Below are 115,343 nucleotides of genomic sequence, written 5' to 3'. Positions count from 1 at the left end.
AGATTGACGATGCGGCCATAGTTCCGCTCGATCATGTGCGGCACCACCGACCGGCAGCAATGGAAGGTGCCGGTCAGGCCGACATGCACGACGTCGATGAAGGCCTCAGGCGGATATTCCCAGGTCGGCATGTTGGGGCCGACGATCGCGGCATTGTTGATCAGGATGTCGATCCGGCCCTGCGCCGCGATCGTCGCCCGCGTCGCGCTTTCGACCGAGGCGAGATCGCCGATGTCGACGACGCGGCCTTCCGCGACATCCGCGCCGAGTTCGGCGACGGTCTTTTCGAGCAGCGCGGCATCGCGGTCCCAGATCGAGACCTTGCCGCCGCCGGCGAGGATGCGCTCGGCGACCTCACGGCCGATGCCCTGGCCGCCGCCGGTGACGACGGCGACGCGATTGTCGAAATCATAACGGTTCATGATGGTCTCCGAAGGTCCGCGCACGGGGATCGGCAAGAAAATGCCCGCGACGGCTTGAGGCGCGTCGCGGGCACGAGGGATCGGCCGAAGGATCAGAAGTTGAAGTCGGCGATGTTGCTCTTGTCGAAGGTGGTCAGGTCGGCCTGCGTCTTGATCACGCTGTCCTTCTCGACGGTCACCTTGCCGAGGCCCGGCACTTCGAACACCGTGCCTGCCTCGTTCTTGATCGAGCCGTTTTTGACGCCGACGGCGAAGTTGGCGGCGAGCAGGCCCTGGTTGTAGGGGCTCCAGAGCTGGAACGCCTCGACCGTGCCGTTTTCGATGAAGCGGCGCATCTGGTTCGGCGTGCCGAGACCGACGACCTTGACCTTGTCGGCCTTCTTGGCCGTCTCGACGACCTGGGCGGCGGCCGCGACGCCGACCGTGGTGGGCGAGATGATGCCCTTCAGGTTCGGGTAGTTGGCGAGCAGCGCCTCGGTCTCGGTGGTCGACTTCTGCGGATCGTCATCGCCGTAAGCGATGGTGACCAGCTTCATCTTGGCGTATTTCGGATCCTTCTCGAGGGTTTCCTTCATCGCCGCGATCCAGACGTTCTGGTCCGGTGCGTCGGTGGTGGCCGAGAGGATGGCGATCTCGCCCTCATAGCCGATCTGCTTGCCGAGCAGTTCGACCTGCGACGGGCCGGTCTTGGTGAAATCGACCGGCAGGATGGCGGCGTCGCGGTGCGCCTCGTTGCCCGGCATGTCGGAATTGACCGACAGGATGATCGTGCCCTTGCCGCGGGCGCGGTCGAACACCTGGTTCAGCGCATCCGGGCTGTTGGGCGAGATCGCGACGACGTTGACGCCGCGCTGGATCTGCGCGGTGACGAACGGGATCTGCGAGGTGGCCTCGGCCGAGGCCGGTGCGACGGTGGTGAAGTCGCAGCCGAGCGTCTTGCAGCCGTCCTCGAAGCCCTTGATGATCGAATCGAAGTACGGATTGCCCGTGTTCTTCGGAATGTAGACGATCGAGACCGGGTCGGCGGCATAGGCCGCACCGGAGAACAGCGCGACGCCAAAGGCGGCGGCGAGCATCAGATTCCTTCTCAGCATAGTCAGTTCCTCCCAGTTAGCTGACAGACGAAACCCGCTACCTCTGGCTGCGGGCATAGATCGCGTTGGTCGCGATGATCGAGACGATGAGCAGCAGGCCCATGACGGTGAGCTGCGCATTGATGGCGATGTTGGCGACGGTCATGCCGGTGGCGATGATGACCAGCAGCCAGGCGGCGAGGAACGTGCCCAGGATCGAGCCTCTGCCGCCGAAGATGTAGGTGCCGCCGAGCATGACGATCAGCACCATGGTCAGTTCGCCGCCGGAGGCGAGATCGTAGCGGACCGAGCCGAGGCGCGAGGCGACCATCAGGCCGGCGATCGAGCTTGTCAGCCCCGAGGCGATGAACAGGCCCATCTTGATCCGGCGGACGCGGATGCCGGCATGGATGGCGGCGATCTCGCTGGTGCCGATCTGGTAGATCTGGCGGCCATAGATGGTGATGCCGAGGAACAGGCCGAGCAGGATCGAGGCGGCGATGAAAATCAAAACCGGCACCGGCACGATGCCGACCATGCGGTAGTCGATGCCGACGAACCAGCCCGGGAAGCCGCTGATCGACTTGTCGCCGGCCAGCACCTGCGCCAGGCCCCGATAAAGAATCAACGTGCCGATGGTGACGATGATCGAGGGGAGCCGCAGGATGGTGACAAGCGCGCCGTTGAAGAGGCCCATCACCAGGCCTGAAAGCAGGCTGACGCCGATCGCGACCGGGATCGGCGCCCCCGCCTTGAAGGCGGTGCCGAACAGGCAGGCGGACAGCGCCATCTGGGCGGCGGGCGACAGGTCGATCTCGCCGGAGATGATGACGATGGTCAGCACCAGCGCCACGATGGCGAACTCGATGTAGTAGGTCGAGCTTTCCAGGATGAAGCCGAGATCGGCGAAGAAGGGCGACAGCCGCGTCGCGACGACGCTGGCCACCACCAGCAGCAGCAGCGTCACCACTTCCGGGCGGATCAGCCAGACCTGCCAGCGCGGACGCGGCGCGGCGGCCTCGCGAACGATGACGCGGCCAGGGGCGGCGGGAGTCTTGTCGACAGAAGTCATGCGCCACCTCGGGCAAGCAGGCCGCGCAGCCCGCCCTGGCGGACGGTGCGGTCGATGACGAGGGCGATCAGGATGATGCCTCCATAGATGGCGTTCTGCCAGAAGCCGGAGACGCCGAGGATCGGCAGCGCCACCTGGACGGAGCCGAGCAGCAGCACGCCGAGCACGGTGCCGAGCACCGAGCCGGCGCCGCCATTGATCGAGACGCCGCCGATGACCACCGCCGCGATGACGGTGAACTCGAAGCCGACGCCGGTGATGCCGGGATTCACATAGCCAAAGCGGGCGGCGTAGATCAGGCCGGCAAGACCGGCGAGCGCGCCCGAGAGCGTGAAGACGAGGATCGTCACCGGCATGACGCGGATGCCGCGCAGGGGGGCTGCCACCGGATTGGAGCCGATCGCGTAGATCTGGCGGCCGATCTGGCTGTAGGTCAGGAACAGCCAGGTGGCGAAGGCGACCGCAAAGGCGATGATGACGATCCACGGAATGTCGATCGGCGAGGTCTGCGCCATGCGGATCAGCGGCTCGGGAATGTCGTTCGGGTCAATCTGCTTCGAGCCGGACAGGATGAACAGCAGGCCGCGATAGAGGCTGAGCGTGCCGAGCGTGACGATGATCGACGGCAGCTTGAACACCGTCACGACGAGGCCGTTGACGAAGCCGAGCGCGGCGCCCGACAGCACGCCGACGGCGAAGCCGACCGCGAGCGGCAGCTCCGGATGATCGCGAAAGATCATGCCGGCGGCGATGGCGGAGAAGCCGAGGATCGAGCCGATCGAGAGATCGACGTGGCGGGCGACGAGAACCATCATCTGGCCCATCGCCGCGACCAGGATCAGCGGCACGGCGAGCAGGACAATGCGCAGCGTCTCGACCGAGAAGAAGCGCGGCTGGATCAGACTGACAACGGCCACGAACAGCACGAGCATGACGAGGATGCCGGCCTCGCGGGCACGGAACAGGCGGGCGACTGCGTTCATGCCGCCGCTCCCGAAACCGTATGGCGGCCGGAACGCGGCACGGCGGCATGCATGATCGTCTCCTGGCTCGCCTCGGCGCGCGGGATATCGGCGGTCAGCTTGCCTTCGGACATGACGAGGATGCGATCGGACAAGGCGAGCAACTCGGGCAGTTCGGAGGAGATCAGCAGGATGGCGCGGCCATCGGCGGCAAGCGCGCCGATCATGTCGTAGAACTCGGCCTTGACGCCGATGTCGATGCCGCGCGTCGGCTCGTCGAGGATGAGAATATCCGGCTCGGCCAGCAGCCAGCGGGCGAGGATCGCCTTCTGCTGGTTGCCGCCCGAAAGCTCGCCGATCGGCTGGCGCACGGAAGCAAGCCGGATCGAGAGCTTGTCGACCGACTGCTTCGCCAGCACTTTCTCGACCGCGCGGCGGATGATGCCCCTGGGCGCGATCCGCTTCGGCACAGCGGCGGTGATGTTGGTCTCGACCGGCAGCGAGCGGAAGATGCCTGCGATGGCGCGGTCTTCCGAGACCAGCGCGATGCCGAGGCCGATCGCGTCGGTCGGCTCCTTGATCGAAACCGGCTTGCCGTCGATCTCGATGACGCCCGAGGTCGCCGGCGCCACGCCGAAGACCGCGCGCGCCACGTCGGTTCGGCCGGCGCCGACCAGTCCGCCAAGGCCGACGATCTCGCCCTTGCGGATGTCAAAGGAGATGTTCTCGAACCGACCCGGCAGCGTCAGGTTGCGCACCGAGAGCGCCACCTCGCCGACATGGCTGGTACCGCGATGCAGGTAATCCGCCACGGGGCGGCCGATCATGCGGCGGATGATGTCAGCATCGCTGAGGCTCGCCGTCGTCGCCGTCTCGATCTTGTCGCCATCGCGGAAGATCGTGACGCGGTCGCAGATGGCGCGAACCTCTTCCAGCCGATGCGAGATGAAGATGATCGTGCGACCCTCTTCGCGCAGCCGGCGGACGATCGTGAACAGCGTCTCGACCTCCTTTGGCGTCAGCGCCGCAGTCGGCTCGTCCATGATGATCAGCCGGCTGTCGGAGGCGAGCGCGCGGGCGATCTCGACCATCTGCTGGTCCGCGATCGACAAGCCGCGCATCGGCACGGTGACGTCGATCGGCACGTTCAGCAGGCCCATCAGCCGGCGGGCTTCCTTCGCCAGCTCGGCCCAGCGGACGCGGCCGAGCGGCTTGGCCCCGACCTGGCCGATGACGAGGTTTTCCGCGACCGACAGATCCGGGAACGAGATCGGCTCCTGGTGGATCAGCGTGATGCCGAGGCGCTGCGCGCCGATCGGCGAGCCGATCTCGACCGGCTTGCCGCCGAGCTCGATCGTGCCGCGCGTCGGCCGGTGCACGCCGGCCAGGATCTTGGCGAAGGTCGACTTGCCGGCGCCGTTCTCGCCGAGCAGGGCATGCACTTCGCCCGGCATCAGGTCGAGATCGACATTGCGCAGCACCTCGACGCCGCCGAAGGACTTGGAAATGCCGCGCGCGGAAACGAGCGGCGCAGCATTCGTCATCGAGCCGTCTCCAGGCGATAGAAGCGGACGGCATTGTCGCGCCAGAACTTCTGGCGCTCGACGTCGGTGGCCGAAGCGAGCACGTCATCGAGGATGGCGACCCAGCGGCGATATTCGATCGCCTGCACGGCGACCGGCCAGTCGCCGCCGAACATCACCCGATCGAAGCCGAAGGCGTCGATGGCGACCTGGACGTAGCGCTTCAGCTCGTCCCCGGTCCAGTTGGCGTGATCCGCCTCGGTGGCGACGCCGGAGATCTTGCAGCTGACATGCGAGAGCTTCGCCAGTTCGCGCATCTGGCTCGCCCAAGGCTCCATCACGCCGTCCGCGATCGCCGGCTTGCCGATGTGATCGAGGATCATCGGCACTTCCGGGATCTCAGCCGCGAATTTCAGCACGTTCGCCATGTGGCGGTGGTCGACGCAGATGTCGAAGGAGAGGCCGAAATCGGCGAGCGTGCGCACGCCCGCTATGAAATCCGGCCGCAGGCAGAAATCGAGATCGGGCTCGAACTGGATGATGCGGCGGATGCCGCGCAGGATGTCGTGCCGCGCCAGCCGCTCGATATCGGCGGCGACGGCGCCACCCTTCTCCAGCGGCGCCCAGGCGACCATGCCCCTTATACGCGGATCCAGCTTGGCGAGACCGGCGACCCATTCGGCCTCCTGCTCGTACTGGGCGGTATCGACCTCGCACTGCAGGAACACCATGGCCTCGACATCGAGCCCTTCGGTCGCCGCCGCGTAGCGGTCGAGCCCATAGGCCTGATCGAGCACGGGATTGCCGTCAAGCCAGGCATAACGCAGCTTCTTCGGATCCCAGAGATGGAGATGCGTATCGACAATCGGACCGCGCGGCATCAGACGCCCCTCGCCCGAATGGCCACAACAATAGCTTCGCCGTCCTTGCGCACGCGCTTCCCCTCCCCGTCCAACGGCATTCCTCAATGCCGCAAAGGCGCCTCCACCCAGCGCCCTTTCCTCATGTAAACGTCAACATGCCATGCCGCGCACGTCAAGCGACATTCGTCATACACAACAGGGATTTCAAACTCCCCTGTTTGCGCGGATATCCAACAAACCGTTTATACGCCTCCGCTTCTGCCCAAAAATGCGCCTTGGCGAAAACGGGGCAGGACTTCAGCGACGAATGGAAACGTTGCTCATCCTGAATCCCAGACAGCGCCGACAGCCGATACAGGCCCATCCCGGCGAACGAGCCGCTGGACAGGAACTGGGCATATAGTTGTATAATGCAACTATAATCACAACGGGGTTCCCGCGTGTCCACTGCCGTCCTGGTCGATGAAATCCGTTCCGCCTCGCGCCGCATCGTCCGCGAGCTCGGCTTCATGGATCCGACGCTCGCCGGAACCGCCTATTCGGCGTCCGCCGTGCATGCGTTGCTGGAAATCGAGCGCCGGGGTTCGATGACCGCCGCCCAGCTCGTGCAGGTGCTGCGGCTGGAGAAATCCAGCATCAGCCGGATGGTCGGCAAGCTCGTCGGCGCCGGCGAACTGATGGAGGCGGCCGGCGCCGGGGATGGCCGCATCAAGTCGCTGGTCCTGACCGCGAAGGGTACGCAAACCGTTGCCGGGATCCATGCCTTCGCCCGCGATCAGGTCATGGCCGCCATGGGAGAGCTGAACCCGACCGAGCAGCAGGCGGTGGCGCAGGGGCTCTCCGCCTATGCACGCGGGCTCGCCGCCCGGCATCCAGACGCTGGGGAACCGGCCGATGCACCCATCGAGATCGTCACCGGCTACCGGCCGGGATGGATCGGCCGCGTGGCCGAGATGCATGCCGCGCATTACTCGCGGCATTGGGGCTTCGGGCAGTTCTTCGAAAGCACGGTCGCGGCGGGCGCCGCCGAATTCGCCGGCCGGCTCGGCCACAAGCGCAACCAGGCCTGGGCGGCGCTGCGCCATGGCCGCATCGTCGGCTCGATCGCCATCGACGGCGAGGACCTCGGCAACAACGAGGCGCATCTGCGCTGGTTCATCCTCGACGAGGGATGCCGGGGCGGCGGTGTTGGCCGCCGCCTGCTGGGCGAGGCCGTCGCCTTCTGCGACAAGGCCGGCTTTGCCGCCACGCAGCTCTGGACGCTGAAAGGCCTGGACGCGGCCCGCCGCCTCTACGAGGCGCATGGCTTCGAACTCGCGAAGGAAGAGCGCGGCACGCAATGGGGCGTCGAAGCCACCGAGCAGCAGTTTTCGCGGCGGAGGCCGGGCTGAGGGCGCTCTTTAGGCGTCCGCAATCTTAGAACCCAGCGAATCGGGCCGAGAGCGTCTGGAGCCTTGCCTCCGCCGTTCCTCCACCCTCGCCGTCATCCCGGGCGGAGACCCGGGATCCATGCAGCTGAGGTATCAGGCGGTTTACCCGACAGGCTCCGGCCGTATGGATCCCTGCTTTCGCAGGGATGACGGAGCTTGTCACCGATGCGCCGAGGCGTTCGGCGCATCGCCGCTCTACGTGCTTCGAGACGGCCCTCCGGGCCTCCTCAGCATGTTGAGGGCTGTGCACCCAAAAAGGTCTCCTGAGAGGGGAAGGCCGCGCCCCCTCAGCGGCCCTTCATCAGCGCCATGAAATCGGCCTCGAAGCGGGCGCGGTCGACCGTCATGGCGACATTGGCGTTGTGGAACGGGATCGCCGTGCGGCGGCGGTCGGCGACCGTCGAACCGCGCGTCAGCTCGCCATTCAGCTCGATGTCGACATACATGCGCTCCAGCCCGACCAGCGTCGGATCCTCGGCGACGGCGACCGCCAGCGGATCGTGCAGGCCGCAGCCCTGGATGCCCGGATACATCGTCTTGTAGGCGTCGACATAGAAGGACGTGATCTTCATCAGCGTCTGCGCCGCGTGATCGCCCTCTCGGCTGATCTCGTTCATCATGTCGGTCGAGAGCAGCGTCGTCATGGTGACGTCCATGCCGACCAGCGTCACATTCGCGCCGGCCTGCAGTACGATGTGCGCGGCTTCCGGGTCATTGGCGAAATTGGCGTCGACCATCGGCGCGATCGGGCCATGGATGCCCGGATGCAGCACCGTCGAGCCCATGACGACGATCTGCTTCACCAGCTTGGCGATCTCGGGCGCCTTGGTGATGGCGAGCGCGACATTGGTGATCGGGCCGACCGGGCAGAGCGTGATCTCGCCGGGGTTCTCCTTGATGACGCGGATCATCAGGTCGATGGCGTGCTCGTCGGTCGCCTTGATCTTCGGCGCCGGCAGCTCGACGTCGCCGAGCGCGTTGGAGCCGTGGATGTGGTCAGCCATGCGCTTGTAGGGCCGGATCAGCGAGCGGCCGACGCCCTGCGCCACCGGAATCTCGGGGCGGCCGAGCAGTTCCAGGATCTTCAGCGTGTTCTCGGTCGCGATCACCGTGTCGGTGTTGCCGAAGGTGGTGGTCAGCGCCTCGAGCCTGATGCCCGGCCGGCGGACCGCGTAGAAGATCGCCATGGCGTCGTCGACGCCGGTGTCGACGTCGAGGATCATGCGGCAGGTTTCGGTCATGGCGGGGGTCCTTGAAGGCTTGGAAGGGGCACGCGAGGGATCAGGCGTGCGCGGTAATCGTCTCGGCGGCGCGGCGCTTCAGCCGCTTGCGGTGGCTGAGCGCCAGCGCCAGCAGCGTCACGACATAGGGCACGACGTCGGTCAGCTGGTTGGGCAGGCCCTGGCTTTGCAGGCGGACGGAGAGCGCGTCGGCGACGCCGAACAGCACGCAGGCGAGCGCTGCCCAGAGCGGATGGTTGCGACCGAGCATGACGGCGACGACGGCGATCCAGCCACGGCCGGCGCTCATGTCCTCGGAGAAGATGCTGACCGTGCCGAGCGAGAGCTGGGCGCCGCCGAGGCCGGTCAAACCGCCGGCGAAGAGAACGGTCAGCACGCGGTAGCGCGTGACGTCGATGCCCATGGTGCCGGCGGCGCTCGCATCCTCGCCGACGCCGCGCAGGCGAAGCCCGAGCGGCGTGCGGAACATCATGATGGTCACGGCGGCGGTCAGGATCCAGGCGAGCCAGGTGATCGCCGTCTGGCGCGAGAAGATCCAGCCGATCCAGGGGATGGTATTGATCGCGTCGATGCGGATCTTGGTCAGGCCGACGATGCCGGGATCGGAGAAGGTGCCGGATACGCCGAACATCTGCCGGAGAAGATAGGCGGTGAGGCCGGCCGCCAGCAGATTCATGCCGATGCAGATGACGACGCTGTCGCCTTTGAACACCGTCGCGCCATAGGCGAGGATCAGCGAGAACAGCACGGTGAAGACAATGGCGAACAGCACGCCGCCGAGCGCGCTGCCGGTGGCGTAGGAGCCGACGACGGCGGCAAACGCGCCGACCAGAAGCTGGCCCTCCATCGCCATGTTGAAGACGCCGACGCGGCCGCAGAGCGTGCCGGCGAGCGCCGCCAGCAGGATCGGCGTGATCGACTGGACCGCCGAATTGACCAGCGACGGGGTGATGAAGCTCATCAGGCTCATGACGACTTCCTGCCGACGCCGTGGCGGATCGCCAGGAAGAGGATGATGACGGACTGCAGGATCATGGTCAGAACGCGCGGGATCGCCGTCTCGCGCTGCATGGCGAAGCCACCCGTCTGCAGGCCCGCGAAAAACAGGCCGGCGCAGATCGCGCCGAGCGGCGCGCCACCGGCCAAGAGGGCTGCCATCAGGCCGGACCAGGTGTAGCCCGGCGTCAGAAGCGCGCCATCCTGGTAGCGATAGAGCGAGCCGAGCACGAGGATGGCGCCGACGAGGCCGGCGATGGCGCCGCTCGCAAACATCACGCGCAACTGCTGCGATGCGAGGCGGACGCCACCATAGCCGGCGAACTTGGCATTCAGCCCGCGCATGCGCAGTTCGTAGCCGCCCACCGTGCGGCGGTCATAGAAGACGACGGCGATGGCGACGATCGCCATCAGGACCAGGCCGATATTGAGCGGGCCGGAGATGACGGGAAGCCGCGCCGCATCCGGGATCATCCGGGTCTGGGCGAGGCCGGTCGCCATGTCGCGCAGCGGGAATCCGACGAGATAGGAGGCGATGCCGATCGCCGGATAGGAGAGCAGCAAGGTCGAGATCAGCATCGGAATGCCGAAGCGCGTCTCGCCCCAGGCGGCGAGCGAGGCGTAAAGGCCGGACGCGAGCATGGCGCAGAGGATGCTGGCTGCGATCAGCAGCGGCCCGGGCAACGGCAGGTAGAGCGCGGCCAGCGCCGCCACGAGCCCGCCGATCACCAGTTGGCCGTCGCCGCCGAGATTGACCATGCCGCCGCGCAGCGGCAGCGCCGCCACCAGCGTCATGCCGACCAGCGGCACCGCCCAGTTCAGCGTGTTCGGCCAGTTCGACGGTGCCAGGGCACCGATGACGATCTCGCGATAGGCGGCGATTGGGTCGCCGCCCGAGGCCAGCACCAGCAGGCCGCCGATCAGAATGCCGATGCCGATCGCCAGCGGCACGGCCGGGATGCGGGGGAAGCGGATGTCCCGCAGGCTGCGCTCGCTCATGCGGCCTCCGATCCGTCGGTCGGCCTGGCTTCGCCGACGCGGCCGGCCATCAGCAAGCCGAGCGTTTCCTCGTCGGCCTGGTCCGCCGGCAATTCGGCCAGGATGCGGCCGTCGAACATCACCAGCACGCGGTCGGAGAGCGCCAGGATCTCGGTCAGCTCGGCCGAGACCAGAAGCACGGCGCTGCCGCGATCGCGCTCGGCGACCAGCTGGCCATGAATGAACTCGATGGCGCCGACATCGACGCCGCGCGTCGGCTGCTCGGCGATCAGCAGGGGGGCTGCATGCGAAAGCTCGCGCGCGACCACCACCTTCTGCAGATTGCCGCCCGACAGCGTGCCGACGGCGAGCTGCTCCGAGCCGATCTTGACGCCGAAGCGCTCGATCAGCCTTTTCGCATGGGCGGTGACGGCGCCAGCGTCGAGCAGGCGGCCATTCGAAAGCGGCGGCTTCGCCTGAAAACCCATGGCGAGATTGTCGGCGGCGGAGGCGGCGAGCGCGGTGCCGGTCGTGGCGCGATCTTCCGGGATATAGGCGAGGCCGGCGTCGCGGTGGCGCTCGACATCGGCGCGGGTGACGTCGGCGCCGTTGATGGCGACGCTGCCGCCATCGGGGATGCGCAGGCCGGTCAGCGCCTCGATCAGCTCGGTCTGGCCATTGCCGGCGACGCCGGCGATGCCGACGATCTCGCCGGCGCGGATCGCGAGATCGACATGATCGACCACCGGCTTGCCGCCATCGGTGGCGACGGTCAGGCCGCGCGCCGCGAGCACGACGGCGCCCGGCGTGGCGGGACGCTTCTCGACCGTCAGGTTGACGGCGCGGCCGGTCATGGCGCGGATGATCTCGCGGGCCGAGGTTTCCGACGTCACCATGCGGTCGACCACCTTACCGTCGCGCAGCACAGTGACGCGGTCGGTGATCGCCATCACCTCGTGCAGCTTGTGGGTGACGAACAGGATGGTGCGGTCGTCAGCGGTCAGGTTGCGGATGATGTCGAACAGACCATCGCGCTCCTGCGGCGTCAGCACGGCGGTCGGCTCGTCGAGGATCAGCACGCGGGCGTCGCGATAGAGTGCCTTCAGGATCTCGACGCGCTGGCGCACGCCGACCGAAAGCCGGCCGACGATCGCATTCGGATCGACCTGCAGGCGGTAGCGTTCGGCGAGCGTCGCGACGCGCCGCGCCGCCTCGCGCCGGTCGATGAAGCCGAAGCGGGTCGGCTCCATGCCGTAGACGACGTTTTCCCAGACAGTGAGCGAATTGAACAGCTTGAACGCCTGGTGGACCATGCCCATGCCGGCGCCGATGGCATCAAGCGCCGAGCGATAGCGCATCTCCGCGCCGCGCAGGAAGATCTGGCCGGAGTCCGGCGCCTGCATGCCGTAGAGGATCGACATCAGCGTCGACTTGCCGGCGCCGTTCTCGCCCATCACGGCGTGGACCTCTCCGCGCAGCACGGAGAGGTCGATATGGTCATTGGCAACGAGCGGCCCGTAGCGCTTGACGATGCTTCTGGCTTCGAGCTCGATCGTCGACATACCGGAGACGGACCGCCTTACTTGGCGAGCTGCATCGGATCGGCGACCTTCACCGTTCCGGCGACGACTTCGTCGCGCAGCGCCTTCACCTTGGCGACGACGTCCGGCTGCTTGGCGATGAGGCAGCCCGAATCCTCGAGGCCCGGCTCCAGGCTGGTCAGCGTCATGCCGCCCTCGGCGAGGCCGTAGGTGGCGAAGGCCGGCTGATCGCCCTTGAACAGGCCGGCGACGCCCTTCTCGATCACCGTGTCGGTGCGCTTCTGGACGTTGTCGATGATCAGGCCCGGCGCCTGCGGGCACTGGTTGGTGTCGACGCCGAAGGCCGCCGCGCCCGGCAGGTCTTCCATCGCCTTGAAGATGCCGCCGTTCGAGCCGGCGCCGGCTGCCATGACGCGATCGACATTGTCGGAAACCATGACGCTGGCGCGCTGCTGGCCGCGGGCCGGATCCGAGAACGGGTTGTTGCCGCCGATCCAGAGCGTCGAGGCGATCTCGATCTCCGGCTTCACGTGCTTGGCGCCCTCGTTGAAGGGTTCGGTGTAGCGATGGATGAAGGGGATATCGAGCGCGCCGATGGCGCCGACCTTGCCGGTCTGGCTGGTCAGCGCAGCTTCGGCGCCGGCGAGGAAGACCGCCTCATATTCGCGGAACACCGAGCAGTGGATGTTGGCGACGGGCGTTGCCGGGCAGCTGTCGACGAGCAGGAACTTGGTGTCAGGATAGGCCTTGGCGACTTCCGGCAGCACGTCGTTGAACTCGAAGCCGACCGAGACGATCACCTTGGCGCCTTCCTTGGCGGCGGCGTCGAGGTTCTGGCGGATGGTGGTCGGGTCGGTGCTCTCATAGACCTTGGCGGTGGCGCCATTGGCCTCGGCGGCCTTCTCGGTGCCGGCCTTGGCGAGCTTCAGGAAGTCGTTCACGCCGACCGGATTGGGCGAGACGAAGACGACGAGCGGCTTCGCGTCCTGCGCGTTGGCCGTCGACACTGCCATCAGCGCAGCCGCGCCAGCCAAAAGACCCCGAAGCCTCATCTGCAATCTCCTCAATGTGGAATGGGCGGAAGATATCGACTCGTTCCGGGCGCCACAACAGCGATTGACCACCCGGGGATCCTGCCTATTCTGCGGGCAGCTGATACCCCAGCGCCTCCAGTGACTTGCCCGGAACTCGCCCTGTGCATGGGCGGACCGGGCCCTTGCCGACGATTGGATTGCCGATGTCGAAATACGTGACCCGCCGCCCCGACAAGGCGCTTCCGCTGCGCAAGAGCCGGGTTTTCCCCGTGCATGCCGGCAAGGGCTTCATCGTCACCGGCGGCTCGGGCGGCATCGGCCGCGCCATCGCCGAACTGCTGATCGCGCAGGAAGCGCGCGTCGTCATCGCCGACCTCCGCCAGGAAACGGTCGACGCCACGGTCGAGGCGCTGGGCGGGGCGGCCGGCGGCTGCTTCGGCATCGCCATGGACGTCGCCTCCGAAGCCTCGGTCGCGGACGGCGTCGCCAAGGCGATCGACCTGCTCGGACGCGTCGACGGCCTCGTCAACTGCGCCGCGATCGTGCTGCATTCAGACCCGCTCGCCATCTCGCGCTCAGACTGGCAGAGGCAGTTCGAGATCAACCTGTTCGGCGCCTATGACATTTCGCGGCTCGTCGCGGCCCACATGATCGAGCACGACATCCAGGGCGCGATCGTCTCGATCGCCTCCGAGGCCGGCAAGAAGGGCCATGTCGAGTCGCTCGCCTACAGCGCCTCGAAGGCCGGCGTCATCTCGATGACCCGCATGCTGTCGGAAGCGCTCGCGCCCTATGACATCAACGTCAACTGCGTCTGCCCCGGCGGCGTGGCGACGCCGATGCTGAAGGAAGTTTCGGAAGCCTATTCGGAATTCACCGCCGAGCCGGCGCCGGCGATCTTCGACAAGATGCTGTCGGCGCAGCTGGTGCGCCATCTGCAGCCGGTCGAGGTGGCGCGCGTCACCTCGTTCCTGCTGGGCGACGACGCCATTCTCGTGCGCGGCCAGGCCGTCAACGCCGACGCCGGCGAGACGCCCTACTGAGGCGGGTTCGAAACAAGGCCGGTTCGCCACCTCGCCGCCATCCCAGCTGAGGCGACGCAAGCAAGCCCCTCACCCAACCCTCTCCCGCAAGCGGGCGAGGGCTTTTGGGCTGCGATCTTCATCAGCTGCGCGGCATGACGGGCAGGCGCAAGCGAGCCCCCTCTCCCGCGTACGGGAGAGGGCTGGGGTGAGGGCCTTTTCCACGCGAACCCCTCAGGGCCTAGCCGGCCCAGTCGCGCAGGACGGCGCCTCATCCGCCCTGCCGCGCCCGAAGACAAGATAGCTCGCGAGCGCCAGCAGCCAGACGGCGATGCCGCCATAGAGCAGGATCCAGCCGAAGCCGTCGGTCAGCGCCTGATGCACGACCGCGCCGGACACGCCGCTTTCGGGCGGGATCGCCGTTCCCGCCGCGACCTGCTGCGCCAGCTGGCGCAGCGCCGCCGGATCGACGCCCGCCGGCAGCGCCGCCCTGAGCGAGGCGCGGACGCCCTCGACCAGCAAAAAGCCCATCAGCGCGATGTTGATGGCGAGCGAGATCATCCGCGCGCTCATGTCGATGCCCGAGGCCATGCCGGCCCGGTTGGCGGCGACCGATCCGGTCGTCGTGTTGGTGACGGGCGTGTTGGTGAAGCCGAGACCGATGCCGGCCAGCACGCAGCCGGGCAGCATGGTGAGCCAGCTCGCCGCCTCGGCGCCGCTGCCCCACTTCATCGCCAGGAAGCCGGCGCCGATCAGGAACAGGCCGGCCGGGATAACCAGCCCGGCGCGGTAGCGCAGCGACAGCCGCTCGGCCAAAGGCGGCACGACGAGGGTCGGCAGCGTGTAGGCGAGCAGCGCCGTGCCGGCGGCGACGCTGTCATAGCCGAAGCCCGCCTGGAACCAGATCGGCAGGTAGATCATGAACGGCCAGAAGCTGACATTCATCGCAGCCGAGCCGATCACCGCGCCGGCGAACGGGCGGATGCGGAACACGGAGAAATCGAACATCGGCCGCGGGCTGCGCTTCTCGGCGACGAGAAAGCCGAGGAAGCTCGCGATCGCCACGGCGAGGATCGCCAGCGCCGACGGGCTGGCAAAGCCGAGATCCGGCCCCTGCGTGATGAAGAAGGCGAGCGCGAAGACGGAGAGCGACAGCGTCAGGATGCCGGCGAGATCGAGATGCGTCGCCTCGGGATCGCGCGATTCCTCGACGCCGCCGATTGCCAGCGCCAGCGTGACGAGGCCGAGCGCGACATGGACGAGGAACACCCATTCCCAGCTCCAGACCGCGACGATGGCGCCGCCGACGATCGGCCCGAAGCCGAGGCCGATGCCGAAGACGATGCCCCACCAGCCGAACGCCATGCCGCGCGCCCGGCCGTCGCGAAACTGGTGCGACAGCACCGCCACCTGGCAGATCAGCATGACGCCGCCGCTCAAGCCCTGGACGAAGCGGGCGACGATCAACACCGAGACGCTTGTCGTCAGGCCGCAGATCAGCGAGGCGAGGCTGAAGGCGGCGATGCCGACCAGGAAGATGCGCTTGCGGCCATAACGGTCGGCGAGCGTGCCCGTCGCCATCAGCACCGTCGTCACCGCGATGGTGTAGGCGTTCATGATCCATTGCAGCTCGACGAAATCGGCATGCATCACCTGCTCCAGCGTCGGCAGGATCGCCGGCACGCTCGAGATCTCCAGCCCGAACATCAGCGAGGACAGGCAGACGGCGGCGAGCGCGACGAGGCTGCGCCGCGACGGGGACGGATCTTGGATCATGGTTCCGGCTTTCGACAGGGCGCAACGGCTGCGGCGGGAGGGCCGGGTCGCGACGCGGGGATTCGGGCCGGAGCTTAGCGGGCGCTTGACGATCGCAGAACCGGATGGATAACTATTTCAGAGACAACAAAGCCGGATGCCTGCCATGACCATCCTCGATGTCGAGTCGGTTCAGGCGTTCGTCGCCATCGCCGATTTCCAGAGCTTTACCCGCGCGGCGGAGGCGCTGGGGACGACGCAGGGGGCGATCAGCGTCAAGCTGAAGCGGCTCGAGGACCGGATCGGCCAGCGCCTGATCGAGCGGACGCCGCGCTCGGTGCGCCTTTCCGCCCAGGGCGCGCTGTTTCTCGACGGCGCCCGTGACTTCCTGGCCGCGCATGAGCGCGCCGTCGCCGGCCTCACCGATTGCCGCCGCCGCTTCACGCTCGGCATCGCCGCCCATGTCGCCGGGCCGGAGGTGCCCACGCTGCTCGCCCGCCTCAACGTGCATGATCCCGGCCTGACGATCGAGGTGCGGCTCGACAATTCGCGCACCCTGCTCGACGCCTTCGACCGCGGCGAACTCGACGCCGCCATCATCCGGCGCGAGGACGACCGGCGCGACGGCGAGATCCTCGGGCCGGAGCATTTCGCCTGGTTCGCGACGCCGCATTTCGAGCACCGGCAGGGCGAACCGGTGCGCCTCGCGGCGCTGGCGCCTTCCTGCGGCGTGCGCGACATCGCTACCCGCGCCCTCGACGCGCGGAGCATTCCCTGGACCGAGGTGTTTCTCGGCGGCAGTTCGTCGATGGTGACGGCGGCGGTTTCGGCCGGGCTTGCCATCGGCGCCTTCTCCTGCCGCCTCGCCCCGCCCGGCACCGTCGAGGTCGGACAGCGCTTCGGGCTGCCGGAACTGCCCTCCTCCGAGATCGTGCTGCATTCGACGCTGACCGACGCCAAGTCGCGCGGGGCGCTGCGCACGCTCGCCGCCGCGTTCCGCGAGCATCGGGTCACGGCGGGCTGAGCCCGACCGCCGGGAAATATTCTTCCCGATGCACGCTGGCGCGCTATCGCCCGATGTGGTCGCAGATAGTGCACGCGCGTGCGCTCGATCTGAAAACACGAATCAACACAGCAGCTTGGCCATAACTCACCGGCAGTTATGCACGCTCATCCCACCCTGCCCCGAAGGCGTAGCCGCGCATCGCGAGCCCTCTTGTCGGCATAAAATCGATGTGATTTAATTCGTCTTGGCCGCCCGCATGAGAAGCGGACCGAGAAAAAAGAGACGGCGCGAACAGCCGTCCGTCCAAGGAAACACCCACGGGAGATTTCAAGATGCGCCTGCGCCTTTGCACCGCGTTGCTGGCATCCGCCGCCGCGTTCGTCGCCGTCTCTGCCCATGCCGACAATCTCGTCACCAAGGACCGCGTCGGCCCCGCCGATGCGCCCAAGTCCTTCACGCTGCGCCTGACCAATGACGGCCCGACCAGCACCGATCCGGTCTGGGCCGAGGGCTACCAGAAGCTGTTCGGCGACTTCATCCAGCGCCACCCGGGCTGGCGCATCGACCTCGAGCGCATGTCCGACAATATCGGCCAGGAACAGGCCCGCATGCTCGAGCAGGCGAAGTCCGGCAACGGCCCCGACTGCGCCGCCGTCGACAGCTTCGTTCTCGCCCTGTTCAAGGGCGCCAACGTGCTGAAGCCGCTCGACGAATACTTCACCAAGGAAGAAGTCGCCGACCTGTTCCCGTTCATCCGCGAAGGCATCACCGGCCCGGACGGCAAGATCTACGCCTGGTGGTGGAACACCGACCTGCGCGTGCTCTACCGGAACAAGGAGATCGTTCCCGACGCGCCGAAGACCTGGGACGAGCTCAAGGCCGCCGCCATCGCCTCGAAGGAAAAGGGCGGCGAAGGCGTGCTGTTCAATGGCGGCCGCTGGGAAGGCACCACCTTCGACTGGCTCGCCAATTTCTGGGCCCAGGGCGGCAAGCTCGTCGACGACAAGGGCAAGCCGATCTTCGCCGAGGGCGCGAACCGCGAGAAGTTCCTGAAGGCCGTCAACTACTTCAAGGACCTGGTCGACTCCGGCGCGGCGCCGAAGCGTGTCGCCACCATCGTCAATTATGACGAGTTCAACGCGGCGGCTGCGGCCGGCACGGCGGCGCTCTTCATCGGCGGCAACTGGCAGTACGGTCAGCTCAAGAACACGCTGGAGCCGGAAGAATTCGCCAAGTGGACCTTCTCGGAGATCCCCGGCCCGACCGCCGACCAGCGCTCGACCGGCACCGGCGGCTGGACCTTCGGCGCCTTCTCCAACGATCCGGAAAAGGTCGCCATGTGCGCGGCCGTGATCAAGGAGATCTATGCGGGCCCCGGCAACGCCCTGCAGCAGCAGCTGCCGACCGCCGCCGCCCTCTACGGCAAGTACGACGTCTTCAAGACCGAGGCGAACGAGACCTTCGCCAAGGCGCTCGTCAACGGACAGGCCCGTCCGGGCGTGCCGATCTACCCGGAGATCTCGAACCAGATCCAGATCATGATGGGTGACGTCCTCTCCGGCACCAAGACGCCGGAAGCGGCTCTCGACGCCGCCAATACCGCAGTCCAGGCCGCCTACGCCCGCCTCTGACCGGTACTTGGCAACGGGCCCTGCCCCGCCCTCAGGGCAGGGCCCTTTCCCCCCGCGTTCTCGGGGGAGTTCAGGGAGCAACCACATGCCGACGACAACGGCGGCCGCCTTGGGCGCCGCGCAACGCCCCATGGCCGGCCCCGGCCTCTGGCGCCGCCTCGAAGCCAACCCCTTCACCTGGCTCGTGCCCGTCGCGGTGATGCTGGGCGTCTTCTACCTCTACCCGATCCTCGACGTGTTCCGCCTGGCGCTCACCAATGCCAGCCTCGTCGGCGGCGACGAGCGCTACACGCTGACGACGCTCGCCGCGATGCTCGGGAACCCGTCGCTCTTCGACATTCTCAAGACCACCTTCGTCTTCACCTTCGCCAGCGTCATCGGCCAGCAGGTGCTCGGCCTCGCCATCGCGCTCATCGTCATGCGCGGCGAGCGCCGCAAGCTCAGGGGCATGGTGGCGCTCCGGACCATCGTGCTGATCGCCTGGGTCATCCCCGGCATCGCCAACGGCCTGATCTGGCAGATGCTGTTCAGCGAGGCGCCGTTCGGCGCCATCAACAGCGTGCTGCGGATGATGCACATCTCGCCGGTCGCCTGGCTGTCGGATCCGAACATCGCCATGCTGTCGGCCGTCATCTCGAATGTCTGGCGCGGCACCGCCTTCTCGATGATCGTGTTCTACGCGGCGCTGAAGGCGATCGACCCGACCCTCTACGAGGCCGCCAGCGTCGACGGCGCCAGCAGCAGCCAGAAGCTCCGCTTCATCACGCTGCCGCAGCTGCGCGCCGCCATCCTGGTCAACTCGATCCTCGTCACCATCCAGACGCTCAACACCTTCGACGCCATCATCTCGCTCACCGGCGGCGGCCCCGGCCGCGCCACCGAGGTGCTGTCGCTGTTCACCTTCAACACGGTGTTCCGCAACTACGACCTCGCCGGTGGCAGCGTGCTTTCCGTGCTGATGCTGGTGATCAGCCTTGTCCTGGCGCTCGTCTACGCGTCGTTCCTGCCACGCCGGGAGGCCTCCGAATGACCGCCGAAGCCCGCGAGAAGTGGGGCGATGCCCTGACCTACCTGTCGGCGATCCTGATCGCCGCCTTCTTCCTGACGCCGCTTGCCTGGCTGCTGTCGCTGTCGCTCCGGACGCGGCAGGAAGTCTTCCTCGGCGCCAGCCGCTTCATCCCGAAGCGGCCGACGCTCGACAATTTCGCGCAGATCCTCTCGGACCCGACCTTCCTGCTCTATCTCTGGAACGGGCTGAAGCTGTCGGCGCTGGGCGGGCTCGGCTGCCTGCTGGTGGCGGCGCCGGCGGCCTATGCGTTCTCGCGCTTCTGGTTCTCCGGCAAGTCGGCCCTGATGATGGTCATCCTCGCCTTCCAGATGATCTCGCCGCTGGTCATCCTGGTGCCGCTCTACCGCTACATGAGCGCGCTCGGCCTCATCAACAGTCACTTCGGCGTCACCATGGTCTACATCGCCGTCAGCGTGCCGATGTGCACCTGGCTGGTGAAGAGCGCGATCGACAACATCCCGAAATCGCTCGAGGAAGCCGCGGCAATAGATGGCTGCAGCCGCTTCGGCACCTTCTGGCGCATCACGCTGCCGCTCGCGGCTCCCGGCCTCGCCTCCGCCTTCATCCTGATCGTGATCCTGAACTGGTCGCAGTTCCTGATCCCGTTCCTGCTTCTGAACAAGGACGCGCAGCTGCCGATCTCGGTCGCGATCTTCAACTTCTCCGGCACCTCCAACGCCTCGACCACACAGGTGCTCGCCGCCGCGTGTCTCGTCGCCGTCGTGCCGGCGATCGTCGCCTTCCTCCTCCTGCAGCGCATGATCGTCGGCGCGCTCACCGCCGGCGCCGTCAAAGGCTGATCGACCCCGATCCCACCGATTTCCCCCATACCCCTATCTGAGACGGAGAATTCCCCATGTCCCTGACCCTCCAGCAGCGGCTCGCCCGCATCGACGTGCGCGTCGAGGAACTGGGGTTCTGGCGCGAGCGCGAGACCGTTGCGGTCGATGGCTGGCAGTTCAACGGCGCGCCGATCGCGATGGGCGGCTTCTGGCCGAAGAAGGACGGCACCGTCACTTTCGACGCCGCCGCCGCGATCCCCGACCACTGGTCGCTCGAGGATACGCGCCTGCTGATCGATGTCGGCGGCGAGAGCCTGATCACGCTGACGCCCGAGGGTGACAGTGCCGAAAAGCGCTTCGGCCTCGACCCGTTCCACCAGGAATTCCCCGTCCCCGGCCGCCGCTTCAGGATCCATGTCGACGCCGTCGCCCGCCTGCCCTTCGGCGAGCCGGTGCGCGAGCCGCGCCTGACGCGGGCGCATCTCGCCTGGATCGACCAGCCGGTGCACGAGCTCGCCTTGCTGCTGCGCCAGGTCTCGGAGGCCTCGCACTTCCTCGGCGACCATGAGGTGGTGCCGCACCTGATCACCGCCGCCGAGCAGACCTTCGCGGCGCTCGACTGGCCGTCGGCGACGCAGGACTATGTCGCCCGCACGGCGCCGCAGCACGGCCAGCAGAAGATCTGGCAGCTGCCGCCGCTGAAAGCCAATCCGGAAGGCCTGCGCCAGGATCACCGCGCCAGCGTCCAGCGCGCGCTGAACGACCTGCGCGACAGGCTGAAGGGCCTGAAGGCGCGCTATCCGCAGCAGGGCAATCTCGGCATCACCGGCCATGCCCATATCGATCTCGCCTGGCTCTGGCCCTATGACGAGACCCGCCGCAAGGCGCGCCGCACCTTCAACACGGCGCTGCGCCTGATGGAGCGCTTCCCCGACTTCGTCTTCAACCAGTCGACCGCCGCCTATTACGCGCAGATCGAGGAAGACGACCCCGCCCTCTTCAAGGAGATCCAGGCCGCGGTGAAGAGCGGCCAGTGGGAAACCATCGGCGGCATGTGGGTCGAGCCCGACACCAACATGCCGACCGGCGAGAGCTTCGTGCGCCAGATCCTCTACGGCCAGCGCTATTTCGAGGAGAAGTTCGGCGTCCGCCACCGCGTCTGCTGGCTGCCGGACTGCTTCGGCTTCTCGCCGGCGCTGCCGCAGCTGCTGCAGCAGGGCGGCATGGACTCCTTCTTCACCATCAAGGTGAACTGGTCGGAGACCAACAAATTCCCGCATGACCTGTTCCAGTGGGAAGGCCTCGACGGCAGCCGCGTGCTCGCCCACACCTTCGACAATCCGGTGCGCGGCTATAACGGCTCGACCGAGCCGGAGGCGATCCTCGGCACCTGGGGCAATTTCCGCGGCAAGACCATCCATGACGAGAGCCTGCTCGCCGTCGGCTACGGCGATGGCGGCGGCGGCGTGACGCCGGAGATGCTGGAGCGGCAGGCCCAGCTCGCCGACTTCCCGGCCGTGCCCTCGCTGAAGCCGGTCCGCGTCGAGGACGTGTTCGCCCGCATGCACGCGGTCCCCGCTTCCGAAGTGCCGGTCTGGCAGGGCGAGATCTACCTCGAGCTGCACCGCGCCACGCTGACGACGCAGAGCCACACCAAGCGCCTGCACCGCCATGCAGAGCGCGCGCTGATCACCGCCGAGACGGTGGCCTCGCTCGCCAACCTGCTGGGCGGCGCCCGGCCGGAAAGCCTGGAAAACGCCTGGCGCAAGGTGCTCAAGAACGAGTTCCACGACATCCTGCCCGGCTCCGGCATCCGCGAGATCTACGAGGATGCCGAGCGCGAACTCGGCGAGGCGCTCGCGACCGGCCTTGCCGCCCAGAAGGATGGCCTCGCCGCGCTGGTCGGCCGGCTGCCGAAGGGCGACGCCCGGAACGCGCTCGTCGTCGTCAATCCCGACCTGCATGGCCGCCCGGTCCGCGTCGAGGTCGACGGCAAGCCGATCGCGCTCGACGCGACCGTGCCGGCGCTGGGCATCAGCGTCATCGGCGACGAGAACCTGGCGCCGACCGCCGGCCTCAGCGTCTCGAAGCAGAAGCTGGAAAACAGCCTGATCCGCGTCACGCTCAACCCGGACGGCACGCTCGCCAGCCTCTATGACAAGCGCAACGGGCGCGAGGCGCTGGCGGGACGCGGCAACCAGCTCTGGGTCTATCCGATGGACAAGCCCCGCAACTGGGATGCCTGGGACCTCGAGGACGATTACGCCGCCCACGGCCTGGAACTGACCTCCTTCGAGAGCTTCGAGGTGGTCGAGGACACGCCGCACCGCGCCGCGATCCGGATTGTGCGGAAGTTCCGCGACTCGACGATCACCCAGACGCTGCAGCTCTGGGCCAACGCGCCGCGCCTCGACATCAAGACCGATCTCGACTGGCACGACCGCCGCGTCCTGCTGCGCACCCAGACCCCGGTCGACGTGCGTTCCGACTTCGCCACCTTCGAATGCGCCTTCGGCGTCGTCCGCCGCTCCACCCACAACAACACGTCGTGGGACGAGGCCCGCTTCGAGGTGCCGGCGCATCGCTTCGCGGACCTGTCGGAGCCGGGGTTCGGCGTGGCGCTGCTCAACAACGGCAAGTATGGCCACAGCATCAAGGGCAACCTGCTCGGCCTCAGCCTGCTGCGCGCGCCGATCTACCCCGATCCGCTGGCGGACGAAGGCGAGCAGAGCTTCGTCTATTCGCTGATGCCGCATGCCGGATCCTGGAACGAGGGCGGCGTGCGCGAGGAAGCGCTCGACCTGAACCAGCCGCTGCTGGCGACCCGCGCGTCGGACGTCGCGACCGGCACGCAGGCGCCGATCGCCGTCTCCGGCATCGCCGCCGGCCTCGGCGGCCTCAAGGCGAGCGAAGACGGCAACGCGCTGGTGCTGCGCGTCTACGAGCCGGCCGGCGGTCGCGGCCGCTTCGAGATCGTGCCGAAGGACGGCTGGCTGCTCTCCGGCCCGGTCAACATCCTCGAAGAGGCCGTCGATCGCGCCGCCGGACCGGACCTGAAGCCGTTCGAGGTCCGCAGCTGGCTTCTCAAGCAGAGGTAGGCCACGGCCATCCTTGACAAGCAAGCCTCCCTTGCTCTCTATCCGCCGGCGGACGATCAACCATGATCTCCCCCGGCGGCTCCGACATCCTGATGAAATCCCTGAAGACTCCGGGCGATCTCGCCGGCTCCAACTCCGGCCTGGCGGCAAGCCATAACCAGGCCGTCATCCTGCGGACCATCCGCTGGCAGGCGCCGATCTCCCGCACCGAGCTCGCCGCCCGCACCGGCCTCTCCAAGCAGGCGGTCGCCCGCATCACCGAGAAGCTGATCGACGACGGCCTGGTGGTCGAGGCGCGGCGGCGCTACGGCATGCGCGGCCAGCCGGCGATCGAGCTCGAGATCAACCCGGAAGGCTGCTTCGCCGTCGGCGTCGGCCTCGGCCGCGACCACCTGACGATCGTCGCCGTCGACGCCGTCGGCACGGTGCGCGACCGCATCCATCGCGAAACCCGCTACATGCTGCCGGACGAGTTCTTCGCCGAGATGAAGGAGGCGCTGAAGACGTTTCGCCGCCGCCACGCCATCGACGAAACGCGGCTTGCCGGCATCGGCGTCGCCTTCCCCGACTGGCTCGGCGAAATCCCCTTCATCGGCATGCCGGAGGCCTACCGGAGCTGGCGCAGCGTCGACGTTCGCGAGCGCTTCGCCCGCATCACAGACCATCCGATCCTGATCGACTACGACGCCACCGCCGCCGCGATCGGCGAGCTGACCTATGGCCTCGGCGTCGAGATCCGCAGCTTCTTCTACATCTTCTTCGGCTCCGGCCTCGGCGGCGGCCTCGTGCTCGATGGCGCCTGCTATCACGGCACCACCGGCATCAGCGGCGAGATCGGCTGGCTGCCCGTGGCGCTGCCGGACGCGCCGGCCGGCCAGCGCGTGCAGCCGCTTGGCCAGGTGGTGTCGCTGTTCATCCTCTATGATTACCTCGCCAGCCACGGCATCGCCGTCGAGCGGCCGCAGGACCTGCTGACGCTCGACGCGCGCGGACGGCGGCTGCTGACCGCCTGGCTGCGGATGGCGGCCGGCCACATCGCCGAGGCGGCGATCGACATCGGCCTGCTGATCAATCCCGACGCGGTGCTGATCGGCGGCCGCATCCCGGTGACGATCATCGACGAGCTGCTCGGCTATGTCCGCGAGGCGCTGTCGCGCGACCTCCGGCCGACACCGCGCATCCACCGCGCCGCCGGATCGGAGGATGCGGCGGCGCTCGGCGCCGCGACCATGCCGCTGTCACATGCGCTGCGGCTCGAATCCGCCGATCCCGCGCAATTGACCCGCTCGCCGCTGCGCAGCGACGATACGAGGCCCGACCGCCCCTATCTGCGCAGTATCGTCCCGGCCGAGCCCGAACGCCCCTAGGGCCGGAACGGCCGGCGCGGGTCCGGCAGCAGGAATTCCAGGAACGGCATGGCGGCGATGCCGGTCAGCACCGCCATCTCGTCCAGCGAGCCGCGCGCCAGTTCCGGCAGCCAGTAGGGCTGGGTCGGCTCGATCATCCGTTCCTGCCGTCGCGCGCCGAGCCGGCGCACCAGCGCGTCAATCCAGGCCGGCGGCAACCGCCCGCCGATGAAGATGACGCGCGGCGCTATGAAAGCCGAGATCGCGATGATCGAATCCATCAAATGGTCGCTCGCGTCCTCGATCCAGCGCGCGACCGCGGGGTGGTCGGGGCCCTCCCCCTCCAGCCCGCGCAAAGCCGCCGTCGAGGCCGCCTCGTCGAGCACCCGTCCGTCCTCGCCGGTTCGCATCGCGCCGACCCGCCCGGCCTTCTGGTCGACGCCGTTGAAAACGGAGCCGCCGATGATCATGCCGGCCCGCGCCGAACGGCCGAGCAGGACGTAGACGAAGCTGTCGGACGCCGCCGCCGCGCCGAACTGGCGCTCGCCGAGCGCCGCCGCGATCGTGTCCGCCTCGACGATGACGGGCAGCGGCGCCAGCGCCGTCCGCACCGCCTCGGCACAATCAAGCGCCGTCAGCCCGACGCCCATCACCCGCGCGGTCGTCCGCTCGGCAAGGCGCTCCAGCGCGGCCGATGCGAGCTCGACGATCACCCGAGCCGTCTCGGCAGAGTCGCCCTCCGCCACCGGCCGCTCGTCACGCAGCACGACATGGCCGGCGAGATCGATCACGACGAGGCGCGCGATCTCTTCAGCGACATCGATGCCGAGCGCCACCGCCCCCTCGGCGACCAGACCGAAGCGATTGGCGCGCGCGCCTTCCTCGGGATCCTCGCGGACCAGGCCGTCGGCGACGAGCCGGCGAACGATGTTGGTGATGCCGGGAACGGTCAGCCCCGTCAGGCTGGCGAGCTCGAGCCGGCTCATCGGCCCGTTCCGGCGCAGCGCCTCCAGCGTCACGCGCAGATTGTGGTCGGCGGCGTGCACCAGATTCTGCCCGGCCGGCTGGTGGCCCGCCCGTTCGGCGGCGGGCGCGAGGCGGGTTCTAAGCGGCGTGGTGGGGGTACGATCCATCGGCATGATCCGTTTTCGCACGAAGCGCGCCGGATTCCACCCGGCTTTTCCGGTTTCAACCCAGTCGGCCGTGATGACGCAGCACAAGGCCGACGGCGCCGAGGCAGGCATCGTTGTCGGTGAAGACGCCGGTGACGAAGCGTGTCCGCGCTTCCGGCGCGACGCCGGCCCGCTTCACCAGCGTGTGGCGCTCATAGCTCTCCGACAACGGCCCGAGCAGCATCTCGCCCGCGCGCGACAGCTGACCGCCGAGCACGACCAGCCCGGGATTGAGCGCGGTGCCGATGATCGCAAGCCCCTTGCCCGCCGCCTCCGCCATCGCGACGATCTTGCGCCGGCTGTCCTCGTCGCCTTCCCGCGCCAGCGCCACCAGCCCGTCGATACCGACCGGCCTCCCCAGCCGCCGCTCGGCCTGCGCCACCGCATCGCGGGCGCTCGCATAGAGCTCCAGACAACCGCGATTGCCGCACCGGCAGAGCGGACCGGAGGGATCGATGATCATGTGGCCAAATTCGCCGGCGCCGCCCGCAATTCCCGTGATGACGCGGCCGCGATTGACGATGGCGCCGCCGACGCCGAGATCGATCTTGAAGAAGACGAAGTCCTCGGCGCCGATCGCCGCGCCCCACATCATCTCGGCGATCGCGGCGCAATTGCTCTCGTTGTCGGCGAAGATCGGGCTCTTCAGGACGGGGCCGAAGGCGGCGCGTATGTCGGTGCCGGCCCAGGTCGGCACGCCGCTCGCGCGCAGCACCTTGCCGTCGATCGGATTGATCGGGCCGGCGACTGCGACGCCGACGCCGAGCCTCCCCTCCGGCGCGAGCCCGTGCTCCTCATAGGCCTCGTCGACCAGCCGCCGCGTCACCGCCGCCGCCTCGGCCGGCGAATAGTCCGGCTCGATCTGGATCTTGCGGTCGGAGATCACCCGGTGCGAGACGTCGGCGACGATCAGCTGGATCGCCTCCAGCCCGAACAGCACGCCGACGCAGGTGCCGACCTTCGGATTGAGCGTCAGCGCCGTCGCCGGCCGCCCGACACCGGCGCCGCGGACCGTCTCGCCATGGTCGCTCTCGATGACGATGTCGGAGCGGCGCAGCCCCGCGAGCGTCATCGACACGGTCGATTTGGCGAGGCCGGTCAGCCGCGCGATCTCGGTCGCGCTCAACGTGCCGCGCTCGCTCAGGAGGCGGACGATCCGCGCCGAAGGCGTGCCATCCGCAGGGTCATCCAGAAGAGATTTTAGTCTATCTTCAATCATTCTCGGATTTTGCCGGCGCGTTGACAGCCTAATAAGTTCAACCTAGAACAAATAGGGCGTCAGATCACGGGGAGACGGACTGAAAGCCACAAAAACAAGTACCTGCGCAAACCGGTCGTAAGTATCGGGCGCGACACCTAGGGAGAGGAACCATGACCTTCACTTGGAAGGTGAGCGCTGGACTTTTGTCCTTCGCTCTCCTGAGCGGTACGGCTCTTGCCGAACCCAAGACGAACCTGCTGCATCAATGGGCGACCGGCTCCGATGCCGCCGCCGTCGCCAAGCTCGGCGAAATGTACACCGCCGCCGGCGGCAAGTGGGAACAGACCTCGATCGCCGGCCACACGGCCAACACCCTCGCCAAGCTGCGCGCCGACGTGATCGCCGGCAACGCGCCTCCGGCCGTCCAGCTCAAGGGGCCGGAGATCGCCGAGTGGAACGCCACCGGCATGACCGCCAATCTCGATGACCTCGCCAATGCCGAGGGCTGGGAAAAGGTCGTCGCCCCCGAACTGATCGCGGTGATGAAGCCGACCGGCAACTGGGTCGCCGCGCCGATGAACATCCACCGCATCAACTGGCTGTGGTCGTCGCCGAAGGTGCTGAAGGAAGCCGGCGTCGACGCGGTGCCGAAGACCTGGGCAGAGTTCAACGCCGCCTGCGAGAAGGTGGTCGCGGCCGGCAAGATCTGCATCGCCCATTCGACCGCGGACTGGACCGATTCGACCGTGTTCGAAGTGGTCGTCTACGGCCAGGACATCGACCTCTACCGCAAGGCCTTCGTCGAGGGCGACGTCGACGCCCTGCGCAGCGAAGGCATGGTCAAGGCGCTGACCCAGCTCCGCCTGATGACGTCGAAATACATGGATCCCGGCATGGTCGGCCGTGATTGGGACACCATGTCGGCGATGGTCGGCCGCGGCGACGCCGCCTTCCACATCATGGGCGACTGGACCATCGGCCTGCTGACCGCGGCCGGCTTCAAGGAAGGCACGGACTATACCTGCAGCCAGGCGCCGACCGACTGGGGCAAGCCCGGCTTCATCCTGAACTCGGACTCGGTCGTCTTCTTCAAGCAGACCGACCCCGACTACATCGCCGGCCAGCAGCTGCTCGCCAAGACGATCCTGTCGCCCGAGTTCCAGACCGCGTTCAACCAGGCCAAGGGTTCGATCCCGGCCCGCATGGACGTCGACCTGTCGAACGGCTTCAACCCCTGCCAGCAGCTGTCGCTGAAGGACCTGCAGGCGTCGATCGAAGCCGGCACCCTGGTGCGCTCGATGGCCCACAACATGACCATCCCGCAGAAGCTGCGCGGCGCGATCATGGACCAGGTCACCGAGTTCGTGAACACCCCCGCCATGACGCCGGAACAGGCCGCGACTGCCATCGCGGACGCTGTCGAGGCCCAGCTGTAACGAACCCGTCTCCGGGCGCGGCGCCATGGCGGCGCGCCCGGCCCCTTCGTTCCGATTGGCAGGGTCAGCAATGTCGACAGCAGAAGTGGATGGCGGCCAGGTCGGGCCGACATGGCGCGAGCGCCTGACCAAGGCTTCGCCCGTACTTGTACTCGTGCCGTCTCTCGCGGCGTCCTTCGTCTACATCTTCGTCTTCACGCTCTGGACGCTGTACATCTCGCTGTCCAACTCGTCCTTGCTGCCGAGCTACGATTTCGTCGGCCTCAACAACTATGCCGCGCTGTGGAGCAACCGGCGCTGGAACATCGCCTACAGCAACCTGTTCCTGTTCTCCGCCTTCTACATCGTCGGCGCCATGGCCATCGGCCTGCTGCTCGCCATCCTGATCGACCAGCGCGTGCGCGGCGAGGCGATGTGGCGGACGATCTTCCTCTATCCGCTCGCCGTCTCGTTCATCGTCACCGGCACGGTGTGGAGCTGGCTCTACAATCCCGTCGACGGCATCCAGATGCTGGTCCGCAGCCTCGGCTGGACCGATTTCAACTTCGCCCTCGCCTCCGACCGCAACACGGCGATCTACGCCATCATCATCACCGGCATCTGGCAGAGCTCCGGCTTCGCCATGGCGCTCTTCCTCGCCGGCCTCCGATCGGTCGATCCCGACCTCGTCAAGGCGGCGCAGATCGACGGCGCCTCGACCTTCCGCACCTATCGCAAGGTCATCCTGCCGGTGATCGCGCCGATCTTCCTGGCGGTGGCGGTGATCCAGATCCAGTTCGCCATCAAGACCTTCGATCTCGTCGCGGCGCTGACGCGCGGCGGCCCCGGCATCTCGACCACCTTCCCGGCCATCTATGTCTACGACCTGATGTTCCAGCGCGGCCAGATCGGCGAAGGCGCGGCGGCGGCGATGATGATGCTGGCGGCGCTGGCGGTGGTGCTGGTGCCCTACTCGCTCTACGTCGTCTGGCACCGCCGCAAGGAGAGCCGCCATGACTGACGCCACCATCGCCGCGGTGCATGACCGCGAGGCGGCGATCGCCGGCCGCCGGCACTTCGTCAGCCGCACCATCATCTACGCGCTCCTGACCTTCTTCGCCCTGATCTACCTGGCGCCGCTGGTCATCCTCGTCTTCAACTCGTTCCGCGAGCAGCCCGAGATCGCGCAGAACGGCCTGATCGCCTTCCCGCGCAGCTTCCAGCTGACCGCCTGGGCCGACGCCTGGAGCACCTATTGCATCGGCGGCACCTGCGAGGGCATGCGGCGCAACTTCCTGAACTCGCTCTGGATGGCGGTGCCGGCGACGATCCTGTCGACGGCGCTCGGCGCGCTCAACGGCTACGTGCTGTCGAAATGGCGTTTTCGCGGTTCGGAGACTTTGTTCACGCTGATGCTGCTCGGCGTGTTCATGCCAGGGCAGATCGCGCTGATGCCCTGGGCCTTCATCCTCGGCAAGCTCGGCCTGACCAACTCGACCTACGGGCTGATCCTAGTCCACGTCATCCAGGGCATCTCGTTCACCACCCTGTTCTGCCGCAACTACTACGTCTCGATCCCGGACGACCTGATCAAGGCGGCGCGCATCGACGGCGCCGGCTTCTGGCGGATCTTCCGCAAGATCATCCTGCCGCTGTCGCCGCCAATCCTAATCGTCACCGTGATCTGGCAGTTCACCGGCATCTGGAACGAATATCTCTTCGGCGTCGTCTTCACCTCCGGCCGCGAACAGCCGATCACCGCCGCCCTCGTCGCGCTGACGGCGAGCGGCACCAATGTCCGCGCCTATGACGTGATGAGCGCCGCCGTGCTGATCGGCGCCCTGCCGCCGCTGCTCGTCTACTTCTTCGGCGGCAAATATTTCGTCCGTGGCCTGACCCAAGGCGCAATCAAGTGAGGCCAGCATGTCGTCCCTGACCATCCGAAACCTGCGCAAGAACTTCGGTGCCGTGGAAGTCCTGAAGGGCATCAACATCGAGGCCAAGGCGGGCGAGTTCATCGCGTTGGTCGGCCCGTCCGGATGCGGCAAGTCGACCCTGCTCGCCATGATCGCCGGGCTGGAGACCGTCTCGAGCGGCGAGATCCGCATCGGCGAGCGGCTGGTCAATTCGGTGGCGCCGAAGGACCGCGACATCGCCATGGTGTTCCAGTCCTACGCGCTCTATCCGACCATGACCGTGCGCGAGAACATCACCTTCGGCATGGAGAGCCGCGGCGTGCCGAAGCCGCAGCGCGACGAGGCGGTGAAGCGGGTCGCGGCGCTGCTGCAGATCGAGCCGCTCCTGAACCGCAAGCCGGGCCAGCTTTCCGGCGGCCAGCGCCAGCGCGTCGCCATGGGCCGCGCCCTGGTCCGCGACCCGAAGCTGTTCCTGTTCGACGAGCCGCTCTCCAACCTCGACGCCAAGCTGCGCGTCGACATGCGCACCGAGATCAAGAAGCTGCACCACCGCGTCGGCAAGACGACGATCTATGTCACGCACGACCAGGTCGAGGCGATGACGCTCGCCTCGCGCATCGCCGTCATGCACCAGGGCCAGGTGCAGCAATTCGACGAGCCGCAGGCGGTCTATGACCGGCCGGCCAACATGTTCGTCGCCGGCTTCATGGGCTCGCCCGCCATGAACTTCATCCCGGCCGAGATCACCACCGACGCGGACGGCAGGCCGGCCGTCGCCTTCAGGGCGGCGGGCGGCGGCACCGCGACGCTGGCGCTGCAGGAGGGCGTCGCCGGACGGATCGCCGGCCGCAACGTCATCCTCGGCGTCCGCCCCGAACACATCTTCCGCTATTCGCCGGAGCTGAAATCCTCCAAGCCGTCGGTCGCCAAGGTCGATGCCCCCGTCGAGATGGTCGAGCCGACCGGCGCCGAGACGATCGGCTTCATGCGCTTCGGCGAGCTGGAGGTGGTGGGCCGGTTCGACCCGGACGAGGCGCCGCGCATGGGCGAGACGATCCCGCTCGGCATCGACATGTCGCATGCCTGCCTGTTCGACCCGGCCACCAAGACTCTCATCTGACAAGAACCGCATCCGACCAGAAGCTTCCGACGAGCCAGCCTTCCATGACCTTCGCGAATTACCCCAGCCTTTCCGGGCGCGTCGTCTTCGTCACCGGCGGGGCCTCCGGCATCGGCGCCGACATCGTCCGCGCCTTTGCCGGAACCGGCGCCAGGGTCGCCTTCGTCGACATCCAGGAGGAGGCGGGCCGCGCGCTCGCCGACGAACTCGGCGGCGCGGCGCACCAGCCGCTCTTCCTCCGCTGCGACCTCGCCGACATCGGCGCGACCCAGGCGGCGGTCGCCGAGGTCGGGCGCAGGCTCGGGCCGATCGGCGTCCTCGTCAACAACGCGGCGAATGACGACCGGCACGAGATCGACGCCGTGACGGAGGAATACTGGGACTGGGCGCAGTCGATCAATCTGCGCCCGCAATTCTTCACCGCGCAGGCGGTGCGGCCGCAGATGCGGGCGCTCGGCTATGGCTCGATCATCAACTTCTCGTCGATCGCCTGGCGCGGCGGCGCGCCGAACATGCCGGCCTACACCACCGCCAAGGCGGCCGTGCTCGGCCTGACGCGCAGCCTGGCGCGCGCCTTCGGCGCCGACAACATCCGCGTCAACGCGATCGAACCCGGCGCGGTGATGACCGAGAAGCAATACGCGCTCTGGTACAAGACGCCGGAAAGCGTCGATGCGCTGGTCAGCCGCCAATGCATCCGCACCGTGCTGCACGGCGACGAGATCGCCCGCACCGTGCTGTTCCTCGGCGCCGACGACAGCCGGATGATCACCAAGCAATCCATCATCGTCGACGGCGGCCTGATCTGACGGCCACGCCCCTTCTCCCCCATCGCCGGATCGGAAGCGCCATGCTGCAAGTCGGACTGAATCCCTATGGTTTGACCTATTATCTCGGCCTGCAGGGACACGGCACGCCGCGCGCCAACTCTCGCGCGCGAGGCCTTGAAGGCTTCATCGAGCTGGCGGAAGAACTGGGCGCGAAGACGCTGGAAATCTTCGAGCCGTGGATCGCGGCGCTGGATGATGCAGGCGTGCAGGCCCTAAGGGCTCGGCTCGCCGCGCTCGGCATGACGCCGGTGATCAGCAGCGGGCTGAACCAGGGGCCGCTCGACAGCGCCTTCCGCTCGGCCGAGCGGCTGGACGCCAAGCTGATCCGCGTCTGCCTGACCTCGGTGCTGTGCGGCGACCGCAACGCCTGGGGCGACAAGTGGCACGAGCTGGTGCGCGGCGTGCATGCGGCGCTGGCGCTCTACGCGCCGCGCGCGGCGGCAGAGGGCCGGACGCTGGTGATCGAGAACCACCAGGATTTCACCAGCGACGAACTGGTCGGCTTCTGTGAGGAGGTCGAGGGGGGCGTCGGCCTCTGCTACGACACCGGCAACACGCTGCCGGTCGGCGAGGCGCCGCTCGACTTCACCCGCCGCATCGCGCCCTGGGTCCGGCACGTGCATCTCAAGGACTACAACGTCCAGTTCACCGACGAGGGCTACCGGCTGGTGCGCTGCGCCATCGGCGACGGCGCCGTGCCGTTCGCCGAAGTACTCGCCATCCTCGCCGAGCACCACGAGCAGCTGACCGCCGTGCTGGAGCCGGGCGCGCTCGACGTCCGCCATGTGCGGCTGCTGACGGCGGACTGGTGGAACGGCTATCCGCCGCGCCCGGCCCGCTCGCTCGCCGCCTGCCTGCAGGCGGCCCGCCGCAACCGGCTCGCCGACGACGCCGACTATCGCACCCCCTGGGAGCGCGGCGAGGACGGCGCGCTGGTCCAGTACGAGCTCGACATGATCCGCAGGAGCGTCGCCAACATGCAGGCCCTCGGCGTCATGCGCTGACCGATTTCCAACTTGTCACTTCGAACACAAGATCCAGAAGGAGCTCGCGAATGAGCCAGGAAACAAGCAGAGAACTCTCCGGCAAGGTCATCTTCGTCACCGGCTCGGGCCGCGGCCTCGGCCGCACCATGGCCGAGAAGCTGGCGAGCCTCGGCGCCGACGTCGCCATCCACGACCTCGAATGGACGGGACCGGCCAAGTATGGCGAGGCGAAGGATCTCGGCGAGGTCGCGGAACAGATCGCCAAGCATGGCGTGCGCACCGTCGCCGTCACCGGCAATATCGGCGACCCCGCCGCCGTCAGCAAGATGAAGGAAGAGATCGAGGCCAAGCTCGGCACCGTCAACGTGCTGGTCAATTGCGCCGGCGGCGACATCGGCGCTTCCGGCAACAAGCCGAAGCCGAACGACGCGCTCAACATCTCGTTCGAGGACATCACCGTCCTCACCAACAACAATCTGATCGGCACGATGCTGGTCTGCCAGGCCTTCGTGCCGCCGATGGTGGCCGCCGGCAGCGGCTCGGTCATCAACATCGCCTCGGCGGCGGCGCATATGGGCTGTTCGCCGGAAGTGGTCTATTCGACACTGAAGGCGGCCGTCGTGCACTACACGCGCTGCCTCGCCAAGGAGCTCTACGAGGAAGGCGTGCGCATCAACGCCGTCAGCCCCGGCCCGACCAAGTCGGCCCGCTTCCAGGCGACCCGCGTCGTCGACCCGGCCAAGATGGATTCCTCCGGCAAGTCGTTCAACCGCTACGCCGAGCCGTCCGAGATCGCCGACGCCGTCGCCTTCCTCGCCGGCAATGGCTCGAAGTTCATCAACGGCCAGGTGATCCGCGTCGACGGCGGCCTGACGCTGTTCCCGGGCTAAGCACCTTCACCCTGCCCTCTCCCGCAAGCGGGCGAGGGTTTCGGCCGGCGTCTCGCATCGACGCTGGAGTTAGAAAGGCAGCGCGGGCAAGCCCCCCTCTCCCGCGAGCGGGAGAGGGCTGGGGTGAGGGTTCCTTCGCGGGCAAAAACGCACCGCCGCCGCCCCCACGCTCGGCGTCATCCCGGCCTCCGAGCCGGGATCCATTCGGCCGAAGCCTCATCACGCAAAGCTCCGACGCAGCGCCGGCATGAATCCCTGCTCCGCAGGGATGACGGCGGAGGATTGGATGGGTAGCAAGCCTATCCGGTAAGGCCACAACCCCTCACCCGCCGCCCTTCCGGGCGTCGACCTCTCCCTCGGGGAGAGGTGAAAAAGCCCCTCAATAATCCCACTGCGCGCCGATGCCGAGTTCGTTGGAGCCGTCGGCGCCGGCCGCGCCCTGGATGCGGATGTTGCGGGTCAGGTCGACATCGACCGTGACCTTGCTCGAATCCGGCGTCGTGCCCTGCTGGACGCCGACATAGATCTTGTCGTTCAGCCGCTTGCCGGCGCCGATCTGGCCGCCCTTGCCGGTTGAATCCGTGCCGATGCTCAACGTGTCGACGCCGAGCGAGCGACGGATCGAATCGACCACGCCGGGGCCGCCGCCGGAGAACTGCGCAACGGTCTGCGCCACCTGCAACGCCTGGCCGGCGGTCAGCGTGCTGATCGAGCGGCCGAACAGCAGCCGGGCGATCACCTCGTCCTGCGGCAGGGTCGGCGTCGAGGTGAAGCTCACCTCGGGCGCCGAGGCATTGCCGCCGATGACGATGCTCGCCGTGACGTCGCCGCCGGACGTGTCGGCCTTGAGGTTCAGCTCCGGATCGAGGCTGCCGTTGAAGGTGATCGTGCCCTCGGTGAAGGTGAGCTGGCGGCCGACGACGCTGAAGCGGCCGCGCTTCAGCGTGAAGCCGCCCATCGTCACCATGTCGGCCGTCGTGCCGCGAAGCGTCAGGTCGCCGCCGAATTCGGCGTCCATGCCCATGCCGCGCACGAACACGCCGTTCGGGGCCGAGACTCGCAGGTCGAGATCGGCGACGAAGGGGCTGGCAGGCTGCGTCTTCTTCTTGGCCGTTGCTGCAGCGCGAGCCTGCGCCTTGGCGCGGATGCCGCCCTTCGCCGCCGTCTGCTTGCCGGCATTGACATGGCGGACAGAGAGCGGATCCAGCCCGCCGGACGGCACATCGGCGATGTTGATGTCGAGGCTGCGGACATTGATCTGGCCGGCGATCTTCGGCCGTGTCGCGACCGGGCCCTGCACGGTGATCTTGCCGTCGGAGACCAGTCGCATCAGGTCGCTATTGACCAGCGTCGCCTTCTGCAGCGTCACCTCGATGGCGGCCGGGAAGCCCTGCGCCGGATCGAGCGCGATATTGCCCTTGCCGACGATGCGCCCGCCCTGGACGGTCTGCGCCGTGAAGGAGGTGACGTTGACGGCCCGGTCCGAACCGGTCAGCACCGCCTCGATGTTGGAGAGCGAGATGCCGTTCAGCGAGTCATTGTAGCTGGCGCCCGAGACCCGCACGTTGCCCGACGCGCGCGGCGCCGAGGTCGGGCCGCCGAGCGCGGCGTCGATCACCGCCTTGCCGCGCAGATTGCCGCCCGAGGTGGCCAGCGCCGTATTGGCGATGGCGAGGTCGATGGCGCCCTTGATCTTCAGGTCCATGTCGCCGCCGGCGATCGGAACCGAGCCGTTGATCGTCAGGCCGGAGACGGAAGGCGCGTTGATCGTCGCCTCGACGCCGACCCGGCCGCCCCCCAGCTTGCCGCGGGCGGTGATGTCGAACGGGCCAAGGCCTGCCTTGGCGATGTCGGCATTGGTGAGCTTGGCGATCTTGAGATCATAGTCGCCGGCGGGGCCGGAAGCCTTGCCGGTGACGCGCGCCGAGCCGCTCAGCGACCCCTTCATGTCGAGCGTCGGCGCGGCCAGCGAGGCGAGCGACAGCGGCAGGTTGCGCAGGTCGACATTGAGGTCGAGCGTTTCGCCGGCCTTGCCGCTGACCGTGGCGCGGCCATCGCCGGTCGCAAGCGCCAGCTTGTCGATCGTGACGCCGCCCTTGGCGATGGTGATGTTGGCCGGCGCCGACAGCGTCACATTGGTGCCGGCGCGGGCGATCTTCAGCGCATCGAGGCGGATGTTGGTGTCGTCGCCGGCCGGCGCGATCCGCGCCTTGGCGTTGATGCTGGAACCGAGCAGCGCCGTGTCGAGCGTCACGTCGGTGGCGGTGCCGGCGCTCTTCGCCGTCACGGTCGCGTTCTCGATGACCTGGCCGCCGGCGCGGACGCCGGCGAGAACCGCCTTGCCGTCGATCACCGGCGTGCCGGAGAGATCGACGATGCGGGCGTTGATGTCGGCCCGGTCGACCCGGTTGCCGGCGACCTCGACGCCCTCCGCCTTCGCATCGACGGCGACGCGCTGGGCGCCGTTCGAGGCATCGAGCACGACGGTCGCGTCGAGGCGGCCGGCGATATCGGTCAGGATCAGGGCCGAGAGGTCGGCGAGGTTCGAGGCAGCGATGGTGATCTTGCCGTCGACGAGACCGGACGCGGCGAGCGCCGCCGCGCCCTTGGCGCGCACGCCACCGATGGCGAGGTCGAGATCATCGAGGCGGCGGCCGCCATCGGCGAGCGAGGTCAGCTTCGCACCGCCCTTGGCGGGCTTGCCGGCCAGCTTGCCATCGAGCGCGATCGTGCCGCCGGGGCGGCCCGTCAGGTCGGTCAGATCGACGGAAAGCGTCAGGTTCTCGATCGGCTTGTCCATCGCGACGCCGGACGGGATCGCGACCTTGCCGGCCAGGCCGAGCGCGTCGAGACCGCCGGTGAAGCGGAGATCGGCATTGGCGGCGCCCGAGACGCGCGGATCGAGCGCCTTCAGGTCGGCGAGCTTCACCCGCGCCGTCAGGTCGGCGGCGGATTTCTCGATTGCACCATCGACGGCGACGTCGAGCCCCTTGGCGGCGAGAGTCAGCCCGTTGACCGCGATGCGGCCATCCTCGGCCAGCGACACCGAACCCTTGACCCGACTCTCGCCGGCGAAGAAACCGTCGACCTGCGCGATGCCGGTATGGATCGCCTGCGACGAGCCGTCGAGGTCGAGCGCGATGCGGCGGGTCGACGGATCGGCGTCGATCCTGGCGTCGAGCACGGCGCTGCCGGAAAGCGGCCGGCCGGCGAGGCCGGAGAAGGCAGCGAGGTTGAGCCGTTCGAGGCGCAGCGCGCCCTGCACGGACTTGGCGGCGGCGCTGCCGGTGAAGGCGAGATCGAGCGGCTCCAGCGTCACCTTGGCGTCGGTCAGCACCGGGCCGGCATCGCCGAGCGACCCGGCGGCAGAGAGCTTCGCCGTCTGGCCGAGCGCTGCGGAAACCTTGGGATCCTCGGCGGTGAGGCCGGCGGCATTGCCGTAGACGGTGAAGGCGAGCCCGCCACCGCTGGCCGGCGCGGTCTTGGCGACAATCTCAAGGTCGCGGGCGCCATAGCCGGCGCCGGAGAGGCCATTGACAGTGAGCGTCGCGTCAACCGAGGGCGTCGCGAAGGCGCCCGTCACGGCGGCGTTCAGACGCCAGCCGGACCAGGTGACGCCGGGCGCGAAGGCGGCGAAGCGGGACGGATCGCCACCGACGAGATCGAGCTTTACGTCGGCGGTCCTGGCCGTCGTGTCGAGCTTGCCGACCAGCGCCAGGCCGAAGCCGGCAGCGGTAGCATTCAGCCCTTCGATGGCAATGCGGCCCTCCGGCTCGACGATAGCCGAGCCCATCAGCGTGGTCTGGTCGGCGAAGAGCGGCCGCACCGTAGCCGGCACCAGGCCGGCCACGTCGCCGGCGAGATCGAGCATGATGCGGCGGCCGTTATCGACCTGCTTGATGGCGGCCGTGCCGCCGAGATGGCCGGCGGCGCCGGCGTCGAGCGCGATGCTGCCATTCCAGTTGTCGAGCGGGGCGTTGCCCTTGACGGAGAGGGAGAGCGCCGGAAGTCCCTCGATCTGCGCCAGCCGGGCGACCAGGCCGCCGGCCGGCTCGCTCGCCGTCACGTCGAGATAGAGCGAATCCGTACCGTCGCCCGGGGCGTAGCGGGCGCGGCCCTTGATCTCGCCGGGCGCATCCTCGCGCAGCACCGCGAAATCGAGCGACAGGCCCTCCGCGGGGTCGACCAGATGGGCCGAGGCCTGCAGATTGAGGGTCGCCGCCATGCCGAGCACCGGCTCGCCGAGCTCGATCCTGGCGATATCAAGCCGGTCGAGCGCGACGCGGATGAACGGAATGCCGCTGCTGCTGCCGGCGGGCTTCGGCGGCGGAGGCGGCAGCACGGGCGTACGCGAGACGGAGACGCGATCGGCGGCGAGATCGGCGATCGAGACCTTGCCGGAAAGCAGCGACAGCGGATGCCAGGCGAGATGCAGATTCTCGACCTCGGCGAACGGACCGGTGGCGTCTGCGGCAGAGATCCGCGCAATGGTCATGTCGGACGGCACGAAGCCGGACAGGCCCTCGATCTTGACCGTCAGGCCGTCGCTGCTGGCGAGCCGGCTGCCGAAATTTTCCAGCGTCCGCAGGCCGGGGCCGGTCTGCAGGAAGCCGAACAGGGCGACGAGCGTGATCAGGACGGCTATGAAACCGACGCCGAACCAGCGCAGGATGGTGAGGGCGCGGGGCATCAGAACGATTGTCCAAGGCTGATATAGATGCCGTAGCCGGCATCGTCTGGCTCGGGATTGAGCGGGATCGCCACATCAAGCCGGACAGGGCCAATGCCGGTATAATAGCGCAGACCGAGACCGGCGGAATAGCGAAGGTCGTTCAGGTCGGGCACCGAGCCCTCCGACGCCGAGCCGATATCGACGAACGGCACGATGCCGATGGTGTCGGTGACCTTGACGCGCGCCTCGACCGAAGCGGTGACGAAGCTCAAGCCGCCGATGATGTCGCCCTGGGCGTTGCGCGGGCTCGCCGACTGATAGTCGTAGCCGCGCAGCGAACCGCCGCCGCCGACATAGAAGCGGCGCTGCGGCGGCACGTCGAGCAGGTCGGCGCCGAAGATCGTGCCGGCCGAGATCTTGCCGGCGAAGATGTAGCGCTTGTCCTCGTCGAAGGCGCGATAGGCCGAGAGCGAGCCCTTGAACATCATAGGCCCGGCGCTGGCCTGGCCGAGATAGGCGAAGGGCTCGAAGGTGCCGGAGGCGCGGATGCCCTTGGAGGGATCGAGCGCATTGTCTGTGGTGTCGTAGGCGACGTCGATCGGTATGCCGACGATGGTGTCGTCTCGCGTGCCGGTCGAATCCTGCGTGTGCGACTGCTCGAGATCGAGACCGACCTGCACCGAGAACTGGTCGGTGTAATTGCGGCGCACGCCGGCGGTTAGCGTCGCCGCCTCGCGGACGTAGGCGTCGGTCACCTCGCGCAGCACCGCCGCCTGGGCGACGAGATCGTCGATCGGCGTCAGGATGCCGGGCTTGCCGAAGGTCGCGGCGAAACGGTAGCCGAGCGGATTGGCGTCCGGCACGGCGCTGGAATTGCCGCCAAACCACGAAACCTGACCATCAAGACGCAGGGTCTCGGCGCCGCCGAACAGGTTGCGATGGCCCCAGAAGGCGTTGATCGACGAACCATCGGTCGAGGAGTATTTGGCGCCGAAGCCGACATAGCGCGGCTTGCGCTCGGTCACCTCGACATCGACCGCCAGGCGGCCATTGGCGTCGAGCTTGTCGCCCTCGCGGATGCGAACACCGGAGAAGGCCTCGTATTTCAGCAGGGACTTTCGCGTGTCGGCAAGGCGCTGCGGCGAGAACATCTCGCCCGGAATGATGCGCACCCGCTCCTGCACGAAGGAGGGTCGGACCTTCTCGGTTCCGGAAACCGTGACCTGGCCGAAGGCGACCGCCGGGCCGGGGCTGACGACATAGGTGACATTGACCAGGTTGCTGGCGTGGTCGGCGACGACGTCCTTGTCGACCACCTTGGCGAAGGCGTGGCCTTCCTTGCGATAAAAGTCGGTGATCCGGCCCTCGGCGTCGAGGATGGTGGTCGACTTCGCCTCTTCGCCGGGCAGGATGCGCAGGCTCTTCAGCGTCGGCGCCATCGCCAGCGGCCGGTGATGGTCGGCGTCGACCAGCGTGATCTCGCCGAAATGGAACAGCGGGCCGGGCGTGACGTCGACCTGGACGGGAACGGGGCCGGCCGGGCGGGCCGCCTCGATCGCCTGCAAGATGTCGGGCGCGTCGAGCTCACGGCCGGCGATGGTGATGTGGATGGAGCCGGCATAGTAGCCATTGGCGTAGAGCGCGGCGGTTATCTGGTCGATGTCGGCGCGGGCGCGACGGAGCAGGCCGGCGGCGCCGGACGGCGGCGACTTCCGCATCGACTGGAGGTTGGAGGCGGCCGTGACCGCCTTGCGCAGCGCGCGCGGCGCGTCGATGACGTTGACGGTCGGCTTGTAGGGAACCGCGTCGGCGACCGGCTCTTCCTTGGTCTTGCCGAAGAAGGAACGGATGCCGTCGAAGAAGCCGCTCTCCTGCGCGTAGCCGGCGCTGGAGCCGACCAGGACGAGAACGAGCGTCGAGGCCAGGGTCCGGTGCAACCCGCGCCGCATGCGCTTCCCGCGCGGCGAGAAAGGAGAGACTGTCAACGGTATTGCACCCTACACATCGCCGGTACGCTACGCGGCCACTACGCTCCTGTCTCTATGAGACTATCCTTAACATTTACCATACATGCGCCGTCACGCCACCACCGTGCGTTCGCAAGACGCGATTTATGCAACCGTTGGAAAGGCCGCCGGCTGCGGCGTCAGGCGGGCCGGAATTCAGCCAACATGGTCGGCAGGAGCTCCGACACGGTCGGGTGGATGTGGACGCCGCGGCGCACCTGCTGGTAAGGCCGGCGGGCATACATGACGTCGATCAGCGAGTGCACGACCTCGTCGCAGCCCGTGCCGAGCAGGGCCGCGCCCAGGATCTCGCCGCTGTCAGCATCGGCCACGATCTTCATGAAACCCTGGGTTTCACCCTTTTCGATCGCCCGGCTGACGCGGGTCATCGGCCGCGTCGAGACGAGCAGGCGCCGGCCGGTCTTCTTCGCCTCCGTCTCGGTCAGCCCGACCCGGCCGAGCGGCGGATCGACATAGAGCGCGTAGACGGGAATGCGGTCGGTGACGCGGCGGGGGTCGTCGTCGAGCAGATTGGCGGCGACGATCTCGAAATCATTGTAGGCGGTATGGGTGAAGGCGCCGCGGCCGTTGCAATCGCCCAGCGCCCAGATGCCGTCGACAGTGGTGCGGAGCGCGTCGTCGACGATGATGTAGCCATGCGCGTCCAGCGCGATGCCGGCCTTGTCGGCGTCGAGGTCGTCGGTGTTCGGACGCCGCCCGGTAGCGACCAGAAGATGCGAGCCTGAAACCGCCTTGAGGCCGTTCGAGCCGTCATGGCTGACGACGATGCCGCCTCCCGAGCGGCCGACGGCGAGGTTCGCCGCGCCGACGATGACGTCGATGCCCTCCGCCGCCAGAATATCCGCCACCGCGCGCGAAATATCCTCGTCCTCGCGGCGGATCAGGCGCGGCCCGGGCTCGAACACGGTCACTTTCGCGCCGAACCGGCGATAGATCTGCGCAAATTCGAGCCCGACATAGCTGCCGCCGAGAATCAGCAGATGCTCGGGGACGACGTCGAGATCCATGATCGTGCTGTTGGTCAGGTGCGGCACCTCCGCGAGGCCCGGTATGGCCGGCAGGATGGCGCGGCCGCCGACATTGACGAAGATCCTCTCGGCCGTCAGCACGTCGTCGCCAACCCGGACGCTGTTGCGGTCGACGAAGCGCGCATGGCCTCGAAAGACCGTGCAGTTCGCCATGCCTTCCAGCCATTTGCCGATGCCGTCGCGCGAGGCGCCGGAGACGGCGTCGGCGCGCGCCTTGACCTTCTTCATGTCGATCCTGACCGGCCCGTCGAGGACGACGCCATATTCGGCGGCGCGCCGCGCCATCTGCGCCGTCTTGGCGCTGGCGACCAGCGTCTTGGTCGGCGTGCAGCCGGTGTTGACGCAGGTGCCGCCGAACAGGTTGCGCTCGACGATGGCGACCTTCATGCCGGCGTCGGTCAGCCGGCCGGCAAGCGGGGAACCGGCCTGGCCGGTGCCGATGATGATGGCGTCGTAGGCGGGCATGCGTATCTCCGGTCGGCTGGCTTCGGCTTCAGTCGGTGACGAGATCGGCATATTCGGAATGGCGGGCGATATAGGCGTGCACGAAGGGGCAGAGCGGATGCAGCTTGGCGCCGCGCGCGCGGATGTCGTCGAGCACGGCGCGCACCAGCTTCGTGCCGATGCCGCGCCCCGCCAGTTCCGGCGGCACCTCGGTGTGGACGAGTTCGATGACGTCGCCCTGCATCCGGTAGAGAATGAAGGCGACATGACCGTCGACCTCCATCTCGAACCGCGTCGGCGTGATGAGAAGCTTCGGCTTGTCACTCATGGTCGCCCGCCCGGCGCAAAATGCGCGGGCAGAGGCTAGCAGGTCCGGGCCCCCGCCAGAAGCCGCAGATTCACGCAGTTTTGCCGGCAAAGCCGGAATTTTGTGCTCGCCGGCCGCGACACCGCAGGGTTGCAGATCCGAATGCGCTGCCCAAACAGGCATCAAACTGCCGAAAATGCGGCTCTTGACGAAACGGCGCGCTTGTAGAAATGATCAGATGTCAGACCAATTTGGATCGCCTCCGGGCGGCGCAACGGGGACGATCGCGTGATTCAGGCGAGCCGGTTTCTTGATGCTGCGTACCTCGCACCCCGTCGGGTGCGGGCATGACGCTTTCCGTTCCCGGCCTGTCGCCGCTCCCCGCTTCCGATCGCGCCAAGACCGTCATGACAGCGCTGGCCGACTACATCGCCCAGTCGGGCCTGCGGCCGGGGGAACGCCTGCCGACCGAGCGCGAACTGATGCAGTCGCTGGCCGTCGGACGCTCGACCGTCCGCGAGGTGATCCGCCAGTTCCAGGCGCTGGGCGTGATGGAATCGCGCAAGGGCAGCGGCACCTACCTGCTGCGCGGCATCTCCTCCGACACCATCCACATGCCGCTGTCGATTGATGCCGGCACGCTGCGCGAGGGCCTGCTGTCGACGCTCGACATCCGGCGCGGGCTGGAAGCCGAGGCCGGCGCGCTGGCGGCGCTGCGGCGCTCGAAGGCCGATCTCGAAATCATCGAGGACAGGCTGGTGGCGATGGAAAAGGTGCATCTCGCCGAGGGCACCTCGGGCAAGTACGACCTCGCCTTCCACCTCTCCGTCTATGACGCCTCGCACAATCCGATGTTCGGCCAGCTGCTGGAGCAGATGCGCGAGGCGTTCGAGCGCTTCTGGTCGAAGCCGTTCGACCGGCCGGACTTCGCCGGCCGCTCCTTCCCCTATCACCGCACGCTGTTCGAAGCGATCGCGGCGCAGGACGCCGAGCGCGCCCGCCGAGAGACCCTGACGATCCTGGAGATCGTCGAGGAAGACATTCGGGAGATGTCGCAGGACACCGCCCCACAATCCGACAAGGTACAGAAATGAACGACAGTACAGCGGCCTTCGACCTCGCCTCCCTCGTCGCCGCGCATGACGACGTCAACGCCTATGAGGCGGTGGTGCCGCCGATCGTCCAGACCTCTCTCTTCACCTTCTCGTCCTATGCCGAGATGGAGCAGACCTATAAGGGCCTGAAGGTCCGCCCGACCTACAGCCGCGGCCTGAACCCGACCGTCCGCATCTTCGAGGAGAAGGTTGCCGCGATGGAAGGCGCCGAAGACGGCCTCGCCTTCGGCAGCGGCATGGCGGCGATCTCGTCGACCGTGATCACCTTCGTCAAGCCGGGCGACCGCGTCGTCTGCGTCCGCCATGTCTATCCGGACGCCTACCGCCTGTTCGAGACGCTGCTGTCGCGCTACGGCGTCTCCGTCACCTATGTCGACGGCCGCGACGAAGCGGCGGTCGAGGCTGCGCTGCCGGGCGCCACGCTCTTCTACATGGAGAGCCCGACCAGCTGGACGATGGAAACGCACGACGTCCAGTCGCTGGCGGCCATGGCCAAGCGCCACGGCGTCATCACCGCGATCGACAACAGCTGGGCCTCGCCCGTCTTCCAGCAGCCGATCAAGCTCGGCGTCGATCTCGTGCTGCACTCGGCCTCGAAATATCTCGGCGGCCACAGCGACGTCGTCGCCGGCGTCGTCGTCGGCTCGAAGGAGATGATCGGCAGGATCCGCTCCGGCACGCTGCCCTATCTCGGCGGCAAGCTGTCGCCGTTCGACGCCTGGCTTCTCATCCGCGGCCTGCGCACCCTGCCGATCCGCATGAAGGCGCATGAAGCCGCCGCCCTGCATGTCGCGCGCCGCCTGCTCGATCACGACGCCGTTGCCTCGGTCGAGCATCCCGGCCTCGGCAACCAGCTGCCGGCCGGCCTGTCCGGCACGTCGGGCCTGTTCTCGTTCACCTTCCGCGAGGGCGCCGTCGACATCGCCAAGTTCACCGACGCGCTCAGCCTGTTCAAGATCGGCGTCAGCTGGGGCGGCCATGAGAGCCTCGTCGTGCCGGCGCAGGTCGTGCGGGTACAGGCCGCCGGTCCCAACTCGGCGATCGATTTCGGCGTCAGCGCCAACATGGTTCGCCTGCATGTCGGCCTCGAGGGGGCCGACGCGCTCTGGAACGATCTCGCCGCGGCCATCGATTCCGCCCGGCTTGCGTAAGACTGCAGTTAACAAGAAGAGGGAGACCAATAATGTTCAAGAAGATCGCCGCAGCCGCCGTGATGACGGCGCTGCTCGCCGGGTCGGCGCTCGCCGACACTAAGCTGAAGCTGGTCGAGGTGATCACCAGCCCCGAGCGCACCGAGACGCTGAAGGGCATCGTCAAGACGTTCGAGGAAGCCAATCCCGGCACGACGGTCGAGATCATCTCGCTGCCGTGGGGCCAGGCCTTCGAGAAGTTCGCCACCATGGTCGCGGCCGGCGAGACGCCCGACGTCATGGAGATGCCGGACACCTGGCTCTCCCTCTATGCCAACCGCGGCATGCTGGAGAACCTCGAGCCCTACCTTGCCAAGTGGGATGAGAGCGCCGACCTGAACGACCGCGCGCTCGAGCTCGGCCGCTCGGTCAAGAACACCGCCTACATGCTGCCCTACGGCTTCTATCTGCGCGCGATGTTCTACAACAAGAAGCTGTTCCAGGAAGCCGGCGTCACCGACGTGCCGAAGACGCTGGCCGAGTTCGAGGAGGCCGCCAAGAAGGTCTCCGCGCTGCCGGGCAAGGCCGGCTACTGCATGCGCGGCGGCCCCGGCGGCCTGAACGGCTGGGTCATGTTCGGCGCCACCGCCAATGGCGACAACACCTTCTTCAAGGAAGACGGCACGTCGACCTTCGCCGACGCCGGCTGGGTCAAGGGCCTCACCTTCTTCACCGATCTGTACAAGAAGGGCTATGCTCCGAAGGACAGCGTCAACTGGGGCTTCAACGAGATCGTCGCCGGCTTCTACTCCGGCACCTGCGCGATGCTCGATCAGGATCCGGACGCCCTCATCGCCATCGCCGAGCGCATGAAGCCGGAAGACTACGGCATCATGACCATGCCGAAGGGCGAGAATGGCAAGACCTTCCCGACCATCGGCTATGCCGGCTGGTCGATGTTCTCGACCAGCGAGAACAAGGACGCGGCCTGGAAGCTGCTCGCGACGCTCGAGGGCAAGGAAGGCAACATCGCCTGGAACAAGAAGACCGGCGCGCTCCCGGCCCGCAAGTCGGCCGAGACCGATCCGTTCTATGCCAGCGAGCAGTTCAAGGGCTGGTTCGCCGAGCTCTCGGACAAGGACGTCGTCCCGACTGTCATGCCGACCTACCTGCCCGAGTTCGCCTTCTTCAAGGACTCGCTCGTGATCAAGACCAGCCAGCAGGCGCTGCTCGGCGAGATCACGCCGGAGGAGCTGGGCCAGCAGTGGGCCGACTACCTGACCAAGAGCCAGCAGAAGTTCCTCGCCACCAAGTAAGGCGAGCGGCAGCGCCGGCATCCGTCCGGGCCTGAGGCCCGGGCCCTGCACGACCGTCGGACCGGCCTTCCCCGCGCGGGAAGGCCGGCACCTGGCAGACACGGTTGCGGGAGGGGCTGCCCCCTCGCCGGGGCGACATGCGCCTCCCGAAACCCATTTCCGCGACTGCGACCTCCACCAAGAGAGGTCCAGCAGGCTGCGACGAGACCAAAGGGATCGACTTCCGATGACAGAGGCCGTGAGCGCCCCGTATGGGCGAGATCGACGACCGTTCTTGCGGCGGCTCGCCAATGCGAGCGAGCCCTATCTCTATTCCGCCCCGGCGCTGATCCTGATCGTCACGGTCATGCTGGTGCCGCTCGCGATCGGCATCTCCTACGCCTTCCGCGACATGACGCTGCTCGATCCGTTCTCCGGCGGCTTCATCGGCCTCGATCATTTCCGGGCGCTCGCCAAGGACAAGACCTTCTGGCTGGCGCTGAAGAACACCGTCTACTGGACCGGCTATTCGGTGGCGCTGCAGTTTGCCTTCGGCCTGATCCTGGCGCTGCTGCTCGACAAGCCCTTCTACGGCCGCGGCCTCGCCCAGGCGCTCTGCTTCCTGCCTTGGGCCGTACCAAGCTTCCTGTCCGGCCTGAACTGGGCCTGGATGTTCAATCCGGTCGTCGGCCCGATCCCGCACTGGCTCTATGCGCTCGGCATCCTGAGCGCCCCCAACAACATCCTGTCGGATCCGGACCTCGCCATGTGGGGACCGATCATCGCCAATGTCTGGTGGGGCATCCCGTTCTTCGCGATCACGCTGCTCGCGGCGCTGCAGTCGATCCCGCGCGACCTCTATGAGGCGGCGGCCATCGACGGCGCTACGCCATTCCAGCGCTTCCGCTCGATCACCCTGCCCTTCCTGGCGCCGACCATCGCCATCACCGTCATGCTGCGCACGATCTGGATCGCCAATTTCGCCGACCTGATCGTCGTGATGACCAATGGCGGCCCGGCCGACAAGACCCAGATCGTCGCCAGCTACATCTTCACCCAGGCCTTCCGCAGGCTCGATTTCGGCTATGCCTCGGCCATCGCAATGGTGCTTCTGCTGCTGCTGATGGTCTATTCGCTGCTGATCGTGTTCCTGCGCCAGACGCTGCTCAAGGAGCGCTAGACCATGACCAGCTCCAAGCGCATCGGCATGACGGTCGCCCATCGGCTCGCCATCCTCGTCTACATCGCCTTCGCCCTGTTCCCGCTGTTCTGGCTGGTCAAGGTCTCGGTCACGCCCAACGACCTTCTCTATTCAGAGGGCGTCAAGATGTGGCCGTCGCGGGCGACGCTCGACCACTTCGCCTTCGTGCTGACGCACAGCGACTTCCCGCTGTTCTTCCGCAACTCGATGATCGTGTCGGTGTCGACCGCCTTCATCGTCACCATCCTGTCCTCGATCGGCGGCTATGCGCTGTCGCGCTTCACCTTCCGCGGCAAGATCTGGATCGTCGGACTGATGCTTCTGACGCAGATGTTCCCGCTCGTCATGCTGATCGCGCCGATCTTCAAGATGCTGTCGCCGCTCGGCCTGACCAACAGCCTCTCCGGCCTGATCCTCGTCTATGTCGCCTTCAACGTGCCGTTCGCGACCTTCCTGATGCAGTCCTTCTTCGACGGCATCCCGAAGGATCTCGAGGAAGCCGCGATGATCGACGGCGCCACCCGCTTCATGGCGTTCCGCCAGATCATCCTGCCGCTGACGCTGCCGGGCATGGCGGCGACGCTCGGCTTCGTGTTCACGGCGGCGTGGAGCGAGCTGCTGTTCGCGCTGATGCTGATCTCGGGCGTCGACGCCAGCACCTTCCCGGTCGGCCTGCTCAGCTTCGTCTCGAAGTTCTCGGTCGATTTCGGACAGATGATGGCCGCGGGCGTGCTCGCCCTGATCCCCGCCTGTCTCTTCTTCCTTCTCATCCAGCGCTACCTCGTGCAGGGCCTCACGGCCGGCGCGGTCAAGGGCTGACGGAGCATCGCAATGGCATCCATCGATATCACCGACGTCCGCAAGGCCTATGGCAACGTCAAGATCCTGCACGGCGTCGACCTGACTATCAAAGACGGCGAGTTCGTCGTGCTGGTCGGCCCGTCCGGCTGCGGCAAGTCCACCCTGCTGCGGATGATCGCCGGCCTCGAGGACATCTCCTCCGGCGAGATCAAGATCGGCGGCAAGGTCGTCAACAATCTCGACCCGAAGGACCGCGACATCGCCATGGTGTTCCAGTCCTACGCGCTCTATCCGCACATGACCGTCGCCGGCAACATGAGCTATAGCCTGCGCCTCCGGAAGATCGCGCAGGACAAGATCGCCAAGGCGATCTCCGGCGCCGCCGAGAAGCTCAGCCTGACGCCGCTGATGGAGCGCCGGCCGAAGGCGCTCTCCGGCGGCCAGCGCCAGCGCGTCGCCATGGGCCGCGCCATCGTGCGCCAGCCCAAGGCGTTCCTGTTCGACGAGCCGCTCTCCAATCTCGACGCGCGACTGCGCGAGCACATGCGCGGCGAGATCAAGAAGATGCACCAGGACCTCGGCGCCACCTCGATCTACGTCACCCACGACCAGATCGAGGCGATGACGCTGGCCGACCGCATCGTCGCCATGAACGCCGGCATCGTGCAGCAGGTCGGCAGCCCGCTCGACCTCTATGACCGTCCGGCCAATCTGTTCGTCGCCGGCTTCATGGGCTCGCCGGCGATGAACATGTTCGAGGGCGTCTATCGCGCCGCCAATGGCGGCAGCGTCGAGCTGGCGCAGGGCGTCGTCGTTCCGCTCGCCGGCCCGGCGCCGACGGCCGACGGCACCAAGGTGACGCTCGGCATCCGTCCCGAGCATGTTCTGGTCGGCAAGGATCTTCCCGGCGGCATCGCCGCGACGATCGACCTGGTCGAACCCACCGGATTCGGCACCATCCTGCACGCCAGCGCCTTCGGCAGCGACGTCAAGGCGTTCTCGCTGGAGCGCGGCCTCGCCGAGCGCGGCGACACCGTGCATGTCCAGTTCCCGGTCGAACGCATCCACCTGTTCGATACGGCGAGCGGATCGCGGATCGGCTGATCCCTGAACGCGACACTGGACCGGGCGAACGGCCCGGTCCATTCTGAATTTCTGGATCGATGGAGGATCGTCCATGCCGACCGCCCCTACCCCGTCTTCGCCAACCCCGGACCGCCTCGCCATGCTGGCGGAGCTGGAGAAGAAGATCCTCTGGCTGGCGGCGTGGACCATCCATAGCGCCAACCACCTCCGCGACAATGCGGAAGGGATCAAGGTGGGCGGCCACCAGGCCTCCTCGGCCTCGCTGGCGACGATCATGACGGCGCTCTATCTCGACGTGCTGCGCCCGCAGGACCGCGTCGCGGTCAAGCCGCATGCGAGCCCGATCTTCCACGCGATCCAGTATCTGCTCGGCCGCCAGACGCGCGAAAAGCTGGAAAACTTTCGCGGCTACAAGGGCGCCCAAAGCTACCCGTCGCGCACCAAGGACATTGACGGCGTCGATTTCTCGACCGGCTCGGTCGGCCTCGGCGTGGCCCAGACGCTGTTTTCCTCGCTGGTGCAGGACTATGTCCGCGCCAAGGGCTGGAGCGGCGAGCATCCCGAAGGCCGGATGATCGCGCTCGTCGGCGACGCCGAGATGGACGAGGGCAACATCTTCGAAGCCCTGCTCGAAGGCTGGAAGCACGGCCTGCGCAACACCTGGTGGATCGTCGACTACAACCGTCAGAGCCTCGACGCCGTGGTCCGCGAGGGCCTCTGGCAGCGCTTCGAGGCAATCTTCCAGAACTTCGGCTGGGATGTCGTCGTCCTGAAGTATGGCGTGCTGCTGGAAGCCGCCTTCCAGGAGCCGGGCGGCGAGCGCCTGCGCGACTGGATCGACAATTGCCCGAACCAGCTCTATTCGGCGCTCTGCTTCCAGGGCGGCGCGGCGTGGCGCAAGCGCCTCCTCGACGAGATCGGTGATCAGGGCCCGGTGACAAGGCTGATCGAGGCGCGCAGCGACGCGGAACTCGCCCGGCTGATGACCAACCTCGCCGGCCACGACCTGCCGACGCTGCTCGACGCCTTCGCCAAGGCAGGCCAGCATGACCGGCCGACCTGCTTCATCGCCTACACGATCAAGGGCTTCGGCCTGCCGCTCGCCGGCCACAAGGACAATCATGCCGGGTTGATGAACCCGACCCAGATGGACGCGTTCCGCACCGCGATGAACGTCCGTCCGGGCCATGAATGGGAGAACTTTGAAGGCCTTTCGGCCGAGCCTGCCAAGCTGCAGGCCTTCCTCGACGCCGTGCCGTTCAACCAGCGCAAGCCGGCTTCCGTCGCGCCGCATATCGACGTGCCGGCCGTGCTGCCGGCACCCGGCGTCGGCGGCAAGGAGCTCTCGACCCAGGCAGGCTTCGGCCAGATCCTGAACGAGATCTCGCGCGAGGACAGCGACTTCGCCAACCGCATCGTCACCACCTCGCCCGACGTCACCGTCTCGACCAATCTCGGCCCCTGGGTCAACCGGCGCGGCCTGTTCGCGCTCGAGAACATGGCCGACACCTTCAAGTCGGAGCGGATTCCCTCGACCTTCAACTGGGAATTCTCGCCCTCGGGCCAGCATCTCGAACTCGGCATCGCCGAGATGAACCTGTTTCTCATGCTCTCGGCGCTCGGCCTCAGCCACTCCATCAACGGCGAGAGGCTGCTGCCGATCGGCACCCTCTATGACCCGTTCATCTATCGCGGCGCCGATGCGCTCAACTATGCCTGCTACCAGGATGCGCGCTTCATCCTCGTCGCCACGCCGTCTGGCATCACGCTGGCGCCGGAAGGCGGCGCGCACCAGTCGATCGGCACGCCGCTGATCGGCATGGCGCAGGACGGCCTAGCCGCCTTCGAGCCGGCCTTCGTCGACGAACTCGCCACCATCCTCCGCTTCGGCTTCGACTACATCCAGCGCAATGGCGAGGGCGACCCGGACGAGCGCACCTGGCTGCGCGACCAGACCGGCGGCTCGATCTATCTGCGCCTGTCGACCCGTCCGCTCGAGCAGCCGACCCGCACCATCGACGAGGAACTGTCACGCGCCATCGTCGACGGCGCCTACTGGCTCAGGAAGCCCGGCCCGAACGCCGAGGTCGTCATCGCCTATACCGGAGCCGTCGCGCCCGAGGCGATCGAGGCGACCGGGTTGCTCGCCGAGGACCGCCGCGACATCGGCCTGCTCGCCATCACCTCGGCCGACCGGCTGAACGCCGGCTGGACGGCGGCGGGCCGTGCCCGCGAGCGCGGCCTCGTCCATGCCAAGTCGCATGTCGAACGGCTGTTCGCCGACCTGCCGCATCATTGCTCGCTGGTCACGGTGCTCGACGGCCATCCGGCGACGCTCGGCTGGCTCGGCTCGGTCGGCGGCCACCGCACTCGTTCGCTCGGCGTCGAGCATTTCGGCCAGACCGGCACCATCGCCGATCTCTACCGCCACCACGGCATCGACGCGCAGGCGATCGTCCGCGCCGCCCTGGCGCTCGCGCCGGAGCGGCCGGTCCGCTACCTGCGCGAAGCCTCGGGGCCGGGCGTGTAGGAGGGAAAACCTGCTTTCACCTCTCCCACCGGAAGAGGTCGACGCACGAAGTGCGGCGGGTGAAGGCCTAGGGACCCATCCGGGAGAGGGCTTAGCCCCTCACCCGGACCTGCGGTCCGACCTCTCCCCCTGAGAGAGGTGAAGAGGCGGCAACCCGGCTGGATGGATCCCGGATATCCGCTTCGCTGCGTCCGGGATGACGGCGAGCGTGGGGTGCGGAACGGCGCCGGTCTCTCCGACCGACGCCTCGGAAACCGCGTCAGCCGGTGCGCTTCGGCACGAAGAAGTGCTCTTCCTTCGGCAGCTTCGCCACCGTCTCGGCCGGCAGGCCCAGATTGGTCGAGAGCACAGCCGGCGGATTGGTCGCGAGCCAGGTCGACAGCTCGTTCGATTCATATTTCGGGCTGTTGAAACCGATCAGCACGCGCAGCACGCCGGGGCCGGTGTTCTTGATGTAGTGGCCCGACCCCATCGGGGCATAGCCGATATCGCCCGCCTCGTACTGGTCGATGACGACGTTGCCCTCGGCCAGGAACACCGCCATCTCGGCTGTGCCCTCGATGAAATACTGCCACTCATCGGCATTCGGGTGCCAGTGCAGCTCGCGCAGCGCGCCCGGCTGGATCTCCAGCACCGAGCCCGCCATGGTCGTCGAGATCGGGAATTCGTCGACCGTCACCGTGCGCTGCACGCCGCCGCCCGGCACCCGGCGCGGCACCTGCGCCATCAGAGGATAGCGATGGACGGTGACCAGCTCCGGTTCCTTGCGCGGCGCCGAGATGAACGAGGCGTCGTCAGGCACCGGGCCCTTGGCGAAATAGGCCTCGCCCTTCGGCAGCTTCGCCACGTCCTCGAGCGAGATGCCAAGGCTCTGCGCCACCACGTCGGGCGGCGTGCGCGATAGCCAGTCGGTGATCGAGAAGGTGTGGTCCTCGGAGAAGTCGCCATTGTCGAAGATCAGGATGAAATGGCACTCGCCCGGCCCGATCCCCTGGATCGAATGGCCCCAGCCGCGCGGGAAATACCAGACATCGCCGGGCGCGAAGGTGTCGATCGCCGAGCTGCCGTCGGGGCGCATCAGCGTGGTGCGGCAATTGCCGGAAACGACATAGCCCCATTCGGCGGCGTTGGCATGCCAGTGCAGCTCGCGCATGCTGCCCGGCTCCAGCCGCATCGACACGCCGGCAATGCCGACGCTCGCCGGAAACTCGTGCACGGAAGCGCCGCGCGTGACGCCACCCGGCCCCAGCCGCGGCGTCTCCTTTTCGAGACGGTATTTGAAGGACAATGTCGTTTCGACCACAGGCGACTCCTTGGAGGTGCAGGGAAACCGAAGCGTGCCTACACCAATAGGATGCGGCGGCCGCCTTGACCAGAGACGCCGCGCCGGCCAGCGAGCCTGCGCGGCGGCTTCCGATTCAGGCGATCGTCTCGGTCGAGGCACCGGCCTTTTCCAGCAGGGCGACGAGGCCGGCCTTCATCTGCGGCGCGCCGCCGGCGATGCGGTTGCCCTCGAGCATGCCCTCGCCGGCGAGGAAGTCGTTGTGCCAGCCGCCGGCCTCCTTGATCAGGCAGAGCCCGGCCAGGCAATCCCAGGAATTGATATGCTGCTCGTAGTAGCCGACGAGCCGGCCGCAGGCGACATAGGCGAGCATCAGCGCGCCGGAACCGTTGCGATAGAACATGCCGCCGGCTTCCAGCAGAACGGTGACGAAGCGGCCGACATCTTCCGGCGGAATGCGGTGATTGCTGCCGAAGCCGAGCAGGCCGTCCTCGATCGCGCGCGTCGGCGCGACCGCGATCGGCGCGCCGTTCAGGAAGGCGCCAAGGCCCCTGGCGCCGGCGAAGAACTCGTCGCTGACCGGCGCGTAGATGACGCCGATCTCGGCCTCGCCGGCGAAGGCGACGGCGATCGACACGCACCAGTGCGACAGGCCGTTCAGGAACGGGCTGGTGCCGTCGATCGGATCGACCACCCAGAGCACGCCGGACTTGCCCTCGACGAGGCCATCCTCCTCGCCGAGCACGCCGTCCTCCGGGAAGGCCTCGGCGATGCGGGCGCGGATCAGCACCTCGACCTCGCGGTCGGCGATGCTGACGACATCCTGGCCGCCATGCTTGAATTCGACGGCAAGCGTCGAGAGGCGCTCGAAATAGCCGAGCGCCAGCGCGCCCGCCTCGCGCGCGATTTCCTGGGCCAGGGTGAAGCGGGCGGTGCGGTCTTCGATCGAAAGGGTCACTGTGATTGGGTCCGTTCAGGCGTGGTTCCGCCCGAACGGTAGCACAGGCCCATGAAGCGGATGCAACAGGCTGAATCCGCTCCGCGCGAAGCGGCTCTAGACCGGCGCATCCATCTTCGTCGGCGCGAACACCAGCGGCAGGCTGATTTCCTGCACCAGCCCGCCGCCATCGCCATTGCGGATGACGATCCGCCCGCCGAGACGCTCGACGATTTCCTTGGCGATGGCGAGGCCGAGACCGGCGCCAGGAACCGACTGGCGGCGGGCCGGATCGACCCGGAAAAACGGCTCGAAAGCACGCTCGATCATCTCGGGCGGAATGCCCGGCCCGTGGTCGACGATGCGGATCATCGCGACGTCGCTCAGCCGCAGCACGCTGATCGTGCCGCCGCCGCCATGCGTCGCCGCGTTGATCATCAGGTTGCGCAGCGCCCGCGTCAGCGCCAGCGGCGCGGCCGCCACCTCGGCCTTTTCCAGCACGCCGACCTCGATCCGTTGGCCCTGCACGGCCAGCTCGGTAGCGAGGCGGCGGACGAATTCGTCGAGCTTCAAGGGCTCGTGGCCGCCCGCCTCCACTTCCTCGCGCACGAGGCGGATGGCGCTGTCGGCGATCCGGTCGAGCTCGTCGAGGTCGTTCAGCCAGTTCTGGCGCTCGTCGTCGTCGAGGAATTCGGCGCGGAGCCGCATCCGCGTCATCGGCGTCCTGAGGTCGTGGCCCGCCGCCGCGACGAGGCGCATCCGGCTCTCCATCGCGCTTTTCAGCCGGGCCGAAAGGCGATTGAGCGCCCCAGCGGTGGCGCGCGTCTCGGCCGAGCCGGTCTCCGGCAGCGGCGGCAGCACGCCATCCGGTCCGACGGAGGCAATCGCCGATTCGATCATCTGCAGCGGCCGGGTCAGGCGGTAGGCGATCACCAGCGCGATGCCGGCGGCGCCGACGATGATCGCCAGCATCCAGCCGATCAGGATGACCCAGCCAGCCTGCGGCGGCGCCGTGTTGGAGAGCGGCACGGCGATGTAGCCGAGGTCGTCGATCGGTATCGAGACGATCGGCGGCGCGTGCGGCCTGGGCTGCGTCACGATCACGTCGCGCGGGCGGCCGATATGCACCAGCACCTCGCGCAGCGCCTGCGTCAGCCCCTCATGCTCGGGACCGCGCGCCGGCTTCTCGCGGATGCGCAGGCCGAGATCCTTGCCGCGCATCGTGCCGCGCTGCACCTCGCCTTCGCGAAAATCCTCGGGATGGCGCTCGACCAGTTGGGCGATCAGGTCGATCTGGATCGCCGCCGGGCCGAGCGAGCGCTCCGGCCCCGGCCGGCCGATGACGCTGACGGCGACGAGCGTGGCGAGGCCGACGACGGCAACGATGGCGCCGATGACGAGCAGGCCGATCTTGAGACGGAGCGAATTCACGCCGGCGCCTCCGTCTCGACCTTGACCGCCAGCTGGTAGCCGCCATTGCGCACGGTCTTGAAGATCTGGAACTTGCCGTCGTCGCCGAGCTTGCGGCGCAGCCGGCTCATCAGCACGTCGATCGAGCGGTCGAGCGGATCCGCCTCGCGACCCTGGGTCAGGTCGAGCAGCTGCTCGCGCGACAGCACGCGGCCGGGACGGTCGAGAAAGACGATCAGCAGGTCGAACTCCGCGCCGGTCAGCGCGATCTCGGCGCCATCCGGATCGACCACGGCGCGCGTCGCCGGCGACACGACGAAGCCGGCGAAGCCATAGCTGGCGGTCGCCGTCGCCGTCTCGACCATCTCGCCCGAACGGCGCAGCACGGCGCGGATGCGCGCCAGAAGCTCGCGCGGGTTGAACGGCTTGCCGAGATAGTCGTCGGCGCCGATCTCGAGCCCGATGATGCGGTCTACATCCTCCTTCAACGCCGTCAGCAGGATGATCGGGATATGCGGCTTGCGATCGCGCAGCTGGCGGCAGATATCGAGGCCGGAGCCGTCCGGCAGCATGACGTCGAGCACGATCAGGTCGATCTGCTGGGTGGCGAGCTTTTCTTCCAGCTCGCGCTTGTCGGCGGCCAGCGTGACGCGCAGGCCCTGGCCGTCGAGATAGCGGCCGAGCAGCCGGCGGATTTCAAGATCGTCGTCGACGACCAGTATGTGCGGCGGGTTTGGCATCTCGTCGTCCCGTCTCTTGAAGCGTTCTCTCTCGAACCTGTCCATGGGGCCGGCGGGACATTGTCCGCCAGCGCGCTATCTCGCGTTGCCAGAAGCTGTACCGGCTCGATTCCCGCCCGGGGCGAGATTTTCGTAACCGATCGTCACAAAGCGCCCGGCAGCAACAGTTTGTAACAAGAATGCCGAAGCGGGACATGCTCGGCAACGAAACGACCTAGCGAGGAAACGGCGGCTTCCTAGTTTCGGCCTGCGTTCAGCAACCCAATTGGAGGACATCCATGAAACGCGCTCTCGCAGCTTTCGCCGTCGTCACGGTCGCCAGCGTCTCGGCGATCGCCGCCACGCAGGCCCAGGTGCCGGCCAAGAACGAGCAGGTCGCCCAGGCTTCGGATTCCGAACGCGGCCAGCCCGATATGCGCCGCGGTCCGCATGGCCGCGATCACGGTCGCGAACAGGGCCGTCGCGGTCCGCGCGGCGAGCGGATGCAGATGTGGCTCGCCCAGAACCTCAACGCGGCCGAGACGCTGATCGGCATCCGCGCCGACCAGCATGACGCCTGGCGCGACTATACCAACGCACTGCTGGCCATGTTCCAGCCGCCGGCTCGCCCGGCCGTCGCCCCCGACGCCAATGCGGAGCCGGCCCCCTTCGCCCGCGAGGAACGGCTGATCCAGAACGTCACCGACCGTGCCGCCAAGGCTGCCGAACTGTCGAAGGCGATCGACGCGCTCAAGGCCAAGCTGACCCCCGAGCAGCTGACCAAGCTCGCCAACGCCGATCTGCGCTTCGGTCCGCCGATGGGGCCGGGCGGTCCCGGTCGCGGCCCGCACGGCCATGGTCCGCACGGCCACGGCCCGATGGATCGCGGCGGCCCGCAGGGCGGCCCCGACGACATGAACGGCCCCGGCCCTGGCGGCAATGACGCGCCTGACGACGGCGGCCCCGACGCCGGCCCGGACGCCGGCCCGGCCGAGTAGCCCGACACCGAACCTCGCCCCCCACGGACGCGGACAGAACGCGAACCACTCCCCCCGGTGGTTCACGCCGCGTCCGAACCTGCCCGAACGAACGTCCAACAAAGAGAATACCAAATGCGCAAGCTTATCCTCGCTGCCGCTTCCCTTGCCTTCCTCGCCTCCGGCGCCGCGGCGATCGCCGCCGAGGAGACCGAAGGCACCGTGATCAATGTCAACGCCTCGTCCGGAACGCTGACCCTGCAGGGCGGCCAGACCTACCATTTCGCCAATGGCACCCAGCTCCTCGGCGTCGTGCCGGGCCAGGTCATCGGCGTCGCCCACCAGGGCAGCGAGGGCCTCGGCGCCTTCAACCCGCATCCCGCCAGCAACTGATCGGCGAACGGGCGCTCCGCACGCGCCCTGGCCGCCCACGTCCGGGAACGCTTTCCGGATTGCCGCGTTGACGAACTGAAACTGACCTCCAAATCTGACCTCCCCAATGCGGCCCCGCCCTGAACCCCAGGGGCGGGGCCATTTTTTATGCCGCCCCAAGACCCGGAAGCCGCCCGGGAAGCCTCCCTACGCACGGCATATTGCACGCGATATGCGTTCGTGCTTACATCGCTTCCGCGAACGTGGACTGGAGGAGCAGGCCGCGCTGTCGCCGAGGGAGGACATCATGATTCAACGCCACCGTGGCGCGCGCTCGCGCGTCCTGCCGATGCTTGCCGCCGCCCTGCTCGGGCTCGCCGCCGGCGCCGCGCATGCTTCCGACAACAAGATCGCGCTCATTCCGGGCGGCCCGCATCCGTACTTCGCCCCCTGGGAACAGGCCGGCAAGGACGCGGCGAAGGACTTCGGCATCGCCGCCGTCGACTTCAAGGTTCCGGCCGAGTGGAAGCTGAACCTGCAGACCGAACTGGTCGAGAGCCTGGTCACCCAGGGCTACACCGCGTTCGGCATTTTCCCGGGCGACGCCGTCGGCATCAACCAGACCGTCGAGGAACTCACCGCGAACAACATCCCGGCCGCGGCGCTTGCCGGCTGCGCGCAGGACCCGACCAAGATGTCGTTCTGCCTCGGCACCGACGTCTTCAACTCGGCCTATCTCGGCACTCAGGCGCTGATCAAGGCGATGGGCGGCAAGGGCAAGATCGTGCATCTCGCCGGCCTGCTCGTCGATCCGAACACCAAGCTGCGCATGGACGCGGTCGAGAAGGCCGTCAAGGAAACCAACGGCGCGGTCACCATCGTCCAGCACATCACCGACACCGATGCGCAGGAAGCGGCCGACCAGAAGATCAACGCCCTGCTCGGCGCCCAGAAGGACGAGATCGACGGCATGGTCTCGACCGCCTACATCCCGTCGGTGGTCGCCGCCAAGTCGCTGCGCAATCTCGGCGACAAGCGCATCAAGCTGGTCGGCATCGATGACGACCAGATCGTCCTCGACGGCATCAAGGACGGCTTCGTCGCCGGCACGATGGCGCAGAACCCGTATGGCCAGGGCTATGTCGGCGCCTATGTGCTTGACCTGATCGCCAGTGGCACCTGCACGGTCAAGGCCGACGCGCCGTGGATCAAGACGCCGCAGACCGAGCACTTCATCGACTCGGGCACGCTTCTGATCTCGAACGACAATGTCGGCACCTACAAGGACGACCTGAAGAAGATCACGGGCGAGATCCAGTCCACCTTCAAGGACAAGTATCTCACCTGCAAGTAAGCGGTTCCGCGGGTCGGCCTCAAGGCCGACCCGCGTGCTGCCGGATTCACGGCCGGCGCCGGGTTGATTCACCTCTCCCATGGGGAGAGGTCGGACCGAAGGTCCGGGTGAGGGAATACGTCCTCTCCGGAGACGTCCCAACCCCTCACCCGCCAGCTGCGCCGTCGACCTCTCCCTGTAGGAGAGGTGAAGTGGCCACCTCACACATGGCTTCACCATGACCCTTGCCGTTTCCTCCGATTCCCGCGCCCGGCCTTCCTGGCTGGCGGAACAGTCGAACCTGATCGGCCTCGCCGCCATCATCGTGCTGTTCTGGGTGTTGTTCACCAGCCTCGCGCCCGGCTTCGTCTCGTCGTTCAACCTGTTCGCGCTGTCGCGTTCGCTCGCCGTCGACGTCGTCATCGGCTTCTCGACCATGGTGGTGCTCGCCACCGGCGGCATGAATCTCGCCATCGGCTCGATCGGCGTCTGTGCGGTGATGGCGTCGGGCTACATGATGCAGACGCTCGGCCTGCCAATCCCGGTCGCCATGGCGCTGGCGCTGCTGCTCGGCGCCTTCCTCGGCTGGCTGAACGGCTTCGTCATCGTCCGCTCCGGCGTCAATTCCTTTATCATCACGCTTGCCAGCGCCAGCCTGTTCCTCGGCGCCATGCTGATCCTCTCCAAGGCGCAGACCTTCAATGCGCTGCCGCCGGAGATCGCCGCCTTCGGCCGCATGCGCTGGAAGTTCATCTCGCCGCTGCTGTTCATCGCGCTCGGTCTCGGCGCCGCCCTCGTCGTGCTGTTCCGCTTCACGGCGCTTGGCCGCGAGATCCTCGCCGCCGGCGCCAACGCCCGCGCCGCCGAGCTTTCAGGCGTGCCGGTCGGCCGCGCCATCATCATCGCCCACACCCTGTCGGGCGCGCTCGCCGCATCGGCCGGCCTGATGCTGGTGATCCGCCTCGGCGCCGCCATGCCGTCGATCGGCCAGGACTGGCTGCTGCCTTCGTTCCTCGCGCCAGTGCTGGGCGGCACGCTGCTGGCCGGCGGCTATGTCTCCGTGGTCGGCACCATTCTCGGCGCCTTCCTCGTCACCACCATCCGCTCCGGCCTGCTCGTCATGCAGGTCGGCAATTTCTGGCTCCAGCTCTTCCTCGGCCTGATCCTGCTCGCCGCCGTCATGCTGGACCGCTATCGCGGCATCTATGCCGAACGTCGCAGCCTGGGCCGCAAGGATGCCGGCCGCCGCGCGTCAGGAAAAAGCGCATGAGCACCATGACCCGCAACACGACCTTCGGCCAACGCTTCCTCGCCAATGAATGGTCGGCGCTCGCCATCGCCATCGCCATCGGCCTGGTCACGCTCGCCGTGCTGTCGCCGGCCTTCCTGACCGAATTCAATCTCTATGTGATGCTGCGCTCGTTCTGCGTCGTGCTGATCGTCGCCTTCGCGCAGATGCTGACGCTCGCCGTCGGCCAGATGAACCTGTCGGTCGGCGCGCTCGGCGGCCTCGTCGCCATCGCCGTCGGCGGCATGATGGAGAAGTGGGGCTTCCCGGTTCCCGTCGCGATCCTCTGCGGCCTCGCCATCGGCGCCGCCGGCGGCCTGATCAACGGCCTGCTGACGGTGCGCACCGGCATCAACGGCTTCATCATCACGCTCGCCACCGCCTCGGCCTTCACCGGCATCAATCTCGGCATCACCGAGTCGATCCCGTTCTACAATCTGCCGGCAAGCTTCGTCGCCTTCGGCACCGAGCGCTTCTACGCGCTGCCCTACCTGCTGCTGCCGCCGGTCCTGATCGCCATCGCGCTCGCCTTCTTCCTGGCCCGCACCGTGCCCGGCCGGCAATTGCTCGCCGTCGGCGGCAATCCGCAGGCGGCCGAGCTTTCCGGAATCCCGCGCGACCGCGTCATCGTCATGGCGCATACGCTCTCCGGCCTGCTCGCCGGCGCCGCCGCCATCCTCGCGGTGGCGCAGCTCGGCTCGGCCCAGCCGACCATCGGCGCCGACTGGCTGCTGATGTCCTTCGCGGCGCCGATCATCGGCGGCGCGGCGCTGACCGGCGGCCATATCTCGGTCGCCGCCACCGCGCTCGCCGTCGTGCTGATCGTCATCATCCAGAACGGCATGGTGCTCGCCAAGGTCGATCCCTACTGGGTGCAGTTCCTGCTTGGCGCCCTGATCCTCGCCGCCGTCGGGTTGAACCGGCTGCGCGCCGTCCGCGCGGGAGGCGCCTGATCATGCGGCTCACCATCGAAGGCATCGGCAAGGATTTTCCCGGCGTCACCGCGCTCGACGAGGTCTCGTTCGAGATCCTGCCCGGCGAGACCCACGCCCTGATGGGCGAGAACGGCGCGGGCAAGTCGACGCTGATCAAGATCATCACCGGCCTCTACCGGCCGGATCGCGGCCGCCTGCTCGTCGACGGCAAGCCGGTCGACTTCACCTCGCCGCGCGACGCCATCGCCGCCGGCATCTCGGCCGTGCACCAGGAGCGCAACCTGATCCCGCGCTTCACCGTCGGCGAGAACATCATGATCGAGCGACCGCCGACCCGGAACGGCGTCATCGACTTCGAGCGGGTGCATGCCGAAGCGCGCAAATTCCTCGACATGATCGACCCGTCGATCGACACCCGCACCGAGGTGCGTCATCTCTCGGTGGCGCAGATGCAGATCGTCGAGATCGCCAAGGCGCTGTCGCTGGAAGCGCAGGTGCTGCTGCTCGACGAGCCGACCGCCTCGATCACCGGCCATGAGGCCGAGGCGCTCTTCGCCGTCGTCCGGCGCCTGCGCGCCGAAGGCAAGGCGATCGTCTTCGTATCGCACAAGCTCGAAGAGGTGATGGCGATCTCCGACCGCGTCACCGTGCTGCGCGACGGCCGCGTTGCCGCCGCCGGCGAGCCGATCGCCAGCATGAACCGCGGCAAGATCGTCTCCGCCATGATCGGCCGCGAGGAACGCGTCGCCGAAATGGGCGCGCGCGACGTCGACCGCTCGAAGGTGGTGATGGAGGCGAAGGACGTCACCACCTCCTTCGGCCACAGGGGCGTCAGCTTCCGCCTGCACAAGGGCGAGATCCTCGGCCTCTACGGCCTCGTCGGCGCCGGCCGCACCGAGCTGGCGCGGGCGCTGATCGGCGACGGCAAGGTCGTTTCCGGTGAACTGCGGCTGAACGGCCAGCCCGTCACGATACCCGACGTGCCGACCGCCATCCGCCGCCACCGCCTCGGCTACATCTCGGAAGACCGCAAGGCGGAAGGACTGATCCTCGCCCACCCGATCCGCTCCAATGTCGCGATCACCGTCTGGCGGCGGATCGCCTCCGCCCTCGGTCTGATCACGCGATCGAACGAGCGCCGGCTGGTGCATCCATTGGTCGAGAAACTCGAGGTCAAGACGCCCTCGATCGAGCAGGCCGTCGGCAAATTGTCCGGCGGCAATCAGCAGAAGGTGTCGATTGCCAAGTGGCTCGCGGCAGGCGTCGAGATCCTGATCATCGACGAGCCGACGGTCGGCATCGACATCAAGACCAAGACGGCGATCCACGAGCTGATCGGCGAGATCACCCGCGAGGGGCTTTCGGTACTGCTGATCTCCAGCGACATGCCGGAGATGATCACGCTGGCCGATCGCATCCTGGTGATGCGCGACTTCACCCTCGCCGGCACGATCGAGAACTCGCATCGCTACGAGCCGATGAGCCGCGAGATCATGGGCTTCATCCATGCGGGCGAGGAGACGTCGCCGGTGGCCGCCGGCGCGGCGCGCGCTTGAACTGAGAGGGACAGGCGATGATGCCGGCCGATGCGCAGGCCGACGAGGCCGGGCTGCCGCTCTACGAGGTGATCTACCGGGCGCTGCGCCGGCAGATCGTCGACGGCACGCTGCCGGCCGGGCTGGTGGTCGGCGAGACGGCGCTGGCGCGGGCGTTCCGCTCCAGCCGCATCCCCGCCGGCGCGGCGCTGCGGCGGCTCGAGGACGAGGGCCTGGTGACGCGCTTCGGCGGCCGCGGCCTGATGATCGGCGCCGACGACGGCGCGCCGCCGCTCCGCCTCGACCTGGTCGAGGCCGGCCTCGTCCTGCCGGATGCCCGCGCCCTGCAGCCGACGGCGCGCAACCGCCGCGCCACGATCTATCCCGAGGTCGAGCACATCGTCGCGTGCTGCCTGCCCTATGGCCGCTTCCAGCTCAACGAGAGCCTGCTGGCCGAGCATTACGGCGTCAGCCGGACGGTGGCGCACGAGGTGCTGACGGCGCTCGACCGCGCCGGCCTCGTCACCCAGGACAGCAACCAGCGCTGGTATGCCGGGCCGCTGACGCCGGAGCGGATGCACGAGCACTTCGAAATGCGCTGGCTGCTCGAACCGCTGGCGCTGGAGCAGGCCTGGCCGACGCTGCACCGCCGCGACCTCGTCGCCAAGCGCGAGCGCATCCGCGCCGTGCAGTCCGGCAAGCGCTCGGCCGAGCTTCTGGAACGGCTGGAGCACGATTTGCATGTCGACACCGTCCAGCGCTGCGCCAACAGCCAGCTGCGCGAGGCGATCCACCGCAGCCAGCTGCCGCTGATCGCCATGCACGACACCTACCAGATCCTGCCCGACGCCGAAGAGATGCTGGCCGAGCACCTCGCCGTGTTCGATTGCCTGATCGCCGGCGAACCGGCCCGGGCCCAGCGGGCTCTGGAGCAGCATCTGCGCCGTTCGCTCGGCCCCAACAAGGAGCGGCTGGCGAATGGCGACCGGCTGGCGCCGCTGCGGCCCGTCCCCTTCCTGATCGCGGTCGGCTGAACCAATCGCCTCCGGGGCGGGAACCCGGACCGCGCCGGCGTGTTTTCCCCGCAGGGAAACCAAGGAGACACGCCATGTCGACGCCCTATGACAAGGACAAGCCCGGCGGCAACAGCAGCTTCGGCAACCGGAACCGCCCCCCCGATATCCAGGGCGACGATCCCGGCAAGCAGGCGGAGCCGCATGACCCCGCCCGGCCCGATCCCGCCAAGGTGCCGCCATCCGGCGCGCCACCGCGCCCTGGCCGCGACAGCTGATCGGTTCGGACCGGTGCGCCTGCACACCGCGCCGGTCCGAGGCGGCGGGCCCGAATGCCCCCGATTCCGGCCTGCCGCCGCATTTTCAATGAACAATTGCTCTCCATCAGATTTAATGCTCTGCTGCAAGCCTCCGCTCTCGAGCCAAGGCAGGCAGGGTCGTGTCGGCGTTCGAACTGGTCGTCTTCGATCTCGACGGGGTTCTCGTCGACAGCGAAATCATCGCCTGCGGCTGCCTGCGGGAGACCCTCGCCCGGCACGGCGTCGAACTGGATCTGAACGAGGTATTCGAGCGCTTCCTCGGCCGCAGCTTCAGCGTCGTCGAGACGGACTACCAGCGCCGCACCGGCCACCCCTTGCCGGCAAGCTTCCCCGCCGAGCTCAATGCGCTCCTCATCGCCCGTTACCGGACCGCGCTGCGGGTCATGCCCGATGCGACCCGGCTGCTCCGCAGCCTCCGCACGCCGCGCTGCATCGCCTCGTCGAGCACGCCGGAACGCATCCGCCTGTCGCTCGGCCTGACCGAGCTTGGAGAGTTCTTCGACGCCAATGTCTTCAACACGACGATGGTCGCGCGCGGCAAGCCGGCGCCGGACCTCTTCCTGTTCGCCGCCGAGAAAATGGGCGCACGGCCGGATCGGGCCCTCGTCATCGAGGACAGCGTCAGCGGCGTCATCGGCGGCAAGGCCGCCGGCATGACGGTCTGGGGATTTGTCGGCGGCAGCCACTATACCGGGCGCGAAGCAGGCGGCATGCTGCTCGACGCCGGCGCCGACCGAATCGTCGAGAGGATGGCGGACCTCCTGCCGCATCTATCAGAAGCAATCCCGCCATGACCGCCACCGATCTGGAACGCTCCCGCCTCGATGACGCCGCCCGCGCGGGCTGGCTCTATTTCATCGCCGGCAACACACAGGACGCGATCGCCCGGAAGCTCAACGTGTCGCGGCCGACGGCGCAGCGCCTTGTCTCGCTGGCGCTTTCCGAGCGGCTGATCACCTTCCGCCTCGATCATCCCATCGCCGCCTGCATGGAGCTGGAGGCACGGCTGACCGAGCGCTACGGCCTCGGCCACTGCCAGATCGTGCCATCCGACCCCGGCTCGGAGAACGCCGTCGTCGGCATCGCCGAGGCGGCCGCCGACTTCCTCGAGCAGCGCCTGCGCGCCACCGAGCCGATCGTCGTGGCGCTCGGAACCGGACGAACGCTCCGCGCCGCCGTCGAGCAGATCCCCCGCCTCGCCTGCCCGCGACACCGCCTCGTCTCGCTGGTCGGCCACATCTCGATGCAGGGTTCGGCCAGCTTCTTCGACGTGCTGGCGCGCCTTTCCGACCTCGTCCAGGCGCCGCATTTCCCCATGCCGCTGCCCGTCGTCATGCCGACGCGCGGCGAGCGCGACCAGTTGATGCGGCTGGAGCCGGTGCGGCGTATCTGCGAACTGGCGGAGGCGGCCGATGTCTCGCTCGTCGGCATCGGCCGGATGGACGAGAATGCGCCGCTCTTCATCGACGGCTTCATCTCGGCCTCGGAACTCGAAGAAATGCACCGGCTCGGCGCGGTCGGCGAAGTCACCGGCTGGGCCTTTGATGCCCAGGGCCAGATCATCGCCGGCGGCACCAATGAAAGGCTGACCAGCGTGCCGCGCGAGGTGCCGGCCACCCGATTGGTCGTCGGCTGCGCCATGGGACCCGGCAAGGTGCTGGCGATCCATGCCGCGCTGCGTGGCCGCATCATCAACGGCCTGATCACCAACGAGACGACGGCGAAGACCCTGCTCGATCTCGGCTGAGCAAGGCCGCCTTTCGCCCCGCCTTCGCGGGTTGCGGCGCCGGCAGGCCCGGACCGGACCGTATCCAGCCGATGCCGCACCGCAGCATCCGGCCTGCCCTTTGAAATTCCTCCCGAAACTTCCCCTGCGGCAGCTTGGCGCCCTCGACGGCAAGCCGGCTTCGCTGCCCTGCGGCAACGAATTGCCATTGACACGCCTGCAATTTCGGATTGAGCGTATGATCATCGCTGTAGCAATTGCTCGCAGCGCATCTGGGAGGATGACATGAGGATTGTGATCGGCGCCCTTCTCGGCGCAGCTTCCATTCTGGCCATCGGCCAGGCCGCGGCCGCCACCAAGCTCACCATCGCCACCGTCAACAATGGCGACATGGTGCGCATGCAGTCGCTGACCGACGACTTCAAGGCGAAGAACCCCGACATCGACCTCGAATGGGTCACGCTGGAAGAGAACACGCTGCGCCAGAAGGTGACGACCGACATCGCCACCAAGGCCGGACAGTTCGACGTGCTGACGATCGGCACCTACGAGGTGCCGATCTGGGCCAAGAAGGGCTGGCTGGTGCCGCTCGACAATCTCGGCGCCAACTACGACGTCGATGACCTGCTGCCGCCGATCCGCGCCGGCCTGTCGCTCGACGGCAAGCTCTACGCGGCGCCATTCTACGGCGAGAGCTCGATGGTGATGTACCGCAAGGACCTGTTCGACAAGGCCGGGCTGAAGATGCCCGAGCAGCCGACCTGGGACTTCATCGCTGACGCCGCCAAGAAGATCACCGACAAGGATAATGGCGTCTATGGCATCTGCCTGCGCGGCAAGGCCGGCTGGGGCGAGAACATGGCCTTCCTGACCGCCATGTCGAACTCGTTCGGCGCCCGCTGGTTCGACGAGAAATGGCAGCCGCAGTTCGACCAGCCGGAATGGAAGAACACGCTGAATTTCTACGTCAACCTGATGAAGGAAGCCGGACCGCCGGGAGCGGCCTCGAACGGGTTCAACGAGAACCTAGCGCTGTTCAACTCCGGCAAGTGCGGCATGTGGATCGACGCCACCGTCGCCGCCTCCTTCGTGACCAACCCGAAGGATTCGAAGGTCGCCGACAAGGTCGGCTTCGCGCTCGCCCCCAATAACGGCCTCGGCAAGAACGCCAACTGGCTGTGGGCGTGGTCGCTGGCGGTGCCGGCCGGCTCGAAGAAGGCCGACGCAGCGGAGAAGTTCATCAGCTGGGCGACCAGCAAGGACTATCTGAACCTCGTCGCCTCGAAGGAAGGCTGGGCGAACGTGCCTCCCGGCACGCGCGCCTCCCTCTACGCCAATCCGGAATACCAGAAAGCGGCGCCCTTCGCGAAGATGACGCTCGACTCGATCAACTCGGCCGATCCGGACCATCCGACGGTGAAGCCGGTGCCCTATACCGGCGTGCAGTTCGTCGCCATCCCCGAATTCCAGGGGCTCGGCACGGCGGTCGGCCAGCAATTCTCCGCAGCTCTCGCCGGTTCGTCGACGGTCGACGCGGCGCTCGCCGCCGCCCAGGCGACCGCAACCCGGGAAATGACCAAGGCCGGCTACATCAAGTAGCCCGCGCTCCGTGCTCGCCCGGCCCGTTCCGCGGGCCGGGCTCCGGGCCTCCCAAGGACTGCCACCCGACCTCGGCCGGGTGGACCTTTTTTAGGGCAGATCGAAACGGATCAAGGGCGAAGGCCGTGGCCACGAAGCAGTCGACTACTCTCGGACGCATCCTCTCGGCGCCGTCGATCATCCTGCTGTTCCTCTGGATGATCGTACCGCTGGCGATGACGATCTGGTTCTCGCTCCTGCGCTACAACCTGCTCGACCCCGGCCAGGAAAGCTTCGTCGGCCTGCTGAACTACCAGTATTTCCTCACCGACCCCGCCTTCTTCACGGCGCTCTTCAACACGCTGATCCTGGTCGGTTCGGTGCTCGTCATCACGGTGGTCGGCGGCGTGCTGCTGGCGCTTCTGATGGACCAGCCGATCCTCGGCCGCGGCATCGTCCGCCTGATGGTGATCGCGCCGTTCTTCGTCATGCCGACCGTGTCGGCGCTGGTCTGGAAGAACCTGCTGATGCATCCCGTCTCCGGGCTGTTCGCCTGGATCGCGACGCTGATCGGCGTGCAGCCGATCGACTGGTTCACCAATGTGCCGCTGTTCTCGATCATCCTGATCGTCGCCTGGCAATGGCTGCCCTTCGCCACGCTGATCCTTCTGACGGCGCTGCAGTCGATGGACGAGGAGCAGAAGGAGGCGGCCGAGATGGACGGCACGCCGGCGCTGTCCTTCTTCATCTACATGACGCTGCCGCATCTCGCCCGCGCCATCACCGTCGTCATCCTGATCGAGACGATCTTCCTGCTCTCGGTCTTCGCCGAGATCTTCGTCACAACCGGCGGCGGACCCGGCCTGCAGACAACCAACATCGCCTTCCTCGTCTATGCGCAGGCGCTGCTGCAATACGACGTCGGCGGCGCCTCGGCCGGCGGCATCGTTGCCGTCGTCCTCGCCAACATTGTCGCCATCTTCCTGGTCCGCCTCATCGGCAAGAACCTCGACGCCTAAGCATCGGAACGCTCGATCATGGCCAGACGCATCACGACGACCCGCAGGATCACCGCCACGGCTGGCGGCTGGCTCGCCGGCTTCATCATCTTCTTCCCGATTCTCTGGATGGTGCTGACCAGCTTCAAGACCGAGCTCGACGCCTTCTCGACGCCACCGCAATTCCTGTTCTTCCACTGGACGACCGAGAACTACGGCATCGTCCAGCATCGTAGCGACTACATCCATCACGCGATGAACTCGATCATCCTGGCGCTCGGCTCGACCGCGCTCGGGCTCCTGATCGGCATTCCCGCCGCCTGGGCGATGGCCTTCGCGCCGACCAAGCGGACGCGCAGCACGCTGCTCTGGATGCTCTCGACCAAGATGATGCCGCCGGTCGGCGTGCTGGTGCCGATCTACCTGATCTATCGCGACACCGGCCTGCTCGACACGCATGGCGGCCTGATCTTCATCGAGTTCATGGCCAACCTGCCGATCATCGTCTGGATGCTCTACACCTATTTCAAGGAAATCCCGAAGGACATCCTCGAGGCGGCGCGCATGGACGGCGCCACCATCGGCAAGGAGCTCCTCTACGTGCTGACGCCGATGGCGATCCCCGGCATCGCCTCGACCGTGCTGCTCAACATCATCCTCGCCTGGAACGAGGCGTTCTGGACGCTGAACCTGACCACCGTCAACGCGGCGCCGCTGACCGTGTTCATCGCCTCCTATTCGAGCCCGGAAGGGCTGTTCTGGGCCAAGCTCTCCGCCGCCTCCACGCTCGCCATCGCGCCGATCATGGTGCTCGGCTGGTTCAGCCAGAAGCAGCTGGTGCGCGGTCTCACCTTCGGCGCCGTCAAGTAATCCGGTCACGGGAACAACACCATGGGCAAGATCGAACTGGTTGGCGTCGAGAAGACCTTCGGCAGCGTCAACGTCATCAAGGATGTCGACCTGACCGTCGAGGACGGTGAGTTCGTCGTCTTCGTCGGCCCGTCGGGCTGCGGCAAGTCCACCCTGCTGCGGCTGATCGCCGGGCTCGAGGACGTCACGCGCGGCATCATCCGCATCGACGGCCTCAACGTCGTCGACCTGCCGCCGGCGAAGCGCGGCCTGTCCATGGTGTTCCAGTCCTACGCGCTCTACCCGCATATGAGCGTGCGCAGCAATATCGGCTTCGGGCTGAAGATGGCCGGGATGCCGAAGGCCGAGATCGCGCAGAAGGTCGAGGCGGCGGCGGCGGTGCTCAACCTCACCCCCTATCTCGACCGCCGGCCGGGCCAGCTTTCCGGCGGCCAGCGCCAGCGCGTCGCCATCGGCCGCGCCATCGTGCGCGAACCGAAGGCGTTCCTGTTCGACGAGCCGCTCTCGAATTTGGATGCAGCATTGCGTGTAAACATGCGGCTGGAGATCGCCCGGCTGCAGAACTCGCTCGGCACCACGGCGATCTACGTGACGCACGACCAGATCGAGGCGATGACGCTCGCCGACAAGATCGTCGTCCTGAACGCCGGCCAGATCGAGCAGGTCGGCTCGCCGCTCGAACTCTACGAGCATCCGCAGAACCTGTTCGTCGCCGGCTTCATCGGCTCGCCGAAAATGAACTTCGTCACCGGCGCGGCGGCGGAAAAGCGCGGCGCGACGACAATCGGCATCCGGCCGGAGCATGTCGCGACCTCGCAGACATCGGGCGAGTGGGACGGCGTCGTCAGCGTCGCCGAGCATGTCGGCAGCGACACCTTCCTCTACGTGACGGTGCCGGAGATCGGCGACATCACCGTGCGGGCGGTCGGCGAACTGGCGCTGAAGCCGGGCGAACGCGTTTTTCTCACACCGGATTCGACGCATATCCACCGGTTCGACCGTGACGGCAAGGTGATCGTTCAGTAGCTTGACGTCGCCCCACGGCGAATTCTCAGGAGGAAAAGAATGTATTTCGAAAAGCTTCGGCTCGACGGCAAGGTCGCGCTCGTGACGGGCGGCGGCCAGTCGATCGGCCTGGCTACCGTCGAGGCGCTGGCCGAAGCCGGCGCCAAGGTGATCATCGCCGACCGGGACGAGGCGGTCGCCAAGGCCGGCCAGGCCAGCCTGAAAGCCAAGGGCCATGACGTCGACGTGGTGGTGATGGACGTGACCGACTCGGCCCGCGTCAACCAGGTCGCGGACGAGGTCGTCGCCAAGCATGGCAGGATCGACATCCTCGTCAACAATGCCGGCATCGCCCGCAGCATGGTGCCGGCCGAGACGGTCGCCGACGAACTCTGGCTGAACGTCATCGACGTCAACCTGAACGGCACCTACTGGTGCTGCCGCGCCTTCGGCAACCACATGCTGAAAGCCGGCCGCGGCTCGATCGTCAATATCGGCTCGATGTCCGGCCTGATCGTCAACAAGCCGCAGGAGCAGGCGTCCTACAACGCCTCGAAGGCCGCCGTTCACCACCTGACCAAGTCGCTGGCGGCCGAATGGGGCTCGCGCGGGGTCCGCGTCAACGCCGTGGCGCCGACCTATATCAACACGCCGCTGGCCGCCAACGTCCTCAAGGAAAACCCTGACATGGCGGAAGCCTGGCTCGGCGGCACGCCGATGGGCCGCATGGGCGAGACCGACGAGATCGCCTCGGTCGTGCATTTCCTCGCCAGCGACGCGGCCAGCCTGATGACCGGCTCGATCGTCTCGGCCGACGGCGGCTATACCTGCTGGTAGTCAGGCCGATTGCGCCAACGCGGCCACCCGCTTGAGATCGTCCAGAAAGCGCGCGTACTCGCGCGCTTTTTCGTTTTGGTCGGGCAGGCGCAGCAGGAAGGACGGATGGATCGTCGCCAGCAGCGTCGCGCCGCCCCCGGTCGTCAGGAACTGCTCGCGCGCCGAGGCCAGCGTCATCGTCTTTCCGGTCAGGCTCCGCACCGCCGTCAGCCCGAGCGCGACGACCAGGCGCGGCCTGAGGATCGCCAGTTCCTGCGCCAACCAGTCATGGCAGGCGACGATGTCAGCGACATCAGGCTTCTGGTGCAGCCGGCGCTTGCCGCGCGGCACGAATTTGAAGTGCTTCACCGCATTGGTGACATAGACGCGGCCACGATCGATACCGACGTCGCGAAGCGCCGCATCGAACACCTGGCCCGCCGGCCCCACGAAGGGCTTCCCCGCCAGATCCTCCTGGTCGCCCGGCTGCTCGCCGACAAAGACGATATCGGCGTCCTCAGGCCCCTCGCCAAAGACGGTCTGCGTCGCCGGCGCCCAGAGCGGGCAACGCCGGCAGCCCGCCGCCTCGGCCCGCAACGCCGCGATCGTGCCGGCCATTGCCGGCGCTTCGGCCAGTGCAGCGGGCGCGGGCCGCTGCGGTCTCGGATTTTCTGGTGTCGCGGCTGACTGAACCATCTCGGCGCTCCTTCGCTCCGCCTGGTCGATCAGCGGTTTAATGAGCAAAGCCTCGGGCAGGTTGCGCCAGTATTTCCTGGGCATCTCCGACATCATCGCCTGCACCTTGAGCCGGGCGGGATTGAAGATCGCCGCGTAGTAACGCCGCCAGAGATCCTCCAGCGCGTCCTCGCCGGGAGCGGCCGAGCGATCGACGCCCTCCGAAAAGCGCAGGACCTCGCCATCCCAATGCACGCTGCGCTCCGGCGTCAGGATCGACCAGCGCATCGAGGCAAAGCGGCGGACGAAGAAGGGCGCCGCCGCCTCGACGATGTGATGCTCCGGCTCGAACCAGGCGATGAAGCATTCGCCCGCCTCCGTCTCGACGGCGCGGAAGCGGACGAAGGCATGCATCTTGTGAATGTCGCGCCGCACCGCCCTGGCGAGGCTATTGAGACGGACATTGAGCGGATCGACGCTGTCCTCGAACGCATCGTGATCGTTCCTGAGTCGGCAAAGCATCTTGTAGAGCAGCGCGAAACGTTCGGGATCCGCATGCAGGATCGCGGTTTCGGCGAGATCGAGAAAGGCGCGCGGCACGGCGAAGGCCGGCCCCTCCGGCGACGCTGCCGTCGGTTCTGAAGACACCGCGCCAAAGAGATCGACGCTTTCGCCGGCCACGCTCCAGACCACCTCGGCCGGATCGACGCCCTGCCGCGCCAGCCGCCGCGCGGCATCGCGCCAGCCCTCAAAATCGGTCGGTCCTGCAAGCGCGATGCGGTGCATGGCTAGAACGGCAGTTGCATCTGCGCCGGTTTCGGCCGCAGCAAGGCGGGCAGGCGTTCCGAATCGAGCAGGCCGGACGCCTTGTGGTCGCCGAGCACGACGAAGGGCATCAGCTTGGCGAGCGGCAGGCGCAGCCGGGCGAGGTCGTCGCTTCGCAGCGTGCGATGGCGGCGGGCGGAGATGAGCCGTTCCACCGTTTTGGCGCCGAGCCCCGGTACGCGCAAGAGCTCCTCGCGGCCGGCGCGGTTGAGATCGACGGGAAAGCGGTCGCGATGGGCGAGCGCCCAGGCGAGCTTCGGGTCGATATCGAGGTCGAGCATGCCACCCTGGCCGCCGATCTCCGACACCTCGAAGCCGTAGAAGCGCAGCAGCCAGTCGGCCTGGTAGAGCCGATGCTCGCGCATCAGGGGCGGAGCGGCCGGCGGCAGCTTGCGGCTCGCATCGGGGATCGGGCTGAAGGCGGAGTAATAGACCCGCTTCAGCCTGTAGGAGCCATAGAGATTGGCGGAGAGATCGAGGATCGAGCGGTCGGTCGATGCGTCGGCGCCGACGATCATCTGCGTGCTCTGGCCGGCCGGCGCGAAGCGGCGCGCATGCTTCAGGTGCTGTTCCGATTTCGCCTCGTCGAGCTTCAGCCGCAGCCGGCCCATGGTGCGGCGGATCGACGGAACGCTCTTTTCCGGCGCCAGCGCCGCCAGCCCCTGCTCGGTCGGCAGCTCGACATTGATCGACAGCCGATCGGCATAGAGCCCCGCCTCGGTGATCAGCGCCTCGCTCGCCTCGGGAATCGTCTTCAGGTGGATGTAGCCCTGGAAGCCGTGCTCGACCCGCAGCGACCGCGCCACCGCCACCACCTGCTCCATTGTGTAGTCGGGATTGCGGATGATGCCGGAGGAGAGGAACAGGCCTTCGATATAGTTGCGGCGGTAGAAATCGAGCGTCAGCTTGACGATTTCCGCGATGGTGAAGCGGGCGCGCGGCACGTTGGACGAGGCGCGGTTGACGCAATAGAGGCAGTCGAAATTGCAGGCATTGGTCAGGAGCACCTTCAGGAGCGAGATGCAGCGGCCGTCCGGCGCATAGGAATGGCAGATGCCCATGCCCTCGGTCGAGCCGATGCCCTTGCCGGCGGCCGCGTGCCTGGTATCGGTGCCGCTCGAGGCGCAGGACGCGTCATACTTGGCCGCGTCCGCCAGGATCCCGAGCTTTTCTAGCAATTCCATCGCCGCCACCTTTCGTATGTTCACGATATGTTCTAGGGTGACAACCCGTTGACGGCAAGGGGGCCGCCGATCGCGGGAGGGAGGGTGTCAGGTCCGCAGCGGCGGGTCGCTCTCTCCCGGCACCAGCTCCATCGGCCAGATCTTCTGCGTGACGCCCTGCGGATAATGGTCGCGATAGGCGGGCATGGTGGCGAGCAGCGATTGCGCCAGCTCGACGCCGACGTCGTGCAGCGACAGCCGGTAGCAGGTCAGCGCCGGCGACAGGAAGCGCGACTGCGGGCTCTGGCGCAGCCCGATGATCGCCATGTCGCGGCCCGGCGTGAGGCCGGCATCGAGCAGGCGGCGATAGAAGCCCATCGCCAGGCTCTCATTGACCAGCACGACGGCCGTCGGCGGCTCCGGCAACGCCAGCAGCCGGTCGCAGACCCGGTAGCCGCCGAGCTCGGTGATCTCGCCGCGGATGACGATGTCGGGATCGTAGGCGATGCCGTGCGCGGCGAGCGCGGCGCGGTAGGCCTCCTCGAAGACGAAGCTCAGATTGATGCCGCGCTCGGTGTTGGCGAGCGCGATGCGGCGATGGCCGCCGGCGACGAGCCGGGCGACCGACTGCGCGGCGATGCCCTCGAAATCCATGTCGATCCAGGAATGCTCGCCGCCCGACAGGCTGCGGCCGAGCGTGACGAAGGGAATGCCGCGCTCGATCAGATAATCGATGCGCGGATCCTGGCGCTGGGTCGCCGAGAGGATCAGCCCGTCGGCGAACTGGCGCGAGACGACGCGGCGGACATGGTCGAACGGGTCGTCCTCGGAAGCACAGGGCAGCACGACGAGGTCGAGCTTGTGGCGGGCGAAGACCATCTGCACGCCGTCGAAGACGCTCATGAAGAAGGTGTCGCCCTGCGTCCTGGTCTCGACATTGGTCTCGATGGTGAAGCCGATGACGTTGGTGGTTCCCTGACGCAGGCTGCGGCCGGACTGGTTGGCGACATAACCCATCGCGTCGGCGGCGGCGAGCACCCGCTTGCGCGTCTCCGGATTGACGTCGGCGCGGCCGTTCAGGGCGCGCGAAACCGTGCCGATCGAGATGTTCAGCTGCTGCGCCAGTTCCTTGATGCTCAACGGAGCGCCTCCTCCCTCGCCCGGTCGATCCGCTCGCGCGGAGCGCCTTGCGTACATCATTTTAGCCGGCGCGTGCACCCGGTCGATCAACATCGACCGCGGGTTGCCACGATTGCCGCGCTTGACAAGCGTACCTCAATTTGGTGTCATCGTAAACGTTTACGGCCTTATTGCATCGCACCGTAAACGTTTGCGGTGCAATGATCGAGGAACTGGCCGTGGGAGGAATACCGGAATGCAACGTGCCGTACTGATCGGTTGCGGAGCGATGAGCCGTGCCTGGCTCGCCGCTGCGAAGACCATCGACAACCTCCAGATCGTCGGCCTCGCCGACATCAATCCCGACGCGGCCCGTGCCCGCGCGGCCGAGTTCGAGCTCGGCGACATCGTCATCGCCACCAACATCGAGGACCTGATCGCCGAGGCCAGGCCGGATGTCGTCTTCGACGTGGTCATCCCCGGCGCCCGCCATCACATCGTCTCGACGGCGCTCGCCGCCGGCTGCCATGTCCTCTCCGAAAAGCCGATGGCCGAGACGCTCGACCAGGCGCGCGACCTGATCGCCCGCGCCAGGGCCGCCGGCAAGCTGCATGTCGTCGTGCAGAACCGCCGCTATCTCGAAGGCGTGCGCCGCATCCGCAACGCCATCGAGGCCGGCGCGATCGGCGACGTCACCTCGATCCATTGCGATTTCTTCCTCGCGCCGCATTTCGGCGGCTTCCGCGAGACGATGGACCACGTGCTGCTGCTCGACATGGCGATCCACACCTTCGACGCCGCCCGCTTCATGTCGGCCAACGTGCCGGAAGCCGTCTATTGCCGCGAATGGAACCCGAAGAACTCCTGGTACAAGCAGGGCTCCTCGGCCGCGGCGATCTTCGAGTTCGGCGACGGCGTCATCTTCAACTACCGCGGCAGCTGGTGCGCCGACGGGCTGATGACCAGCTGGGAATCGGCCTGGCGCATCGTCGGCACCCGCGGAACGCTCGTCTGGGACGGGCATCAGGACATTCGTGCCGAGGTCGCCGGCCAGGCGATCGACGGCCTGTTTTCCGAGGTGGCCGCCAGCGAGATTCCTCCACTCGCAGAGTCCGACCGGACCGGCGGCCACCTTGGGGTCATGCAGGATTTCATCGCCGCGACGCGCGGCGGGCCGGAGCCGGAGACGGTCGGCCACCAGAACATCAACAGTCTCGCCATGGTGTTCGGCGCCATCGAAAGCGCCGAAACCGGACGCCGCGTCGAAATCACGATCTGAACCTTGCTGGCCCGCGCCCCCCGCGACGCACGGCCTAAACGCTCCAGGGAATTGATGCCTTGACCAATCCGCTTCTCGACATCCGCATCGGTACGATGATCAAGGGGAACCTCCCCGATCCGGCCGCCTACGTCAGGCAGATCCTGCCGCTCGGCTTCGAGTCGATCGAGCCGTTCTTCTGGCAGACCATCGGCGGCAAGGACATTCCGAAGCTCGCCGCCGAGCTGAAGGAAGCGATCGGCGACGCCGACGTGAAGATCGACACGCTCGGCATGTTCGGCAATCCGCTCGAGACCACCGACATCGACCAGCAGACGCTGGAAGGCTGGAAGACGCTGATCGACAACGCGCACCTGTTCGGCGCCAAGACGATCGCCGGCTTCACCGGCCGCATCCGCGGCAAGTCGATCGAGGAGAGCCTGCCGCGCTACAAGCAGGTCTGGAGCGAGCTTGCCAAGCGCGCCGCCGACAAGGGCGTCCGCCTCGCCTTCGAGAACTGCGCCATGGACGGCAACTGGGCGACCGGCGACTGGAACATCGCGCACAATCCCGACGCCTGGGAACTGATCTTCAACGAGACGCCGGACGACAATATCGGCCTCGAGTGGGAGCCGTGCCATCAGATGGTCTATCTGATCGACCCGATCCCGCAGATCCGCAAATGGGCGCCGAAGATTTTCCACGTCCACGGCAAGGACGCGACCATCCGCTGGGACGTCATCCGCGAGAGCGGCGTGTTCGGCAAGCATCCCTTCGTGCAGATGCGCTCGCCGGGCTTCGGCGACAGCGACTGGACCCGTGTCATCAGCGAGCTGCGCCTCGCCGGCTACAAGGGCTGCATCGACATCGAAGGCTGGCACGACCCGGTCTACCGCAACGAGCTCGAGATCACTGGCCAGGTCAAGTCGCTGAACTATCTGAAGGAAGCCCGCGGCGGCCTTTCCTTCATCGCCAATCCGGCCTGATCCCTCAGCGGCCGGACACTCCCAACCCCGCCGGCACGCCGGCGGGAACTGCCCCGGGGCCCTGCCCCGCCACGCAGGAGGAGCGTGGGTTCGAGACATCGCCACCAAGGAGGAAACCGATGGCGAATATTGCGAAGAAGATCCTGTTGAGCGCGGCGGGCATGATGGCCCTGACCGCTGCCGCTGCGGCGGAGCCGGTCGAGCTGAACGTCTGGACGATCGATCGCCAGGCGGACCCGGGCTACGTCTACGTGATGGCGGACGAGTTCCAGAAGCTGCATCCCGACATCAAGATCAACATCAAGCGCGTCGAATTCGCCGACTGGGCGAACGACATGATGCGCGCCGTCGCGACGGGCACGACCCCCGACATCGGCTATGTCGACAATCCGAACATGCAGTTCCTGTCGTCGAAGGGCGCGCTGCTCGACATCACGCCGTACCTCGCCGACTCGAAGATCGTCGACACCTCGAAGATCTATCCCGGCCCGCTCTCGACCATCACCTGGGATGGCAAGATCTACGGCCTGCCGCGCGGCTCCAACACCCTCGCGCTCTACTACAACGCCGACATGTTCAAGGCCGCCGGCCTCGATCCGGACAAGCCGCCGCAGACCTGGCAGGAGCTCTACGAGACCGCCAAGAAGCTGACCGACCCGGCGAAGAACGTCTACGGCCTCGCCTTCTCGGCGAACGGCAACGAAGAGGGCACGTTCCAGTTCCTGCCCTGGGCCCAGTCGGCCGGCGCGGACTATGACCACATCGACGCCGACGGCGCGGTGAAGGCGCTCGAGCTCTGGCAGAAGATCATCGACGAGAAGATCGCCTCGCCGGACACGCTGATCCGCGGCCAGTACGATTCGATGGCCACCTTCAACGCGCAGAACGCCGCCATGGGCATCTCCGGCCCGTGGGAGCTGCCGCGCATGTCGAAGGACGCCAAGTTCGACTTCCGCGTCGCCAAGCTGCCGGTCTGGAACGTCGGCGACAAGCCGGCCTCCGCGCTCGGCGAGGGCAACAACGCCATCTTCGCCAAGACCAAGCACCCGAAGGAAGCCTTCCTCTTCCTCGAGTACCTCTACTCGCAGATGCCGCGCGTCTGGAACGAGTTCGGCTTCGTCCCGTCCTATCCGGTCGAGGTGAAGGACCCGAAGTGGCCGGCCGCCTACGCGATCTTCGTCGAATCGATGCAGAACGCCCGCGCCCGCGGCCCCTCGCCTGACTGGGCCAAGATCTCGACGCCGATCTCGACCGCGATCCAGCAGGCGCTGACGCACAAGACCGACGCCAAGACGGCCCTCACCGAGGCCCAGGCGAAGATCGACGCCGTCATCAAGAAGTAATCGAGCTGATACCGGGCCGGAGAGGCGGGACCATGTCCCGCGCCTCCGGCCCGTTTCCTCCTGCGCCCGCGATCCGCCCTTTTCCTGCGGAGGCCGGTGCTCCCCCCGCGTTTCACCATAGTTCGTCCTTTTGGGAGCAAGCCGATGTCAGCTCTTTTGCGCAGCGTTCGCGACGGTCGAGGCTTCGACGGCGTGCTGGCCCTTCTGGCGCTGGCCTATCTGCTGGTCTTCTCGGCCTTCCCGCTGGTCTACAACATCGCGATGTCGTTCCAGGAGGTGGACATGTTCAGTCTCGCCTCGCTGATCCGCCCCTTTGTCGGCCTCGCCAACTACCACACGCTGTTCTCCAATCCCGATTTCTGGCCGATCATGTGGAACACCGCGGTCTTCGTGGGTCTCTGCATCATCTTCCAGCTCGCCATCGGCTTCGGCCTGGCGCTGTTCTTCCAGCAGGATTTCATCGGCGCGACCTATCTGCGCGGCCTTTTCCTCGCTGCCTGGATCATCCCGGCGCTCGTCGCCGGCGCGGTGTGGAAGTGGATCTTCGCCGGCGATTTCGGCGTGCTGAACTACCTCCTTATGTCGTCGGGCCTGATCAACGAAAAGATCTTCTGGCTGTCGACCCCGGCGCTGTCGCTCTATTCGGTCGTCCTCGCCAACATCTGGCTCGGCATTCCGTTCAACATGATCCTGCTCTCGGTCGGCCTCGCCGGCATCCCGAAGGACATGTATGAGGCGGCGGCGCTCGACGGCGCGGGCGCATGGAAGCGGTTCTTCTACATGACGCTGCCGATGATGCGCTCGACCATCGGCGCCGTGCTGTCGCTCGGCATCATCTTCACGCTGCAGCAATTCGATTTGTTCGCCTCGCTGACCCAGGGCGGCCCGGCCAATTCGTCGAACGTGGCGCAGTACTGGTCGTGGCAGCTTTCGTTCCAGAACTACGACATCGCCACCGGCAGCGCCGTCTCGGTGCTGATGCTCGGCTTCGTCATCGTCGTCGCCTTCCTGTATGTGCGCTCGACGCGCCAAGAGCATCAGGCCTGAGGAGAGAGACCCATGAAACGCTACGTCCTCCTCGCCATCGCGCTCTGCTTCCTGGCGATCTACCTGTTCCCGCTCTACTGGATGTACCTGACCGCCTTCAAGCCGTCGTCGGAGACCTTCACCTTCCCGCCCAGCTTCTGGCCGAGCGACCCGCAGTTCAACTTCGCCAAGGTGTTCGTCGAGAAGAAGATGGACACCTATCTGTGGAACTCGCTGCTGATCGCGACGGGAACCACGGCGCTGGCCGCCTTCTTCGGCACGGGCTGCGCCTATGCGCTCGCCCGCGTCCGCAATGTCTGGATGGACATCGTCCTGTTCCTCATCCTGATGATGCAGGTGCTGCCGCCGTCGCTGATGGCGACGCCGATCTTCGTGCTGTTCAACCAGATCGGCCTGATCGCGACGCCGCGCTTCGCGGTCGTGCTGGCCCAGACTGCCAAGGTGCTGCCGCTCTACATCGTGCTCTGCCGCACCTCGTTCATGCAGATCCCGAAGGAGCTCGAGGAAGCCGCCCGCGTCGACGGCGCATCGCGCATCACCGCCTTCTTCCGCATCATCGTGCCGCTCGCCCGCAACGGCATCCTCGTCACCTCGGTGCTGATCTTCCTGCAGTCCTTCGGCGAGTATGTCTATTCGCGCACGATGATCTCGCAGGAAGAGCTGCAGACCGCCACCGTCGGCCTGATGAACTTCATGGGCCCGAACACGACGGACTGGAACGGCATCATGACCTATGCCGTGATCTACGTGACGCCGATCGTGGTGATCTTCATGCTGCTGCAGCGCAAGATCGTCAGCGGCCTTACCGCCGGCGCGCTGAAGTAAGATCGCCCAGACAGAAAGGCCCCGCTCAGGTTCTGAGCGGGGGCCCTTTTTTGTTTGGCTCGGCGATGGGGCTGAAAACCACAGCCTCACCTCTCCCATGAGGGAGAGGTCGGAGCGAAGCTCCGGGTGAGGGGTTCAGGCTTGGCCGGAGAGATCGCATCCCCTCACCCGCCGGCCTGCGGCCGTCGACCTCTCCCGCTGGGAGAGGTGAGAACGGTCCCCTGACCGCCCCCTATTTCGCCTCGGCGACCGAACCCTTCGCGACCCAGCCATCGACCGTCGCCGTATCAAATCCGAACTCGCCGAGAATCTCGCGCGAGTGCTCGCCGATGCGCGGCGCCGGGCGCTCGATTTCGGCCGGCGTCTTCGACATCTTCACCGCCGGCGCCACCACCTTGACCGTGCCGGCGGTCGGGTGCTCGTAGCTCGCGATCGCGCCGATATGCTTGACCTGCGGGTCCTGCTCGGCCTGCAGATGCGTCTTCACCTCGCCGCACCAGATGTCGACGGCGAGCAGCGCCTGCATCAGCTCCGCTGTCGTCCAGCCCTTGGTCAGCGCCGCGAGCTTGCCCCAGATCTCGTCGCGCTTGTCGAACAGGTCCTTCGGGTTGTCGTAGACGAGCAGACTGTCGTCGCCGAGCACGCCGACGAAGCGCTTGAACGGGCTCATCGCCACCGTCACCCAGCCGTCCAGGGTCGGATAGACGCCGAAGGGCGCATCCATGCCGGGATGGCCGATGCCGGATTTCGGGCGTACGAAGTCCTGCTGGAAGTTCATCGCCATCAGCATTTCCTGGCCCTGATGCGCCAGCATCGCCGACAGCAGGTCGACCTTGATCTCCTGCCCCTCGCCGGAGCGCTCGCGCCAGTAGAGCGCGGAAAGAATGCCATAGACCATGTTCATGGCGCCGACCTGGTCGGAGAAGCCGGAGCCGACGGGGACCGGCGGCCCGTCGCCACGGCCGGTCGCCGCCGCGATGCCGGTCAGCCCCTGGATCAGCATGTCCTGGCCGGGACGCGCGAGATACGGGCCGCTGTCGCCATAGCCGGAGCCCGAGCAATAGATGATGCGCGGATTGACCTTGGCGAAATCGGCATAGCCGAAGCCGAGCCGCTCCAGCACGCCGGGGCGGAAATTCTGCACCACGACATCGGCCGTCTCGGCGATCTTGTAGAGGATCTCCTTCGCTTCCGGCGCCTTCAGGTCCAGCGCCAGCGACCGCTTGTTGCGGTTCCAGGCGAGGAAGTTCGGGCTTTCCGTGCCGCCGACCCAGCGATTGTTGAAGGTGAGCGTGCGGAACAGGTCGCCCTGCCCCGGCCGCTCCACCTTGATGACGTTCGCGCCCATGTCGGCGAGCAACTGGGTGGCGAAGGGGCCCTGCAGGAGATGGCTGAGATCCAGGACGGTGACGTCCTGCAGAGCCTTGGCGGCGGTCATGGTCGGTTCCTCACACTCGTCGTTTGGCCGCCCGCCCGGCGGACGGCCAGGGTTAGTCGGTCGCGATCGCCGAGCGGCGCCAGAGCGGCGTGCCGGACGTGTCCGTTTCGATCTTCGTGACGTGCCAGCGGCCGAGATTGGCCGTGAACATCCGCGCCCCGTCGAAGGCGATATTGGTCGGGTGGGCGAGGACATGCGCGGTCGCGTCCTCGACATAGATCTCGGCGCCGCCACCGCCCGGCGCGACGCGCAGCACGCGCGACGGCTCGTAGCAGCTGACGAACAGCGCGCCGAAATCGTCGAAGGCGAGACCGTCCGGAAGGCCGGGCAGATCGTCCGAGAAAGTCGTCGCGGCGCCGGCGGACCCCTCCGCCTTGATGACGATGCGGGTGACGCGGCGCGCGAACGTCTCGCACAGGAACAGCGCGTCGCCCTCGGGCGAGAGCGCCATGCCGTTGGCATGGTCGAACGGCCCGCCATGCCAGACGGCGCCCACGCCGCTGTCGAGATCATAGGACCAGATCGACGGCCCCGGATCGCTCGGCGCGCGCGTGTCCGAAACATAGAGCCGGCCCCGCGCCCGATCGACCACGGCATAGTTCGGAACCTGGATGCCGGGCGCCGTAAATCGCTTCAGCGAACGGTCGGCGAGATCCAGACGGAACACCGCGCTATGCCGGGAATCGCAGGCGAACAGGGCCCGGTCGCCGTCAAAGGCGAGGCCGAGCAGGAAGCCGCCCGTCGAGGCGACCTCTTCGATGGCGGACCCGTCCGGCGCGATGCGCAGGATCTGGCCGTTCTCGCTGCCGACCCAGATCCAGCCATCCGGCCCGACCGCGATCCCTTCGGGATGCTGCAGGCGGGGGCTGGAAAAGATCCCGTCGAACAGCACGCTGGCGCGGTCGGCCGGCAGGACTGTCGCCCCGCCGGTCGAGAAGGCGTGCTGGATGGCTGCCGCCGACATCAGGCGCCCCGCGCCAGGAATTGGGCGTCATAGGGCACCGTCGCCTTGCCGCCGGCATCGTCGGTCAGCACCAGTTCGGCTGCCCCCGCCACGACCGAGGCGACCCGGCTCCAGCCGGCGGGCAGCGCCACGCCGCCGATGACGTTGCGGACCTCCACCTCGCCGGCCGGGTCGAGCGTCAGCGCCGTCGGGATGCCCTCTTCCGTCCACGGATTGGGGCTGATCGACGCCTTGTGGCCATGGCCGGCATAGGTGCGGCCTTCCTCGAGGCCGAGCACGCCGACATGGCGACCGTTCCACGGCGCATAGTCGCGGCCGCCATTCGAGAACCACATCATGGTGATCGGATAGTCGGCCGGGTTCTTCAGCGTCAGAAAGATATCGCGCTTGTCCGGGCGGATGGCGGCGGCCCAGCCGAGCGGATTGTTCGGATCCTCGATCAGCGACAGGAAATCCTCGTGCTTCGAGCCGAACGGATAGACGGTCAGGTCCGCCGTGCCGCCATCGGCGCGCGGCGCCTTGGCGAGGTCGGTGAAGCGCGCGGGATAGGCGAGCAGCGAGCGGCCCTTGGCCGGATCGGGCTCGATCGCGGTCGCCGGCGTGGTGGCGAAGAGCTTGGGCGAGAAGGACAGCCGGCCGCCGCCGTCGAAGCGGGTCATGCCGTGATTGGCGACGGGAATCGCGCCCTCGCCGCCGATGAAGACGTGGCTCTGATAGAGGAAAGGATGGCCGTCGCGAACGGTGAATTCCTTGATCAGCCGCGCGCCCAGCACACGCTTGTCGAGCTCGTAGCGCGCGACCTGGCCCCCCTCGGGATGCGCCTCGACGCCGAGCAGCGTCCAGCGCGAATTGCCCGGCCAGCCATGCGGCGGCGCCGGCTCGACATCGCTGGCGGAGAACGGCGCGCAGAAGAAGTCGCCGGAAAGGAAGCGGAGATTGGCGTCGAGGCTTTCGTCCTCGTAGATCGCCTTGTCGTCGACCCAGGGAGCCGTGTGCAGCGGCTCGATCGTCCGGCCGTCCTGCTCGGTCGCGAAGACGCGGACATGGCCGCCCCGGAGATCGAGCGTCGCACGAACGCCCTTGGCCTCGATCGTATGGAAATCGCTTGGGTTCATTCCGCTTCCTTCCCGTGATGATTGCCGCGCGTCACTCGCCGCGAACGACGAGGCCTCCATCGACGCGCAGGATTTCTCCCGTAATGAAGGAAGCCCGATCGCTGGCCAGGAACAAGACCGCTTCGCCAACTTCCGGCGCTTCTCCAAAGCGGCCGAGCGGATGGGCGTTGTTCCAGCTGGCGATCAGCCCCTGCGGATCGGGATGGGTGGCGAAGATCTTCTCGTTGAGCGGCGTCATGATCGTGCCGGGCGCCACCGCGTTGACGCGGATGCCGTGCGGGGCGAGGTCGATCGCCGCCTGCTGGGTCAGCGCGTTGATGCCGCCCTTCGCCGCCGCATAGGCCGCCCAGCCCTTGAAGCCGGCGAGCGATTGCACCGACGACATGTTGACGACGGCGCCCTTGCCGCGCTTGCGCATCTCGGGCACGCAGACGCGCATGCCGCGCCAGACGCTGGAAAGGTTGGTGGTGATGACGGTGTTCCAGCTGTCCTCGTCGATCTCGTCGACGACGCCGCCGATCGCCCGCGCCGCGTTGTTGACGAGGATGTCGATGCCGCCGAAGGCCTTCACCGCCGCCGCCGCCATCGCCTGCATGTCGGCCATATCAGAGACGTCGGTGCGCACGAAGATCGCCTCGGCGCCAGTGCCGCGCAGGCCCGCCGCCGTGGCGGCGCCCGCCTCCTCGTCGATGTCGGCCACCACCACGGCGGCCCCTTCCCGCGCGAGGGCCTCGGCGGAGGCGCGGCCGATGCCCATGGCCGCGCCGGTGACGACGGCAACCCGTCCGGAGAGTTCGCTTCCACGCATCGTCATATTCCCTTGAAGACCGGATCTCGTTTGTCGAGGAAGGCGTCAATGCCCTCCTGGCCGTCTGCCGTGCCGTAGAGGCGGAACAGCACTTCCTGCTCGAAGCCCTGCGCCACCGGCAGCGCCGCGTCGGGCCCCTGCCGGATCAGCCGCTTCATCTCGGCCTGCGCCAGCGGCGCGACCTTCAGCATGGCGCGGGCACGGCCGAGCACCGTCTCGGCCAGCGCCTCGTCGGCGACGCATTCGGCCGCGAGACCGAGCTGGAACGCACGTTCGCCGGTGATGCGGCGGGCGGCGAACATCATGTCGGAAGCGACGATCCGGCCGACGGCGCGGGTCAGGCGCTGCGTGCCGCCGCCGCCGGGCGACAGGCCGAGCAGCCCCTCCGGCAGGCCGAGGCGCGCGCTCGCCGCGCAGAGGATGACGTCGCAGCAGAGCGCGATCTCGAAGCCGCCGCCGAGCGCGTAGCCGCGGATCGCCGCGATGGTCGGCTTGGGCAATGCCTCGAGCTTGTCGAAGATGCGCCGGCTTTCGAGCTGATAGGCGATGAACTCGGCCCGCCGGTTGCCGCGATATTCGGCGATGTCGGCGCCGGCGACGAAGGCCTTCTCACCCGCGCCGGCGAGGATGACCACGCGCACGGCGGGATCGGCGGCGAGGCCGTCGAGATGCGCCTCGAATTCGCGCATCAGCGGCGTCGACAGCGCGTTCAGCTTGTCGGGTCGGTTGAAGGTGAGCCGGACGATGCCGGGTTCGAGGTCGTCGCGAAGAACGAGCGGGTCTGACATCGGATCAGCCTTTCACGGCGCCGGCGGTGAGGCCGGCCACGAACTGGCGCTGCAGGAGGAAGAAGATGGCGATGACCGGCACCGAGATCAGCACGGAGCTCGCCATCAGCTCGCCGTAGCGGATGCCGTACTGGCCGATGAAGTCGTTCATGCCGACGGGCAGCGTGCGCATGTCCTTGGTCGAGGTGAAGGAGAGCGCGAACAGGAACTCCTGCCAGGTGACGATCAGCACGAACACGGCGGTGGCGACGATGCCCGGCTTGCAAAGCGGCAGGATGATCAGGAAGAAGATCCGGAACGGACCGGCGCCGTCGATCGCCGCCGCCTCCTCCAGCGCCACCGGCAGCCGGGCGAGGAAGCCGCGCAGCATCCAGATCGCCACCGGCAGCGTCACGGTCACATAGGCGAGGATCAGCGATGTGTAGGTGTTCAGGAGGTCGGCCGCCTTCATCATCTTGTAGATCGGGATGATGATGGCGCTGGCCGGGAACATCTGCGCCACGATGACGAGTACCATCAGCAGCGACAACAGCCGCATCTGCGTCCGCGTGAACGAATAGGCGGCGAAGAGCGCCAGCGTCACCGTGATCACTACCGTCGACAGCGAGACGACGACCGAATTCAGGAAGTAGGTGCGGAACTCCGGCCGGAACGCGGTCAGGTAGTTCTCGAAGGTCGGGTTTTCCGGCCAGAGCCGGGCGGGGATCGCGAAGGGTTCGGCCGCCGGCTTCAGCGACACCGACACCATCCAGAAGAAGGGCAGCAGGATGACGACGCAGAGGCAGAGCTGCAGCAGCAGGAGCAGCAGGCGGGAGGAACGCGAGGGGGTCATGCCTGGACCCTCCGGCCACCGCGCTGGGTGATGAAGTAGAGCGTGATCAGCAGCGCCAGCACGACGATCGAGACGACGCCATAGCCGGCCGCCTCGCCGAAGCGGAACTGGCCGAAGCCGAGCTCGTAGATCTTGGTCGGGAAGATATGCGTCGAATTCTGCGGCCCGCCGCGGGTCAGTACCCAGATCATGTCGAAATAATTGAAGGTCAGGATGGTGGTGAGGATGAAGTTGATGGCAATCACCTCGCGCATCGACGGCAGCACGACGTGCCAGAGCCGGCGCGTCGCGCTGGCGCCGTCCATCTTCGCCGCCTCGATCTGCTCGGCCTCGACATTCTGCAGCGCCGCCAGGAAGACGACGGTCGAGAACGGAAAGCCCTTCCAGACGGCGGCGATGACGGCGGCGGCCATGGCGGTCGACGAGTCGGCAAGCCAGGCGAGGCCCTGGTCGCCGAAGCCGGCGGAAATCAGGAACGAATTGATAAGGCCGAGCTGCGGGTCGTACATGAAGCGCCACAGGATGGCGGCGACGACGCCGGGCAACACCCAGGGCAGCAGGATCAGCGAGCGCATCAGCCCCTGGCCCGGCAGCTTCTGGTTCAGGAGCAGCGCGCAGAGAAAGCCGAAGCCGTTCTGCAGCACGACGACGGCGACGGTCCAGACGAGCGAATTCCGGACGATCTGGCCGAAATCGGCGCTGCCGAAGATCTTGCTGTAGACGGCGAGGCCGACGAATTTCGGCGTCGGGTTGATGAAGGAGGTCGAGTAGAGGCTCTCGATGACCGTGCCGATCATCGGGTAGTACATCAGCACCGCGACCAGCAGGACGGCCGGCGTCACGAAGATCCAGGTGAGCCAGCGATCGCGTTTCATCATGGAAGATTCATTTCCGGTTTTTTCTTGAGTGTGCCGGCGGGACTGGAACGTCGGCGGCGGCCTTCTCCCTTTCCCGCTTGCGGGAGAGGGCCGGGGCGAGGGTGAGACGGCCTGCTCCGCCGGCCTGGCGGCAGGAAGGCAGGCAAGACCCTCACCCAACCCTCTCCCGCAAGCGGGAGAGGGTGAGGCACAGCGGATCAGTTCAGGCCGTTGATCGCGGCGCAGGCCTTCTTGGCGGCTTCGGCCGGATCGGCGCCGGAATAGACGTCCTGCGCCAGGGTCACCTCGATGTCGGAGACCTCGAGATAGCGGGCCGAGAGCGGACGCGGCTGGGCGTTGCCGAGATGCGTCATGATCTTGTCGGCGCCCTTGCGGTTGGCGTCGAGGAAGGTCTTGGCCGCCTTGACGTTGGCCGGGATCAGGTCGACGACCGCGCCATTGACGTCCTCGCGCGTCAGGAACTGGATGAACTTCCAGGCGGCTTCCTGATGCGGCGACGACTTGTAGACGACGAGGTTCCAGCCGCCATAGGTGCCGACCGCGGTCTTGCCCGCCGGCGCCGTGCCGTTCTCGAAGCCCCAGTCGATCTTCGACTTCTGCAGGGTCGGCTGCTCCAGCGCCGGCCAGAACTCGACGCCGAGCGAGCCGTTCAGGAACAGTTCGCGCATGTCGCCCGAGGACGCGTTCAGGATGCCCTTCGGCGCGAACGGCACCAGCGACTGCAGATAGGCGAGCGCCTCGACCGATTCCTTGCTGTCGAGCGCGCACTTGCCGTCCGCGTCCAGCACCTTGCCGCCATTCGAGAAGATGAACGAGTTCATGACGACGACGGTGTCTTCGCCCTTGTGGCCGAACAGGCCGACGCCGTACTTGCCCTTGGCCGGGTCGGTCAGCTTCTCGGCCGCCGCCTTGAGGCCGTCAAAGGTGGTGATCGAGGCCGGGTCGATGCCGGCTTCCTTGAACAGCGCGTTGTTCAGGAACGAGAACTGCCAGACGTCGACGTTGAACGGCACGCCGTAGAGCTTGCCGTTGTAGTTGGCCGAATCCCAGGCGCCCTTGAAGAATCCGTCCTTGGTCAGGCCGGCGGCCTTGGCCTGCTCGTCGAGATCGGCGATCGCGCCGGCCTCGGCGAAGGCGCCCTGCCAGATCTGGTCGACCGTCGAGACGTCGGGCGCATTGCCGCCCTGCACGGCGGTCAGCAGGCGCTGCTGGAACTCCGGATAGGGGATGGTCGTGACTTCGACCTTGATGCCGGGATTCTCGGCCTCGAAGCGCTTGACCGCCTCCTGCTGGTACTGGCTCAGGCCGGATTCGGTCTGCTGGTTGTCCCAGAACTTCAGCGTGATGGTGTCCTGCGCGAACGCGACAGGCGTCAGTCCCGCGAGCATGGTCGCGGCGAGAAGCAGTTTCTTCATGGTAGTCCCTCCCAGGTGTTCTTCAAAGTCGCATCTGCAGTCCGTCCGGCCGCTCAGGCCTTCCGTCTGTCCGCCACCGGCCTCCCGGTGCGGGGCGCCGCCATCTCCTCCGGCTCCTCGTCGGCAAGCGTGATGCGCGTGCCCATCGAGGCAAAGGCGAGCCGATCCGCCGGCAGCGAGGCGGAATCCGTGATCAGGTCGTCGATCGCGCCGAGCACCACGATGCGGTGGCTGGCCTCGACGCCGACCAGCGAATGGTCGGCCATGACGACGACCTCGCGCGAGGCGTCGACGAAGCGCTTCGCCGCCAGCGCCAGCCGCTCGTCCGTCGCCGAGGCGCCGAAATGCGGCGAGATGCCGTCGACCGACAGGAAGGCGCGGTCGACCCGCATGGTCTCGAACAGGGCGCCGAGGCTGGGGCCGACGAGGCAGCGATCCTTCGGCTGGTATTCGCCGCTGGTCATGATGACCTTCAGGCCCGGGCGGCCGGAGAGCCGCTCCATCACGTCGACGGCGTTGGTGACGATGGTGATGCCGGTGCGGCTCATCAGTTCGTCGGCGAGGAGCGCCGAGAGGATGCCGCCATTGATCAGGATGGTGTCGCCGGCCTGCACGAGGCGGGCGGCGCTCCGCGCGATCAGCCGGCGGATCGCGGCGATCTCGCGGGCGATGCCGGATTGCGGCGCGGCGATGCGAAGCTCGAAGCCGAGCGCCTCGGCCCGCTCGCGCATGGCGCGCGCCATGTTGCGATACCAGTCATGCGCCGGATAATGCGGCACGAAGCCGATGGCGCGGCGCGGCCCGACCGAGCGGACGAAGGCCGGTCGCTCGGCGCCGCCGAGGATCGAGGCCTCCGCCTCCGGCGCCAGCCCCCAGCCGGCGCCCGCCTTGCGATAGTAACGGTCGAGCGTATCCGGCGTGACCACGACATGCGGCGTGCGGACCTCCTCCGGCATGGCGCCGCCATGCAGCGCACTCGCCAGCGTCTCGACGGCGCGGATGCCGACGATTTCCGGGAACAGCGCCGAGGCCGCCTTGAGCTTGCCGCGAGACGCCAGCGCATCGAACAGCGCGCCACCCTCGCCGCCGACGGAGAAGGCGCTGACATCGGCGACGCCGGCGCGGTCCGACGCCTCGATCGCCGCCAGCACCGAATGATCGTTGACGCCGAAGATCACGTTGATGTCGGGATAGGCGGCGAAGGCATCGAGGCTGGCGCGCAGCGCGATTCGGAAGCTGCCCTGGCCGTCCACCCGCCAGGGCCGGACGACGCCAGAAAACGTCTCGCCAAAACCCTTGATGAAGCCGTCGCAGCGGGCGCGCGTGTTCGGCAGCGTTTCGAGCGAGACGAGCAGAAGCCGTGCCTCGGCAATCGCCCCAGCCATCATGCGGCCGGCGGCGCGGCCAAGCTCGCGGCCGGCGGTGAAATTGTCGGGGCCGAGATACACGCCGCCTTCCTGCGGCGAGGATTCGGCGAGGAACGGGATATGCCGGCGCTTCGCCAGCATGCGCAGCGTGTCGGCGCCGCGCCCGCCGATCGGCGGCAGCACGATGGCGTCAACGCCCTCGATTTCGTCCTGCAGCGCGTTTTCGCGCGGCGCCGGCGCCTCGGCGACCTCGGCGGAGGCCGACTGCAGCAGCGCGCCGCCATGCGTGCGCTCGACCCGGCCCTCCCCAGCCAGCCGGACGATGTCGCGCCGGATCGTGACGCTGGAAACGCGGCCGATGCGCTGCGCGATCTCCAGCACGGAGACCTCCTCGCCCGCCTGGGCAAGGATCTCGAGGATCCGGTTTTCGCGCTGCCTTTTGATCATATTGATCACTTTTCCTGATGTCTCGATCATTATCGTCAGCGGATTTCGGCAAGCAAGGCGCGAAAACACGGCGAGACACATTGATCGATTTGATCGATTTGTCGTTCTTGACTAGCCGAGCGGATCGGCTTGAGCAGGATGGCGCGAGGCGTCGGCGGGGAGAAGTCGGGGCGCTTCGACACGGGGCCTGTTCAGCACCGCGATTCTGGACGATCTTGGCCGCCCCCGGCGCCGGCCTGCCCGCCGCCTTCCGAAGAGAATGGGGCGCCCGGCGCCCCCGAAATGACCAGGACCCGACATGGCCGAAGCCACATCCGCCCCCATCAAGGTGATCTACGACACCGATCCCGGCATCGACGACGCCATGGCGCTGCTGTTCCTCGAATATGCGCCCAGCATCGATCTCGTCGGCATCACCACCGTGCTCGGCAATGCCTCGATCGACACCACCACGCGCAACGCGCTCTACATGAAGCAGCTCTTCAACCTCGCGGCGCCGGTGGCGCGCGGCGCCGGCAGGCCGCTCGCCGTGCCGATGGTCGAGGAGCCGCACTACATCCACGGCCATAACGGCCTCGGCGACGTGCCGATTCCCGAGACCCTGTCGGTCAAGGAACACGAGCTGCCGGCGCATCGCTTCATCATCGACATGGTGCGCAAGCACCCGCATGAGATCGTCATCGTCGCCGTCGGCCGCATGACCAACCTGGCGCTGGCGCTCCGCGAGGACCCCGGCATCGCCGAGCTGGTCAAGGAAGTCGTCATCATGGGCGGCGCCTTCGGCTTCTACGGCCATTCCGGCAATGTCACGCCGGTGGCGGAAGCCAACATCATCGGCGACCCGCACGCCGCCGACGAGATGTTCGCGGCCAAGTGGCCGGTCGTCGCCGTCGGCCTCGACGTCACCCAGGAATGCGTCATGACGACGGCCTACATGGAGCAGCTGCGCGACAAGGGCGGCAAGGCCGGCCAGTTCTGCTGGGACATCTCGCGCTTCTACGAGGACTTCTATCGCCGCGCGACCGGCATCGACGGCATCTTCGTGCACGATTCCTCGGCTGTCGCCTACCTGATCGATCCGAGCCTGTTCACCACCCGCTCCGGCCCGATCAAGGTGGTCACCGAGGGCATCGCCATCGGCCAGACGATCCAGAAGTCCGCGCTGCGTTCCTTCCCGCCGTCGGCGTGGGACGGCCTGCCCGACCAGAAGATCTGCACCGCCGTCGACGGCCAGCGCTTCCTCGACCTCTACTTCGACACCATCGTCAAAGGCGCCGCCGAGCGCGCATAGGCGACTCTACCCTACCCTCGCCCGTCCGCGGGCGAGGGGTTCCGGCCGGCTTCCACTCGATTTTGCCTCTCCCCGGCCGGACAACCTCCGCCGTCATCCTCGCGGAGGCGAGGATCCATGCCGCCGGGTTCCCGCCGCATGAATCTCCCGAAGCCTCGGCTGAATGGATCCCGGCTCGGAGGCCGGGATGACGGTGAGCGTTGGCGGGCGCCCGAGAACAACCCGCCACCGTCCGGGCTCTCGCCTTCCCCAACCCTCCGTCGTCATCCCTGCGAAAGCAGGGATCCATGCTGCCGGGCTCCCGCCGCAGGAGCCTCCCAAAGGCTCGACTGGATGGATTCCGGCCCGGAGGCCGGGATGACGGCGAGCGTGGACTGACGCCCGAGAACAACCTGCCGCCGTCTGGGCCGATGCCACAGGCCCCAAAACGATTGACTCTGCCGCTACGAGAGCCTATCGGTTTCACATAAGTGATCGCGTCTCACATTTGTGAAAGCAATGCCGAGCGTCGCCAACCCCGTTCCGCCGACCCGTGACGAGCAGCGCGAGCACCGCATGGTGCAGGTCGCGAAGCTCTATTACGACCTTGAGCGGACCCAGAGCGAGATCGCCGAGGAAGTCGGTCTGACCCGCTGGCAGGTCAGCCGGCTGCTGCGCGACGCGCGCGAAACCGGCATTGTCCGCATCGCCATCGTCCCCCGCGCCCAGCGTCTGCCCGCGCTCGAATCTCGGCTGCAGACCGCCTTCGGCCTGCGCGAGGCGATCGTCGTGCCGTCGATGGGCGACGGCGACGTGGCGCAGGACGCGGTGGCGCAGGCAGCGGGGCAGTACCTGGCCGGCCTCAGCCCGCGCCCCGGCCTGGTCGGCGTCTCCTGGGGCCGCACCATGGCCTCCGTGGCGCACTGGCTGGCGCCCGGCTGGAACGACGGCGTCCGCGTCGTGCTGATGAACGGCGCCACCAATCTGAAATCGGCGACGCTGAAGACCAACACCGTTGCCGAGCGCTTCGCCGAGGCCGGCAACGGCACGGCCACGCTGCTGCCGGTGCCGGCGATCGTCGGCCGGGCCGAGACGCGAAGCGTCATCGAGGCCGATCCGGTAATCGCAAGCGTATTGAAACTCGCCGACGAGGCCCCCGTCGCCTGCTTCGGCCTCGGCGGCATGGCCGGATCGGTGCATGTCGAATCCGGCTACCTGACCGCCGCAGACGTCGACGGCCTCGTCGCCAAGAAGGCGGTCGGCGACCTGCTCGGCCGCTTCATCGACGCGGACGGCGCCATTGCCGACCCGACGCTCGACGCCCGCACCATCGGCCTGGCGCCGGAACGGCTGCGCGCCAAGTCGCATTCGATCGGCGTCGCCTCGGGCCGCGCCAAGCACGCCGTCGTGCTCGCCGCCCTGAAGGCGCGCTACGTCAACGTCCTCGTCACCGACGAGGCGACCGCCCTCCACGCCTTGTCGAACCAAGCCTTGTCGAACCAAGCCTTGTCCGACCAAGCCACCAACGAAAAAGCCCTTTCCGAAGACCGGGAGAACACCCATGCCGGCTGACGGCTCCACGGAGCGCAAGACTGCGCCCGCATCGAATACCCCGCCCCTATCGAACGCCCTGAAGCGCAATGACGGCACGCCGCTGCATGTCGACTGGTTCGAGGGCGCCCAGGTCAACACCTCCGCCGCCGAGCGCCGCGCCGCGACGCTGACCACGCGGCGGACGGTGAAGAAGGAATACCAGGCCGCCTGGCTGGTGAAGGCGGTGACGCTGATGGACCTGACGACGCTCGCCGGCGACGACACGCCCGGCCGCGTCCAGCGCCTCTGCGCCAAGGCGCGCCGGCCGTTCCGCGAGGATCTGGTCGAGGCGCTCGGCCTCCAGGCCAACCCGCCAAAGGTCGGCGCCGTCTGCGTCTACCCGACCATGGTCGCCCCGGCCGTCAAGGCGCTCGAGGGCTCGGGCATCCCCGTCGCCTCGGTCGCCACCGGCTTCCCGGCCGGCCTGACGCCGCTGAAGCAGCGGCTGGAAGAGATCCACTACGCGGTCGGCGAAGGCGCGCACGAGATCGACATCGTCATCACCCGCGCCCATGTGCTGAACGGCGACTGGCAAGCGCTCTATGACGAAGTGGCCGCCATGCGCGAAGCCTGCGGCGAGGCGCATCTGAAGGCGATCCTCGCCACCGGTGACCTGAAGACGCTGCGCAATGTCTACAAGGCGTCGATGGTCGCCATGCAGGCCGGCGCCGACTTCATCAAGACCTCGACCGGCAAGGAAGACGTCAACGCGACGCTGCCGGTCAGCCTGGTCATGTGCCGCGCCATCCGAGACTACCTGGCGCTGACCGGCTTCAAGATCGGATTCAAGCCGGCGGGCGGCCTCCGCACCGCCAAGGACGCCATGGCCTGGCTGATCCTGATGAAGGAAGAGCTCGGCAATGACTGGCTCGAGCCCGACCTCTTCCGCATCGGCGCGAGCTCGCTCCTCGCCGACATCGAGCGGCAGATCGAGCACTACGTCACCGGCCGCTATTCCTCCACCATCCGCCACGCGCTCGCCTGAGGGGAACGATCATGGCACTCGTCAAGGACATCCTCGTCAGCATGGATTACGGCCCGGCCCCCGAAGCGAACGAACCCGTCGTCGGCTGGCTCGACCTGCACAAGGACGGCTTCAACCACTTCATCGACGGCAAGTTCGTCGCCCCGTCGGAAGGCAAGCGCTTCCCGGTGTTCAATCCGGCCCATGAGACCGAGCTGGCCCAGGTCGCGCAGGGCAGCGCCGCCGACGTCGACAAGGCGGTCAAGGCCGCCCGCAAGGCGTTCAAGTCGTGGTCGGCGCTGTCGGGTCATGAGCGCGCCGTCTATCTCTACGCCATCGCCCGCCACATCCAGAAGCGCGAGCGCTTCCTCTCCGTTCTGGAGACGATGGACAATGGCAAGCCGATCCGCGAGACGCGCGACATCGACATCCCGCTGGTCGCCCGCCACTTCTACCACCATGCCGGCTGGGCCGAGCTGGTCGAGAGCGAGTTCCCCGGCGAAGGTCCGGTCGGCGTCTGCGGCCAGATCATCCCGTGGAACTTCCCGCTGCTGATGCTGGCCTGGAAGATCGCGCCGGCGCTCGCCGCCGGCAACACGGTCGTGCTGAAGCCGGCCGAATACACGCCGCTCACCGCGCTCGCCTTCGCCGAGATCTGCCGCGAGGTCGGCCTGCCGGCCGGCGTCGTCAACATCGTCACCGGCGACGGCGTGACTGGCAACGCCATCGTCGAGCATGCCGACATCGACAAGATCGCCTTCACCGGCTCGACCGAGGTCGGCCGCATCATCCGCGAGAAGACCGCCGGCACGGGCAAGAAGCTGTCGCTCGAACTCGGCGGCAAGTCGCCCTTCATCGTCTTCGAGGACGCCGATCTCGATGGCGCGGTCGAGGGCGTGGTCGACGCGATCTGGTTCAACCAGGGCCAGGTCTGCTGCGCCGGCTCGCGCCTACTGGTGCAGGAAGGCGTCGCCGAAGCGGTCTACGCAAAGCTGCGCGCCCGCATGGCAAATCTCCGCGTCGGCGATCCGCTCGACAAGTCGGTCGACATGGGCGCCATCGTCGACCCGGTCCAGCTGAAGCGCATCAAGGAACTGGTCGCGAAGGGCGAAGCCGAGGGCGCGACCCTCTTCCAGGCTAACAAGGGGTTACCAGCGAAGGGCTGTTTCTTCCCGCCGTCGCTGTTCACCAACGTCGCCCCGGCCTCCACCATCGCCGAGGTCGAGATCTTCGGACCGGTGCTGGCGGCCATGACCTTCCGCACCCCGGACGAAGCGGTGGCGATCGCCAACAACAGCCGCTACGGCCTCGCCGCCTCGGTCTGGTCGGAGAACATCAACCTGTCGCTCGACGTCGCCGCCAAGCTGAAGGCCGGCGTCGTCTGGATCAACGGCACCAACATGTTCGACGCCGCAGCCGGCTTCGGCGGCTATCGCGAGAGCGGCTATGGCCGCGAGGGCGGGCGCGAGGGCATGGCCGAATATCTGAAGCCTGTCACCGACAAGTCCTTGAAGGCAGACGAGAAAGTCGCCGCCAAGCTGTCGCCGCTGCCGGTCGCCGACGAGGAGATCTCGGGCCTGCCGTCGATCGACCGCACCGCCAAGCTCTATGTCGGCGGCAAGCAGGCACGGCCCGACTCCGGCTATTCCTACACGGTGCTCGGCCCGAAGGGGCAGCCGATCAGCCAGGCCGGCCTCGGCAACCGCAAGGACATCCGCAATGCCGTCGAAGCGGCCGGCAAGGCGGGCTCGTGGGGCGGCGCCACGGCGCATAACCGCGCGCAAGTCCTTTATTACGTTGCGGAAAACCTCTCTTCCCGGGCCAAGGAGTTCGAGGCGCGCATCGTCGCCATGACCGGCGCCTCTGCCAAGGCGGCGGCGGAAGAGGTCGCGGTCTCGATCCGGCGGACGTTCTGGTACGCGGCGCAGGCCGACAAGTTCGACGGCGCGGTGCACTCGACCAAGTCGCGCCACGTCACGCTCGCCATGAACGAACCCTTCGGCACCATGGGCATCCTCTGCCCGGACGAGGCGCCGCTGCTCGGCTTCGTCTCGCTGGTGATGCCGGCGATCGCGATGGGCAACCGCGTCGTCATCGTCCCGTCCTCCAGCCATCCGCTGGCGGCGACGGACTTTTACCAGATCCTCGACACCTCGGACGTTCCGGCCGGCGTGGTCAACATCGTCACCGGCGAACGCGACGTCCTCGCCAAGACGCTGGCCGAGCACGACGATGTCGCAGCGCTCTGGTACTTCGGTTCGAAGGCCGGCAGTGCGCTGGTGGAGAAGGCTTCCAGCGGCAATCTGAAGCCGGTCTGGGCCAACCAGGGCATTCCGCGCCGCTGGACCGAAAACTCGGCGCAGGGCCGCGAATTCCTGCGTCGCGCCACCCAGGTCAAGAACATCTGGGTGCCTTACGGCGAATAGGCCTCAAGCTGGCTGCCCCTCCGCTTCGCCTGGCGCGGCGGAGGGGCCCGCCGACCGCTCTTGAGCCCGGGCCCGCGATCGACCATGCTGCGCCACCGGCCGTGGGGGGAGCCATCGGTCCGGCAGGAGGGGCCATGGCCAACCAACTGGAGTCCGAAACGTTTCGCTGCGACGTCCCGAACGGGCCCGACGACGGAACGCTCCGCTATATCGAGGCGGCGGGCGCCTGCTTCGAGGATCTGCGCGCCGTCACGGCGCAGCTTGGCGGCCTGCTGCTGCTTGCCGCCAGCGGCGCCCGTTCGGCCGGGCCGCATCATCCCATGCTCGCCGTCGCGGCGGACCTGCTGGATAGCGCTCGCGAGGCCACGCTTCGCCTCGCGCCATGCTCCGCCCGAACCCGCCATCACCATGACCACCTCGCCGCCGCCGTCACGCGATTGACGGAAGCGCTCGCGCTTGTCGACGCCGCGCCGCTCGACGGCGACGGCCTCACGGAGCCGATGCGGCGGCTCAACGCTTCCTGGACCGAGCTCGGCGCGGCATCGCGCGCGCTGCCCGGCTTCGACCTGATCGATCTCTCCGGCGCCTGCTGCGCCATGCATGCGCCGGGCCTCGCAACAGCCTAGAGCGTTTTCGATCGAAGTGGATTCTGGCTCGCGTAAAGAAAACGCGACACAACAAAGAGTTAGCGCGGCCGGGAGGGCCCATGTCCATCTATTCGATCTGGGTGCTGGAATACGCCTATATTCCGGAGATGCCGCTGAGCGCGCTGGTCTATGGCGATCACAACAAGGGCACCTGCAAGCTTCCCTATGCCTACACGCTGCTGAAGAGCGACGAGCACACGATCCTGATCGATTGCGGTCATGACGACGCGGCTTACGGCAAGTTCCTCGCCGACCGCTCCGGCGTCGTGAATTTCGCCGCGCCGCGCGACGTGCTGGCGGAAGTCGGCATGACGCCCGAGGACATCGACCACGTCATCATCACCCACGCCCATTTCGACCATATGGGCGGCCTCGCCCTGTTCCCGAACGCAAAATTCCACATCCAGGAAGCCGAGCTATCACGCTGGATCTGGGCGATGTCGCTCGACCGGCGCTTCCGCTGGCTGATGCGCACCACCGATCCCGGCGACATCCTGCGCTGCGTCGAGCTGGCGCGCGACGGCCGCCTCGTCTCGGTGAACGGCGACAGGGAGGACGTCTTCCCCGGGATCGATCTTCGCATCGCCGCCGACACGCATACGCCGGGCTCGCAATTCGTCGTCATCCGCAATGACGGCCGGCGCGAAAGCGAAGACAGCTTCGTCGTCACCGGCGACCTCGTCTACCGGATGGAGAACCTCGATGGCGGCGAACCGGCCGACCCGTTCTACCGGCCGGTCGGCATGGGCATCGGCAGCCAGACCAACATGGTGTTCGCGCTCGACGCCATCGTTGAGGCGGCTGGCGGCGATCACGGCCGGGTCGTCCCGCCGCACGAGGCGCGGCTGCCCGAGCGCTTTCCTTCCCGCCTGACGGAAAGGGGCCTGCAGGTGATCGAGGTCGCACTCGCCGACGGCGCGACGAGTTTTGTAGAGAGCTAGGTCAACGCGAGCGGGCGCCACCTCTCCCATGGGGAGAGGTCGACGCACGCAGTGCGGCGGGTGAGGGGTTAAGGCCCAACCTGTGACATCGCATCCCCTCACCCGGAGCTTCGCTTCGACCTCTCCCTGTGGGAGAGGTGAGGTGCCGCCTCTACCTCGTCGAATCCCCGAGCCCCTACACCTCGCCCCAGACGCGCGGCAGCGGGTCGCCGGCTGTGGGACGGCCGCCGAGGACGGTCGTCGCCTGCGCGCCCGCCTCGACGCCGCGATGCAGGCAGACATCGATCGCCTTGCCGGCCAGGCGAGCCGCCAGGAAGCCGGCGAGGAACGCATCGCCGGCGCCCGTGGTATCGGTGACCTCGACCCTGGGCGCCGCCGCCTTCAGGCGAACCGACCGGCTGGCCGCCTCGGCGCCCTCGGCGCCGCGCTTGATCACGGCCAGCTCGTAGCGGGCGGTGAGAAAACGGATCTGCTCGGCGGCGTCGCGGCTGCCGGTCAGGCAGGCGGCCTCCTCGGCATTCGGGAAAATGATCGAGGCGTCGCTGGTCCAGCCAAGGAAATTCGACGGGCCGACTTCCTCCAGGAAGCCGACCGAGGCCGGGTCGACGGTGACGGTAATGCCGCGGGCCCGCGCCACCGCCATCAGCGCCATGACGGCGGCGCGGGGGCCGGGCGTGAACAGCGCATAGCCCGAGACATGCACGAGATCGAGCTGGTTCAACATCGAGAACGGCAGGTCATCGGCGCAAAGACCGTCATTGGCGCCGCGGTCGGTCAGGAAGCTGCGCTCGGCATTGTCCGAGAGGATGGCGATCAGCATGCCGGTGGTGCGCTCGTCGTCGGCCGCGAGCACCGGCACGACGCCGGCGTCCCGCAGCGCCTGCTCCTGTTCGGCCAGATCGCGGCGGCCGACCCGGCCGGCGAACGCCACCGGAATGCCGAAATGCGCCAGCCAGGCGGCCTGATTGCAGCCGGAACCGCCCGGATAGAGGCCGATCTTGGCGCGCCGGTCCGATCCGACGACCAGCGGCCCGTCCGGACGCACGATGACGTCGGTCATCACGTCGCCAATGACGAGCATGCGAGGGCGGGGCAAATCGGAGGCAGTCATGGCGGAACTCGAATCGGACAGAGGTTGATCACCCTCCTATAGAGAGGAATGCGGCCGGCATTAAGCTTGAACCATGCCGGCAAACCCTCCATGTCTGGACCAGCTCATTCTGACCGAGGCCCGCATGACCGCTGAAAATCCGCTTCTCGCGCCCTGGAACACGCCGTTCGACGTCCCGCCCTTCGCCGCCATCGAACCCGCCCACTACACCCCCGCCTTCCAGGCGGCGATCGCCGAACACGAAGCCGAAATCGCTGATATCGCCGACAATGCCGAGGCCCCGACCTTCGACAACACGATCGCGGCGATGGAGCGGGCCGGCCGCTCGCTCGACCGGGTCGCCAACGTCTTCTTCAACCTGACCGGCGCGCACACCAATGACGAACTCGAAACGATCGAGCTCGATCTCGCCCCAGTGCTGGCGCGCCACAGCAACGGCATCTACCAGAACGCCAGGCTGTTCGACCGCATCGACACGCTGTTCAAGGCAGGCGATGCCGGCCTCGACGCCGAGCAGGCGCGCGTGCTGGAGCGCTATCACACCAGCTTCGTGCGCGCCGGCGCGGGCCTATCGCCGGAAGCCAAGACGCGCCTCGGCGCCATCGCCGAGCGGCTCGCGACGCTCGGCACCAATTTCGGCCAGAACGTTCTCGCCGACGAGAAGAGCTGGAGCCTGACGCTCGAGGGCGAGGCCGACCTTGCCGGCCTGCCCGACTTCCTGCGCGATGCGGCAGCCCAGGCGGCCAGGGATCGCGGCCTCGACGGCAAGCATGTCATCACGCTGTCTCGCTCGTCGATCGAGCCGTTCCTGCAGTTTTCCGCCCGACGCGACCTGCGCGAGAAGGCGTTCGCCGCCTGGATCGCGCGCGGCGAGGCCGGCAAGACCGACAACCGCGCCATCATCGCCGAAACCGTGCAGCTGCGCGCCGAGCGGGCGAAGCTGCTGGGCTTCCCGAGCTTCGCGCATTTCCGCCTCGACGATTCCATGGCGAAGACGCCGGAAGCGGCTATGGGCCTGCTCCGGTCCGTCTGGAAGCCGGCGCGCGCCCAGGCCGTCGCCGAGCGCCAGGCGCTGCAGGCGCTGGCGCAATCCGAAGGCGGCAATTTCGACATCGCCGCCTGGGACTGGCGCTACTATTCGGAGAAGCGCCGCAAGGCCGAGTTCGATCTCGACGAGAGCCAGCTGAAGCCTTACCTGCAGCTCGACAAAATCATCGAGGCCGCCTTCGACACCGCGACGCGGCTGTTCGGCGTCACCTTCACCGAGCGCTTCGACGTCCCCGTCTATCACCCGGACGTTCGCGTCTTCGAGGTGAAGGACCGCGACGGCAACCCGGTCGGCCTGTTCCTCGGCGATTATTTCGCCCGTTCCTCGAAGCGCTCGGGCGCCTGGATGAGCGACTATCGCGGTCAGGAGAAGCTCGCCGGCGACATCCGCCCGATCATCGTCAACGTGATGAACTTCGCCAAGGCGGCCGCGGGCCAGCCGACGCTGCTATCCTTCGACGACGCCCGCACCCTGTTCCACGAATTCGGCCACGGCCTGCACGGGCTGCTCTCCGACGTCACCTATCCGCGCATCGCCGGCACCAATGTCGCGCGCGACTTCGTCGAGTTCCCGTCGCAGCTCTACGAGCACTGGTTCGAGCAGCCGGACGTGCTGGAGCGCTTCGCGCTGCATTACAAGACCGGCGAGCCGATGCCGAAGGCCCTGATCGAGCGGCTGATGGCGAGCCGCACCTTCAACCAAGGCTTCGCTACGGTCGAATATGTCTCGTCGGCGCTGGTCGATCTCGAACTGCACCTGCTCGACGATACGGAAGGTCTCGACGCCTCCGCCTTCGAGCAGAAGGTTCTGGACGAGATCGGCATGCCGCAGGCGATGGTGATGCGGCACCGCTCGCCGCACTTCCAGCATGTCTTCGCCGGCGACGGCTATTCCTCGGCCTACTACTCCTATCTCTGGTCGGAAGTGCTGGATGCCGACGGCTTCGGCGCCTTCGAGGAGGCCGGCGACATCTTCGCGCCCGAGGTCGCCACGAAGCTCCGGGACTACGTCTATGCGGCCGGCAATCGCCGCAAGCCGGAAGAGGCCTATCGCGCCTTCCGTGGCCGCGATCCCGAGCCTTCGGCGCTTTTGAAGAAGCGCGGCCTGCTCGAGGCCGCCGAATAGGCCGCTCCACCAAGTAACCGCCCTCTCCCTGCCCGGGAGGGGGCCATAACCACCGGATTAGCCGCGAAAACCGCGATCCACCGGCCGCGCTTCACGAATTCTCGGCGCAGCGCTAGTCTTGGTCGGAATTATCGCTATTGTCCGCGGCCAATCATCAAGAGGATCAGCGCCATGGCCGTTTCCAAGTCCGACCTTTCCCAAATCGAGCTGAAGACGCTCGCCCGCGTCTCCCGCCCCGGCCCCTATGTCGGCCTGAACGGCAAGGCCGTGCAGAAGCTGATCGAGCTCGGCCTGGTCAAGACCCGCGTCGCCGGCTACGTGCTGACCGAGGAAGGCATCAGCCTGCTGCGCGCCGACGCCGAGTAATCGGCCCGGGACATCGCGGATAGCAAAAGGCCCCCGGCGACGATCGCCGGGGGCCTTTTTCATTCCGTTCGCCCACCCTCAATCCGGCAGGACGACGCCGATCTTGGCGAGAAGGCCGCCATCGACCTTGTATTCGCCGCCGGTGCAGAAGGCGGCGCGCGGACCGGCCAGGAAGGCGATCATCGCACCGACGTCCTCGATGCGGCCGACGCGGCCGATCGGATGCGCCAGGCCCCAGGACGCGATCACCTCGTCCTCGGTCTTGCCGTCGAGATTCTCGCTCGCCGCGAAGCGCAACATCGGCGTGTCGATCGAGCCGGGGCAGACGGCGTTGACGCGGATGCCGTCCTTGGCGTGATCGAGCGCCATGGCGCGGGTGAGCGCCAGCAGGCCGCCCTTGGAGGCGACATAGGCGGCGACATTGGTCTGGCAGGCGATGCCCTGCACCGAGGCGATGTTGACGATCGCACCGCCGCCATTTCTGCGCATGACCGGAATCGCGTGATGGGCGGTGAGATAGGTGCCCTTCAGGTTGACGCCGAGCACGCGGTCCCACTCCGCCTCGCCCATCGTCTCGACCGTGCCATAGGGCTGGATCGCGGCGCTGTTGACGATGATGTCGATGCGGCCGAAATTCTCCACCGTCTCCGCCACCAGCGCCGCCACGGAGGCATCGTTCGCAACGTCGCCGACGACGCCATGCGCGGTGGCGCCGCTTGCCGTGAGCATCGCGACCGCCTTGTCGAGCGCCGCCCGGTCGATGCCGAAGAGCACGATCGTCGCGCCCTCCTTCGCCAGCGCCTCGGCGCCGCCAAATCCGATGCCGGTGGCGCCGCCTGTCACGATCGCCACCTTGCCCGCCAGTTCCGCCATGCCCGTCTCTCCCTGTAGCGTTTGCCGCCGAGCGGGCGACCGGCTTGCTGCCCGCATCCGCCCACCGGCTGATTTTCTCGGCGCGCCGCCCCCTCCGGAATCAGGCGCGCCTGTTGGATCGGGCTAACCTGCCACCGGCCAGGGCGGAGCGCCATCGCTTCCTCGGCAGCGATGCTTCGCGGGGAGAAATTCAGGCGGCGGGTTCGGCCGCCAGCAGCGCGGCGACGAAGCGGACCAGGCTGTGGCGGACATGCTCGGCGACCGAGCCCTGCGGATCGAAGCTCCACCAGATCAGCGAGCCTTGCCACTGCGCCGCCATCAGCTGGCCGATCTCGGCCGGGGCGCGCGGCGTGTCGGCGAAGCAGGCGTCGAGCGCGGCGGCGAGATCCTCTTTCCAGCGCGCGCCGCGCGCCCGCAATTCCGGATCGCGCAGATCCTCGCGCAGCAACAGCAGCCCCTCGGCATAAGCCTCGATCTCGCCGAAGTCGGAGAGCCCGACCAGCAGGGCAATCGCCCCGGCCGGGCTCCTCGGAACGGCGGCGGCCAGCGTGGCGGTGCGATCGTCGAGCCCGTCCCAGGCCTGCATCAGCGCTGCCTGCTTCAGCGCCGCCTTGCTGCCGAAGCGCTGCACCAAAGTCGAGCCGGAGAGCCCGCTGGCGCGGGCCAGGTTCTCGAAGGTCAACGCCTCCGGGCCGCGCTCATGGATCAGCGCCAGCGCCGCTTCCAGCACCGTCTCGTCCGTCATGGCCTTGTGGCGGGGCATGTTGACTTCCTTTTATAAACGAACAATCATTTATATATAGAGACTCCACGCTGCACCAGCCCAGGTGCGCATCGAATCGCAGGAGAACGCCATGTCGCTGACGGGAAAAGTGGCCCTGGTCGCCGGCGCCACGCGCGGAGCCGGCCGCGGCATCGCCGCCGAGCTCGGCGCTGCCGGCGCCACCGTCTATGTCAGCGGGCGCACGACGCGCGACCGCCTTTCCGAGTACCAGCGCGCGGAGACGATCGAGGAGACCGCCGAGCTGGTGACGGCGCTGGGCGGCCATGGCATCGCGGTCCCGACCGACCATCTGGAGCCCGAGCAGGTGCAGGCGCTGGTCGAACGGATCCGCCGCGACCATGGCCGGCTCGACATCCTCGTCAACGACATCTGGGGCGGCGAAAATCTGTTCGAGTGGAACAAGCCGGTCTGGGAGCACAATCTCGACAAGGGCCTGCGACTGTTGCGGCTCGCCATCGACACGCACCTGATCACGGCGCATTTCGCGCTGCCGCTGTTGATCGAGCGACAGGGCGGCCTGCTGGTCGAGGTGACCGACGGCACCGCCGACTACAACGCCACGCATTACCGGCTGTCGCCCTTCTACGATCTCGCCAAAACCTCGGTGAACCGGATGGGGTGGGCGCATGCCCAGGACCTGGCCCCACATGGCGCGACCTCCGTGTCGCTGACGCCGGGATGGATGCGCTCGGAAATCATGCTGGAGACCTTCGGGGTCCGCGAGGACAACTGGCGCGACGCCACCGCGGCCGAGCCGCATTTCGTCATCTCGGAAACGCCGCGCTTCGTCGGCCGCGCCGTCGCAGCACTTGCCGCCGATCCAGAGCGGGCACGCTTCAACGGACAATCGCTGTCGAGCGGCGGACTGGCGCAGGCCTATGGCTTCACCGATCTCGACGGCTCGCGGCCGGATGCGTTCCGCTATCTGGTCGAGGTGCAGGAAGCCGGAAAACCCGCCGACGCCACCGGCTACCGGTGACGCGGCCCAGCGCGAACAGGCAAGCCGAGCCCCACCGCGACGTTGGGTAAGTTGGCAGTTCGGAAAATATCGAAGCGCTCCAAGTTTATCGGCATTTACCGCTCAGTAGATGATTCGTGTTTTCTTTCCGCTTTCTTTGGAGAGGAAAGCCCAATGCAAATCACACGGCTCAGCAAGACGGCCCTGACTGCCTCGATTGCCTTCTTCGCGACGCTGGTCGCCTTCGGCAACATCACCGACTATGGCTCGAACTTCGAGTTCGTGCGCCACGTCCTGCTGATGGACACCATCTTCCCGAACGCCACCATCCACTATCGCGCCATCACCAGCCCGACGCTGCACCACGCGCTCTACATCCTGATCATCGCCGCCGAGACGCTGACGGCGATCCTGTGCTGGATCGGCACCTTCGCCATGCTCGGCCGCCTCGGCGCCGACGCGCGTTCGTTCAACCGCTCGAAGAAGTGGGCGATCGGCGGCCTCGCCTTCGGCTTCCTCGTCTGGCAGGTCGCCTTCCTGTCGATCGGCGGCGAATGGTTCGGCATGTGGATGTCGCAGACCTGGAACGGCATCGAATCGGCCTTCCGCTTCTTCATCACCATCATCTGCGTGCTGATCTTCGTCTCGATGCCGGACACCGAACTGAACGACTAGGGCGCGTTGCCACGTTTGCCAGAAGAGCCCGGCCGGACCTCCTGTCGGGCTCTTTTTTTCGTCATCGCGCACAGGAGATCGTCGGCGTGCACCGCGTCGGATCGACAGCGGCCGCTGGGTAAACTGATCGGTGCCGCGCCGCCCGCCCCCCACCATCCGGCAACCCGATTCCATCGCCGATTTCCCAACCCTTGCGGACATACCGACCATTCGGTATGTTTAAATCATGACTAGCGCCCATGAACGCAAGAAGCAGCCCGAACAGGTCCGCCGCAGGCTCCTCGACTGCGCAGCGAATCTCGCCGTCGAGACCGGCTTGGCGTCGCTGACCATCCAGGCCGTCGCCGACGCGGCCGACGTTACCAAGGGTGGCCTGTTCCATCACTTCGCCAGCAAGGACAAGTTGATCGAGGGGGTTTTCATCGACCTTCTCGACAAGCTCGACGCGGAGATCGACGCGATCCTGGCGGAAGACCCGGTCGTTCCCGGCCGCTTCACCCGCGCCTATGTCGATTCGGCGATCCGGTTGATGGAATCGAAGGCACCGAGCCCGTGGGGCGCGCTGTCGATCTCTATGATGACCGATCCGGCGCTGCGCCGCCTGTGGTCGGACTGGTATCGCGCGCGGCTCGCCCGGCACGCCGACACGGATTCGGCGCCGATGCTGGAGATCGTGCGCTACGCCGCCGACGGCATCTGGCTGTCCGACCTCTGCGACATGGACCCGGCGCTGCGCATGGACCGCGCCGCCCTGCGGAACCGACTGATCCGCATGACGACCGAACCCGAAAGAGACCCGGCATGAGCACGCCGCTTGCCACCTATGCGTCGCTCGGTATCGCCATCGCCTGCGAGGTGATGGGCACGACGCTGCTGCAGCAGACGCAGCAGTTCACGCGGCTGCTGCCGACGCTCGGCACCGTCGCCTGCTATGGCGCGGCATTCTATTTTCTCACCATCGTCCTGAAGACGATGCCGGTCGGCATCGCCTATGCGATCTGGAGCGGGCTCGGCATCGTGCTGATCTCGGCCATCGGGTTGGTGCTGTTCCGACAGACGCTCGATACCGCCGCGCTGGTCGGCCTCGGCTTCATCATCACCGGCGTGCTGATCGTCAACCTGTTCTCCGGCTCGGTCTCGCACTGAAGGACGGCCGAACGAAATCGGAGCGCGCCGACAAGGCACGCCCCGAAGGAGAAAGCCGATCGCCGCCGCCTCAGAGCGAGAGGCCGATCACCATCAGGCAGTAGCCAACCAGCGTCGAGTTCACCAGCGTCAGGTAGAGGTGAGGCTTGCGCGCTTCGCCCTGGAACAGCAGGAAATTATGGAAGAGCGAGGTCGCGCCGATCAGGAACAGGATCAGCAGCGCCGCGCCCCAGCCGGGCAGGATGCCGAGCGCGACGGAAAGTCCGCCCACCAGCTGCGAGGCGAAGCCCAGCGCCACCAGCGCCGCTGGCAGCTTGAAGCCGTAATTGGTCTCGGTCGCGCTGGCATTGGCGAAATTCGCGAAATTGCGGATGCCGGCGATGACGAAGAACAGGCCGAGAATGATGCGGCCAATCAGAAGCAGAGTAACTGCGAGCGTCATTGAATTCCCCCCGTGATACCAATTGAGCTAGCGGATCGCCGGCAAATAGAAAAGAGGGTACCGCCGACCCGACGGCCTGGGATCCGGAACGCGCCCGGCACCCGGTTAGCCCCGCCAACCGAGAACGGTCAGCCGGATATCGGGCGACAGGCTCGCCAGCAGTTCGGCCGTCGAACGCGAGTAGTCGACCGCGCCGCCGATGACCGTGCCCAGCACCGCCTCGCGCACATCCGCATAGCCGTAGCCATGAGCGAGAAGATTGACGATCGCGGCCTGGATGGGCTGGATCGTCGGATTGAAGGCGACGCTCTCCATGGCGATGCCGCTGACATGGTTGCCGTCGGCGAGCGTCAGCACCACCGCCCCGGGGCAGCGACTATAGGGCGAATGACTGTGGCGGCCGGCTGCGAGCAACGCTGGCGCCTCCGGATGATCGGAAGCTTCCGCGAACGCCAGTTCGGGCCAGAGGACCCGCCCCGGCATCGCGCCCGGTTCGCCCAGATAGGCCGGGTCGAACGGCCAGGGATAGAGCTGCGCCAGCGACAGCGTATGGCCGAGCGGGTCGATCAGTTCCAGTTCGCCGCTTCGCGCATATTCGGCCAGGCACTGGCGGCAATGGGCGCAGGGATGCGCCTCGCCGATCGCCAGCGTGGAGATGTTGGCGCCACGGCTCATGGCGCGGATGACGATAAAGCCCTCACCATGCAGCGTGTAGCCGAGATGCGAACCCGGAAACTCGACATTGCCGCCGAGGATCAGATTGCCGGTCTCCGCCTCCAGCCCGACCGCGCCGACATGGAAATCCGAGATCGACGGGTGGGCATAGCCCTTGGCGACGTCGAGCAGGAGCAGCATCAGTTCCCGCACGGATGAAAGCTGGAACCGCCCGATCAGATCCTCCGCCACGGCACGGGGGATCACACTGCCTTCATTGCCGAGGGGCGCACGCGCGCGAGACGCCAGCACGCCCTTCGCCGCCTGCTGAACCGCTTCGCGCAGCTCGGGGCCGAGGCTGGCGAGACGGGCCGGAATGGCCGGATCGGCCTTGAACGGATTGGAGCTCAAGGCGCTATGCCCAAAGAATGGTCATGGCGGCGAAATGCTGCGCAGACGAATAGTATGCCCTTGAATGCATTTGACAAAATTCCGTCGAAGTGGCTTTAGCTTCCTATCTAGAACGGTTTCCCGATAGTAGGTCAAATGGGTTCTACTCTTCTCCGCGACGCGACTGTTTTGACCGTCGACAGCCAAAACACCGTCCATCCTGCAGGCTGGCTCGCCATGGTCGATGACCGCATCACCGGTGCGGGTCCTATGTCGACTTGCCCGGACGACGCGGGTTTCGACAGGGTCCTGTCGCTGCCGGGCCATGTAGTGATGCCGGGCCTGGTCAACGCGCACACCCATTCGGCCATGATCCTGTTTCGCGGTCGCTCGGAAGGTCACAGCCTGCTGACCATGGAAGGCTGGTACAACACCATTCGCGAGCCAGAACTGTCGCTTCTCTCTTCCGATATCGGCCCGGCCGTGGCGCTCTCCTGCGCTGAGATGGCGCTCTCGGGCACCACGACCTTCTGCGAGCAGTATTTCTTCGCCGACGAGATCGCCGCCGCCGTCGCCGAGGCGGGCCTCCGCTCTGTGATCGCCTATGGCATCGTGCAGCTTGGCGACGAGGCGCGTGGCGACGAGGAACTGAAGAACGCCGCCGCCTTCATCGAGCGGCAGCGCTCCGGCGACGGGCGCATCGTGCCCTGGTTCGGACCGCATGCGCCCTATGTCGACAATTCGGAATCCCTGCTGCGCGCCGAAGTGGATCTCGCGGTCGAGTATGGATGCGGCATGCATCTGCACATGGCCTGCGGCCCCGAGGACAATGAAGAAACGCTTGCGCGCTATGGGCTGACCGCGACGCAGGCGCTGCATCGGGACGGCTTCTTCGCCGGCCGGGTGCACGCGGCGCATTGCCTAGATCTCTCCGACGAGGACATCGCCGTCTTCGCCGCGGCGCCGGCAGCGTCCGTCGCCTATTGCGCCACGGCTGGCCTGCGCTCGGGCCGCGAGGGCATGTGCCCGGCGGTAAAGCTGAAGGCAGCCGGCGTCGTCGTGGCGCTTGGCACCGACAACGTCGCCGCCAACAATGCCTATGACATGATCGCCGAGATGCGGGTCGCCGGCCTCGTCGCCTCGCATCGCGAGGGCAAGGCACAGCCGATCTCCAGCCGCGAGCTGGTGCGCATGACGACGATCGACGGCGCCCGTGCGCTCGGGCTCGACCACGAGATCGGCTCGCTGGAGGCCGGCAAGGCCGCCGACGTCATCGCCATCGACGTCTCCGGCCCCGGCTATTCGGAAGCCCCCGATATCGAGACCCTGCTGGTCTATTCCGGCAGCGGCCGCGACGTCCGCCACAGCTGGGTCGCCGGCGAACAGCTGGTCGCCGACCGAAAGCTGCTGCGGCGGCCGCTCGCCGAGATCAAGGCCGACTACTCCGCGACCTACCAGTCGTTCTGGTCGCGCGTCGAGGCCGCCCGCGAGCGGGCCTGACGACCGGCGATCGGCCGCAAAGGCCGGCAGGGAAGCGGCGGCACTCCTCGCCCTTCCTGCGAGGCTCGCGCTGAAATTCGCCGGTGCCATGGGCGGCACGGTCCTTGCTTTGCGCTAGCCGAAGCCGGCCCGGCCTTGGCCGGGCATGCCTTGTTGAGGACGAGAACGACGTATGGCTTGAATTCCGGCCGCTCCCATAGGCTGATGGAAGCCTGTATGCATGCCGCCGCCCCTCGCCCGCCCCGCCCTCACCCAGCCCTTGCCTTGCCAATCCAATGACGACGTCCACAGGAGTTCCTCGATGATCAAGACCACCCTTTCGCGCCGGGCCTTCGGCGGCCTGCTGACAGCAGGCCTGATCGCGGCGACGGCCGGATCGGCCGCCAAGGCCGAGGACAGCCCGAAGCGGCTCAAGGTGGCGCTGGTCGTGCACGGCACGCTCGGCGACAAGAGCTTCCTCGACAGCGCCGCCGCCGGCCTGAAGCGGGCGGAATCCGACCTGCCGGTCGACGTCACCGTCATCGAGGCGGGCCTCGATCGCGGCCGCTGGCAGCCGGCGCTCGCCGACGCCACCGACCAGGGTTTTGACGTCGTCATCGCCGGCACCTGGGAGATGACCGGCTTCATGGCCGAGCTGGCGCCCGAATATCCCGACACCAAGTTCATCATCTTCGACGATGCGCCCGATTTCTCCGGCGGCAAGTTCGGCAACATTCTGGCGATCAACTACCGCGTCTCGACGGCCGCCTATCTCGCCGGCCTCGCGGCGGCGAAGATCAGCAAGACCGGCAAGATCGGCGAGATCCTCGGCGTCGAGGGCGCGACGATCCTCGAATTCGCCGTCGGCTTCGAGCAGGGCGCCAAGGCCGGCAATCCGGACGTGCAGGTTACCCGCGCCGTTGCCGGAACCTTCACCGATCCTGCCAAGGGCAAGGAACTGGCGCTCGCCCAGTTCGACCAGGGCGTGGACATCGTCTTCCCGATCGCCGGCGGCACCGGCATCGGCGCCCTGCAGGCCGCCCGCGACAAGGGCAAGCTCGCCGTCGGCGTCGACAGCGACCAGGCCCTGATCTTCGAAGGCAGCGACCCGGCCCAGGCCGCTGTGATCTTCACCTCGGTGGAGAAGAAGGTCGGCGACTCGCTCTACACCGCCCTGCAGCAGACGCTCGCCGGCACCGCGCCCTATGGCACCAACCTGCTGCTCGGCCTCGCCGACGGCGCGGTCGGCATCGCCAAGAACAGCTATTACGAGAAGCTGGTCCCGGCCGATGTGCGCGCCGCGGTCGATGCGGCGGAAGCCGAGATCATCTCCGGCAAGATCGTCGTCGAAACGGCGATGAAGTGATAGGTCGGGCTCCGCCTCCAGGCGGAGCCCTTCTTTCTGACGCGAAGGACGCAAAGGCATGGCGCCGCTGCTCGAAGCCATCTCCATCGGCAAGACCTATCCGGGTGGTACGGTTGCCAATAACGGGGTCAACCTCTCGATCGAGGCGGGCGAAGTCCACGCCGTGGTCGGCGAGAACGGCGCCGGCAAGTCGACGCTGATGAAGATCCTGTTCGGCATCGAACAGCCGGACAAGGGCGAGCTGCGCCTGGAAGGCAAGCCGGTCTCCTTCGCCAATCCGCGCGAGGCGATCGACCACGGCATCGGCATGGTGTTCCAGCATTTCTCGCTGGTGCCGTCCTTCTCCGTCTACGAGAACGTCGTGCTCGGCTCGGAGCCGCGCGCCGGCATCAAGTTCGACCGCGAGGAAGCGATCCGGAAGGTGCGCGCGCTGTCGGAAAAATTCCGCCTCGCCGTCGATCCGCTGCCGCCGGTCGGCCAGCTGCCGGTCGGCCAGCAGCAGCGCGTGGAGATCCTGAAGGCGCTCTATCGCGACGCGCGCATCCTGATCCTCGACGAGCCCACCGCCGTGCTGGCGCCGCAGGAAGTCGAGGAGCTTTTCGTCGCCGTGCGCGCCCTGGTCGCGCAGGGCCGCACGGTGATCTTCATCGCGCACAAGCTGCCGGAAGTGCTCGAGATCTCCAACCGCATCACCGTCATGCGGGCCGGCAAGACCGTCGGCTCCGTCGACGCCAGGGAAGTCACCGAGGACAGCCTCGCCACCATGATGATGGGCCGCGAGATCACGCTCCGCGTCGATCGCGCCGAGGGCCGCGGCGCCGTCGCCTGCGAGATCTCGGGACTGAAGATCGAGGCGGAAAGCGGCGCCGTCATCGCGGAGCGCCTCGATCTCAAGGTGCATGCCGGCGAAATCCTCGGCCTCGTCGGCGTCGAGGGCAATGGCCAGGCCGAACTTCTCGAAGCGGTCGCCGGGCTGCGCCCGGTCGCCGATGGCGACATCCGCCTCGACGGCGGCCGGCTCAACGGCCTCAGCGTCCTGGAGCGGCGCGAGCGCGGCGTCGCCAGCATTCCCGAGGACCGCATCGCCCGCGGCCTGGCGACGGGCGCGACGATCGCGGAAAACCTCGTCGCGACCCGGCTCGCCGACAGGCGCTTCGTTCGCCGTGGCCTGCTCGATCTCAAGGCGATCAAGGCGCATGCGCTGGCGCTGATCGAGCGTTATTCGGTCCGGGCCGGCGGTCCGGGCTTCGCCGTCGGCACGCTGTCGGGCGGCAACATGCAGAAGGTGGTGGTGGCGCGCGAGCTTTCCGAGCAGCCGAAGCTGCTGCTCGTCAACCAGCCGACGCGCGGCGTCGACCTGGGCGCGACCCAGTTCATCTGGAAGTCGCTCGCCGCCGCGCGCGACGGCGGCGCCGCCGTGCTGCTGAGCTCGGCCGATCTTTCCGAACTTCTCGCCCTTTCCGACCGGCTGGTCGTCTTCTATCGCGGCAAGATCGTCGCCGCCTTCGTCAACCATGACGATCTCAGCGCCGAAACCTTGGGGGCCTACATGCTCGGCCTCACGTCCCAAGAACCCGAAACCATGCGGGCCGCCCTGCAATGAGTGCTTCCTCCCCCTCCCGCCTGGCGACGTTCAGCCGCGAAGCGGGACGCGCGATCACCGCCCTGGCGATTGCGCTCCTCGTCGCCTGGCTGGTCATCCTCGCCACCTCCACCGACCCCGCCAAGGCGTTCCGCACGCTGCTGACCGCGCCGCTGACCTCGAGCCGCACGATCGGCCTCTGGATCGACGACGTCGCCAAGCTGACGCTGACGGGCCTCGCCTTCAGCCTCGTCTTCCAGGCGCGGCAGTTTTCCATGGGCGTGCAGGGCCAGGTCTATGTCGGCGGCCTGTTCGCCGCCCTCGTCGCGCTGTCGCCGATCGGCGCGACGCCGCTGGCCATTCCGCTCACCATGGCCGCCGCGATGCTCGCGGGTGCCGCCTATGGCTTCATCCCCGGCTATGCCAAGGCGCGCTTCGGCGCCAGCGAGATCGTCTCCTCGCTGATGCTCAATTACATCGCCATCCTGGTGGTCAACTATCTGATCCGCGCCCATCTCGCGCCGGCCGGCACCGGCCAGCTGATGACGGCGAAGTTCCCGCCGAATTCCATCCTTCCCGCCATCATCGCCGGCACGCGGTTCGACCTCGGCATCGTCATCGCCCTGGTGGCGACGCTCTTGGTGTGGTTCCTGCTCTACCGCACCAACTGGGGCCTGAAGCTGCGCCTGGTCGGCCACAATCCAGGCTTCGCCGAATATGCCGGCATCCGCTCCAGCTTCATCATGGTGTCAGCCATGACGGTCGCCGGCGCCTTTGGCGGCCTCCTGGGGGCCGTCTTTGTGCAGGGCCGCGCCTTCGGCAACCTGGCGCAGAATTTTGACGGCAACCTCGCCTTCGAGGGCATCCTGATCGCGATCGTCGCGCGCAGCCGGCCGCTCGCCGTGCCGATCGTCGCCCTCGCCTATGGCTATCTCCGCCAGGGCGCTCAGCTGATGGGCATCCGCACCGACGTGCCGATGGAAATGATCTCGGTGGTGCAGGCAATCATCATCCTGCTTGTGGCGTCGTCCTTCACCCTGCCCGGCCGCAAGCTGCTGGCGCGCCTCACCGGCGGCTCCGCTCCTGCCGTCGCCACCGCGGAGGCCGCCAAGTGATCGAGCTCCTGCTGACGGTCTTCTCGGCCGCCTTCTTCGTCACCGTCGTGCGCACCACCACGCCGCTGCTCTTCGCGACGCTGGGCGGCCTGATCTCGGATCTCTCCGGCGCGCTCAACGTCGCGCTCGAGGGCATGATGCTGATCGCGGCGCTGACCGCAGTCATCGTCTCTGTCTATGCGCCCTGGTATGTCGCGGTGCTGGCGGGAGTCGGCGCCGGCGCCCTGCTCGGCGCGCTGATGGCGCTGTTCCACCTGCGCTTCAAGGCCGACATCATCCTGGTCGGCTTCGCCGTCAACATCCTCGCCACCGGCGGCACGGTGTTCGCGCTGGCGCAGGCGACGGGCGGCGACAAGGGCACCTCGATCAACCTCGTCTCCAAGGCGGTTCCGGCCGTCGACCTGTCGTTCCTTTCGGCCATTCCCGCGATCGGCCCGACGCTCACCAGCCTACTTTCGGGGCATTCGATCCTGTCCTGGCTCGCGGTCTTCACCGTCTTTGCGGTGTGGTTCTTCCTCTACCGCACGCCGCACGGGCTCTGGCTGCGCGGCGTCGGCGAATATCCGGCCGCGACCGAGGCGGCCGGCATTCCCGTCGACAAAGTCCGCACCTGGAGCCTGATAGCGTCTGGCGCGCTCGCCGGCATCGGCGGCGCACAGCTGGCGATGTTCAACTATATCGGCTTCACCCGCGACATGACCTCGGGGCGCGGCTTCATCGCGCTCGGCGCGGTCCTGCTCGGCGCGCGCCACCCGATCGGCGCCATGCTCGCGGCGCTGCTGTTCGGCATCTTTGAGGCGCTCGCCATCGTCATCCCGAACCTGTTCAGCTGGATCCCGGGCGAACTGATCCAGACGATCCCGTTCGCGATGACCTTCCTGGCCCTCATCCTGTTCAGCTACCGTGCCCAGCGCGCCCGCCAGCTCAGGACGCTGAGCAAGGTGTGACGGCGTCCGGGGCGGGGAGCAGGACGAGACGGACCGTTGCGATCGACCCCGGGCCGATCGCAACCGCCGGTGCAGCCCGGCATCCGCCCGTCGGCAGGGCCCTAGGTCGAGTGCCGCCTCGCGAACTCGATGATCGCGGCGCTTACCCGTTCGGGGCTCTCCTGCGGCGCCCAATGGCCGCAGGCCTCGAGGAACAGAGGCGGCTCGAGCCCCGGCACCAGGGTGGGCATGGCAGCGATAATGTCCCGCATTCCCGGCATGCTCAGCCCGACATCACGATCCCCCACGACATAGAGCGCGGGAATGTCGACGGTCCTGCCCTTCAGGGCCGCCTGCAGCGCCCAGTTTCGATCGAGGTTGCGATAGTAGTTGAGGCCGCCCCGGAAGCCGCTTCGGGCAAAGGCGGCGACGAAGGCCTGCAGATCCGCCTCCGTCAGCCAGTTCGGCAAGCCATTCGGCAGCGGCAAGGGCGCAAGCAGGCCGTCCTTTCGCGACACCATGCCGAACGGGTTCGGCGTGCCATCGCCGGGCACGCGCGGCCCCGCGTCGCCCGACGCCGCATAGAGCAGCTTGCGCAGCGTCGTCGGCACGTCCCGCTCGAACTCGGCTTCGGCCACGCCCGGCTCCTGGAAATACAGCGTGTAGAAGAGCGCCTCGGCCGTCTGCGGGAAGATCCGGGTCGGGGGAACCGGAGGCTGTCCCATCATGGGCACGCCGATCGCCACGACGCCGCGGAAGCGGTCCGGACGCATCAGCGCAGCCTGCCAGGCGACGCTCGCGCCCCAGTCATTGCCGGCGATGATCGCCGTCGGCGCGCCGAGCGCGTCCAGGATGCCGATCATGTCACCGACGAGATGGAACAGCGTGAAGGCCTCGGGGTCGGCGGGACTGTCCGTCTCGCCATATCCGCGCATGTCCGGCGCCACGACGTGGAAGCCCGCCGCCGCCAGCGCGGCGACCTGATGCCGCCAAGCATGCGATGTCTCGGGGAAACCATGGCACAGCAGGACCAGCGGCCCCTCGC

Annotated in this window: 99 protein-coding genes (2 of these 99 only partly in view); 59 read left to right on the top strand and 40 right to left on the bottom strand. The window is 67.3% G+C overall.

Annotated elements, in window-relative coordinates; genetic code table 11:
• From OSH07_RS02625 to OSH07_RS02600, 6 genes are all read right to left on the bottom strand, one after another.
• Positions 1–422 carry the 5' portion of an SDR family NAD(P)-dependent oxidoreductase gene (locus tag OSH07_RS02625; protein WP_266337044.1) on the bottom strand. It extends 328 nt beyond the left edge of the window, so only the first 422 of its 750 coding nucleotides appear in the window; it begins with the start codon at positions 420–422; the stop codon falls past the left edge of the window.
• Positions 423–514: 92 nt separating this feature from the next.
• Positions 515–1,516, bottom strand: a complete 1,002-nt coding sequence (locus OSH07_RS02620) for a substrate-binding domain-containing protein (RefSeq protein WP_266337043.1) — start codon at positions 1,514–1,516, stop codon at positions 515–517.
• Positions 1,517–1,553: 37 nt separating this feature from the next.
• Positions 1,554–2,567 (bottom strand): ABC transporter permease, encoded by a 1,014-nt coding sequence (locus OSH07_RS02615; RefSeq protein ID WP_266337042.1) that lies wholly within the window; start codon positions 2,565–2,567, stop codon positions 1,554–1,556.
• Positions 2,564–3,550, bottom strand: a complete 987-nt coding sequence (locus OSH07_RS02610; protein ID WP_266337041.1) for an ABC transporter permease — start codon at positions 3,548–3,550, stop codon at positions 2,564–2,566. Before OSH07_RS02610 ends, OSH07_RS02615 begins: the two co-directional genes overlap by 4 nt.
• A complete protein-coding gene (locus OSH07_RS02605; RefSeq protein WP_266337040.1) occupies positions 3,547–5,073 on the bottom strand; it encodes a sugar ABC transporter ATP-binding protein in 1,527 nt (508 codons plus the stop codon). Before OSH07_RS02605 ends, OSH07_RS02610 begins: the two co-directional genes overlap by 4 nt.
• The gene (locus tag OSH07_RS02600) at positions 5,070–5,933 is read right to left on the bottom strand and encodes an amidohydrolase family protein (protein ID WP_266337039.1); all 864 of its coding nucleotides are present in this window, start codon (positions 5,931–5,933) and stop codon (positions 5,070–5,072) included. The genes OSH07_RS02605 and OSH07_RS02600 overlap by 4 nt, the downstream gene beginning before the upstream one ends.
• Before the next feature lie 422 nt (positions 5,934–6,355).
• On the opposite strand from OSH07_RS02600, the gene OSH07_RS02595 reads away from it, so the two are divergent.
• Positions 6,356–7,306, top strand: coding sequence for a GNAT family N-acetyltransferase (locus OSH07_RS02595; protein WP_266337038.1), 951 nt, complete (start codon positions 6,356–6,358; stop codon positions 7,304–7,306).
• A gap of 326 nt (positions 7,307–7,632) precedes the next feature.
• Here the strand turns inward: OSH07_RS02595 and OSH07_RS02590 are convergent, their stop codons facing one another.
• Genes OSH07_RS02590 through OSH07_RS02570 form a run of 5 tightly spaced genes read right to left on the bottom strand, consistent with a single transcriptional unit; the run spans position 7,633 to position 13,153 of the window.
• Positions 7,633–8,586 (bottom strand): nucleoside hydrolase, encoded by a 954-nt coding sequence (locus tag OSH07_RS02590; protein WP_266337037.1) that lies wholly within the window; start codon positions 8,584–8,586, stop codon positions 7,633–7,635.
• Between the two features lie 40 nt (positions 8,587–8,626).
• The gene (locus OSH07_RS02585) at positions 8,627–9,556 is read right to left on the bottom strand and encodes an ABC transporter permease (protein ID WP_266337036.1); all 930 of its coding nucleotides are present in this window, start codon (positions 9,554–9,556) and stop codon (positions 8,627–8,629) included.
• Positions 9,553–10,581 (bottom strand): ABC transporter permease, encoded by a 1,029-nt coding sequence (locus tag OSH07_RS02580; RefSeq protein ID WP_266337035.1) that lies wholly within the window; start codon positions 10,579–10,581, stop codon positions 9,553–9,555. The genes OSH07_RS02585 and OSH07_RS02580 overlap by 4 nt, the downstream gene beginning before the upstream one ends.
• On the bottom strand, positions 10,578–12,122 hold the full coding sequence (locus OSH07_RS02575) for an ABC transporter ATP-binding protein (protein ID WP_266337034.1): 1,545 nt from the start codon (positions 12,120–12,122) through the stop codon (positions 10,578–10,580). Before OSH07_RS02575 ends, OSH07_RS02580 begins: the two co-directional genes overlap by 4 nt.
• A gap of 17 nt (positions 12,123–12,139) precedes the next feature.
• On the bottom strand, positions 12,140–13,153 hold the full coding sequence (locus tag OSH07_RS02570; protein WP_266337033.1) for a BMP family ABC transporter substrate-binding protein: 1,014 nt from the start codon (positions 13,151–13,153) through the stop codon (positions 12,140–12,142).
• A 185-nt stretch (positions 13,154–13,338) separates the two neighbouring features.
• On the opposite strand from OSH07_RS02570, the gene OSH07_RS02565 reads away from it, so the two are divergent.
• Complete coding sequence (locus tag OSH07_RS02565) at positions 13,339–14,178, top strand: SDR family NAD(P)-dependent oxidoreductase (protein ID WP_266337032.1); 840 nt, start codon at positions 13,339–13,341, stop codon at positions 14,176–14,178.
• A 213-nt stretch (positions 14,179–14,391) separates the two neighbouring features.
• Here the strand turns inward: OSH07_RS02565 and OSH07_RS02560 are convergent, their stop codons facing one another.
• The gene (locus OSH07_RS02560) at positions 14,392–15,933 is read right to left on the bottom strand and encodes an MFS transporter (protein ID WP_266337031.1); all 1,542 of its coding nucleotides are present in this window, start codon (positions 15,931–15,933) and stop codon (positions 14,392–14,394) included.
• A 145-nt stretch (positions 15,934–16,078) separates the two neighbouring features.
• Between OSH07_RS02560 and OSH07_RS02555 the strand changes: the two genes are divergently transcribed.
• The 6 genes from OSH07_RS02555 to OSH07_RS02530 all read left to right on the top strand — a co-directional run bounded on the left by OSH07_RS02555 (position 16,079) and on the right by OSH07_RS02530 (position 24,865).
• Positions 16,079–16,936 carry a LysR family transcriptional regulator gene (locus OSH07_RS02555; RefSeq protein WP_266337030.1) on the top strand — a complete coding sequence of 286 codons (858 nt, stop codon included), beginning with the start codon at positions 16,079–16,081 and terminating at the stop codon, positions 16,934–16,936.
• A 314-nt stretch (positions 16,937–17,250) separates the two neighbouring features.
• The gene (locus tag OSH07_RS02550) at positions 17,251–18,549 is read left to right on the top strand and encodes an extracellular solute-binding protein (protein WP_266337029.1); all 1,299 of its coding nucleotides are present in this window, start codon (positions 17,251–17,253) and stop codon (positions 18,547–18,549) included.
• Between the two features lie 130 nt (positions 18,550–18,679).
• Positions 18,680–19,579: a carbohydrate ABC transporter permease gene (locus tag OSH07_RS02545; RefSeq protein ID WP_266337365.1), complete on the top strand. Its 900-nt coding sequence runs from the start codon at positions 18,680–18,682 to the stop codon at positions 19,577–19,579.
• Positions 19,576–20,418 carry a carbohydrate ABC transporter permease gene (locus OSH07_RS02540; protein ID WP_266337028.1) on the top strand — a complete coding sequence of 281 codons (843 nt, stop codon included), beginning with the start codon at positions 19,576–19,578 and terminating at the stop codon, positions 20,416–20,418. The genes OSH07_RS02545 and OSH07_RS02540 overlap by 4 nt, the downstream gene beginning before the upstream one ends.
• 56 nt (positions 20,419–20,474) lie before the next feature.
• Positions 20,475–23,498, top strand: coding sequence for an alpha-mannosidase (locus OSH07_RS02535; protein ID WP_266337027.1), 3,024 nt, complete (start codon positions 20,475–20,477; stop codon positions 23,496–23,498).
• Positions 23,499–23,560: 62 nt separating this feature from the next.
• A complete protein-coding gene (locus tag OSH07_RS02530; RefSeq protein ID WP_266337026.1) occupies positions 23,561–24,865 on the top strand; it encodes an ROK family transcriptional regulator in 1,305 nt (434 codons plus the stop codon).
• On the opposite strand, the gene OSH07_RS02525 is transcribed toward OSH07_RS02530, so the two are convergent.
• Both OSH07_RS02525 and OSH07_RS02520 read right to left on the bottom strand, forming a co-directional pair.
• Positions 24,862–25,977: an ROK family transcriptional regulator gene (locus OSH07_RS02525; RefSeq protein ID WP_266337025.1), complete on the bottom strand. Its 1,116-nt coding sequence runs from the start codon at positions 25,975–25,977 to the stop codon at positions 24,862–24,864. The two genes, OSH07_RS02530 and OSH07_RS02525, sit on opposite strands and share 4 nt — an antisense overlap.
• A gap of 55 nt (positions 25,978–26,032) precedes the next feature.
• Positions 26,033–27,235 carry an ROK family transcriptional regulator gene (locus OSH07_RS02520; protein WP_266337024.1) on the bottom strand — a complete coding sequence of 401 codons (1,203 nt, stop codon included), beginning with the start codon at positions 27,233–27,235 and terminating at the stop codon, positions 26,033–26,035.
• A gap of 152 nt (positions 27,236–27,387) precedes the next feature.
• On the opposite strand from OSH07_RS02520, the gene OSH07_RS02515 reads away from it, so the two are divergent.
• The 7 genes from OSH07_RS02515 to OSH07_RS02485 all read left to right on the top strand — a co-directional run bounded on the left by OSH07_RS02515 (position 27,388) and on the right by OSH07_RS02485 (position 34,374).
• Positions 27,388–28,653 carry an ABC transporter substrate-binding protein gene (locus OSH07_RS02515; protein WP_266337023.1) on the top strand — a complete coding sequence of 422 codons (1,266 nt, stop codon included), beginning with the start codon at positions 27,388–27,390 and terminating at the stop codon, positions 28,651–28,653.
• 70 nt (positions 28,654–28,723) lie between these two features.
• Positions 28,724–29,653: a carbohydrate ABC transporter permease gene (locus tag OSH07_RS02510; protein WP_266337022.1), complete on the top strand. Its 930-nt coding sequence runs from the start codon at positions 28,724–28,726 to the stop codon at positions 29,651–29,653.
• A complete protein-coding gene (locus OSH07_RS02505; protein WP_266337021.1) occupies positions 29,646–30,548 on the top strand; it encodes a carbohydrate ABC transporter permease in 903 nt (300 codons plus the stop codon). Before OSH07_RS02510 ends, OSH07_RS02505 begins: the two co-directional genes overlap by 8 nt.
• 7 nt (positions 30,549–30,555) lie before the next feature.
• A complete protein-coding gene (locus OSH07_RS02500) occupies positions 30,556–31,668 on the top strand; it encodes an ABC transporter ATP-binding protein (protein WP_266337020.1) in 1,113 nt (370 codons plus the stop codon).
• Between the two features lie 44 nt (positions 31,669–31,712).
• A complete protein-coding gene (locus OSH07_RS02495; RefSeq protein WP_266337019.1) occupies positions 31,713–32,477 on the top strand; it encodes an SDR family NAD(P)-dependent oxidoreductase in 765 nt (254 codons plus the stop codon).
• Between the two features lie 41 nt (positions 32,478–32,518).
• Positions 32,519–33,502: a sugar phosphate isomerase/epimerase family protein gene (locus OSH07_RS02490; RefSeq protein WP_266337018.1), complete on the top strand. Its 984-nt coding sequence runs from the start codon at positions 32,519–32,521 to the stop codon at positions 33,500–33,502.
• A gap of 50 nt (positions 33,503–33,552) precedes the next feature.
• On the top strand, positions 33,553–34,374 hold the full coding sequence (locus OSH07_RS02485) for an SDR family NAD(P)-dependent oxidoreductase (RefSeq protein WP_266337017.1): 822 nt from the start codon (positions 33,553–33,555) through the stop codon (positions 34,372–34,374).
• A gap of 379 nt (positions 34,375–34,753) precedes the next feature.
• On the opposite strand, the gene OSH07_RS02480 is transcribed toward OSH07_RS02485, so the two are convergent.
• From OSH07_RS02480 to OSH07_RS02465, 4 genes are all read right to left on the bottom strand, one after another.
• A complete protein-coding gene (locus OSH07_RS02480; protein WP_266337016.1) occupies positions 34,754–39,064 on the bottom strand; it encodes a translocation/assembly module TamB domain-containing protein in 4,311 nt (1,436 codons plus the stop codon).
• A complete protein-coding gene (locus OSH07_RS02475) occupies positions 39,064–40,995 on the bottom strand; it encodes an autotransporter assembly complex protein TamA (protein ID WP_266337015.1) in 1,932 nt (643 codons plus the stop codon). The genes OSH07_RS02480 and OSH07_RS02475 overlap by 1 nt, the downstream gene beginning before the upstream one ends.
• Positions 40,996–41,192: 197 nt before the next feature.
• Positions 41,193–42,566, bottom strand: a complete 1,374-nt coding sequence (locus tag OSH07_RS02470; RefSeq protein WP_266337014.1) for an FAD-containing oxidoreductase — start codon at positions 42,564–42,566, stop codon at positions 41,193–41,195.
• 28 nt (positions 42,567–42,594) lie between these two features.
• The gene (locus tag OSH07_RS02465) at positions 42,595–42,873 is read right to left on the bottom strand and encodes a GNAT family N-acetyltransferase (protein WP_266337013.1); all 279 of its coding nucleotides are present in this window, start codon (positions 42,871–42,873) and stop codon (positions 42,595–42,597) included.
• Positions 42,874–43,199: 326 nt separating this feature from the next.
• On the opposite strand from OSH07_RS02465, the gene OSH07_RS02460 reads away from it, so the two are divergent.
• The 7 genes from OSH07_RS02460 to OSH07_RS02430 all read left to right on the top strand — a co-directional run bounded on the left by OSH07_RS02460 (position 43,200) and on the right by OSH07_RS02430 (position 52,010).
• On the top strand, positions 43,200–43,946 hold the full coding sequence (locus tag OSH07_RS02460) for a FadR/GntR family transcriptional regulator (protein ID WP_266337012.1): 747 nt from the start codon (positions 43,200–43,202) through the stop codon (positions 43,944–43,946).
• The gene (locus tag OSH07_RS02455; protein ID WP_266337011.1) at positions 43,943–45,118 is read left to right on the top strand and encodes a PLP-dependent transferase; all 1,176 of its coding nucleotides are present in this window, start codon (positions 43,943–43,945) and stop codon (positions 45,116–45,118) included. Before OSH07_RS02460 ends, OSH07_RS02455 begins: the two co-directional genes overlap by 4 nt.
• A gap of 32 nt (positions 45,119–45,150) precedes the next feature.
• Complete coding sequence (locus OSH07_RS02450) at positions 45,151–46,413, top strand: ABC transporter substrate-binding protein (RefSeq protein WP_266337010.1); 1,263 nt, start codon at positions 45,151–45,153, stop codon at positions 46,411–46,413.
• Positions 46,414–46,639: 226 nt separating this feature from the next.
• Positions 46,640–47,572 carry a carbohydrate ABC transporter permease gene (locus tag OSH07_RS02445; protein ID WP_266337009.1) on the top strand — a complete coding sequence of 311 codons (933 nt, stop codon included), beginning with the start codon at positions 46,640–46,642 and terminating at the stop codon, positions 47,570–47,572.
• Between the two features lie 3 nt (positions 47,573–47,575).
• Positions 47,576–48,412, top strand: a complete 837-nt coding sequence (locus OSH07_RS02440) for a carbohydrate ABC transporter permease (protein ID WP_266337008.1) — start codon at positions 47,576–47,578, stop codon at positions 48,410–48,412.
• A 12-nt stretch (positions 48,413–48,424) separates the two neighbouring features.
• Positions 48,425–49,498, top strand: coding sequence for an ABC transporter ATP-binding protein (locus OSH07_RS02435; protein ID WP_266337007.1), 1,074 nt, complete (start codon positions 48,425–48,427; stop codon positions 49,496–49,498).
• A gap of 73 nt (positions 49,499–49,571) precedes the next feature.
• Entirely contained in the window at positions 49,572–52,010 is a 2,439-nt protein-coding gene (locus OSH07_RS02430) for a transketolase-like TK C-terminal-containing protein (RefSeq protein WP_266337006.1), read from the top strand.
• A 259-nt stretch (positions 52,011–52,269) separates the two neighbouring features.
• Here the strand turns inward: OSH07_RS02430 and OSH07_RS02425 are convergent, their stop codons facing one another.
• The 4 genes from OSH07_RS02425 to OSH07_RS02410 form a co-directional block, all read right to left on the bottom strand.
• Positions 52,270–53,313: a cupin domain-containing protein gene (locus OSH07_RS02425; RefSeq protein ID WP_266337005.1), complete on the bottom strand. Its 1,044-nt coding sequence runs from the start codon at positions 53,311–53,313 to the stop codon at positions 52,270–52,272.
• A gap of 115 nt (positions 53,314–53,428) precedes the next feature.
• Positions 53,429–54,250: an inositol monophosphatase family protein gene (locus tag OSH07_RS02420; RefSeq protein ID WP_266337004.1), complete on the bottom strand. Its 822-nt coding sequence runs from the start codon at positions 54,248–54,250 to the stop codon at positions 53,429–53,431.
• Positions 54,251–54,346: 96 nt separating this feature from the next.
• Positions 54,347–55,660, bottom strand: a complete 1,314-nt coding sequence (locus OSH07_RS02415; protein ID WP_266337003.1) for a sensor histidine kinase — start codon at positions 55,658–55,660, stop codon at positions 54,347–54,349.
• Positions 55,657–56,379: a response regulator gene (locus OSH07_RS02410; protein WP_266337002.1), complete on the bottom strand. Its 723-nt coding sequence runs from the start codon at positions 56,377–56,379 to the stop codon at positions 55,657–55,659. Before OSH07_RS02410 ends, OSH07_RS02415 begins: the two co-directional genes overlap by 4 nt.
• Before the next feature lie 278 nt (positions 56,380–56,657).
• On the opposite strand from OSH07_RS02410, the gene OSH07_RS02405 reads away from it, so the two are divergent.
• The 15 genes from OSH07_RS02405 (at position 56,658) to OSH07_RS02335 (ending at position 71,145) form a co-directional block, all read left to right on the top strand.
• On the top strand, positions 56,658–57,356 hold the full coding sequence (locus OSH07_RS02405; RefSeq protein WP_266337001.1) for a hypothetical protein: 699 nt from the start codon (positions 56,658–56,660) through the stop codon (positions 57,354–57,356).
• A gap of 114 nt (positions 57,357–57,470) precedes the next feature.
• Entirely contained in the window at positions 57,471–57,728 is a 258-nt protein-coding gene (locus OSH07_RS02400) for a DUF1344 domain-containing protein (RefSeq protein WP_266337000.1), read from the top strand.
• Between the two features lie 286 nt (positions 57,729–58,014).
• A complete protein-coding gene (locus OSH07_RS02395) occupies positions 58,015–59,061 on the top strand; it encodes a substrate-binding domain-containing protein (protein ID WP_266336999.1) in 1,047 nt (348 codons plus the stop codon).
• Positions 59,062–59,278: 217 nt separating this feature from the next.
• On the top strand, positions 59,279–60,310 hold the full coding sequence (locus OSH07_RS02390) for an ABC transporter permease (RefSeq protein ID WP_266336998.1): 1,032 nt from the start codon (positions 59,279–59,281) through the stop codon (positions 60,308–60,310).
• A complete protein-coding gene (locus OSH07_RS02385) occupies positions 60,307–61,281 on the top strand; it encodes an ABC transporter permease (protein ID WP_266336997.1) in 975 nt (324 codons plus the stop codon). The genes OSH07_RS02390 and OSH07_RS02385 overlap by 4 nt, the downstream gene beginning before the upstream one ends.
• Before the next feature lie 2 nt (positions 61,282–61,283).
• Positions 61,284–62,819 carry a sugar ABC transporter ATP-binding protein gene (locus OSH07_RS02380; RefSeq protein ID WP_266336996.1) on the top strand — a complete coding sequence of 512 codons (1,536 nt, stop codon included), beginning with the start codon at positions 61,284–61,286 and terminating at the stop codon, positions 62,817–62,819.
• Positions 62,820–62,836: 17 nt separating this feature from the next.
• A complete protein-coding gene (locus OSH07_RS02375; RefSeq protein WP_266336995.1) occupies positions 62,837–63,832 on the top strand; it encodes a GntR family transcriptional regulator in 996 nt (331 codons plus the stop codon).
• 74 nt (positions 63,833–63,906) lie between these two features.
• A complete protein-coding gene (locus OSH07_RS02370) occupies positions 63,907–64,089 on the top strand; it encodes a hypothetical protein (protein ID WP_266336994.1) in 183 nt (60 codons plus the stop codon).
• Positions 64,090–64,250: 161 nt separating this feature from the next.
• Positions 64,251–64,925, top strand: coding sequence for an HAD family hydrolase (locus OSH07_RS02365; protein WP_266336993.1), 675 nt, complete (start codon positions 64,251–64,253; stop codon positions 64,923–64,925).
• Positions 64,922–65,878 (top strand): sugar-binding transcriptional regulator, encoded by a 957-nt coding sequence (locus tag OSH07_RS02360; RefSeq protein ID WP_266336992.1) that lies wholly within the window; start codon positions 64,922–64,924, stop codon positions 65,876–65,878. Before OSH07_RS02365 ends, OSH07_RS02360 begins: the two co-directional genes overlap by 4 nt.
• Positions 65,879–66,142: 264 nt before the next feature.
• Positions 66,143–67,456, top strand: a complete 1,314-nt coding sequence (locus OSH07_RS02355; RefSeq protein WP_266336991.1) for an ABC transporter substrate-binding protein — start codon at positions 66,143–66,145, stop codon at positions 67,454–67,456.
• Positions 67,457–67,581: 125 nt separating this feature from the next.
• Positions 67,582–68,454, top strand: a complete 873-nt coding sequence (locus tag OSH07_RS02350) for a carbohydrate ABC transporter permease (protein WP_266336990.1) — start codon at positions 67,582–67,584, stop codon at positions 68,452–68,454.
• 18 nt (positions 68,455–68,472) lie between these two features.
• A complete protein-coding gene (locus OSH07_RS02345) occupies positions 68,473–69,303 on the top strand; it encodes a carbohydrate ABC transporter permease (protein ID WP_266336989.1) in 831 nt (276 codons plus the stop codon).
• A gap of 21 nt (positions 69,304–69,324) precedes the next feature.
• Positions 69,325–70,329, top strand: coding sequence for an ABC transporter ATP-binding protein (locus tag OSH07_RS02340; protein WP_266336988.1), 1,005 nt, complete (start codon positions 69,325–69,327; stop codon positions 70,327–70,329).
• Positions 70,330–70,368: 39 nt separating this feature from the next.
• Positions 70,369–71,145 (top strand): SDR family NAD(P)-dependent oxidoreductase, encoded by a 777-nt coding sequence (locus tag OSH07_RS02335; protein ID WP_266336987.1) that lies wholly within the window; start codon positions 70,369–70,371, stop codon positions 71,143–71,145.
• Here the strand turns inward: OSH07_RS02335 and OSH07_RS02330 are convergent, their stop codons facing one another.
• The 3 genes from OSH07_RS02330 to OSH07_RS02320 form a co-directional block, all read right to left on the bottom strand.
• Positions 71,146–72,585 carry a UdgX family uracil-DNA binding protein gene (locus tag OSH07_RS02330; RefSeq protein WP_266336986.1) on the bottom strand — a complete coding sequence of 480 codons (1,440 nt, stop codon included), beginning with the start codon at positions 72,583–72,585 and terminating at the stop codon, positions 71,146–71,148.
• Between the two features lie 2 nt (positions 72,586–72,587).
• Complete coding sequence (locus tag OSH07_RS02325; RefSeq protein ID WP_266336985.1) at positions 72,588–73,808, bottom strand: putative DNA modification/repair radical SAM protein; 1,221 nt, start codon at positions 73,806–73,808, stop codon at positions 72,588–72,590.
• An 87-nt stretch (positions 73,809–73,895) separates the two neighbouring features.
• Complete coding sequence (locus tag OSH07_RS02320; protein ID WP_266336984.1) at positions 73,896–74,927, bottom strand: LacI family DNA-binding transcriptional regulator; 1,032 nt, start codon at positions 74,925–74,927, stop codon at positions 73,896–73,898.
• Between the two features lie 235 nt (positions 74,928–75,162).
• Here OSH07_RS02320 and OSH07_RS02315 point away from each other — a divergent pair, with 235 nt between their 5' ends.
• The 5 genes from OSH07_RS02315 (at position 75,163) to OSH07_RS02295 (ending at position 80,365) form a co-directional block, all read left to right on the top strand.
• On the top strand, positions 75,163–76,185 hold the full coding sequence (locus OSH07_RS02315) for a Gfo/Idh/MocA family protein (RefSeq protein WP_266336983.1): 1,023 nt from the start codon (positions 75,163–75,165) through the stop codon (positions 76,183–76,185).
• Positions 76,186–76,280: 95 nt separating this feature from the next.
• A complete protein-coding gene (locus tag OSH07_RS02310) occupies positions 76,281–77,150 on the top strand; it encodes a sugar phosphate isomerase/epimerase family protein (protein ID WP_420909595.1) in 870 nt (289 codons plus the stop codon).
• A 119-nt stretch (positions 77,151–77,269) separates the two neighbouring features.
• Positions 77,270–78,493 carry an ABC transporter substrate-binding protein gene (locus OSH07_RS02305; protein WP_266336981.1) on the top strand — a complete coding sequence of 408 codons (1,224 nt, stop codon included), beginning with the start codon at positions 77,270–77,272 and terminating at the stop codon, positions 78,491–78,493.
• A gap of 144 nt (positions 78,494–78,637) precedes the next feature.
• Positions 78,638–79,540 carry a carbohydrate ABC transporter permease gene (locus OSH07_RS02300; protein WP_266336980.1) on the top strand — a complete coding sequence of 301 codons (903 nt, stop codon included), beginning with the start codon at positions 78,638–78,640 and terminating at the stop codon, positions 79,538–79,540.
• 12 nt (positions 79,541–79,552) lie between these two features.
• Entirely contained in the window at positions 79,553–80,365 is an 813-nt protein-coding gene (locus OSH07_RS02295) for a carbohydrate ABC transporter permease (protein WP_266336979.1), read from the top strand.
• Positions 80,366–80,597: 232 nt separating this feature from the next.
• Here OSH07_RS02295 and OSH07_RS02290 read toward each other — a convergent pair whose 3' ends face one another.
• From OSH07_RS02290 to OSH07_RS02250, 9 genes are all read right to left on the bottom strand, one after another.
• Positions 80,598–81,803, bottom strand: a complete 1,206-nt coding sequence (locus tag OSH07_RS02290) for a CaiB/BaiF CoA transferase family protein (protein WP_266336978.1) — start codon at positions 81,801–81,803, stop codon at positions 80,598–80,600.
• Positions 81,804–81,855: 52 nt separating this feature from the next.
• A complete protein-coding gene (locus OSH07_RS02285) occupies positions 81,856–82,767 on the bottom strand; it encodes an SMP-30/gluconolactonase/LRE family protein (RefSeq protein ID WP_266336977.1) in 912 nt (303 codons plus the stop codon).
• Complete coding sequence (locus OSH07_RS02280; protein ID WP_266336976.1) at positions 82,767–83,882, bottom strand: hypothetical protein; 1,116 nt, start codon at positions 83,880–83,882, stop codon at positions 82,767–82,769. Before OSH07_RS02280 ends, OSH07_RS02285 begins: the two co-directional genes overlap by 1 nt.
• 31 nt (positions 83,883–83,913) lie before the next feature.
• Positions 83,914–84,690, bottom strand: a complete 777-nt coding sequence (locus tag OSH07_RS02275) for an SDR family NAD(P)-dependent oxidoreductase (protein ID WP_266336975.1) — start codon at positions 84,688–84,690, stop codon at positions 83,914–83,916.
• Between the two features lie 2 nt (positions 84,691–84,692).
• The gene (locus tag OSH07_RS02270) at positions 84,693–85,478 is read right to left on the bottom strand and encodes an enoyl-CoA hydratase/isomerase family protein (RefSeq protein ID WP_266336974.1); all 786 of its coding nucleotides are present in this window, start codon (positions 85,476–85,478) and stop codon (positions 84,693–84,695) included.
• A gap of 4 nt (positions 85,479–85,482) precedes the next feature.
• Positions 85,483–86,310: a carbohydrate ABC transporter permease gene (locus tag OSH07_RS02265; protein WP_266336973.1), complete on the bottom strand. Its 828-nt coding sequence runs from the start codon at positions 86,308–86,310 to the stop codon at positions 85,483–85,485.
• Positions 86,307–87,188 (bottom strand): carbohydrate ABC transporter permease, encoded by an 882-nt coding sequence (locus OSH07_RS02260; RefSeq protein ID WP_266336972.1) that lies wholly within the window; start codon positions 87,186–87,188, stop codon positions 86,307–86,309. Before OSH07_RS02260 ends, OSH07_RS02265 begins: the two co-directional genes overlap by 4 nt.
• Before the next feature lie 197 nt (positions 87,189–87,385).
• Positions 87,386–88,603, bottom strand: coding sequence for an ABC transporter substrate-binding protein (locus OSH07_RS02255; protein ID WP_266336971.1), 1,218 nt, complete (start codon positions 88,601–88,603; stop codon positions 87,386–87,388).
• A 53-nt stretch (positions 88,604–88,656) separates the two neighbouring features.
• Entirely contained in the window at positions 88,657–90,417 is a 1,761-nt protein-coding gene (locus OSH07_RS02250) for a substrate-binding domain-containing protein (protein ID WP_266336970.1), read from the bottom strand.
• A 298-nt stretch (positions 90,418–90,715) separates the two neighbouring features.
• Between OSH07_RS02250 and OSH07_RS02245 the strand changes: the two genes are divergently transcribed.
• From OSH07_RS02245 to OSH07_RS02220, 6 genes are all read left to right on the top strand, one after another.
• Positions 90,716–91,708, top strand: a complete 993-nt coding sequence (locus tag OSH07_RS02245) for a nucleoside hydrolase (RefSeq protein ID WP_266336969.1) — start codon at positions 90,716–90,718, stop codon at positions 91,706–91,708.
• Positions 91,709–92,206: 498 nt separating this feature from the next.
• Positions 92,207–93,259, top strand: a complete 1,053-nt coding sequence (locus OSH07_RS02240) for a sugar-binding transcriptional regulator (RefSeq protein WP_266336968.1) — start codon at positions 92,207–92,209, stop codon at positions 93,257–93,259.
• The gene (gene deoC / locus OSH07_RS02235; RefSeq protein WP_266336967.1) at positions 93,249–94,265 is read left to right on the top strand and encodes a deoxyribose-phosphate aldolase; all 1,017 of its coding nucleotides are present in this window, start codon (positions 93,249–93,251) and stop codon (positions 94,263–94,265) included. Before OSH07_RS02240 ends, deoC begins: the two co-directional genes overlap by 11 nt.
• A gap of 11 nt (positions 94,266–94,276) precedes the next feature.
• A complete protein-coding gene (locus OSH07_RS02230) occupies positions 94,277–96,670 on the top strand; it encodes an aldehyde dehydrogenase family protein (RefSeq protein ID WP_266336966.1) in 2,394 nt (797 codons plus the stop codon).
• Positions 96,671–96,804: 134 nt separating this feature from the next.
• Positions 96,805–97,296, top strand: a complete 492-nt coding sequence (locus OSH07_RS02225; protein WP_266336965.1) for a hypothetical protein — start codon at positions 96,805–96,807, stop codon at positions 97,294–97,296.
• A gap of 80 nt (positions 97,297–97,376) precedes the next feature.
• Entirely contained in the window at positions 97,377–98,258 is an 882-nt protein-coding gene (locus OSH07_RS02220) for an N-acyl homoserine lactonase family protein (protein ID WP_266336964.1), read from the top strand.
• Between the two features lie 175 nt (positions 98,259–98,433).
• On the opposite strand, the gene OSH07_RS02215 is transcribed toward OSH07_RS02220, so the two are convergent.
• On the bottom strand, positions 98,434–99,369 hold the full coding sequence (locus OSH07_RS02215; protein ID WP_266336963.1) for a carbohydrate kinase family protein: 936 nt from the start codon (positions 99,367–99,369) through the stop codon (positions 98,434–98,436).
• 124 nt (positions 99,370–99,493) lie between these two features.
• Between OSH07_RS02215 and OSH07_RS02210 the strand changes: the two genes are divergently transcribed.
• Both OSH07_RS02210 and OSH07_RS02205 read left to right on the top strand, forming a co-directional pair.
• Positions 99,494–101,542, top strand: a complete 2,049-nt coding sequence (locus tag OSH07_RS02210) for a M3 family metallopeptidase (protein ID WP_266336962.1) — start codon at positions 99,494–99,496, stop codon at positions 101,540–101,542.
• Between the two features lie 171 nt (positions 101,543–101,713).
• On the top strand, positions 101,714–101,908 hold the full coding sequence (locus tag OSH07_RS02205; protein ID WP_266336961.1) for a hypothetical protein: 195 nt from the start codon (positions 101,714–101,716) through the stop codon (positions 101,906–101,908).
• Between the two features lie 78 nt (positions 101,909–101,986).
• On the opposite strand, the gene OSH07_RS02200 is transcribed toward OSH07_RS02205, so the two are convergent.
• Both OSH07_RS02200 and OSH07_RS02195 read right to left on the bottom strand, forming a co-directional pair.
• Positions 101,987–102,781, bottom strand: a complete 795-nt coding sequence (locus OSH07_RS02200) for an SDR family NAD(P)-dependent oxidoreductase (protein WP_266336960.1) — start codon at positions 102,779–102,781, stop codon at positions 101,987–101,989.
• Positions 102,782–102,971: 190 nt separating this feature from the next.
• Entirely contained in the window at positions 102,972–103,544 is a 573-nt protein-coding gene (locus OSH07_RS02195) for a TetR/AcrR family transcriptional regulator (protein WP_266336959.1), read from the bottom strand.
• Between the two features lie 91 nt (positions 103,545–103,635).
• Here OSH07_RS02195 and OSH07_RS02190 point away from each other — a divergent pair, with 91 nt between their 5' ends.
• The 4 genes from OSH07_RS02190 to OSH07_RS02175 all read left to right on the top strand — a co-directional run bounded on the left by OSH07_RS02190 (position 103,636) and on the right by OSH07_RS02175 (position 106,344).
• Positions 103,636–104,544, top strand: a complete 909-nt coding sequence (locus tag OSH07_RS02190; RefSeq protein ID WP_266336958.1) for an SDR family oxidoreductase — start codon at positions 103,636–103,638, stop codon at positions 104,542–104,544.
• Positions 104,545–104,697: 153 nt separating this feature from the next.
• Positions 104,698–105,198 carry a DUF2165 family protein gene (locus OSH07_RS02185; protein WP_266336957.1) on the top strand — a complete coding sequence of 167 codons (501 nt, stop codon included), beginning with the start codon at positions 104,698–104,700 and terminating at the stop codon, positions 105,196–105,198.
• Between the two features lie 226 nt (positions 105,199–105,424).
• Positions 105,425–106,003, top strand: a complete 579-nt coding sequence (locus tag OSH07_RS02180) for a TetR/AcrR family transcriptional regulator (protein WP_266336956.1) — start codon at positions 105,425–105,427, stop codon at positions 106,001–106,003.
• Positions 106,000–106,344 carry a DMT family transporter gene (locus OSH07_RS02175; protein WP_266336955.1) on the top strand — a complete coding sequence of 115 codons (345 nt, stop codon included), beginning with the start codon at positions 106,000–106,002 and terminating at the stop codon, positions 106,342–106,344. Before OSH07_RS02180 ends, OSH07_RS02175 begins: the two co-directional genes overlap by 4 nt.
• Before the next feature lie 70 nt (positions 106,345–106,414).
• Here the strand turns inward: OSH07_RS02175 and OSH07_RS02170 are convergent, their stop codons facing one another.
• Positions 106,415–106,786, bottom strand: a complete 372-nt coding sequence (locus OSH07_RS02170; RefSeq protein WP_266336954.1) for a DoxX family protein — start codon at positions 106,784–106,786, stop codon at positions 106,415–106,417.
• 105 nt (positions 106,787–106,891) lie between these two features.
• Complete coding sequence (locus OSH07_RS02165; RefSeq protein WP_266336953.1) at positions 106,892–107,851, bottom strand: hypothetical protein; 960 nt, start codon at positions 107,849–107,851, stop codon at positions 106,892–106,894.
• 135 nt (positions 107,852–107,986) lie between these two features.
• Between OSH07_RS02165 and OSH07_RS02160 the strand changes: the two genes are divergently transcribed.
• The 5 genes from OSH07_RS02160 (at position 107,987) to OSH07_RS02140 (ending at position 114,319) form a co-directional block, all read left to right on the top strand.
• On the top strand, positions 107,987–109,330 hold the full coding sequence (locus OSH07_RS02160) for an amidohydrolase family protein (RefSeq protein WP_266336952.1): 1,344 nt from the start codon (positions 107,987–107,989) through the stop codon (positions 109,328–109,330).
• Positions 109,331–109,631: 301 nt separating this feature from the next.
• The gene (locus OSH07_RS02155; protein WP_266336951.1) at positions 109,632–110,675 is read left to right on the top strand and encodes a BMP family ABC transporter substrate-binding protein; all 1,044 of its coding nucleotides are present in this window, start codon (positions 109,632–109,634) and stop codon (positions 110,673–110,675) included.
• Between the two features lie 58 nt (positions 110,676–110,733).
• The gene (locus tag OSH07_RS02150; RefSeq protein ID WP_266336950.1) at positions 110,734–112,278 is read left to right on the top strand and encodes an ABC transporter ATP-binding protein; all 1,545 of its coding nucleotides are present in this window, start codon (positions 110,734–110,736) and stop codon (positions 112,276–112,278) included.
• Positions 112,275–113,372 (top strand): ABC transporter permease, encoded by a 1,098-nt coding sequence (locus tag OSH07_RS02145; protein ID WP_266336949.1) that lies wholly within the window; start codon positions 112,275–112,277, stop codon positions 113,370–113,372. Before OSH07_RS02150 ends, OSH07_RS02145 begins: the two co-directional genes overlap by 4 nt.
• On the top strand, positions 113,369–114,319 hold the full coding sequence (locus tag OSH07_RS02140) for an ABC transporter permease (protein ID WP_266336948.1): 951 nt from the start codon (positions 113,369–113,371) through the stop codon (positions 114,317–114,319). The genes OSH07_RS02145 and OSH07_RS02140 overlap by 4 nt, the downstream gene beginning before the upstream one ends.
• Before the next feature lie 101 nt (positions 114,320–114,420).
• On the opposite strand, the gene OSH07_RS02135 is transcribed toward OSH07_RS02140, so the two are convergent.
• Positions 114,421–115,343 carry the 3' portion of an alpha/beta fold hydrolase gene (locus tag OSH07_RS02135; protein WP_266336947.1) on the bottom strand. The gene runs 55 nt beyond the window's last position, so 923 of the gene's 978 nt are visible here — the last part of the coding sequence; the start codon falls outside the window, past its right edge; its stop codon occupies positions 114,421–114,423.

The organism is Kaistia nematophila (assembly GCF_026343855.1).
Classification (GTDB): Bacteria; Pseudomonadota; Alphaproteobacteria; order Rhizobiales; family Kaistiaceae; genus Kaistia; species Kaistia nematophila.
This window is presented reverse-complemented; position numbering and strand designations above follow the sequence as displayed.

Coding starts and splice junctions, on each gene's coding strand:
- OSH07_RS02175 (WP_266336955.1), top strand. CDS start 106,000: ATGAGCACGCCGCTTGCCACCTATGCGTCGCTCGGTATCGCCATCGCC.
- OSH07_RS02305 (WP_266336981.1), top strand. CDS start 77,270: ATGGCGAATATTGCGAAGAAGATCCTGTTGAGCGCGGCGGGCATGATG.
- OSH07_RS02145 (WP_266336949.1), top strand. CDS start 112,275: ATGAGTGCTTCCTCCCCCTCCCGCCTGGCGACGTTCAGCCGCGAAGCG.
- OSH07_RS02335 (WP_266336987.1), top strand. CDS start 70,369: ATGTATTTCGAAAAGCTTCGGCTCGACGGCAAGGTCGCGCTCGTGACG.
- OSH07_RS02300 (WP_266336980.1), top strand. CDS start 78,638: ATGTCAGCTCTTTTGCGCAGCGTTCGCGACGGTCGAGGCTTCGACGGC.
- OSH07_RS02395 (WP_266336999.1), top strand. CDS start 58,015: ATGATTCAACGCCACCGTGGCGCGCGCTCGCGCGTCCTGCCGATGCTT.
- OSH07_RS02560 (WP_266337031.1), bottom strand. CDS start 15,933: ATGATCCAAGATCCGTCCCCGTCGCGGCGCAGCCTCGTCGCGCTCGCC.
- OSH07_RS02240 (WP_266336968.1), top strand. CDS start 92,207: ATGCCGAGCGTCGCCAACCCCGTTCCGCCGACCCGTGACGAGCAGCGC.
- OSH07_RS02600 (WP_266337039.1), bottom strand. CDS start 5,933: ATGCCGCGCGGTCCGATTGTCGATACGCATCTCCATCTCTGGGATCCG.
- OSH07_RS02270 (WP_266336974.1), bottom strand. CDS start 85,478: ATGTCAGACCCGCTCGTTCTTCGCGACGACCTCGAACCCGGCATCGTC.
- OSH07_RS02620 (WP_266337043.1), bottom strand. CDS start 1,516: ATGCTGAGAAGGAATCTGATGCTCGCCGCCGCCTTTGGCGTCGCGCTG.
- OSH07_RS02435 (WP_266337007.1), top strand. CDS start 48,425: ATGGCATCCATCGATATCACCGACGTCCGCAAGGCCTATGGCAACGTC.
- OSH07_RS02285 (WP_266336977.1), bottom strand. CDS start 82,767: ATGTCGGCGGCAGCCATCCAGCACGCCTTCTCGACCGGCGGGGCGACA.
- OSH07_RS02340 (WP_266336988.1), top strand. CDS start 69,325: ATGGGCAAGATCGAACTGGTTGGCGTCGAGAAGACCTTCGGCAGCGTC.
- OSH07_RS02355 (WP_266336991.1), top strand. CDS start 66,143: ATGAGGATTGTGATCGGCGCCCTTCTCGGCGCAGCTTCCATTCTGGCC.
- OSH07_RS02210 (WP_266336962.1), top strand. CDS start 99,494: ATGACCGCTGAAAATCCGCTTCTCGCGCCCTGGAACACGCCGTTCGAC.
- OSH07_RS02445 (WP_266337009.1), top strand. CDS start 46,640: ATGACAGAGGCCGTGAGCGCCCCGTATGGGCGAGATCGACGACCGTTC.
- OSH07_RS02345 (WP_266336989.1), top strand. CDS start 68,473: ATGGCCAGACGCATCACGACGACCCGCAGGATCACCGCCACGGCTGGC.
- OSH07_RS02195 (WP_266336959.1), bottom strand. CDS start 103,544: ATGCCCCGCCACAAGGCCATGACGGACGAGACGGTGCTGGAAGCGGCG.
- OSH07_RS02230 (WP_266336966.1), top strand. CDS start 94,277: ATGGCACTCGTCAAGGACATCCTCGTCAGCATGGATTACGGCCCGGCC.
- OSH07_RS02550 (WP_266337029.1), top strand. CDS start 17,251: ATGCGCCTGCGCCTTTGCACCGCGTTGCTGGCATCCGCCGCCGCGTTC.
- OSH07_RS02490 (WP_266337018.1), top strand. CDS start 32,519: ATGCTGCAAGTCGGACTGAATCCCTATGGTTTGACCTATTATCTCGGC.
- OSH07_RS02455 (WP_266337011.1), top strand. CDS start 43,943: ATGAACGACAGTACAGCGGCCTTCGACCTCGCCTCCCTCGTCGCCGCG.
- OSH07_RS02460 (WP_266337012.1), top strand. CDS start 43,200: ATGACGCTTTCCGTTCCCGGCCTGTCGCCGCTCCCCGCTTCCGATCGC.
- OSH07_RS02450 (WP_266337010.1), top strand. CDS start 45,151: ATGTTCAAGAAGATCGCCGCAGCCGCCGTGATGACGGCGCTGCTCGCC.
- OSH07_RS02605 (WP_266337040.1), bottom strand. CDS start 5,073: ATGACGAATGCTGCGCCGCTCGTTTCCGCGCGCGGCATTTCCAAGTCC.
- OSH07_RS02580 (WP_266337035.1), bottom strand. CDS start 10,581: ATGAGCGAGCGCAGCCTGCGGGACATCCGCTTCCCCCGCATCCCGGCC.
- OSH07_RS02315 (WP_266336983.1), top strand. CDS start 75,163: ATGCAACGTGCCGTACTGATCGGTTGCGGAGCGATGAGCCGTGCCTGG.
- OSH07_RS02565 (WP_266337032.1), top strand. CDS start 13,339: ATGTCGAAATACGTGACCCGCCGCCCCGACAAGGCGCTTCCGCTGCGC.
- OSH07_RS02380 (WP_266336996.1), top strand. CDS start 61,284: ATGCGGCTCACCATCGAAGGCATCGGCAAGGATTTTCCCGGCGTCACC.
- deoC (WP_266336967.1), top strand. CDS start 93,249: ATGCCGGCTGACGGCTCCACGGAGCGCAAGACTGCGCCCGCATCGAAT.
- OSH07_RS02535 (WP_266337027.1), top strand. CDS start 20,475: ATGTCCCTGACCCTCCAGCAGCGGCTCGCCCGCATCGACGTGCGCGTC.
- OSH07_RS02170 (WP_266336954.1), bottom strand. CDS start 106,786: ATGACGCTCGCAGTTACTCTGCTTCTGATTGGCCGCATCATTCTCGGC.
- OSH07_RS02205 (WP_266336961.1), top strand. CDS start 101,714: ATGGCCGTTTCCAAGTCCGACCTTTCCCAAATCGAGCTGAAGACGCTC.
- OSH07_RS02255 (WP_266336971.1), bottom strand. CDS start 88,603: ATGAAGAAACTGCTTCTCGCCGCGACCATGCTCGCGGGACTGACGCCT.
- OSH07_RS02555 (WP_266337030.1), top strand. CDS start 16,079: ATGACCATCCTCGATGTCGAGTCGGTTCAGGCGTTCGTCGCCATCGCC.
- OSH07_RS02465 (WP_266337013.1), bottom strand. CDS start 42,873: ATGAGTGACAAGCCGAAGCTTCTCATCACGCCGACGCGGTTCGAGATG.
- OSH07_RS02160 (WP_266336952.1), top strand. CDS start 107,987: ATGGGTTCTACTCTTCTCCGCGACGCGACTGTTTTGACCGTCGACAGC.
- OSH07_RS02475 (WP_266337015.1), bottom strand. CDS start 40,995: ATGCGGCGCGGGTTGCACCGGACCCTGGCCTCGACGCTCGTTCTCGTC.
- OSH07_RS02220 (WP_266336964.1), top strand. CDS start 97,377: ATGTCCATCTATTCGATCTGGGTGCTGGAATACGCCTATATTCCGGAG.
- OSH07_RS02265 (WP_266336973.1), bottom strand. CDS start 86,310: ATGACCCCCTCGCGTTCCTCCCGCCTGCTGCTCCTGCTGCTGCAGCTC.
- OSH07_RS02325 (WP_266336985.1), bottom strand. CDS start 73,808: ATGGAATTGCTAGAAAAGCTCGGGATCCTGGCGGACGCGGCCAAGTAT.
- OSH07_RS02575 (WP_266337034.1), bottom strand. CDS start 12,122: ATGTCGACGATCGAGCTCGAAGCCAGAAGCATCGTCAAGCGCTACGGG.
- OSH07_RS02495 (WP_266337019.1), top strand. CDS start 31,713: ATGACCTTCGCGAATTACCCCAGCCTTTCCGGGCGCGTCGTCTTCGTC.
- OSH07_RS02225 (WP_266336965.1), top strand. CDS start 96,805: ATGGCCAACCAACTGGAGTCCGAAACGTTTCGCTGCGACGTCCCGAAC.
- OSH07_RS02290 (WP_266336978.1), bottom strand. CDS start 81,803: ATGACCGCCGCCAAGGCTCTGCAGGACGTCACCGTCCTGGATCTCAGC.
- OSH07_RS02615 (WP_266337042.1), bottom strand. CDS start 2,567: ATGACTTCTGTCGACAAGACTCCCGCCGCCCCTGGCCGCGTCATCGTT.
- OSH07_RS02510 (WP_266337022.1), top strand. CDS start 28,724: ATGTCGACAGCAGAAGTGGATGGCGGCCAGGTCGGGCCGACATGGCGC.
- OSH07_RS02385 (WP_266336997.1), top strand. CDS start 60,307: ATGAGCACCATGACCCGCAACACGACCTTCGGCCAACGCTTCCTCGCC.
- OSH07_RS02330 (WP_266336986.1), bottom strand. CDS start 72,585: ATGCACCGCATCGCGCTTGCAGGACCGACCGATTTTGAGGGCTGGCGC.
- OSH07_RS02260 (WP_266336972.1), bottom strand. CDS start 87,188: ATGATGAAACGCGATCGCTGGCTCACCTGGATCTTCGTGACGCCGGCC.
- OSH07_RS02200 (WP_266336960.1), bottom strand. CDS start 102,781: ATGGCGGAACTGGCGGGCAAGGTGGCGATCGTGACAGGCGGCGCCACC.
- OSH07_RS02245 (WP_266336969.1), top strand. CDS start 90,716: ATGGCCGAAGCCACATCCGCCCCCATCAAGGTGATCTACGACACCGAT.
- OSH07_RS02505 (WP_266337021.1), top strand. CDS start 29,646: ATGACTGACGCCACCATCGCCGCGGTGCATGACCGCGAGGCGGCGATC.
- OSH07_RS02470 (WP_266337014.1), bottom strand. CDS start 42,566: ATGCCCGCCTACGACGCCATCATCATCGGCACCGGCCAGGCCGGTTCC.
- OSH07_RS02280 (WP_266336976.1), bottom strand. CDS start 83,882: ATGAACCCAAGCGATTTCCATACGATCGAGGCCAAGGGCGTTCGTGCG.
- OSH07_RS02530 (WP_266337026.1), top strand. CDS start 23,561: ATGATCTCCCCCGGCGGCTCCGACATCCTGATGAAATCCCTGAAGACT.
- OSH07_RS02585 (WP_266337036.1), bottom strand. CDS start 9,556: ATGAGCCTGATGAGCTTCATCACCCCGTCGCTGGTCAATTCGGCGGTC.
- OSH07_RS02590 (WP_266337037.1), bottom strand. CDS start 8,586: ATGACCGAAACCTGCCGCATGATCCTCGACGTCGACACCGGCGTCGAC.
- OSH07_RS02360 (WP_266336992.1), top strand. CDS start 64,922: ATGACCGCCACCGATCTGGAACGCTCCCGCCTCGATGACGCCGCCCGC.
- OSH07_RS02410 (WP_266337002.1), bottom strand. CDS start 56,379: ATGCCAAACCCGCCGCACATACTGGTCGTCGACGACGATCTTGAAATC.
- OSH07_RS02525 (WP_266337025.1), bottom strand. CDS start 25,977: ATGGATCGTACCCCCACCACGCCGCTTAGAACCCGCCTCGCGCCCGCC.
- OSH07_RS02250 (WP_266336970.1), bottom strand. CDS start 90,417: ATGATCAAAAGGCAGCGCGAAAACCGGATCCTCGAGATCCTTGCCCAG.
- OSH07_RS02570 (WP_266337033.1), bottom strand. CDS start 13,153: ATGAGGCTTCGGGGTCTTTTGGCTGGCGCGGCTGCGCTGATGGCAGTG.
- OSH07_RS02610 (WP_266337041.1), bottom strand. CDS start 3,550: ATGAACGCAGTCGCCCGCCTGTTCCGTGCCCGCGAGGCCGGCATCCTC.
- OSH07_RS02155 (WP_266336951.1), top strand. CDS start 109,632: ATGATCAAGACCACCCTTTCGCGCCGGGCCTTCGGCGGCCTGCTGACA.
- OSH07_RS02180 (WP_266336956.1), top strand. CDS start 105,425: ATGACTAGCGCCCATGAACGCAAGAAGCAGCCCGAACAGGTCCGCCGC.
- OSH07_RS02405 (WP_266337001.1), top strand. CDS start 56,658: ATGAAACGCGCTCTCGCAGCTTTCGCCGTCGTCACGGTCGCCAGCGTC.
- OSH07_RS02185 (WP_266336957.1), top strand. CDS start 104,698: ATGCAAATCACACGGCTCAGCAAGACGGCCCTGACTGCCTCGATTGCC.
- OSH07_RS02310 (WP_420909595.1), top strand. CDS start 76,281: ATGATCAAGGGGAACCTCCCCGATCCGGCCGCCTACGTCAGGCAGATC.
- OSH07_RS02400 (WP_266337000.1), top strand. CDS start 57,471: ATGCGCAAGCTTATCCTCGCTGCCGCTTCCCTTGCCTTCCTCGCCTCC.
- OSH07_RS02440 (WP_266337008.1), top strand. CDS start 47,576: ATGACCAGCTCCAAGCGCATCGGCATGACGGTCGCCCATCGGCTCGCC.
- OSH07_RS02275 (WP_266336975.1), bottom strand. CDS start 84,690: ATGCGTGGAAGCGAACTCTCCGGACGGGTTGCCGTCGTCACCGGCGCG.
- OSH07_RS02480 (WP_266337016.1), bottom strand. CDS start 39,064: ATGCCCCGCGCCCTCACCATCCTGCGCTGGTTCGGCGTCGGTTTCATA.
- OSH07_RS02545 (WP_266337365.1), top strand. CDS start 18,680: ATGGCCGGCCCCGGCCTCTGGCGCCGCCTCGAAGCCAACCCCTTCACC.
- OSH07_RS02500 (WP_266337020.1), top strand. CDS start 30,556: ATGTCGTCCCTGACCATCCGAAACCTGCGCAAGAACTTCGGTGCCGTG.
- OSH07_RS02190 (WP_266336958.1), top strand. CDS start 103,636: ATGTCGCTGACGGGAAAAGTGGCCCTGGTCGCCGGCGCCACGCGCGGA.
- OSH07_RS02215 (WP_266336963.1), bottom strand. CDS start 99,369: ATGACTGCCTCCGATTTGCCCCGCCCTCGCATGCTCGTCATTGGCGAC.
- OSH07_RS02370 (WP_266336994.1), top strand. CDS start 63,907: ATGTCGACGCCCTATGACAAGGACAAGCCCGGCGGCAACAGCAGCTTC.
- OSH07_RS02485 (WP_266337017.1), top strand. CDS start 33,553: ATGAGCCAGGAAACAAGCAGAGAACTCTCCGGCAAGGTCATCTTCGTC.
- OSH07_RS02515 (WP_266337023.1), top strand. CDS start 27,388: ATGACCTTCACTTGGAAGGTGAGCGCTGGACTTTTGTCCTTCGCTCTC.
- OSH07_RS02390 (WP_266336998.1), top strand. CDS start 59,279: ATGACCCTTGCCGTTTCCTCCGATTCCCGCGCCCGGCCTTCCTGGCTG.
- OSH07_RS02540 (WP_266337028.1), top strand. CDS start 19,576: ATGACCGCCGAAGCCCGCGAGAAGTGGGGCGATGCCCTGACCTACCTG.
- OSH07_RS02430 (WP_266337006.1), top strand. CDS start 49,572: ATGCCGACCGCCCCTACCCCGTCTTCGCCAACCCCGGACCGCCTCGCC.
- OSH07_RS02150 (WP_266336950.1), top strand. CDS start 110,734: ATGGCGCCGCTGCTCGAAGCCATCTCCATCGGCAAGACCTATCCGGGT.
- OSH07_RS02295 (WP_266336979.1), top strand. CDS start 79,553: ATGAAACGCTACGTCCTCCTCGCCATCGCGCTCTGCTTCCTGGCGATC.
- OSH07_RS02520 (WP_266337024.1), bottom strand. CDS start 27,235: ATGATTGAAGATAGACTAAAATCTCTTCTGGATGACCCTGCGGATGGC.
- OSH07_RS02375 (WP_266336995.1), top strand. CDS start 62,837: ATGATGCCGGCCGATGCGCAGGCCGACGAGGCCGGGCTGCCGCTCTAC.